107 protein-coding genes, 2 tRNA genes, 2 pseudogenes and 3 other annotated features (1 of these 114 running past the window's edge) are annotated in these 115,343 nt (G+C 39.8%); of the genes and pseudogenes, 90 read left to right on the top strand and 21 right to left on the bottom strand.

Going from position 1 to position 115,343, the window contains the following annotated elements; genetic code table 11:
- Both thiI and ABRT01_RS04950 read left to right on the top strand, forming a co-directional pair.
- Positions 1 to 645, top strand: the 3' portion of a protein-coding gene (gene thiI / locus ABRT01_RS04955; RefSeq protein ID WP_367746429.1) for a tRNA uracil 4-sulfurtransferase ThiI. Its footprint begins 558 nt before the window's first position; the window shows 645 of its 1,203 coding nt (coding positions 559–1,203); its start codon lies off the left edge, out of view; its stop codon occupies positions 643 to 645.
- A gap of 129 nt (positions 646 to 774) precedes the next feature.
- Positions 775 to 972, top strand: coding sequence for an alpha/beta-type small acid-soluble spore protein (locus tag ABRT01_RS04950; RefSeq protein WP_269411981.1), 198 nt, complete (start codon positions 775 to 777; stop codon positions 970 to 972).
- 196 nt (positions 973 to 1,168) lie between these two features.
- On the opposite strand, the gene ABRT01_RS04945 is transcribed toward ABRT01_RS04950, so the two are convergent.
- Positions 1,169 to 1,969, bottom strand: coding sequence for an NAD kinase (locus tag ABRT01_RS04945; RefSeq protein ID WP_269411982.1), 801 nt, complete (start codon positions 1,967 to 1,969; stop codon positions 1,169 to 1,171).
- 247 nt (positions 1,970 to 2,216) lie between these two features.
- Between ABRT01_RS04945 and ABRT01_RS04940 the strand changes: the two genes are divergently transcribed.
- From ABRT01_RS04940 to ABRT01_RS04915, 6 genes are all read left to right on the top strand, one after another.
- Positions 2,217 to 2,825: a DUF2953 domain-containing protein gene (locus ABRT01_RS04940; protein WP_367746428.1), complete on the top strand. Its 609-nt coding sequence runs from the start codon at positions 2,217 to 2,219 to the stop codon at positions 2,823 to 2,825.
- Positions 2,826 to 2,841: 16 nt separating this feature from the next.
- Positions 2,842 to 3,366, top strand: coding sequence for a GerW family sporulation protein (gene ytfJ / locus ABRT01_RS04935; protein ID WP_269411984.1), 525 nt, complete (start codon positions 2,842 to 2,844; stop codon positions 3,364 to 3,366).
- A 129-nt stretch (positions 3,367 to 3,495) separates the two neighbouring features.
- On the top strand, positions 3,496 to 3,996 hold the full coding sequence (gene tpx, locus ABRT01_RS04930; RefSeq protein ID WP_367746427.1) for a thiol peroxidase: 501 nt from the start codon (positions 3,496 to 3,498) through the stop codon (positions 3,994 to 3,996).
- A gap of 145 nt (positions 3,997 to 4,141) precedes the next feature.
- Complete coding sequence (locus ABRT01_RS04925; protein ID WP_367746426.1) at positions 4,142 to 5,131, top strand: class I SAM-dependent methyltransferase; 990 nt, start codon at positions 4,142 to 4,144, stop codon at positions 5,129 to 5,131.
- A gap of 5 nt (positions 5,132 to 5,136) precedes the next feature.
- Positions 5,137 to 6,318, top strand: coding sequence for an acetate kinase (locus ABRT01_RS04920; RefSeq protein ID WP_269411987.1), 1,182 nt, complete (start codon positions 5,137 to 5,139; stop codon positions 6,316 to 6,318).
- Between the two features lie 40 nt (positions 6,319 to 6,358).
- Positions 6,359 to 6,856 carry a MogA/MoaB family molybdenum cofactor biosynthesis protein gene (locus ABRT01_RS04915; RefSeq protein WP_367746425.1) on the top strand — a complete coding sequence of 166 codons (498 nt, stop codon included), beginning with the start codon at positions 6,359 to 6,361 and terminating at the stop codon, positions 6,854 to 6,856.
- Between the two features lie 94 nt (positions 6,857 to 6,950).
- Here the strand turns inward: ABRT01_RS04915 and ABRT01_RS04910 are convergent, their stop codons facing one another.
- The gene (locus ABRT01_RS04910; protein WP_367746424.1) at positions 6,951 to 7,385 is read right to left on the bottom strand and encodes a universal stress protein; all 435 of its coding nucleotides are present in this window, start codon (positions 7,383 to 7,385) and stop codon (positions 6,951 to 6,953) included.
- Positions 7,386 to 7,517: 132 nt separating this feature from the next.
- On the opposite strand from ABRT01_RS04910, the gene ABRT01_RS04905 reads away from it, so the two are divergent.
- From ABRT01_RS04905 to ABRT01_RS04870, 8 genes are all read left to right on the top strand, one after another.
- On the top strand, positions 7,518 to 7,670 hold the full coding sequence (locus ABRT01_RS04905; RefSeq protein ID WP_269411990.1) for a hypothetical protein: 153 nt from the start codon (positions 7,518 to 7,520) through the stop codon (positions 7,668 to 7,670).
- A gap of 144 nt (positions 7,671 to 7,814) precedes the next feature.
- Positions 7,815 to 8,573 carry an SDR family oxidoreductase gene (locus tag ABRT01_RS04900; RefSeq protein ID WP_367746423.1) on the top strand — a complete coding sequence of 253 codons (759 nt, stop codon included), beginning with the start codon at positions 7,815 to 7,817 and terminating at the stop codon, positions 8,571 to 8,573.
- A 51-nt stretch (positions 8,574 to 8,624) separates the two neighbouring features.
- Complete coding sequence (gene ald / locus ABRT01_RS04895; protein ID WP_367746422.1) at positions 8,625 to 9,743, top strand: alanine dehydrogenase; 1,119 nt, start codon at positions 8,625 to 8,627, stop codon at positions 9,741 to 9,743.
- A gap of 454 nt (positions 9,744 to 10,197) precedes the next feature.
- Positions 10,198 to 10,866 carry a PspA/IM30 family protein gene (locus ABRT01_RS04890; RefSeq protein ID WP_367746421.1) on the top strand — a complete coding sequence of 223 codons (669 nt, stop codon included), beginning with the start codon at positions 10,198 to 10,200 and terminating at the stop codon, positions 10,864 to 10,866.
- Positions 10,867 to 10,984: 118 nt separating this feature from the next.
- Positions 10,985 to 11,665, top strand: coding sequence for a metal-dependent hydrolase (locus tag ABRT01_RS04885; protein WP_367746420.1), 681 nt, complete (start codon positions 10,985 to 10,987; stop codon positions 11,663 to 11,665).
- Positions 11,666 to 11,839: 174 nt separating this feature from the next.
- Complete coding sequence (locus ABRT01_RS04880) at positions 11,840 to 12,595, top strand: prepilin peptidase (RefSeq protein WP_367746419.1); 756 nt, start codon at positions 11,840 to 11,842, stop codon at positions 12,593 to 12,595.
- A gap of 76 nt (positions 12,596 to 12,671) precedes the next feature.
- Positions 12,672 to 12,902, top strand: coding sequence for a hypothetical protein (locus tag ABRT01_RS04875; protein ID WP_269411995.1), 231 nt, complete (start codon positions 12,672 to 12,674; stop codon positions 12,900 to 12,902).
- 70 nt (positions 12,903 to 12,972) lie between these two features.
- Complete coding sequence (locus tag ABRT01_RS04870; protein WP_367746418.1) at positions 12,973 to 14,280, top strand: DRTGG domain-containing protein; 1,308 nt, start codon at positions 12,973 to 12,975, stop codon at positions 14,278 to 14,280.
- Between the two features lie 74 nt (positions 14,281 to 14,354).
- On the opposite strand, the gene ABRT01_RS04865 is transcribed toward ABRT01_RS04870, so the two are convergent.
- Positions 14,355 to 14,660 (bottom strand): YtpI family protein, encoded by a 306-nt coding sequence (locus ABRT01_RS04865; RefSeq protein WP_367746417.1) that lies wholly within the window; start codon positions 14,658 to 14,660, stop codon positions 14,355 to 14,357.
- Between the two features lie 123 nt (positions 14,661 to 14,783).
- Between ABRT01_RS04865 and ABRT01_RS04860 the strand changes: the two genes are divergently transcribed.
- On the top strand, positions 14,784 to 15,731 hold the full coding sequence (locus ABRT01_RS04860) for a DHH family phosphoesterase (protein ID WP_367746416.1): 948 nt from the start codon (positions 14,784 to 14,786) through the stop codon (positions 15,729 to 15,731).
- A gap of 80 nt (positions 15,732 to 15,811) precedes the next feature.
- On the opposite strand, the gene ABRT01_RS04855 is transcribed toward ABRT01_RS04860, so the two are convergent.
- The 3 genes from ABRT01_RS04855 to ytrH all read right to left on the bottom strand — a co-directional run bounded on the left by ABRT01_RS04855 (position 15,812) and on the right by ytrH (position 17,000).
- On the bottom strand, positions 15,812 to 16,009 hold the full coding sequence (locus tag ABRT01_RS04855; RefSeq protein WP_269411999.1) for a YtzJ family protein: 198 nt from the start codon (positions 16,007 to 16,009) through the stop codon (positions 15,812 to 15,814).
- A 149-nt stretch (positions 16,010 to 16,158) separates the two neighbouring features.
- A complete protein-coding gene (gene ytrI, locus ABRT01_RS04850) occupies positions 16,159 to 16,668 on the bottom strand; it encodes a sporulation membrane protein YtrI (protein ID WP_367746415.1) in 510 nt (169 codons plus the stop codon).
- Positions 16,668 to 17,000: a sporulation membrane protein YtrH gene (ytrH, locus tag ABRT01_RS04845; protein ID WP_269412001.1), complete on the bottom strand. Its 333-nt coding sequence runs from the start codon at positions 16,998 to 17,000 to the stop codon at positions 16,668 to 16,670. The genes ytrI and ytrH overlap by 1 nt, the downstream gene beginning before the upstream one ends.
- A gap of 141 nt (positions 17,001 to 17,141) precedes the next feature.
- On the opposite strand from ytrH, the gene dnaE reads away from it, so the two are divergent.
- The 7 genes from dnaE to ABRT01_RS04810 all read left to right on the top strand — a co-directional run bounded on the left by dnaE (position 17,142) and on the right by ABRT01_RS04810 (position 27,176).
- Positions 17,142 to 20,501 (top strand): DNA polymerase III subunit alpha, encoded by a 3,360-nt coding sequence (gene dnaE / locus ABRT01_RS04840; protein ID WP_367746414.1) that lies wholly within the window; start codon positions 17,142 to 17,144, stop codon positions 20,499 to 20,501.
- A 108-nt stretch (positions 20,502 to 20,609) separates the two neighbouring features.
- A complete protein-coding gene (gene ystJ, locus ABRT01_RS04835; protein ID WP_367746413.1) occupies positions 20,610 to 21,845 on the top strand; it encodes an NADP-dependent malic enzyme in 1,236 nt (411 codons plus the stop codon).
- A 174-nt stretch (positions 21,846 to 22,019) separates the two neighbouring features.
- Positions 22,020 to 22,880 (top strand): acetyl-CoA carboxylase, carboxyltransferase subunit beta, encoded by an 861-nt coding sequence (accD, locus tag ABRT01_RS04830; protein ID WP_367746412.1) that lies wholly within the window; start codon positions 22,020 to 22,022, stop codon positions 22,878 to 22,880.
- Positions 22,877 to 23,839, top strand: coding sequence for an acetyl-CoA carboxylase carboxyl transferase subunit alpha (accA, locus tag ABRT01_RS04825; protein WP_269412005.1), 963 nt, complete (start codon positions 22,877 to 22,879; stop codon positions 23,837 to 23,839). The genes accD and accA overlap by 4 nt, the downstream gene beginning before the upstream one ends.
- Before the next feature lie 101 nt (positions 23,840 to 23,940).
- Positions 23,941 to 24,900: a 6-phosphofructokinase gene (gene pfkA, locus ABRT01_RS04820; RefSeq protein WP_367746411.1), complete on the top strand. Its 960-nt coding sequence runs from the start codon at positions 23,941 to 23,943 to the stop codon at positions 24,898 to 24,900.
- A gap of 44 nt (positions 24,901 to 24,944) precedes the next feature.
- Positions 24,945 to 26,705 carry a pyruvate kinase gene (gene pyk, locus ABRT01_RS04815; protein ID WP_367746410.1) on the top strand — a complete coding sequence of 587 codons (1,761 nt, stop codon included), beginning with the start codon at positions 24,945 to 24,947 and terminating at the stop codon, positions 26,703 to 26,705.
- Positions 26,706 to 26,786: 81 nt separating this feature from the next.
- The gene (locus ABRT01_RS04810; RefSeq protein ID WP_367746409.1) at positions 26,787 to 27,176 is read left to right on the top strand and encodes an FxsA family protein; all 390 of its coding nucleotides are present in this window, start codon (positions 26,787 to 26,789) and stop codon (positions 27,174 to 27,176) included.
- Here the strand turns inward: ABRT01_RS04810 and ytvI are convergent, their stop codons facing one another.
- Complete coding sequence (gene ytvI / locus ABRT01_RS04805; protein ID WP_269412009.1) at positions 27,177 to 28,283, bottom strand: sporulation integral membrane protein YtvI; 1,107 nt, start codon at positions 28,281 to 28,283, stop codon at positions 27,177 to 27,179. It lies immediately after the preceding gene.
- Positions 28,284 to 28,595: 312 nt separating this feature from the next.
- Between ytvI and citZ the strand changes: the two genes are divergently transcribed.
- The 17 genes from citZ to ABRT01_RS04720 all read left to right on the top strand — a co-directional run bounded on the left by citZ (position 28,596) and on the right by ABRT01_RS04720 (position 46,741).
- The gene (gene citZ / locus ABRT01_RS04800; RefSeq protein ID WP_269412010.1) at positions 28,596 to 29,711 is read left to right on the top strand and encodes a citrate synthase; all 1,116 of its coding nucleotides are present in this window, start codon (positions 28,596 to 28,598) and stop codon (positions 29,709 to 29,711) included.
- 120 nt (positions 29,712 to 29,831) lie between these two features.
- A complete protein-coding gene (icd, locus tag ABRT01_RS04795; protein WP_367746408.1) occupies positions 29,832 to 31,103 on the top strand; it encodes an NADP-dependent isocitrate dehydrogenase in 1,272 nt (423 codons plus the stop codon).
- A gap of 354 nt (positions 31,104 to 31,457) precedes the next feature.
- Positions 31,458 to 32,396, top strand: a complete 939-nt coding sequence (gene mdh / locus ABRT01_RS04790) for a malate dehydrogenase (protein WP_367746407.1) — start codon at positions 31,458 to 31,460, stop codon at positions 32,394 to 32,396.
- Positions 32,397 to 32,556: 160 nt separating this feature from the next.
- Positions 32,557 to 35,196, top strand: a complete 2,640-nt coding sequence (gene polA, locus ABRT01_RS04785) for a DNA polymerase I (protein ID WP_367746406.1) — start codon at positions 32,557 to 32,559, stop codon at positions 35,194 to 35,196.
- Between the two features lie 26 nt (positions 35,197 to 35,222).
- On the top strand, positions 35,223 to 36,050 hold the full coding sequence (mutM, locus tag ABRT01_RS04780; protein WP_269412014.1) for a DNA-formamidopyrimidine glycosylase: 828 nt from the start codon (positions 35,223 to 35,225) through the stop codon (positions 36,048 to 36,050).
- Positions 36,051 to 36,075: 25 nt separating this feature from the next.
- Positions 36,076 to 36,675, top strand: coding sequence for a dephospho-CoA kinase (gene coaE / locus ABRT01_RS04775; RefSeq protein ID WP_269412015.1), 600 nt, complete (start codon positions 36,076 to 36,078; stop codon positions 36,673 to 36,675).
- Positions 36,676 to 36,799: 124 nt separating this feature from the next.
- Positions 36,800 to 37,831 carry a glyceraldehyde-3-phosphate dehydrogenase gene (locus ABRT01_RS04770; protein WP_269412016.1) on the top strand — a complete coding sequence of 344 codons (1,032 nt, stop codon included), beginning with the start codon at positions 36,800 to 36,802 and terminating at the stop codon, positions 37,829 to 37,831.
- A gap of 164 nt (positions 37,832 to 37,995) precedes the next feature.
- Positions 37,996 to 38,376, top strand: coding sequence for a cytosolic protein (locus ABRT01_RS04765; RefSeq protein ID WP_269412017.1), 381 nt, complete (start codon positions 37,996 to 37,998; stop codon positions 38,374 to 38,376).
- A 39-nt stretch (positions 38,377 to 38,415) separates the two neighbouring features.
- Entirely contained in the window at positions 38,416 to 38,877 is a 462-nt protein-coding gene (gene nrdR / locus ABRT01_RS04760) for a transcriptional regulator NrdR (protein ID WP_269412018.1), read from the top strand.
- 56 nt (positions 38,878 to 38,933) lie between these two features.
- Positions 38,934 to 40,283, top strand: coding sequence for a replication initiation and membrane attachment family protein (locus ABRT01_RS04755; protein WP_269412019.1), 1,350 nt, complete (start codon positions 38,934 to 38,936; stop codon positions 40,281 to 40,283).
- A 5-nt stretch (positions 40,284 to 40,288) separates the two neighbouring features.
- Positions 40,289 to 41,221 carry a primosomal protein DnaI gene (gene dnaI, locus ABRT01_RS04750; RefSeq protein ID WP_269412020.1) on the top strand — a complete coding sequence of 311 codons (933 nt, stop codon included), beginning with the start codon at positions 40,289 to 40,291 and terminating at the stop codon, positions 41,219 to 41,221.
- Between the two features lie 139 nt (positions 41,222 to 41,360).
- Entirely contained in the window at positions 41,361 to 42,209 is an 849-nt protein-coding gene (gene ytxC, locus ABRT01_RS04745) for a putative sporulation protein YtxC (RefSeq protein WP_269412021.1), read from the top strand.
- Positions 42,210 to 42,269: 60 nt separating this feature from the next.
- Positions 42,270 to 42,488, top strand: a binding site (T-box leader).
- Between the two features lie 74 nt (positions 42,489 to 42,562).
- Positions 42,563 to 44,497: a threonine--tRNA ligase gene (gene thrS / locus ABRT01_RS04740; protein WP_269412022.1), complete on the top strand. Its 1,935-nt coding sequence runs from the start codon at positions 42,563 to 42,565 to the stop codon at positions 44,495 to 44,497.
- 100 nt (positions 44,498 to 44,597) lie between these two features.
- Positions 44,598 to 44,727 (top strand) — a sequence feature (ribosomal protein L20 leader region).
- Between the two features lie 96 nt (positions 44,728 to 44,823).
- Entirely contained in the window at positions 44,824 to 45,330 is a 507-nt protein-coding gene (infC, locus tag ABRT01_RS04735) for a translation initiation factor IF-3 (RefSeq protein WP_269412509.1), read from the top strand.
- 18 nt (positions 45,331 to 45,348) lie between these two features.
- Complete coding sequence (rpmI, locus tag ABRT01_RS04730) at positions 45,349 to 45,546, top strand: 50S ribosomal protein L35 (protein ID WP_269412023.1); 198 nt, start codon at positions 45,349 to 45,351, stop codon at positions 45,544 to 45,546.
- Between the two features lie 56 nt (positions 45,547 to 45,602).
- On the top strand, positions 45,603 to 45,959 hold the full coding sequence (rplT, locus tag ABRT01_RS04725) for a 50S ribosomal protein L20 (protein ID WP_269412024.1): 357 nt from the start codon (positions 45,603 to 45,605) through the stop codon (positions 45,957 to 45,959).
- 209 nt (positions 45,960 to 46,168) lie between these two features.
- The gene (locus ABRT01_RS04720) at positions 46,169 to 46,741 is read left to right on the top strand and encodes a TVP38/TMEM64 family protein (protein WP_269412025.1); all 573 of its coding nucleotides are present in this window, start codon (positions 46,169 to 46,171) and stop codon (positions 46,739 to 46,741) included.
- 31 nt (positions 46,742 to 46,772) lie between these two features.
- Here ABRT01_RS04720 and ABRT01_RS04715 read toward each other — a convergent pair whose 3' ends face one another.
- Positions 46,773 to 47,165 (bottom strand): sigma-w pathway protein ysdB, encoded by a 393-nt coding sequence (locus ABRT01_RS04715; RefSeq protein WP_269412510.1) that lies wholly within the window; start codon positions 47,163 to 47,165, stop codon positions 46,773 to 46,775.
- 170 nt (positions 47,166 to 47,335) lie between these two features.
- Between ABRT01_RS04715 and ABRT01_RS04710 the strand changes: the two genes are divergently transcribed.
- A complete protein-coding gene (locus tag ABRT01_RS04710) occupies positions 47,336 to 47,821 on the top strand; it encodes a dUTP diphosphatase (RefSeq protein ID WP_269412026.1) in 486 nt (161 codons plus the stop codon).
- Between the two features lie 68 nt (positions 47,822 to 47,889).
- Complete coding sequence (locus ABRT01_RS04705) at positions 47,890 to 48,975, top strand: M42 family metallopeptidase (RefSeq protein WP_269412027.1); 1,086 nt, start codon at positions 47,890 to 47,892, stop codon at positions 48,973 to 48,975.
- A gap of 240 nt (positions 48,976 to 49,215) precedes the next feature.
- Here the strand turns inward: ABRT01_RS04705 and ABRT01_RS04700 are convergent, their stop codons facing one another.
- From ABRT01_RS04700 to sspI, 5 genes are all read right to left on the bottom strand, one after another.
- Positions 49,216 to 49,887 carry an ABC transporter ATP-binding protein gene (locus tag ABRT01_RS04700; protein ID WP_269412028.1) on the bottom strand — a complete coding sequence of 224 codons (672 nt, stop codon included), beginning with the start codon at positions 49,885 to 49,887 and terminating at the stop codon, positions 49,216 to 49,218.
- Entirely contained in the window at positions 49,874 to 51,001 is a 1,128-nt protein-coding gene (locus tag ABRT01_RS04695; RefSeq protein ID WP_269412029.1) for an ABC transporter permease, read from the bottom strand. The genes ABRT01_RS04700 and ABRT01_RS04695 overlap by 14 nt, the downstream gene beginning before the upstream one ends.
- Complete coding sequence (locus ABRT01_RS04690) at positions 50,998 to 52,221, bottom strand: ABC transporter permease (protein ID WP_269412030.1); 1,224 nt, start codon at positions 52,219 to 52,221, stop codon at positions 50,998 to 51,000. The genes ABRT01_RS04695 and ABRT01_RS04690 overlap by 4 nt, the downstream gene beginning before the upstream one ends.
- Before the next feature lie 250 nt (positions 52,222 to 52,471).
- Complete coding sequence (locus ABRT01_RS04685) at positions 52,472 to 54,082, bottom strand: flagellar basal body-associated FliL family protein (RefSeq protein WP_269412031.1); 1,611 nt, start codon at positions 54,080 to 54,082, stop codon at positions 52,472 to 52,474.
- A 452-nt stretch (positions 54,083 to 54,534) separates the two neighbouring features.
- Entirely contained in the window at positions 54,535 to 54,762 is a 228-nt protein-coding gene (sspI, locus tag ABRT01_RS04680) for a small acid-soluble spore protein SspI (protein WP_269412032.1), read from the bottom strand.
- A gap of 94 nt (positions 54,763 to 54,856) precedes the next feature.
- Here sspI and ABRT01_RS04675 point away from each other — a divergent pair, with 94 nt between their 5' ends.
- The 14 genes from ABRT01_RS04675 to uvrC all read left to right on the top strand — a co-directional run bounded on the left by ABRT01_RS04675 (position 54,857) and on the right by uvrC (position 72,656).
- The gene (locus tag ABRT01_RS04675; RefSeq protein WP_269412033.1) at positions 54,857 to 55,594 is read left to right on the top strand and encodes a TrmH family RNA methyltransferase; all 738 of its coding nucleotides are present in this window, start codon (positions 54,857 to 54,859) and stop codon (positions 55,592 to 55,594) included.
- 393 nt (positions 55,595 to 55,987) lie between these two features.
- Positions 55,988 to 57,022, top strand: a complete 1,035-nt coding sequence (gene pheS, locus ABRT01_RS04670; RefSeq protein WP_269412034.1) for a phenylalanine--tRNA ligase subunit alpha — start codon at positions 55,988 to 55,990, stop codon at positions 57,020 to 57,022.
- Between the two features lie 13 nt (positions 57,023 to 57,035).
- Positions 57,036 to 59,474, top strand: a complete 2,439-nt coding sequence (pheT, locus tag ABRT01_RS04665) for a phenylalanine--tRNA ligase subunit beta (RefSeq protein WP_367746405.1) — start codon at positions 57,036 to 57,038, stop codon at positions 59,472 to 59,474.
- 172 nt (positions 59,475 to 59,646) lie between these two features.
- Positions 59,647 to 59,910 (top strand): cell division protein ZapA, encoded by a 264-nt coding sequence (gene zapA / locus ABRT01_RS04660; RefSeq protein ID WP_269412036.1) that lies wholly within the window; start codon positions 59,647 to 59,649, stop codon positions 59,908 to 59,910.
- Between the two features lie 2 nt (positions 59,911 to 59,912).
- Complete coding sequence (locus tag ABRT01_RS04655) at positions 59,913 to 60,482, top strand: CvpA family protein (protein WP_269412037.1); 570 nt, start codon at positions 59,913 to 59,915, stop codon at positions 60,480 to 60,482.
- 173 nt (positions 60,483 to 60,655) lie between these two features.
- Positions 60,656 to 62,374, top strand: coding sequence for a DNA polymerase/3'-5' exonuclease PolX (gene polX, locus ABRT01_RS04650; protein ID WP_269412038.1), 1,719 nt, complete (start codon positions 60,656 to 60,658; stop codon positions 62,372 to 62,374).
- A 76-nt stretch (positions 62,375 to 62,450) separates the two neighbouring features.
- Entirely contained in the window at positions 62,451 to 64,799 is a 2,349-nt protein-coding gene (locus ABRT01_RS04645; protein WP_269412039.1) for an endonuclease MutS2, read from the top strand.
- A 312-nt stretch (positions 64,800 to 65,111) separates the two neighbouring features.
- Positions 65,112 to 66,806 (top strand): long-chain-fatty-acid--CoA ligase, encoded by a 1,695-nt coding sequence (locus ABRT01_RS04640; protein ID WP_269412040.1) that lies wholly within the window; start codon positions 65,112 to 65,114, stop codon positions 66,804 to 66,806.
- Between the two features lie 122 nt (positions 66,807 to 66,928).
- Positions 66,929 to 67,513 (top strand): fatty acid metabolism transcriptional regulator FadR, encoded by a 585-nt coding sequence (locus ABRT01_RS04635; RefSeq protein ID WP_269412041.1) that lies wholly within the window; start codon positions 66,929 to 66,931, stop codon positions 67,511 to 67,513.
- Positions 67,514 to 67,589: 76 nt separating this feature from the next.
- Entirely contained in the window at positions 67,590 to 68,363 is a 774-nt protein-coding gene (locus tag ABRT01_RS04630) for an enoyl-CoA hydratase (protein ID WP_269412042.1), read from the top strand.
- Positions 68,364 to 68,380: 17 nt separating this feature from the next.
- Positions 68,381 to 69,154: an electron transfer flavoprotein subunit beta/FixA family protein gene (locus ABRT01_RS04625; protein ID WP_269412043.1), complete on the top strand. Its 774-nt coding sequence runs from the start codon at positions 68,381 to 68,383 to the stop codon at positions 69,152 to 69,154.
- 30 nt (positions 69,155 to 69,184) lie between these two features.
- Positions 69,185 to 70,165, top strand: coding sequence for an electron transfer flavoprotein subunit alpha/FixB family protein (locus ABRT01_RS04620; RefSeq protein ID WP_269412044.1), 981 nt, complete (start codon positions 69,185 to 69,187; stop codon positions 70,163 to 70,165).
- A 255-nt stretch (positions 70,166 to 70,420) separates the two neighbouring features.
- Entirely contained in the window at positions 70,421 to 70,735 is a 315-nt protein-coding gene (trxA, locus tag ABRT01_RS04615) for a thioredoxin (protein WP_269412045.1), read from the top strand.
- Positions 70,736 to 70,871: 136 nt separating this feature from the next.
- Positions 70,872 to 72,656, top strand: a complete 1,785-nt coding sequence (gene uvrC, locus ABRT01_RS04610; protein ID WP_269412511.1) for an excinuclease ABC subunit UvrC — start codon at positions 70,872 to 70,874, stop codon at positions 72,654 to 72,656.
- Positions 72,657 to 72,736: 80 nt separating this feature from the next.
- Here the strand turns inward: uvrC and ABRT01_RS04605 are convergent, their stop codons facing one another.
- Complete coding sequence (locus ABRT01_RS04605; RefSeq protein ID WP_269412046.1) at positions 72,737 to 73,177, bottom strand: DUF2507 domain-containing protein; 441 nt, start codon at positions 73,175 to 73,177, stop codon at positions 72,737 to 72,739.
- Between the two features lie 514 nt (positions 73,178 to 73,691).
- On the opposite strand from ABRT01_RS04605, the gene ABRT01_RS04600 reads away from it, so the two are divergent.
- The 3 genes from ABRT01_RS04600 to sdhB are packed head-to-tail and all read left to right on the top strand — an operon-like array spanning position 73,692 to position 76,875.
- Entirely contained in the window at positions 73,692 to 74,312 is a 621-nt protein-coding gene (locus tag ABRT01_RS04600) for a succinate dehydrogenase cytochrome b558 subunit (protein ID WP_269412512.1), read from the top strand.
- Positions 74,313 to 74,345: 33 nt separating this feature from the next.
- A complete protein-coding gene (gene sdhA, locus ABRT01_RS04595; RefSeq protein WP_269412047.1) occupies positions 74,346 to 76,097 on the top strand; it encodes a succinate dehydrogenase flavoprotein subunit in 1,752 nt (583 codons plus the stop codon).
- A gap of 16 nt (positions 76,098 to 76,113) precedes the next feature.
- Positions 76,114 to 76,875, top strand: coding sequence for a succinate dehydrogenase iron-sulfur subunit (gene sdhB, locus ABRT01_RS04590; RefSeq protein ID WP_269412048.1), 762 nt, complete (start codon positions 76,114 to 76,116; stop codon positions 76,873 to 76,875).
- Between the two features lie 247 nt (positions 76,876 to 77,122).
- Here sdhB and ABRT01_RS04585 read toward each other — a convergent pair whose 3' ends face one another.
- A complete protein-coding gene (locus ABRT01_RS04585; RefSeq protein ID WP_269412049.1) occupies positions 77,123 to 77,347 on the bottom strand; it encodes a helix-turn-helix domain-containing protein in 225 nt (74 codons plus the stop codon).
- Positions 77,348 to 77,973: 626 nt separating this feature from the next.
- Between ABRT01_RS04585 and racE the strand changes: the two genes are divergently transcribed.
- The 12 genes from racE to yihA all read left to right on the top strand — a co-directional run bounded on the left by racE (position 77,974) and on the right by yihA (position 90,085).
- Entirely contained in the window at positions 77,974 to 78,786 is an 813-nt protein-coding gene (racE, locus tag ABRT01_RS04580; protein WP_269412513.1) for a glutamate racemase, read from the top strand.
- A gap of 98 nt (positions 78,787 to 78,884) precedes the next feature.
- Positions 78,885 to 79,982: a GerMN domain-containing protein gene (locus ABRT01_RS04575; protein ID WP_269412050.1), complete on the top strand. Its 1,098-nt coding sequence runs from the start codon at positions 78,885 to 78,887 to the stop codon at positions 79,980 to 79,982.
- A gap of 204 nt (positions 79,983 to 80,186) precedes the next feature.
- A complete protein-coding gene (rph, locus tag ABRT01_RS04570; RefSeq protein WP_269412051.1) occupies positions 80,187 to 80,933 on the top strand; it encodes a ribonuclease PH in 747 nt (248 codons plus the stop codon).
- A 23-nt stretch (positions 80,934 to 80,956) separates the two neighbouring features.
- Positions 80,957 to 81,565, top strand: a complete 609-nt coding sequence (locus tag ABRT01_RS04565) for an XTP/dITP diphosphatase (RefSeq protein WP_269412052.1) — start codon at positions 80,957 to 80,959, stop codon at positions 81,563 to 81,565.
- Between the two features lie 70 nt (positions 81,566 to 81,635).
- Entirely contained in the window at positions 81,636 to 82,151 is a 516-nt protein-coding gene (locus tag ABRT01_RS04560; protein ID WP_269412053.1) for a metallophosphoesterase, read from the top strand.
- Between the two features lie 238 nt (positions 82,152 to 82,389).
- A tRNA-Gly gene (locus ABRT01_RS04555) sits at positions 82,390 to 82,463 on the top strand.
- Between the two features lie 18 nt (positions 82,464 to 82,481).
- Positions 82,482 to 82,555: transfer RNA gene (locus ABRT01_RS04550), tRNA-Arg, on the top strand.
- Positions 82,556 to 82,705: 150 nt separating this feature from the next.
- Positions 82,706 to 83,683, top strand: coding sequence for a tetratricopeptide repeat protein (locus ABRT01_RS04545; protein WP_269412054.1), 978 nt, complete (start codon positions 82,706 to 82,708; stop codon positions 83,681 to 83,683).
- Positions 83,684 to 83,823: 140 nt separating this feature from the next.
- Complete coding sequence (gene tig, locus ABRT01_RS04540) at positions 83,824 to 85,116, top strand: trigger factor (protein WP_269412055.1); 1,293 nt, start codon at positions 83,824 to 83,826, stop codon at positions 85,114 to 85,116.
- Positions 85,117 to 85,495: 379 nt separating this feature from the next.
- Positions 85,496 to 86,773 carry an ATP-dependent protease ATP-binding subunit ClpX gene (gene clpX, locus ABRT01_RS04535; RefSeq protein WP_269412056.1) on the top strand — a complete coding sequence of 426 codons (1,278 nt, stop codon included), beginning with the start codon at positions 85,496 to 85,498 and terminating at the stop codon, positions 86,771 to 86,773.
- Positions 86,774 to 87,186: 413 nt separating this feature from the next.
- Complete coding sequence (lon, locus tag ABRT01_RS04530; RefSeq protein ID WP_269412514.1) at positions 87,187 to 89,523, top strand: endopeptidase La; 2,337 nt, start codon at positions 87,187 to 87,189, stop codon at positions 89,521 to 89,523.
- A complete protein-coding gene (gene yihA / locus ABRT01_RS04525; protein ID WP_367746404.1) occupies positions 89,504 to 90,085 on the top strand; it encodes a ribosome biogenesis GTP-binding protein YihA/YsxC in 582 nt (193 codons plus the stop codon). The genes lon and yihA overlap by 20 nt, the downstream gene beginning before the upstream one ends.
- A 27-nt stretch (positions 90,086 to 90,112) precedes the next feature.
- Here yihA and ABRT01_RS04520 read toward each other — a convergent pair whose 3' ends face one another.
- A complete protein-coding gene (locus ABRT01_RS04520) occupies positions 90,113 to 90,601 on the bottom strand; it encodes a LiaI-LiaF-like domain-containing protein (protein WP_367746403.1) in 489 nt (162 codons plus the stop codon).
- Positions 90,602 to 90,842: 241 nt separating this feature from the next.
- Between ABRT01_RS04520 and hemA the strand changes: the two genes are divergently transcribed.
- The 8 genes from hemA (at position 90,843) to ABRT01_RS04480 (ending at position 100,043) form a co-directional block, all read left to right on the top strand.
- A complete protein-coding gene (gene hemA, locus ABRT01_RS04515) occupies positions 90,843 to 92,207 on the top strand; it encodes a glutamyl-tRNA reductase (RefSeq protein WP_269412059.1) in 1,365 nt (454 codons plus the stop codon).
- A gap of 18 nt (positions 92,208 to 92,225) precedes the next feature.
- On the top strand, positions 92,226 to 93,047 hold the full coding sequence (locus ABRT01_RS04510) for a cytochrome C assembly family protein (RefSeq protein ID WP_367746402.1): 822 nt from the start codon (positions 92,226 to 92,228) through the stop codon (positions 93,045 to 93,047).
- A gap of 15 nt (positions 93,048 to 93,062) precedes the next feature.
- Positions 93,063 to 93,992, top strand: coding sequence for a hydroxymethylbilane synthase (gene hemC, locus ABRT01_RS04505; RefSeq protein WP_269412061.1), 930 nt, complete (start codon positions 93,063 to 93,065; stop codon positions 93,990 to 93,992).
- Complete coding sequence (locus tag ABRT01_RS04500) at positions 93,992 to 94,780, top strand: uroporphyrinogen-III synthase (RefSeq protein ID WP_269412062.1); 789 nt, start codon at positions 93,992 to 93,994, stop codon at positions 94,778 to 94,780. Before hemC ends, ABRT01_RS04500 begins: the two co-directional genes overlap by 1 nt.
- Before the next feature lie 206 nt (positions 94,781 to 94,986).
- Entirely contained in the window at positions 94,987 to 95,967 is a 981-nt protein-coding gene (gene hemB, locus ABRT01_RS04495; protein WP_269412063.1) for a porphobilinogen synthase, read from the top strand.
- A gap of 79 nt (positions 95,968 to 96,046) precedes the next feature.
- A complete protein-coding gene (gene hemL, locus ABRT01_RS04490; protein ID WP_269412064.1) occupies positions 96,047 to 97,336 on the top strand; it encodes a glutamate-1-semialdehyde 2,1-aminomutase in 1,290 nt (429 codons plus the stop codon).
- A gap of 161 nt (positions 97,337 to 97,497) precedes the next feature.
- Positions 97,498 to 98,952 carry a LysM peptidoglycan-binding domain-containing protein gene (locus ABRT01_RS04485; protein ID WP_269412065.1) on the top strand — a complete coding sequence of 485 codons (1,455 nt, stop codon included), beginning with the start codon at positions 97,498 to 97,500 and terminating at the stop codon, positions 98,950 to 98,952.
- A gap of 86 nt (positions 98,953 to 99,038) precedes the next feature.
- The gene (locus ABRT01_RS04480; RefSeq protein ID WP_269412066.1) at positions 99,039 to 100,043 is read left to right on the top strand and encodes a phosphotransferase; all 1,005 of its coding nucleotides are present in this window, start codon (positions 99,039 to 99,041) and stop codon (positions 100,041 to 100,043) included.
- Here the strand turns inward: ABRT01_RS04480 and ABRT01_RS04475 are convergent.
- Positions 100,040 to 100,228: a hypothetical protein gene (locus tag ABRT01_RS04475; protein WP_269412067.1), complete on the bottom strand. Its 189-nt coding sequence runs from the start codon at positions 100,226 to 100,228 to the stop codon at positions 100,040 to 100,042. The two genes, ABRT01_RS04480 and ABRT01_RS04475, sit on opposite strands and share 4 nt — an antisense overlap.
- Before the next feature lie 175 nt (positions 100,229 to 100,403).
- Positions 100,404 to 100,639 (top strand) — a binding site (T-box leader).
- 44 nt (positions 100,640 to 100,683) lie between these two features.
- On the opposite strand from ABRT01_RS04475, the gene ABRT01_RS04470 reads away from it, so the two are divergent.
- Positions 100,684 to 103,335: a valine--tRNA ligase gene (locus ABRT01_RS04470; protein WP_367746401.1), complete on the top strand. Its 2,652-nt coding sequence runs from the start codon at positions 100,684 to 100,686 to the stop codon at positions 103,333 to 103,335.
- Positions 103,336 to 103,375: 40 nt separating this feature from the next.
- Here ABRT01_RS04470 and ABRT01_RS04465 read toward each other — a convergent pair whose 3' ends face one another.
- Positions 103,376 to 104,209, bottom strand: a complete 834-nt coding sequence (locus tag ABRT01_RS04465; RefSeq protein ID WP_367746400.1) for an ATP-grasp domain-containing protein — start codon at positions 104,207 to 104,209, stop codon at positions 103,376 to 103,378.
- Between the two features lie 18 nt (positions 104,210 to 104,227).
- The gene (locus ABRT01_RS04460; protein WP_367746399.1) at positions 104,228 to 105,118 is read right to left on the bottom strand and encodes an ATP-grasp domain-containing protein; all 891 of its coding nucleotides are present in this window, start codon (positions 105,116 to 105,118) and stop codon (positions 104,228 to 104,230) included.
- A 100-nt stretch (positions 105,119 to 105,218) separates the two neighbouring features.
- On the opposite strand from ABRT01_RS04460, the gene ABRT01_RS04455 reads away from it, so the two are divergent.
- The 7 genes and pseudogenes from ABRT01_RS04455 to ABRT01_RS04425 all read left to right on the top strand — a co-directional run bounded on the left by ABRT01_RS04455 (position 105,219) and on the right by ABRT01_RS04425 (position 112,698).
- Positions 105,219 to 106,499 (top strand): bifunctional folylpolyglutamate synthase/dihydrofolate synthase, encoded by a 1,281-nt coding sequence (locus tag ABRT01_RS04455; protein WP_367746398.1) that lies wholly within the window; start codon positions 105,219 to 105,221, stop codon positions 106,497 to 106,499.
- Between the two features lie 166 nt (positions 106,500 to 106,665).
- Positions 106,666 to 107,586: an SPOR domain-containing protein gene (locus ABRT01_RS04450; protein WP_367746397.1), complete on the top strand. Its 921-nt coding sequence runs from the start codon at positions 106,666 to 106,668 to the stop codon at positions 107,584 to 107,586.
- A gap of 202 nt (positions 107,587 to 107,788) precedes the next feature.
- The gene (radC, locus tag ABRT01_RS04445) at positions 107,789 to 108,364 is read left to right on the top strand and encodes a RadC family protein (protein ID WP_483101572.1); all 576 of its coding nucleotides are present in this window, start codon (positions 107,789 to 107,791) and stop codon (positions 108,362 to 108,364) included.
- A 40-nt stretch (positions 108,365 to 108,404) separates the two neighbouring features.
- Positions 108,405 to 109,489: pseudogene (locus ABRT01_RS04440) on the top strand (tyrosine-type recombinase/integrase).
- A complete protein-coding gene (locus tag ABRT01_RS04435; RefSeq protein WP_367746395.1) occupies positions 109,486 to 111,378 on the top strand; it encodes a site-specific integrase in 1,893 nt (630 codons plus the stop codon). Before ABRT01_RS04440 ends, ABRT01_RS04435 begins: the two are co-directional and overlap by 4 nt.
- Before the next feature lie 6 nt (positions 111,379 to 111,384).
- Entirely contained in the window at positions 111,385 to 111,762 is a 378-nt protein-coding gene (locus ABRT01_RS04430) for a DUF6262 family protein (RefSeq protein WP_000361059.1), read from the top strand.
- 153 nt (positions 111,763 to 111,915) lie between these two features.
- The gene (locus tag ABRT01_RS04425) at positions 111,916 to 112,698 is read left to right on the top strand and encodes an aminoglycoside nucleotidyltransferase ANT(9)-Ia (protein ID WP_000067268.1); all 783 of its coding nucleotides are present in this window, start codon (positions 111,916 to 111,918) and stop codon (positions 112,696 to 112,698) included.
- 126 nt (positions 112,699 to 112,824) lie between these two features.
- Here the strand turns inward: ABRT01_RS04425 and erm(A) are convergent, their stop codons facing one another.
- The gene (gene erm(A) / locus ABRT01_RS04420; RefSeq protein ID WP_001072201.1) at positions 112,825 to 113,556 is read right to left on the bottom strand and encodes a 23S rRNA (adenine(2058)-N(6))-methyltransferase Erm(A); all 732 of its coding nucleotides are present in this window, start codon (positions 113,554 to 113,556) and stop codon (positions 112,825 to 112,827) included.
- Positions 113,557 to 113,613: 57 nt separating this feature from the next.
- Complete coding sequence (locus ABRT01_RS04415) at positions 113,614 to 113,673, bottom strand: erythromycin resistance leader peptide (RefSeq protein WP_010959190.1); 60 nt, start codon at positions 113,671 to 113,673, stop codon at positions 113,614 to 113,616.
- Between the two features lie 391 nt (positions 113,674 to 114,064).
- Between ABRT01_RS04415 and ABRT01_RS04410 the strand changes: the two genes are divergently transcribed.
- Together ABRT01_RS04410 and ABRT01_RS04405 are read left to right on the top strand one after the other, a co-directional pair.
- Positions 114,065 to 114,727: a class I SAM-dependent methyltransferase gene (locus tag ABRT01_RS04410; RefSeq protein ID WP_001092058.1), complete on the top strand. Its 663-nt coding sequence runs from the start codon at positions 114,065 to 114,067 to the stop codon at positions 114,725 to 114,727.
- 228 nt (positions 114,728 to 114,955) lie between these two features.
- Positions 114,956 to 115,096, top strand: a pseudogene (locus ABRT01_RS04405) (JAB domain-containing protein); the annotation flags it as partial.
- Positions 115,097 to 115,343: the final 247 nt, after the last annotated feature.

Raw genomic sequence — 115,343 nt, 5'->3', positions numbered from 1 at the left:
ATTGATAGTCCTGTTGCCGGGTATTTGGCAATGAAACGCGGTGTTGAAATCGAAGCCATTCATTTTCATTCCCCGCCATTCACGAGTGAGCGGGCAAAGCAAAAGGTTTTGGATTTGGCAAGCAAATTAACGGAATACGGCAATTCCGTCAAGGTTCATATTATACCATTTACAAAACTCCAGCAGCATATCTTCCGGGAAATGCCTGATGGATATGCGATGACAATTATGCGGCGTATGATGTTCCGTATTAGCCAAATGCTTTGCGAGCGAGAAAATATTCTTTCGATCACTACAGGGGAAAGTCTTGGACAAGTCGCAAGCCAAACAATGGAAAGTATGCATGCTATTAATGAAGTAACCAGTTTGCCAGTACTGCGGCCGTTAATTGCGATGGATAAGAATGATATCATCCAGATTTCCCGCCGGATTAATACGTATGATATCTCGATTCGACCGTATGAAGATTGCTGCACCATTTTTGTACCGAAATCACCCAAAACAAGACCATCAAGGGAAAAGGTTAATTATTTTGAAGGGCAAATGGATGTTACAGAAATGCTTCAAGAAGCTGTTCAGAACTCGGAAACAGTCAGGCTGACCGGTAAGTTGGATACAATGCAGGAATTTGATGGATTGCTTTAAGTGTGTATTCCAATCCAAAAGATTAACTCACTGGTAAATTGGTTTGTAACTAACAGGAACTACCAATAGAAAACCTGTATGTTTGCCTTCCTTGTTACACATTCTATAGGTACCAAGGAGGTGAGGACAATGGCTTCTAACAACTCAAACCAATTGGTTGTACCTGGTGTACAACAAGCATTAGATCAAATGAAGACTGAGATTGCTCAAGAATTTGGTGTAAATCTTGGTGCTGACACTACTTCCCGCGCTAACGGTTCTGTAGGTGGAGAAATTACAAAACGTCTTGTAACAATGGCCGAGCAACAATTTGGGGGTCATCAATAACAACAATTCAATATGATTTGGCTTGAGGGCTGTCCTATTAGGATAGTCCTCTTATTGTTTCTAATGTTTTATTTCGCATGAGACCCTTGCTTCAAGATTTCAAGATCAAATGAGGGCAAATAAGCGAGGAACAACTGCCGGTAAATGTCCGGCTTTCAGTGGGGGCAAGGAAACCCCCACTTAATGAAGTTTCACTTTATAAAAATGTTCGTTTTACACGATCCCAATAGGAATTGTTTTTTAGTTTTACCGTTTTGATTACCTTGTCGCTCAAGGTTACAGTGATATTTTGGATGTTCTTTACAGGAAAAGCCTCATTGTCCAGACCAATAATCGGATAGTCGTTGCCATCTTGTACAATATCCAAGGTTAATTTACGATCACTGTTAAGCACAAATGATGAACCAAGTGTACGATAGCGGTTGTTGTTAAGAGAGGCGAGCTCTGATACTTGAAAACATGGTATTTTGGGATCAATTACCGCACCGTTGGTTGACCTGTTATAACCGGTTGATCCAGTAGGTGTAGCAATAATTAATCCATCTCCGCGAAATGTTTCGAAATAATGGTCATCGATTTGCACGTCGATAACGATTGTTTTAATAATAGTAGAACGTACACTGACCTCGTTTAAACAATGAAATGTCGTCCCTTGGTTAATTTGCACGTCAATGACCGGGAATTTGCGTACTTCCACTTCGGCATTCTCTATGGTATCAAGTATATCGTCAAAGCTATCCAAATTAAAATCACAATAAAGGCCAGATTCATCTGAGCGGGTAATTCCCACATACAAACAATCTTGGCGAAAATCTGTTTTACGTACCCCCTGTAAAAAGCTTCCATCTCCGCCAATACTAATAATAATGCTTGCATCTTTCGGTTCCGTGACAATAGTAAAGCCGTTTTTTTGGGCTAAGTCAAATAATGGTGTTAATGTATCCTCTATATTTGGTGCTTGATTATAATAGAAATAGATGTTTTTACGGTTTGGCATGTTAGTCATTGCCTCCATTTAGAGTAGTTATATGGTTTATATAGTAAATTGCCGACTTAGTTCGTAACAAGCGGTATTCACAATGTAAGTGTATCATGTTGTTGCTGTTATTTCTATTAATAGCTAAAGGCACTCCAGTTTCAAGCGTGTGGGCTGGTTGATTATCGTTTTACTGGTTAAAAACTGTAATGATGTATCAAAATAGAAATAGAATGAATAAAATTTCCATTATGGGGAGTCGATAGCTTTGGTATGGATTATTGTAGGGGTATTGTTAGTCATTATTTTTATAATCCTGTTATTTTCACGGGTACATATTACCTGTTCATTAACCTGCAGTAACCAAAAACAGCGATTGACTTTGCAATTTCGGTTTTACGGGATTCGCTTCTTTACCAAAGAAATCGATTTGGCACAATTGGAAACAACTAATCGATGGGAGCAGAAATTAGTTAATAAGGATATCCGTGAAAAACTTGAAATGATCCAATCCGCCATTAGACACTTTTTTGAATCCATTCGAGACATGGTTACGATAGCACAGACATTCCTAGATAAAGTATATTTCCATCAACTCAAGTGGCATACGCGTATTGGGACAGGTGATGCTAGTACGACAGGGATGGCAACTGGAGGTGTATGGGCAACAAAAGGAATGGTGGTCGGTATGTTAGATCAATGGAGCCAACTGAAATGTTCACCGGACTTTGGTGTTGTACCTGAGTTTAATCGGAAATATGTATATTCCGAATTTGATTGTATGGTATCGATTAGAATTGGACAAGCTATACACGCGTTTTTTAAAGCGATCCAAAAGTCATCGTTTCGAAAAAGAGAAAGGGAATCATTCATTTAAGAAGGAGGATTATAAAATGGCGGAACATCCAATTCAAGGCCTAATGACAACAGCAATGGAAAACCTGAAAGATATGGTTGAGGTCAATACAATTATCGGTGATCCGGTCGAGTCACCCGACGGAAGTGTGATTATACCTGTTTCAAAAGTCGGATTTGGTTTTGCTGCAGGTGGTAGTGAATTTAACGGAAAAAGTCAAGGATCCGATCAAGACGACAGTGATAGTGGTGGTGACAGTAGTAGTGGACAAGATAGCCTGCCGTTTGGTGGAGGAAGTGGCGGAGGAGTGTCCATCACACCCGTTGCTTTTTTAATCGTTAGTGCAAAAGGTATCAAGATGGTTCATTTGGATGGGAATACGCATTTGGTTGAAAAAATGCTTGAGTTTGCCCCACAAGTGGTGGAAAAAATTCAGCAAATGATTCGCGAATCCGGTAGTTCAAAAAAATCATCCAAACAAAAAGAACAAAAGGGGCAGAAAGAAGAGAAACAGCAAAAGGAAGAGAAGTCCGAAAAGGAACAATCCATTTATGATATATAAATGCGTATTGTCCTTCTTAATGGTGGGTTCACAAAAATGTTGTTATTTCGACGGGCAAGATAATGGACACCTATCTAAGGATTATCCATAATAAGAAGTGAAGACAATGAATAAGGAGGAATGATTCATATGGCAAATGTCACATTCGCTCAAGATCCTGTCACACTTCTTGGAACGGAAATTAAGGTAGGGGATAGTGCACCAAACTTTACGGTATTATCCAATGATATGCAGGAGGTATCACTGGATAACTATCAGGGAAAAGTTAAATTGATTGCATCCGTACCATCAGTTGATACAGGGGTATGTGCCGCAGAAACCAAACGCTTTAATGAAGAGGCTGATAAAATTCCAGGTGTTCAAGTATTAACGATTAGTATGGATCTGCCTTTTGCACAAACCCGTTGGTGCGCAGCAAACGGTATTAAAAATCTTGACACATTATCAGATCATCGCGATGCTGATTTTGGAGAGAAATATGGCGTATTAATCAAGGAACTTCGGTTATTGGCGCGGGCCATTTTTGTGGTTGATTCAAACAATACGGTTACATATGTTGAATATGTCGACGAAGTAACGAATCATCCCGATTATGACAAGGCATTGGAAGCCGTTAAAGCTGCGAAATAATGAAAAAAGTCTCTCTTGCTGCTAGCTGGAGAGATTTTTTTGAGAAGAGCCCTCAGATCGAAAAAATACCTCCAATTTTTGTACATCCCCCCTCGGATTTTGGTACAATAGGAACGTTTAAGGGCTAGGATCGGAGGAAAAACATATGAAAAAAACAAATATGGAAACACTTTTTGCATTAATCGATGATGCAGTTGAAAATATCCAGCAACAAGAAAATGAACCTTATTTAGACAGCCTGGTAATCGTGCTTGAATGTCTTTTCAATAATGATGTAAACACAAGCGATGATATTCAAAAACAAAAAATACAACAGTTCATTCAAGATATCGAGCTTGATTATTATAAACCAGAGGAAATAAAAACAGCGATCGAGTTTGCTATTTTAAAAGGTATGAGAAATTCCACCCAACAACAACATTTCATGACCCCGGAGACTGTGTCATTATTGATCGCCTATCTGGCTGAAAAGTTGTTTGCGGGTAAGGAGACATTACGTGTTTTTGATCCAGCCTGTGGGACAGGGAGCTTACTGTCCACAGTAATAAAACAGGTAAAGAAAAAAACAACGGCATTCGGCAGTGAAATAGATCCAACTTTAATCAGACTTGCCCTGGTAACTGCAAATCTGTACGAGGAACCGATTGAATTGTTTCATCAGGATAGTTTGCGTCCGTTTTTGCTGGATCCTGTTGACCTGGTTGTTGCCGATTTGCCGGTGGGATATTATCCGGATGATTTGCGGGCGAATGAGTATGAATTACATGCCGAACAGGGTCATTCCTATGCACATCATTTGTTTATTGAACAAAGCATGAACTATACGAAAGAAGCGGGTTATTTAATTTTTGTCATTCCTGATTTTTTGTTTGATAGTGATCAATCAGATAAACTGCATGCGTATCTACAGCAACACGCCCATATAGTTGGGGTGCTGCGTTTACCAGATAGTGCAGTTAAATCAGATAAAAACGGAAAAAGTTTATTGGTTTTACAGAAAAAAGGCCAACAAACAAGCACACCAAAACAGCCGTTGCTTGTTCATTTACCATCATTCAAAAATACCAAAGCAATGAATGATATATTGGATCAAATGAACAGCTGGTTTGCGAATTATTTAAATGTGAGGAGTTAAACAATATGCTTATTTTAGCAATTAATGCAGGAAGTTCATCGTTGAAGTTTCAGTTAATTCAAATGCCGGAGGAACATGTATTGGCCAAAGGGTTATTTGAACGTATTGGGCTTTCTGATTCGATATTCACCTACGAAATTAATGGGGAAAAGGAAAAAATGGCCGGGGATCTTCCGGATCATGAGGCCGCAGTTAAATGGTTATTGGAACAATTAAAAACTTCTGGAGTCATTCAGTCACTGGACGAGATTGGTGCAGTTGGTCATAGGGTAGTACACGGCGGGGAACGGTTTACAGACTCGGTGAAAATAACCGATGAAGTAATTCAGCAGATTGAAGCAGTATCTGAATTGGCTCCATTGCATAACCCGGCCAATTTACTGGGAATTCAAGCATTCCGGGAAGTACTGCCAAATGTCCCAATGGTTGCGGTATTTGATACTGCTTTTCATCAAACCATGCCGGAACGGTCGTATTTATATAGTTTGCCATATGAATATTATGAGCAATACGGAATCCGTAAATACGGGTTTCACGGTACATCACACAAATATGTTTCGCAGCGGGCATCAGAGTTATTGGAAATACCGTTGGATCAGTTGCGTCTTATTTCCTGCCATCTGGGAAATGGTGCAAGTATCACAGCAATTGATAAAGGAAAATCAATTGATACATCGATGGGCTTTACCCCACTTGCTGGTGTTACCATGGGAACTCGTTCCGGTAATATTGACCCGGCGCTTATTCCCTATATCATGGAAAAAACCGGACAAACTGCTGAGGAGGTTATTAACGTTCTCAATAAACAAAGTGGAATGCTTGCATTATCCGGGTTTTCAAGTGATTTACGTGACATTGAGGAAAAAAAGGATGAGAATGATCGGGCGGAACTGGCTTTGGAGGTTTTTGCAGCAAGAATTCATAAATATTTAGGCTCATATGCTGCCAGGATGTCTGGTGTTGATGCAATTATTTTTACTGCAGGAGTTGGTGAAAACAGTACAACAATTCGCGAAAAGGTATTAACCGGATTGGAATTTATGGGAGTATACTGGGATCCGGCACGAAACAATGTACATGGAAAAGAAACCTTTATCAATTATCCGCACTCACCAGTGAAGGTCCTTATCATTCCAACAAACGAAGAGGTAATGATCGCGCGTGATACGGTACGCTTGACAACATGATTCGAAAATATGCAGGGATAATGAATATGGGGGGCAGACAATGGTACATCAGGTTGCACATAAAAAAGTAAACTGCATGATTATTACAGTTAGTGATACGCGTACGAAAGAGACGGATAAAAGTGGAAAGCTAATGGCAGAACTGCTTGAACAGGCAGGTCATCATGTGAAGTTTGCGGAAATTGTAACGGATGATGAAACAGCCATTCAAACGATGGTGGAAAGAGGTGTGCAAGATGCCAATATTGAAGTTATCTTGTTGAACGGCGGGACAGGCATTTCAGCGCGTGATGTGACGATTGAAACGGTTAAAGGAATGTTGCATAAAGAAATAAGCGGCTTTGGAGAAATTTTTCGGATGCTAAGTTATCAAGAAGATATCGGATCGTCAGCAATTCTTTCACGGGCAATTGCCGGCACGATTGAAGCTACAGCACTATTTTCCACACCAGGATCGACAGGGGCTGTTAGACTGGCAATGAATAAATTAATCATTCCCGAGCTTCCCCATGTTGTTCATGAACTAAATAAGAATTGAAGAAAAAACGCTGCCTTTAATAAAAGGAGCGTTTTATTTTTGTTTATTATAATAAGAGCGTCCGGGACAGGAAGTATTGTAACAGTACATCCAATTATCGTACCACCAATACATCACAATTGGCATAACGGGTGATGCTTTCAGAAACACTGCCAATAAGAAACCGTTCCACCGCGTTTAAGCCGGTTGCGCCACAAATGATTAAATCTGCTTCATATGCGGCAGCGACATCTTTTGCGATTTTTACCTTGGGTGAACCATATTCAATGCAATGTGTCAGATTTTCGACACCAGCTGCCCTTGCTTTTTTTGAATAGCCATTCAGTAAATCGTTTGCATAGCGTTCTGCACGCTCAGAAAGGGTTTTATCATATGCCTCCGCTGTGGCGAATGTACGAGAGTCAACAATATGGGTAAGAATGAGCTGGGAATCATTTCGTTTGGCAATATCCAGTGATTTTTTAAACGCTGCATCAGACGCATCGGAACCATCTAGGGCAACAACAATATGCTTATATGCAAAATCCATGAGTAACTCCCCCTTTTTTCATTTATACGTCTATACCCCATTTTTGTGTATGGTAATCTTGTTTAATAATGGATTTAAAAATAACCTATGGATCGTCGCCTTTAACACATACTAATTTTGGAGGTGATTTTATTGGGAAAGAGCAATAAGTTTATTGAGGATAAAAAGGGTATTGAAGCGGTACAAAATCAATTGATTGAAAGTTATCAGAGCGGTGTAATTGAGGATAAGGATAATTTATCCAATAACAGAAGTATCCACACGTTTAACAATCAGAAAAAATAAGTTGATCAAATCCATCCCGCTTTTCGGGGTGGATTTTTACAATGGGACGATAGATGCTGTTTTCAATTTTATTTGATTGGCCGCAATCTTATGGTATAATTCGATTCATAATATAGGTGTTCTTATTGAAAGGGAGGGGAAAATTTGGGGCATGCACTGATAACAGCAGGAACTTCCGGTTTGGGAAGAATGGTAACCGAATTATTCTTGCAACATGGTCATCATGTAACAACAACTTATCATAGCAATAAGGAAAAGGCGATGCAGGTAAAACAAAACCTTTCCTCCTATCAAGATGCATTAAATATTGTGCAAGCCGATGTTACGGATAAACAAAGCATTGAACAGTTGGTGACTAAAGCAGTAAACAAATATGGGGGTGTTGATTATCTGATTAATAATGCCGGCCCATTTATTTTTGAACGTAAAAAATTGCTTGATTATACGGAAGATGAATGGCATGAAATGATGTACGGAAATTTGGATGCCATTTTTTATTTATTAAAAATGACGGTTCCATATATGCGTAAGCAGCGATTTGGGCGTATTGTCAACTACGGATTTCAAGGTGCAAATACAGCTTCAGGCTGGATATACCGCTCGGCGTTTGCGGCCGCTAAAAGTGGCTTGGCTTCATTGACCAAATCGGTAGCTTTTGAGGAAGCGGAGTACCAAATCACGGCAAATATGGTTTGTCCGGGTAATATTGAAGGGGAAATGAAGGAATCAACAATCGCAAAAAGCCGGATGAAATATGATGACCAGACACCAATAGGGAGATCTGGAACCGGTGAAGATATCGCCCGGATGATTTTGTTTTTATGTGATCAGGACTCTGATATGATCACGGGAACTGTTTTTGAAATCACCGGTGGTTTGGATGTAATCAATCGTTTTCGTTAACCGTTGTTACAGGTTGTAGCGATCGCCTAAAAAGTACAGGGAGGTTTTGAGGTGAAAATAGGGGTACCTAAGGAAATAAAAAACAATGAAAACAGGGTAGCAATGACGCCAGCTGGAGTAGTAACATTGAAAAACGCCGGACATGACGTATACGTGGAAACAGGCGCCGGCCTTGGTTCAAGCTTCACGGACGATGAATATGAAGCGGCCGGAGCTATTGTTACACCTACAGCAAAAGAAGCTTGGGCACAAGAAATGGTTATGAAAGTAAAAGAACCACTTCCAGAGGAATACAATTATTTTTATGAAGGGCTAATTTTATTTACATATTTACACTTGGCAAATGAACCTGAGTTAACGAGGACGATGATTGAGAAAAAAGTAATAGGTATTGCTTATGAGACGGTACAGTTGCCAAATCGCTCATTGCCATTGTTAAATCCAATGAGTGAGGTTGCCGGCCGGATGGCTGCACAAATCGGGGCGCAATTTCTTGAAAAAACAAAAGGTGGCAAGGGAATCATCCTTTCTGCAATACCTGGTGTAAAACGTGGTAAGGTAACGATTATCGGCGGTGGTGGAGTAGGGACCAACGCAGCGAAGATAGCAGTTGGGCTTGGGGCAGATGTGACCATTATTGATCTGGATCCACAACGGCTAAAAGAATTGGATGACTTATTTGGTTCATCTGTTAATACGATCATGTCAAACCCGATGAATATTCGTGACGCTGTTGCAGAATCAGACCTTGTGATTGGTGCTGTATTAATTCCAGGGGCCAAGGCGCCAACTTTAGTGACTGAAGATATGGTACAGGCAATGTCTGATGGTTCGGTTATTGTTGATGTTGCCATTGATCAGGGAGGAATTGTAGAAACAAGTAACCGTGTGACGACACATGATCATCCAACTTACACAAAGCATGGTGTTGTTCATTATGCAGTGGCCAATATGCCTGGAGCGGTTCCGCGAACGGCTACAATCGGCTTGACAAATGTTACGGTTCCATATGCTGTACAATTGGCTAATAAGGGATATAAGCAAGCTTGCCAAGATAATGACGCATTACGTAAAGGAATCAACACATTGGATGGCTATGTCACCTATCAGGCTGTAGCTGAGGCACATGGTTTAGATTATAGCTCTACCGATACGCTATTGGAGAAATAAATGATGCTGAAGGAGGCTAATTCCACATTGGATAGTCTCCTTTTTTGACAAGTAAAGAAAATATAAAAATCTAGGCTTTATTCAGCTCGTGACAAAGCAGGCCACGTCTGGCTCCAGCGCCCAGCAACTAGCAAACTTCACACTTCTTCACTACGATAAGTCAACATCGGTTCGCTTCCAGCTCACCGTGTTTCCTTTATCTCATTGCGAAGTGCTCCAGTTTGTACGTTGCTAACCGGGCGCTTACGCCTTTGTTCTAAAAATTGAAACCTTTGCTACATCCGATTCGTATAGATTGATACAATCGCGCTATTTTTCGGTATATTGGTATGTATGTTTCCGGTACACCAGGCCCAACCTAACAAAGATTGGTATTTTGGCAGGGGGTGGCTGTTATATAGCCGTTGAATTTGTGCCGAATAAATGGTGTCAAAATAAAATAGGAGGTCGGCATATGTTTAAATTTTTTAAACGAGTATCTACTTTAGTGCGATCGGAACTGAATGCATCCCTTGACAAGGCAGAAGATCCGGTGAAAATGCTTGACCAGTTTATGCGGGATATGGCAGAGGACATCCGTGAAGTGGAAACTGGTGTTGCCAAGCAGATGGCAAATGAAAAGATGTTAAAGCGGAAAAAAGATGATGTATTGATACTGATTGAAAAACGTCAAAAACAAGCAGAACAAGCAATTGAGGCCGGTAATGATGACATGGCGCGCCGTGCGCTGGAGGATAAGCACGAACATGAACAACAGGCAGAGGCGTTGACTGCATCATGGGAGCAAGCTAATGCTGATACAGAAATATCCCGTAATAAGCTTGCCGAGATGAAGAGGGAATATCAGGAAATGAAATTAAAGAAAGATACATTGCAAGCTCGGGCTGAATCAGCAAAGACAAGGACGAAAATGAATCGAACCATGTCTGCAATTGGCAGTGACGAATCGAAACAGGGTTTTGAGCGTATGGAGGAAAAGGTAATGCAGTATGAGGCCGAAGCAGAAACGAGTGAAGATCTGCGTACTTCCCGTACATTGGAAGATGAATTTGAGGAATTGAACAGCGATAAAAAGATTGATGATGAATTGGCTGCCTTAAAACGGAAGATGGGAAGAGAATAAAATGATACGTTAAAATGTTTTTAATTAATGCATGAAAAAAACGTAAAACGGGTAGAGGATATGTGTAACTTTTATCGAAATATATAATTGGAGCAAAATGAGAGAAGGAGAGATAGGAATGAAGTTATCATACCATGGTCAATCCGTTGTACTTGTTGAAACGTCGAAACACAGGATATTATTTGATCCATTTATTTCCGGTAATGACAAGTGTGATCTGGATGCCAGTACAGTTAAAGCAGATGTTATTTTGCTTACACATGGGCATAATGATCATGTTGGCGATACAGTAGATATTGCCAAGCGAAATGATGCCCTGGTTGTAGCACCAAATGAACTGGCCAATTATATGGCTACAAAAGGACTCCGCACCCACGCAATGCATATTGGCGGGGCACATCAATTTGAATTTGGAAAAGTGAAACTAACTCAAGCATTTCACGGTTCTTCCTATACTGAGGATGATGGCAGTATTATATACACGGGAATGCCTGCTGGAATCTTATTAACTGTTGAGGGTAAAACAATCTACCACGTCGGTGACACCGGACTGTTCTCCGATTTGAAGTTGATTGGTGATCGAAATGATATCGATGTTGCCTTTGTACCAATTGGCGATAACTTTACCATGGGTCCGGAAGATGCACTAGTTGCTGCAGATTGGATTCAGGCAAAAACGGTTGTTCCGATACACTATAATACTTTCCCGTTAATTGAACAAGATGCTGGTGCATTCGCAGATAGGGTTAAAACCGGCGAGGGAAAAGTGTTGGAGATCGGTGAATCAATGGAACTTTAAAGAAAAACATACAAACGCAGGCCTTATTTGATGGCTTGCGTTTTTTAAATTCCAATTTTGGGTTAAGAGCCCCAATTTTTTATTACTATGCAGTATTTAGTAAAGTTAGTAGATTTTTTGGTCACTATATAGTACTATAGTTATAGTTCTATAGTATTGGATGTGACGCGAAAAATGACTGTACAAATAACGGTCTTATTTTTTACACTGGGTCTTATCTTTGGTTCGTTTTTTAATGTTGTCGGATTACGATTACCGGCAAAACTGTCATTTGCGAACGATCGATCCATGTGTCCGCAATGTAAGCATATACTTTCCTGGTATGAGCTTGTGCCGGTTCTGTCCTACCTGAAGCAATTAGGTAGATGCAGACATTGCCATACAGCTATCTCGCTAATGTATCCGGTCATAGAAGTTCTGACTGGATTGCTCTTTGCATATAGTTATCTCCGGCATGGGTTGGGGTTGGAACTCGTCATTGCCATCTGCTTCATGTCCATGCTTGTCATTATTTTGGTTGCTGATATCAGCTATATGCTCATTCCGGATCGTGTCTTGCTATTTTTTTTACCACTATTTATTATCCTGCGTGTCATTCAACCTCTTCATCCATGGTGGTCCTCTATCGTTGGTGGAATCCTTGCCTTTGTTCTAATTGCTGTTATCATTCTTGTTAGCCGCGGTGGTATGGGCGCTGGCGACATGAAATTATTCGGTGTACTTGGCATTGTACTAGGAGTCAAACAAGTGATGCTGGCTTTCATTTTATCGTGTATGATTGGTGCCATTGTTAGTTTGTTTTTGCTATTATTGAAACGAATGAATCGACGACAGCCTTTCCCATTTGGTCCATACATTGTTGTAGCAGCGATCATCAGCTATTTTGATGGATATTCCCTTATAAACTGGTATATGCAATTATTTTCATAGTTGGTAACAGCGTATATGGTGTACAAGCATGAAATAATTATCTCCTTCATAAACTATAAGCATATGGAGGTGATTAATGATGCGTCACTATGCAGTTTTGCGTTTATTATTGGCAGGGTTTTTTCTATATTTTGCCTGGCCATATATCCCTGAAGCCTCGTCTCAATTGGAATTCATTTTTTGGGGGCTTTGGCTGCTGTTTTTCTTGCTGGTAGTTGGTGCGAACCTTGCTGTGCTTTTACAAATGAACAATCCGCCGGTTATGGAACAGGAACGTGTTAGAGAGCGGCAAACGCTAAAATATTGAGGTGAAACCAAATCAACTGTATAATAAAGAAAAATCATAATGGTTAGTACAGTTGAAAGTCGGTGAACAAATGGCAACAAAGCATGAGCAGATATTACAACATATTATGGCGTTAGGAGTAGGCAATAAAATATCCGTACGACAAATTGCCAAAGACTTAAATGTAAGTGAAGGCACCGCATACCGGGCGATAAAAGAAGCGGAAAATCAAGGGCTGGTAAGTACCATCGAACGCGTTGGAACCATAAGAATCGAGCGTAAGAGAAAAGAAAACTTTGAGCGATTAACATTTGCCGAAGTGATCAATATTGTAGATGGACAGGTTTTGGGTGGAAAGGAAGGCCTGCACAAAACCTTGAATAAATTTTTGATCGGGGCAATGCAGCTGGAAGCAATGATGCGCTACACGGAAGCAGATTCCCTTTTGATTGTTGGTAATCGGGTTAAAGCCCATGAATTGGCCATCAAAGCGGGTGCCTCCGTGTTAATAACAGGCGGGTTTGACACGGCTGATCATATCAAGGCATTGGCAGATGAAAAGCAAATTCCAATCATGTCAACAAGTTATGACACGTTTACGGTGGCCTCCATGATTAATCGGGCCATCTATGACCAGTTAATTAAAAAAGAAATCGTTTTTGTAGAAGACATCTCAACACCGCTTGAACAATCTTTCTATTTAAATACGAAGGATCCTTTGCAACGATGGTACGAATTGAATGAACAGTCGGAGCACTCCAGATTTCCGGTTGTGGGGGAAAAGAACCGTGTGGCTGGAATGGTAACCTCAAGAGACATTATCGGCAAAAGTCCGGACACATTGATCGAAAAAGTAATGACCAAAAACCCTACCGTAGTACAGGCAAAAACCTCGCTTGCCTATGTCGCACATATGATGGTTTGGGAAGGCATTGAACTGGTCCCTGTCGTTAACCAATCCCATGAACTGCGGGGAATTATCTCCCGGCAGGACGTTTTAAAGGCGCTGCAGCAAATCCAGCGGCAGCCACAAATTGGCGACACCATCGATGATATTGTATCGTCAACCATTAGCACTGTTGAGGGGGAAGAGTCGGTTTTTCAAGCTGAAGTAACCCCGCAAATGACAAACCAGCTTGGTACGTTATCGAACGGGGTATTTACATCATTGATCACTGAAGCAAGCAGTCGTTTGCTGTTGCAGGCGAAACGGGGTGAACTGGTTGTGGAGAATATAACGGTATACTTTCTGAAACCAGTACAAATTGACAGCAAGGTTATGATTAAACCGCGATTGGTTGATGTAGGAAGAATTTATGCAAAAATCGATGTCGAAGTGTATAATGATCAGCAGTTAATCGGGAAAGGGTTATTAATGGCACAGCTTATTGACCGTTAATCGGGCTTGGAAACGGATTTTGCCTTGCAGTTATTTAGTGTATTACATGAAAAAAGCTGACTATCGGATGATAATCAGCTTTCATTCCCGTTAGGGTACAGACGTTTCCATTCGTTGCGGTAGTGTTTGGATTCCTTTATTCCCAAATTAAGCTGCATGCCCCCTAGAATCAGAAAAATTATCCCAATGAACAGGGAGAGCTTGGTTTGATAATATAAGTATTGGTTAATGCCAAATACAAGCACAAATATACCAAGACATATCCGGGATTTTGCGTTAAAATAGGCTTGTGTCAGCTTATCCTTGTTTCGTATAACGGCAACCTTGTAATAAATATATAAAACAAGTGCAATCACAACAATAATTGGTAGAATGACCATCAGAATTTTCGCTCCTGTATTAGTTTTGCAGACATGAGTAACTGCGATAACTAACATCCATTGTAGCTTGTTTTTATGAATTAAGCCAGAATAAACCATTTTAAAACAGAAGGAGAACTTACGATGAATTTTGACGCAATCATCCAGGCGATTGAGGATTATGGGACCATTATCATTCACCGTCATGTCCGGCCGGATCCCGATGCATACGGATCACAAGCTGGATTAGGACAGTTGATCAAACAAACGTATCCAAATAAGCAAGTTTATTTAGCTGGGGAAGAAGACCCGTCACTTACATTTCTTGCACGAATGGATACGATCGATGACAATGTCTACCAAGGGGCGTTGGTAATTGTATGTGATACTGCCAATACTGAACGAATTGATGATACCCGCTATGATAAAGGTGATAAATTGATCAAAATCGACCATCACCCAAATGTTGATCCATATGGTGATATTGTCTTGGTGGATACCGAGGCAAGCTCAACTAGTGAAATTATTTACGATTTATATGTCCACGCAAAAGCAGCGGGTTATCAAATGAACAATGAAGCTGCCAGATTGATTTATGGCGGGATTGTCGGAGATACAGGGAGATTTCTGTTTCCAAGTACAACGAAGAAAACCTTTCAGTATGCAGCTGAACTTGTAACCTATTCATTTGATCGGACAAAACTCTACGATGGCATGTATCAGATGGATGAAAACATTGCCCGCCTACAGGGATACATATTACAAAACTATACCCTGACACCTTCAGGAATGTGCAGTATTAAAATAACCAGTCAATTATTGAGTGAATACCGCATAAAACCGGAGGAAACAAGTCAAATTGTTGGTACATTGGGCGATATTTCGGGGATTAAGGCTTGGGTTATATTTATTGAAGAAGCGAACGATATTCGTGTTCGACTAAGATCAAAAGGTCCGGTCGTGAATACCGTTGCTGCAAAGTTTGGCGGCGGTGGTCATCCAATGGCTGCAGGGGCTACCGTTGCCAATTGGGAAGAGACAGAGCGGGTTGTCCGTGATTTGGAAAGGGTATGTAAAAACTACCAGGGATAGGTAATATAAATCTAAAGAAGTGCTGGTTTCCATAGTGGGAAATCAGCACAGTTTATTGATTCGCTCTTTGGACTTTACGATTAGCTGCTCACTTTTTCCTGAAGTGGTAAAAACCAGCATCCTGCGTCCGTTTGGTCGTAAACAACTTGTAACTGTTGTTTAATGATTTGACGCTTGATCAGGCGAATTAACTCACTGGATTCAGCATAGACCGTTTGCCCGGATTTAAGTTGCTTAATCTTTTCATCGCGAATTTGATTTTCTGGCATGATAAGCATGCTTACCACTCCTTTCCATAAAGGTAGTATATGAAGCTGGTAAAATAAATGAAACCCTTTTCGCGATTTTTTGTGGATGATTTCTATATGTTCATTATACAAAAAGCGGGAAACTTACGCTATAAATTTTTATAAATTTCACAAAACATTCACGCAGGACTATTGTTTTTTGCTGTCACGGTTATTTTTAACGTTCTGGCAAATGTTATTTTTGTTACGGTAAAATAATAGTTGAAATCCTCAATGGCGAATTCTTTGTTTTCGATCGTACTGGTTAGAAGTTGGTCACTCTCTGAAACAATACTTACTTTTTGGCCGATTACATGTTTTAGTTCTTCTTTGATCATTTCCTCCATTTGATAGACGACCAAGTGGCTAAGCTTTAAGGTTTTAGCATTTGCAATGGTGACCTCCATGGATTCGATGGTTAATTGCTCTTCGTTTTTCTCATCCAAATCCTTTTTATCCTCCAATAATGCTTCATTCTGGTTTTTAAGTTCGGTCACCTGTGATTGTAATTCCAGGTTGGTTTCAAACAGACGCTGGTACATAGAATTATACATGTAGGCAAAAACACAATAGGCAATAACCCCACCAACCAGCGCCCCTACGAAAAATCGCTGCCAAACTGCCTTTTTGTGATAAGGTGGGATATGCATCAGTCTACATCCTCCTGAATGAACCAGCTAATAAGGATAATTGCTGTTTTGACGCCTCCCATTGCAGACAGGATTAATAGTACTTGCTTGAATACGTCTATTGTATGACCGTCAAGCAGCCCTTTTTCAAAATTGGCGATTGCATCAAACGTTCCGCCAATTGCTGCTACAATTGCCCAAATTCTTAATCGTTTGGCTATATGACTCATCGCAGTAAACGGGGCATCCCCAGTAGCAAATGATCCGATGCTACCGATAATTGTACCGCCAATTAGCACACCGAACGCGATAAAATAACAATGAATGAATGAAGCGATGAAACGTTCCTCCATTGATATGCTCTCCCTTATCCCATGCTTTTCCCATTATATGTTTGGGCAGGACAAGATATGTTAAGCGGAAAATACTTGGGACATGCATACCGGCGATATGTTCGCTATAATAATTCTTAGAGATAGAAAAGGCGGGATTGTATGTCATCTTTTACACATTTACAAGTGAGAAGCGGATATAGTTTGATGAATAGCACCATAACGATCGACAAATTGGTCAATAGGGCAAAGGAGCTTTCATTTTCTGCGCTTGCATTGACCGATGAACAGGTATTGTATGGAGCAATCCCATTTTATCAGGCGTGTAAAAAAGCAGGGATTAAGCCGATAATTGGCATGACTGTTTACGTGACGACTGATGAACAAACAACGGAAACCTGCATTCTGCTGGCGAAAAACAATCAAGGTTATCAGCAGCTTGTTGCATTATCTACTTACCTCCAAACAAACCAATACACGAAGATCGAACAACATGAATTACACCATTACACATATGACATGATTGGCATTTTGCCTGCCAAAGATTCGCAGCTTGCCAGACTGCTGCAAACGAAATCACTAACTGATGTGCACCAATATATCGCATCATGGAAAACGTGTTTTTCACAAGGTGATTTTTATTTGGGTGTTGCTGGTTATGGTTATGTGTCCGAAAAAGAAATTCACCTTGCCTTAAAAACATATATGGGGCAATATTCAACACCTGTTGTTGCTATCAATGATGTCCGATATTTACATGAAAAAGACGATATTGCCTTTGATTGTTTACAAGCAATCAAACGTGGTGAATCATGGCCATTTTATTTAACGGACCCAAACTTGAAGGGTCACCATTTACGTTCATCATCCGAAATGGAAAAGGCTTTTTCCGATTGGCCGGAGGTATTAACTGCGACGAAACGAATTAGTGACCAGTGTACAGTAACACTTGATTTTACCACTAGAATGCTTCCGTCGTATCCAGTCCCGGAACAAATGGATGCACATACCTATTTGGAAAAGGTGTGCTGGCGGAATGTTGAAAATAAATATTCCACGGTTACAAACAAGGTTGCCGACCGTTTGCATTACGAATTGCATGTGATTCAATCGATGCAGTTTAGTGATTATTTCCTGATTGTTGCTGATTTTATTGCATTTGCAAAGGAAAATCATATTATGGTGGGCCCGGGACGAGGATCTGCTGCGGGGTCACTTGTTGCTTATGTGCTAGGAATTACCGAGATAGATCCGCTTGAATACAATTTATTATTTGAGCGATTCCTTAATCCGGAACGTGTAACAATGCCAGACATTGACGTTGATTTTTCCGACCATAGACGTGAAGAGGTGATTGAGTATGTGCGGAACAAATATGGCAGTGAACATGTGGCTCAGATCATTACGTTTGGCACATTTGCTGCCCGTTCGCTGCTGAGGGAATTAATCAAAACCATGAAGATTGATAAAGAGGATGCCCAATTTATTTTAAGGGAGGTACCTGTCCACCCTCATAAATCGCTAGTAGCATATGTACGGGAATCGGTAGAATTAAAACAATATATTAAGCAATCGGAGACACTAAAAGTATTATTCGCTATCGCAACTGTATTAGAGGGCTTGCCGCGACATATTTCAACCCATGCTGCCGGGATCGTGATCAGCGAGCAACCACTTGTGAGACATGTCCCGTTAACAATCGGAGCGAATGATACCCGATTGACCCAATATCCGATGAACGATCTGGAAGCAATCGGATTGTTAAAAATGGATTTTCTGGGCTTGCGTAATTTAACTTTATTGGAGCGAATCGTACAAACGATTCATTATACGGCGAAACAAACCATTCGCTTAAATGAGTTACCGGAAAATGATCCAAAGACATTTACATTATTACAAAAAGGAATGACAAATGGCGTTTTTCAATTAGAATCACAAGGTATGAAAGAAGTTCTAATGAAATTAAAACCGACATCGTTTGAGGATATTGTCGCTGTTAATGCGCTTTATCGTCCGGGTCCGATGGAATACATTCCAACCTACATTGCCCGTAAGCATCATAAGGAAAAAATAACCTATCCACATCCGGATTTGGCGACAATATTAGCGGATACATACGGGGTTTTGGTATATCAGGAACAGATTATGCAAATCGCCCATAAAATTGCTGGATTCACACTTGGTCAAGCAGATATTTTGCGACGTGCTGTCAGTAAAAAACAAGAAACGGTAATGGAGAAACAAAAAGAGGCCTTTATCCAAGGCTGTCTGACAAATGGATACAACCAGAATGTTGCTGAGGAAATTTTTGCATGGATCGTCAAATTTTCCAACTATGGTTTTAATCGAAGTCATGCGGTCGCATATAGTATGATTGCCTATCAACTTGCGTATTTAAAAGCGCATTACCCTGTTAGTTTTTTTTCCGAACTCTTAAGTTCAGTTACCAATCAGCAGGATAAAGTGATGGCGTATGTCAAGGAAGCAAAAATGTATGGTTTGGAAATATTGCCACCCTCTGTAAATGCCAGTTTCGGGAAATATACCGTGGAATCGAACAACATCCGTATGGGGCTTTTATCGATTAAAGGAATCGGCAATCAAGTAGTCAAAGAAATTATTCGGGTAAGGAAACACGGCCGATTTAAAAATATATTTGATTTCTGTATGCGGGTTTCTTCTCATAGCGTAAATCGTCAAATATTGGAATTGCTAATATTGGCGGGTGCGTTCGATGACACTTATGACAATCGTGCCAGTTTGTTGGCATCGATTGATCAGGCGTTGGAACAAGGAGAGTTATTTCATGAATTTCAGGATCAGCCGTCATTATTCCAAAGCGAAATTGAGCTGGAGGCAGGCTACGTGAAGATGGAGGATCTTTCTACAATAACTAAGTTGGCAAACGAGAAGGAATTGCTGGGAATCTATGTAACCAGCCACCCGCTTGCAGCCTATCGTCGCGCCTTAAAAAGTCATGGGTATGCTACATTGGCAGATGTTTACCAAATGATTGGGAAACGCGGGGTGGAAAGCGCAGTTATTATCCAATCAATAAAGATCATCCGGACAAAGCGGGGAGACCCGATGGCTTTTTTAACGGTTGGTGATGAAACAAGTGATATGGATGCTGTTGTGTTTCCAGATGTATTCCGCTTGAACCGGTCATTGTTAGAGGAAGAAAAATTAATTGCAATCAAAGGAAAAATTGAATCGAGAAATAACCGGATTCAATGGCTTGTATCTGAAGTGTATCCGTTTGACGAAACAATAGCAGTTATCAATCAGCCTGAACGTCTTTTTATCAAGGTAAGTGCGCGAAACAGCGAGGAGGCTTTAAACAAAATGGCTGAGATAGCTCAGTCTTTTCCAGGTAACACACCAATCATTCTTTATACAGTTGAAACAAAGCAAACCTACCAATTGCAAAACACGTACAATATTAACCCGATAAGTGCTTGTATGACAAAGATACGTGCTTTTTTTGGCGAGGAAAACGTTGTATTGGAAAAACGGAACTGATTGTACTTTCCATTATGCTTTACACGATATCACCATCTGTTATAATTAAATAATCGAATGGTCAGACCACTATATCATAAAAATCAAGGCAAAAGGAGCGGATAATCTGTGGCTAATTTAAGAGAGGAAGCACTGCATTTGCATAAGAATAACAAAGGGAAATTGGCTACCACGCCCAAGGTACCAGTACAAAACGCCAGAGATTTAAGCCTGGCGTATTCTCCGTGGGTTGCCGAACCATGTAAAGAAATTCACGATCGAGAAGAATCTGTCTATGATTATACAATGAAAGGTAATATGGTTGCAGTTGTCAGTAATGGTTCCGCTGTTTTGGGACTTGGTAATATCGGTCCGGAAGCAGCTCTCCCCGTTATGGAAGGTAAATCTGTGCTTTTTAAAACGTTTGCAGGGGTTGATTCATTCCCTGTCTGCTTGAATTCGGACAACATCGATGATATTGTTCAAGCTGTAAAAATGATGGAACCAACATTTGGTGGAGTAAATCTTGAGGATATTGCCGCTCCAAATTGCTTTATTATTGAAGAAAAACTAAAAAAAGAAACCAGTATTCCAATTTTTCACGATGATCAGCATGGTACAGCAATTGTAACGGTTGCCGGACTGATCAATGCGCTGAAATTGGTCGGAAAGTCATTTTCGGAAATACGGGTAGTCGCAAATGGTGCGGGAGCTGCGGGCATTGCAATTATAAAACTGCTGCATCATTTTGGTGTTCGTGAAATGATTATGTGTGATTCCAGCGGTGCCATTTATGAAGGCAGACCAAACGGAATGAACGAGGTTAAGGAACAAGTGGCCAAAATGACAAATAAGGATAAGAAGGAAGGAAACCTGGAAGACGTCCTTGAAGGTGCTGATGTGTTTATTGGTGTATCTGTTGCTGGACTATTAACCAAAGAAATGGTTCAAAAGATGAATGACGATCCAATTATTTTCGCAATGGCCAATCCTAACCCGGAAATTATGCCAGAGGATGCAAAAGAAGCCGGCGCTAAAGTAATTGGAACCGGACGATCTGATTACCCAAACCAGGTAAACAATGTCTTGGCGTTCCCGGGGATTTTCCGTGGTGCACTGGATGTACGGGCTACGCGGATCAATGAAAAAATGAAAGTTGCCGCCGCAGAAGCAATTGCGTCTTTGATTACAGAAGAGGAATTAAACACAGATTATGTAATTCCAGCACCATTTGATAGCCGTGTTGCACCAGCAGTTGCATCAAGTGTTGCGAAGGCAGCAATGGAATCTGGTGTTGCCAGAATTCAAGTGGACCCGGACGATGTGGAAGAAAAAACGAAAAAATTGACCGAAATAGATCATTGATGGTAAACGAGAAATTTCCCCATGCCATAAGCAGGCATTGTAATCATCAAGGTTTTATACCAAATTATTCCTGTTCATACAAAGGAAGTAACGCATTGATCAACCAACACATGATTCGTAAAATGCCTGCCTGGTATGTGGGAAAATTGCTGCCCCGGTAAAGGAGGAATAACCTTGCTTAAAGATTTTTTTGGCAAGCGAAAGAAGTATGCATCCATCCCAGGTGAAGAAGGGAAAATCGATGTACCTGAAGGTTTGATGAAAAAATGTGATGGATGTCATAAAATCTATTATCGTAAAGAAATGAAAAAAAATAATTATGTTTGCCCAAATTGTGGGTATCACCATCCCTTAAGCGCCTGGGAACGGATTGATAGTTTGTTTGATCAGGATACATTTGAGGAATGGGATAAACAGTTGGTCTCAAGTAATCCGCTGGCATTTCCCGGCTATGAACAAAAACTGGAAAAAGACCGTAATAAGACGGGGCTTAATGAAGGTGTTGTAACCGGAAAAGGGTTGATAAATGGGCAGGCCACCGCTTTTGCAGTGATGGATTCGCGCTTTCGCATGGGAAGTTTAGGGTCTGTTATGGGAGAGAAGATTTCCAGGGCAATCGAAAATGCCAAAATGGAATCCATACCGTTTATCATTTTTACCGCTTCAGGTGGTGCCAGGATGCAGGAAGGTGTATTGAGCCTGATGCAAATGGCAAAAACATCTACGGCTATCAAACGGTTTAGCGACGCTGGAGGATTGATGATCTCCGTGATGACACATCCCACAACAGGCGGTGTTTCAGCGAGTTTTGCCTCTTTGGGTGATTATAACTTCGCCGAGCCTGGTGCGTTAATTGGTTTTGCTGGTCGGCGGATTATCGAACAGACGATACGTGAGAAACTTCCCGCGGATTTTCAAACAGCAGAATTTTTGCTAAAGCATGGTCAATTGGATGAGGTAATTCATCGTCATGATTTGAAAAACATAATTTCGACATTATTGGCAATGCATCAGAAGGGAGGCGTGAACAAGTGAAACAAGTGTTGGAGTTTGAAAAGCCGATTGTAAACTTAAAGGAGAAAATTGCTGAACTAAAAAATTTCACGAAAGATAGTGAGATTGATTTATCTGAGGAAATCCAAACATTAGAACAGCGGTTGGCAACGTTGGAAGAAGATATTTACGCTAACTTGAAACCTTGGGATCGCGTACAAATGGCTCGTCATCAGGAACGTCCGACAACACTTGATTACGTTTTTGAGTTATTCACCGATTTTATTGAATTTCACGGTGACCGTTATTACGCTGATGATGCAGCAATAGTAGCCGGTATCGCCTACTATCGGGACAAACCAGTAACTATTATTGGTCACCAGCGTGGAAAAGATACAAAAGAAAACATCCGTCGAAACTTTGGCATGCCACATCCTGAAGGCTATCGAAAAGCATTAAGACATATGAAACAAGCTGAGAAATTTGACCGGCCGATTGTTTGTTTTATTGATACAAAAGGTGCTTACCCAGGTAAAGCTGCAGAAGAGCGCGGACAAAGTGAAGCAATTGCCAGAAACTTGATGGAAATGGCCGGTTTAACGGTTCCGATTGTTTGTATCGTTATTGGTGAGGGTGGAAGTGGTGGTGCCCTGGGAATAGGTGTTGGTGATCACATTCATATGCTGGAAAACTCGACGTATTCCGTTATATCCCCTGAAGGAGCCGCAGCATTGTTATGGAAAGATTCCAATCTTGCACAACGAGCGGCGGAAACAATGAAAATTACGTCTTATGATTTAAAGGAACTTGGGGTGATTGATGAGATTATTCCAGAACCCAGAGGCGGCGCACACCGTGACATTCAACAGCAGGCTGCAAACATTGATCACGTTTTACAACAATCGTTGACCGATTTGGCAAATTTGCCTGTTGATGAATTATTGGAAGAAAGATGGAAAAAATACGAACAAATTGGTGACTATACGGAGATTGAAAGTTGATATCCATCTTGGTTGATTGAAGTCAATCTCAAGGTCGCTTACGAAAACGATGTCGTACATATTTGTTTTGATATATTATTTGTACATCATGAGGTGGAAACATGAAAAAAATAGGAGTTTTGACAAGCGGTGGGGATGCCCCCGGTATGAATGCTGCTATACGAGCGGTAGTAAGAAAAGCTATTTACCACGAAATCGATGTCTATGGCATAATGAACGGTTATCAGGGACTTATTAACGGAAATATAGAAAAAATGGAAATTGGCTCCGTTGGTGATATTATTCATCGCGGTGGTACTGTATTGCGTTCTGCCAGATGTGACGAATTTAAAACAGATGAAGGTCAGGAAAAGGGGATTGCCCAACTGAAAAAATTCGGTATCGAAGGGTTAATTGTCATTGGTGGTGATGGCAGTTTTCATGGTGCGCAAAGCTTGACAGATAAAGGTTATCCTTGTATCGGTATCCCGGGCACAATTGATAATGATATTGCTGGAACTGATTTTACAATTGGCTTTGATACTGCACTTAATACAATTATTGAGGCTATCGATAAAATACGTGATACCGCAACTTCACATGAACGTACGTATGTGATTGAAGTGATGGGCAGGAATGCCGGTGATTTGGCACTGTGGGCAGGACTTGCAGACGGTGCGGAAAGCATTCTTATCCCGGAGAAGTCTGATAGCTTCGAGGAAGTAGTAAATCGCCTGAAACGCGGACATGAGCGAGGGAAAAAACATAGTATTATCGTTTTGGCCGAGGGTGTGGGCAGCGGCTTTTCTTTTGGTGAACGAATTGAGAAAGCAACCAATCTCGAAACAAGGGTTACTGTATTGGGACATATTCAACGTGGTGGTTCACCAACCGCACAAGATCGGGTGCTGGCCAGCCGTCTTGGGGCACAGGCAGTGGACATACTGTTAGCCGGTAAGGTTGGTCGCATGGTTGGTATCGAGAATAACAAGCTAGTCGATCACGATTTGTATGATGTGATGTCACATGGGCATCATATTAATTCCGATATGTATAAGCTATCAAAGGAACTATCGATTTGAGTTTGCCTAATAAGCGCAACAATAGTGAAAGGAATGTGTATTAAATGAGAAAGACAAAAATAGTATGTACAATCGGACCTGCATCCGAATCGGTTGAAACATTGGAACAGCTGATTCAATCCGGGATGAATGTTGCCCGTTTGAATTTCTCGCATGGGGATTTTGCCGAACATGGCAACCGGATTAACAATATCAGACAAGCTGCTGAAAAGACCGGGAAAACAGTAGGAATTTTACTCGATACCAAAGGGCCGGAAATCAGAACAGGTGATTTTGAGAATGGTGAGGCTGAATTAACCACTGGTAGTACCGTGTATGTCTCGATGAATGAAATGGTTGGTACGGCTGAACGTTTTTCGATTACGTATCCCGGACTGATCAATGATGTTCATGAGGGATCCAAAATCCTGCTTGATGACGGCTTAATTGAACTGGAAGTAATGGAAATTGATAAAGCGCGTAACGAGCTAAAAACCAAAGCACTTAACACGGGCATCGTTAAAAATAAAAAGGGAGTTAATGTTCCCAATGTGAAAGTGAATTTGCCCGGCATTACAGAAAAAGACGCTAATGATATTGAATTCGGCATCCAACAGGGTATCGATTTTATTGCTGCATCTTTTGTTCGCCGGCCTTCCGATGTCTTTGAAATCAAAGAACTACTGGAAAAAAATAATGCAACACATATCCAGGTTATTCCAAAGATAGAAAATCAGGAAGGCGTCGATAATATTGATGAAATTCTTGAAGTTTGCGACGGAATTATGGTTGCCCGCGGAGATTTAGGCGTAGAGATCCCCGCCGAAGATGTTCCGCTTGTGCAAAAAAGATTAATCCACAAATGTAATACTGCAGGTAAACCAGTTATTACCGCAACACAAATGCTTGATTCAATGCAGCGTAACCCACGGCCAACAAGAGCTGAATCCTCTGATGTCGCTAATGCCATATTTGATGGAACTGATGCGATTATGTTATCGGGAGAAACAGCCGCCGGACAATATCCAGTGGAATCTGTGGCAACCATGAATAACATTGCTATAAAAACCGAAACGGCGTTGGATCATAAACAGATTTTAACCAATCGATCAAGAGCTGTTGATATGACGATTACTGATGCAATTAGTCAATCGGTTACCCATACGGCCATGAATTTATCGGTTAGTGCGATCATTACGTCAACAGAAAGTGGTCATACAGCACGAATGATTTCGAAATATCGTCCAAAAGCACCGATCATTGCGGTCACTGTCTCGGAATTAGTAAAGCGACAACTCTCACTTGTTTGGGGCGTTCATGCTATGATGGGTGAACACGCAACCTCAACAGATGAAATGCTTGATATTGCTATTGATCGTGCGCTAAACAGCAATTTATTGCAACGTGGAAGTAGGGTGATCATCACGGCGGGCGTACCAGTTGGTGAATCGGGTACAACGAATTTACTAAAAGTCCATGTCATTGGGGATGTAATTGCCAAAGGGCAGGGGATTGGCCGACGGAGTGCTTATGGCAAAGTAGTTGTGGCGAAAAATGCTGAAGAAGCAATTGCCAGAACACAGCAACAGGATATTGTTGTCACATATGGAACGGATCGTGATATGATGCCAGCGATCGAAAAAGCTGGCGGTATTGTAACGGAAGAAGGCGGATTAACATCACATGCGGCAGTGGTTGGTCTTAGTCTGGGCATTCCTGTAATTGTTGGGGTTAAAAATGTGATGGATATATTAACCGATGGAGAAGATATAACAATTGATTCATCCAAAGGAGATATATACAAAGGCCATGCCAATGTGTTGTGATCCGATATATTTGGAAGGAAAAAGAAGGGATAGTCCCTTCTTTTTTCACTAAATATAGAACTGAAGAGAGGGTGAATATTTTTGCGCTGGATATTACTTGCATTTTTAATCATCCCTGCCCTGGAAATAGGTGTGTTTGTCTGGGCTGGTGGAATTATTGGCCCTTGGTGGGTCGTTTTTCTTATTTTGTTAACAGGAGCTCTCGGTATCACGCTTGCCAAGTACCAGGGCATGGAAGCCTGGCGCAAGGCCCTATTACAGATAAGCAATGGCTTTAAGCCGACGAACGAAATTATGGACGGGATCTGCATCTTTATTGGAGCAGTACTGTTATTTACCCCTGGTTTTATTACTGATACTGTCGGATTTTTGTTAGTTATACCTTGGACGAGAATTCCGTTTAGAAGCTGGATTTATCGAATTATAAAAAATAGAATGGGCAAAGGAACGATCATTTTCCGTAAATGGTAATTAGCCTTTAATAAAAATCCATAACTGTTTGACAACTCCCGCCTGTTGTAATGCACTAAATAAGACCACCAGAATAGGAGCAATGATAATACCGATAAGCCCCCACAGCTGAACACAAAGAAAAACCGCAATTAATAGTGGTAACGGATGTACCCCTATGGATGATGATAACAACTTCGGCTCGAGTATTTGACGACCGACAATGATAACCATATAAAGAATGGACAAACCAATTGTCATCGAATAGTCGGCTGTAAAGAACAGGTAAATGATCCATGGAATAAAAATGATGCCCGTCCCCACATAAGGCAGTAGATCCACAGCCGAGGCAATTAGGGCAATTGTCAGGGCATGATTTATATGAAGGATCATGAGACCAATGAACATAATTATACCTGTTATTGTAATGAGGATTATTTGTGCTTTCAGAAAGCCCGATAATGCTTTTTTTAAATGATTTCCAACATTTCGTGTAGAATCACTGGCTGAAGCAGGGACCCTTTTATGAAACATGTCGCTTAAAACTGGCCAGTCCTTCGTTATAAAAAAACTTGCCAGGATAATGAAAATGACAACCGCAAACGAACCAGGCAACCATTGTAAGGCAAGAGGTATCTTTAGCAGAACCTGTTTAAGGGCAAGTGTTCCTGTGGATGCTAAATGGTTTATCATCTCCTCAATATGCTGCTGAATTAGCTTTTGCTGTTCTGGGTCAAGTGTATGCAATAAAGATGCCAGCTTATGATAAATAGGAAGAATGTGGTTCTCCAGAAAGATTTCCATGTAGGACATAAACATACTGAAATGTGCTGGAACCACATCAGCCAAATAAACAGTTCCTTGAATTAATTCAGAAACAATCAAAATGATACCGCAGACAATCATTGTAAACAATAGTATTAATGCAACAAGTGTTGCCAGGGCTCGGGGAAACTTTAACCTCTTTTCCAGTAATCGAACGAAAGGATTTATGAGCAATGAAAGAATCACTGCCAGGATCAATGGGTATATGTAAACTAGGGTGTATTGCAAAATCAGGTATATCATAAGTCCAATAACAAATACTAGAATAAACCTTAATATGGGATATAACTGTAGCTTGTACACAAATTCACCTCATTAAACGGATAAATATGTCTGTACTTATTTATTTATGAAATCCAAGGGAAAAATAGACCCCGCTGACAAGGAAATTCGTAAATTAGTAAATGGCTATTTCCTCGTAGATTGATGTAATATGGACAATTTGTGAAAAATATTGTTGATTTTAATCGCTTTCGATTCACTTTACTTTAAGAATCCATTATAATTGTTCATGGGAATGACAAACTTATATGATTTTAACGGAATGTTGAGTAAACAGATATTCCATAGATTTAGTTGTCATAAGCAACAAATTAGAAAAGGAGAGGGTTTGTTATGACTAAAACAAAAGGGCTTGAAGGGGTTGTAGCAACTCAATCGTCAATTAGTTCAATTATTGATGATCAACTTACATATGTTGGTTACCGAATTGATGATCTTGCAGAAAATTCAAGTTTTGAAGAAGTCGTATATTTATTATGGAATTTAAAACTTCCAACAAAGCAAGAATTGGATGACTTTAAAGCGGATCTGGCGGACAACATGGAATTGCCGGATGGTGTTATTGACCATTTGCATTCCTATGATTTATCTACTGTGCATCCGATGGCAGCATTACGGACGGCCGTATCACTTTTAGGATTGTATGATGATGAAGCAGATGTAATGGATGAGGCAGCCAACAAACGCAAAGCAATGCGGCTACAGGCAAAAATAGCAACAGTTGTTACCGCATTTGCCAGAATCCGTAAAGGTAAAGAGCCGGTTAAACCAAAGAAAAATTTAAGCTTTGCAGCAAATTTCCTATACATGCTCAATGGTGAGGAAGCAAATGATATCGAAGTAGAAGCAATCAATAAAGCACTCGTTTTACATGCTGACCATGAATTGAATGCATCAACCTTTACTGCACGGGTTTGTGTGGCTACACTGTCTGATATTTATTCCGGTGTAACGGCGGCAATCAGTGCACTAAAAGGACCGCTTCACGGCGGGGCAAATGAGCGCGTAATGGCAATGCTTGAAGAAATTGGCGAAGAAGACAATGCTATTCCGTATATTAAACAAAAAATAGCCAATAAGGAAAAAATCATGGGTATGGGTCACCGTGTTTATCGTAATGGGGATCCTCGTGCGAAACATTTAAAGCACATGTCAAAAGAATTAACAAAGATTACTGGTCAATCAAAATGGTATAACATGTCTGTGAAAATCGAGGATTATATCAAAGAAGAAAAAGGATTGCCAGCAAACGTGGATTTCTATTCCGCATCGGTTTATCATAGCCTTGGAATCGACAATGATCTATTTACACCTATTTTTGCGACAAGCCGTGTTTCCGGATGGTTGGCCCACATTTTGGAACAATACGATAACAACCGTCTCATCCGTCCGCGTGCGGAATATGTGGGACCACAGACACAGGAATATGTGGCCATTGAAAATCGCTAAACATTTAATCAGTCAGAAGAGATCCTGACCTGATTAGGCGGCGATTTCTCCTGACTATTACAACACACCATAAATATGCTAAAATAGAAATTGTATGACAAGATAGAGGAGGACTATACGATGGCACAAGGAGAAAAAATCAGAGTAGAAAATGGGAAAATGAATGTTCCCGATTGTCCAATCATTCCATTTATCGAAGGAGATGGAACCGGGCCAGATATCTGGGCTGCTGCCAAAAGGGTTATTGAAGCAGCCGTTGACAAGGCATATGATGGCAGCAAATCTATCGAATGGAAAGAAGTATATGCCGGACAAAAATCATATGACAAGTTCGGTGAATGGTTGCCAGATGAAACCCTTAAAACGATTGATGAATATAAAATTGCCATTAAGGGCCCGCTCACAACGCCTATCGGTGGCGGTATTCGTTCGTTAAACGTGGCATTACGCCAACAGCTTGACCTGTTTACCTGTTTACGTCCCGTTCGCTATTTTGATGGTGTACCATCACCTGTTAAGCGTCCGGAAGATGTAAATATGGTGATATTCCGGGAAAACACAGAGGATATTTATGCCGGTATTGAATGGCAAAAAGGTACACCTGAAGTGAAAAAAGTAATTGATTTCTTGCAAAAAGAAATGGATGTACATAATATCCGCTTCCCGGAAACTTCAGGTATCGGTGTAAAACCTGTATCTGAAGAAGGCACCAAGCGTCTTGTGCGGGCAAGTATTCAATATGCACTAAACGAAGGACGCAAGAGCGTAACGCTTGTTCATAAAGGAAATATTATGAAGTTTACTGAAGGCGCGTTTAAAGCATGGGGATATGAAGTTGCCGAACAGGAATTTGGCGACAAGGTATTTACATGGGCAGAGTATGATCGAATTGTTGAAAAAGATGGTAAAGATGCAGCGAATAAAGCTCAGGATGAAGCAGTGGCTGCGGGTAAAATCATTGTCAAAGATGCCATTGCCGACATCTTCTTGCAACAAATTCTGACCCGTCCGAACGAATTTGATGTAGTTGCAACTATGAACCTAAACGGTGACTATGTTTCCGACGCCCTTGCAGCACAAGTTGGCGGAATTGGTATTGCACCAGGTGCAAACATTAACTATGATACAGGACATGCGATTTTTGAAGCAACTCATGGTACGGCACCAAAATATGCCGGACTTGATAAGGTTAATCCATCTTCAGTTATTCTTTCCGGCAGCTTAATGCTTGAACATCTGGAATGGAGAGAAGCGGCGGATTTAATCGCCAAAGCAATGGATAAAACCATCGCTTCCAAGGTCGTAACTTATGACTTTGCCCGCCTGATGGATGGTGCAACCGAAGTCAAATGCTCTGAATTTGCGGATGAACTAATTAAAAATATGGATTAAATCCAAGACGGAGATGCCCGGTTGCAGTTTAACGCTAATCGGGTAATCCGTTGTTTGCTTCTAAATGGGCTACTTTTTAAAAAGATTGTTGCTTTTGAAAGAAGAACTTCTTTGGAAAACTCTGAGCGGCCCAAATACACGTAGACTCCTGCGGGACAAGTGGCCAGAATGAGACCCCGCAGCGAGGTACTTAAGGAAGGCCGACTAAAAACGGCCTTTGCGGCCAACGTCGGCATACCCCTTGCCGGGGCAAGGAGGCTCACGGGTCACCCGCGGAAAACGAAGTGTATTTGGGCCGCGGTCTAAATTACAATATTTTATACGGAAAGAGCTACGTATAGGGAGGGGATACCTATGGCTATTAAACGTAACAAAATATCTATAATTGGTTCCGGTTTCACTGGTGCAACAACTGCATTAATGCTTGCCCAAAAAGAACTTGGTGATGTTGTGCTAGTTGATATTCCCAATATGGAAGATCCTACGAAGGGAAAAGCGCTTGACATGTTTGAGGCCAGTCCCGTTCAAGGATTTGATGCAAAAATCACTGGTACATCAAACTATGAAGATACCAAAGACTCTGATCTCGTTATTATTACTGCAGGTGTAGCACGGAAACCTGGCATGAGCCGCGATGACCTGGTAAACACAAACGCAAAAATCATGAAAACTGTTTCAAAAGATGTAGCAAAATATTCACCAGATTGTTTGATTGTTGTCTTATCCAATCCGGTAGATGCAATGACTTATACCGCATTTAAAGAAACAGGCTTCCCAAAAGAACGTGTTATTGGGCAATCCGGAGTGCTGGATACGGCACGTTTTCGTTCCTTTGTCGCTGAAGAATTGAATTTGTCGGTTAAAGATATTACTGGTTTCGTCCTCGGTGGGCATGGTGATAACATGGTACCGTTAATCCGTTATTCCTACGCAGGTGGAATCCCATTAGAAAAATTAATTTCCAAAGATCGATTGGATGAAATTGTCGCACGCACCCGTACAGGCGGCGGCGAAATTGTTAACTTGTTGGGAAACGGCAGTGCCTATTATGCACCAGCTGCATCATTAACCGTGATGGCAGAAGCAATTCTCAAGAATCAACGCCGCGTCATTCCGGCAATTGCCTATCTTGAAGGGGAATATGGTTACACCGATATTTATTTTGGTGTACCAACGATCCTTGGGGCAAATGGAATTGAAAAAGTCATTGAACTGGATTTAACCAACGAAGAAAAAGCTGCGCTCGATAAATCGGCTGATTCAGTTAAAAATGTACTGGAAATTGTAAGGTAATACGAAAACAGAAGATAAAAACTTGTGGGCTGCCTTAAAATTTAGGTAGCCTTTTTGCATTAAAAAGCTATGTTAAACTGGTATAATAAAGTATAACTATAAGATGATACAGGATTAACCTATTTAATAGAGGCAGTAATCTGAACAAGGAGGTCTTTTGGTGTCAAACAAACTGGTTTTAATCGATGGAAACAGTATTATTTATCGGGCTTTTTTTGCCTTGCCACTGCTCAATAATGACAAGGGTGTATACACGAATGCAGTTTACGGTTTTACAACCATGCTATTAAAAATCTTGGATGAAGAAAAACCTACCCATATTCTTGTCGCATTTGATGCGGGCAAAACAACTTTCCGGCATGAAACGTATAAGGAGTATAAAGGTGGAAGACAAAAGACGCCACCGGAGTTGTCTGAACAGTTCCCGGTTTTAAAGGAATTGCTTGATGCGTTTCAAATTCCCCATTATCAGCTTGATCAATATGAGGCTGACGATATTATTGGGACATTATCAAAAAAAGGAAATGAAAAAGACTGGGAAGTAACGGTTATCTCCGGCGATAAAGACCTGTTACAGCTTGTTTCTGACCATATAACAGTGAATTTAACCAGAAAAGGAATTAGTGAGGTTGAATCCTATACCCCAAAATTTATGATGGAAAAAATGGAAATCAAGCCAGAACAAATAATTGATTTAAAAGCGTTGATGGGGGATAGCTCGGATAATATTCCAGGAGTTCCTGGTGTTGGGCAAAAAACTGCGACAAAATTAATCAAGCAATATCAGACGCTTGATGGTGTTTATGCTCATATGGATGAGATCAGCGGAAAAAAGCTGAAGGAAAATTTATCGAACCATAAAGATGAGGCCTTTATGAGTAAAGACCTGGTAACGATTAATCGTGATTCACCAATTGAAGTAACGGTTGATGATATTACGTACCATGGTTACGAACAGGGTAAGGTAACTGCGGTGTTTAAAGATCTTGGTTTTCAATCATTATTAAATAGAGTTTCCGGTGAATCAGGGGATGAAGAAGAAAAAGAAACATTAACGCCAATTGATTATACCATTGTTGATAAAATAAAAACCGAAATGTTTACAGGAGCGGAAGCAATGGTTGTCGAAATGCTTGGCGATAACTATCATCAGGAACCAATCGAGGGGATTGGAATTGTTAACGAACAACAAGCATATTTTGTCCCAGCCAAAGTGGCAATCGAATCAAAAGCCTTTAAAGAATGGGCGGAGGACCAATCAAAGAAAAAGTATGTATTCGATGCCAAGAAAACATTGGTTGCCTTGTTAAACCAAGGGATACACATGAAAGGTATTACATTCGATATGCTGCTGGCTTCTTATTTGTTAAACCCGGGGGAGAATCATCACGACATTCCCACGATTGGTCATCGAATGGGGCATACAACGAAGGTATTGTTTGATGAAGAAGTTTATGGCAAGGGAGCCAAGTTGAAACTTCCGGAAAGAGATGTACTTGCCGACCATGTTGTCCGAAAAACCAATCTATTGTTTCAAATGAAGGAAGATATGGAGGCGGAACTCAAAAATAACGAACAATTTTCCTTGCTACAAGAACTTGAGATGCCACTTGCACTTATTCTTGGACAAATGGAGCATACAGGGGTACGGGTGGACATTAAACGGCTGAAAGATATGGGAACTGAATTAAAACAGCGGTTGGATCAGATTGAACAGGAAGTTTATGAATTGGCGGGAGAAAAATTTAATTTAAACTCACCAAAACAACTGGGACCAATTTTGTTTGAAAAACTGGGACTGCCGGTCATCAAAAAAACAAAAACCGGTTATTCCACTGCTGCAGATGTCCTTGAGCAACTGCAGAACGAGCACGAAATCATCCCCAAACTTCTATTGTACCGACAGTTAGGGAAATTACAATCAACATACGTAGAAGGTTTGCTAAAGGTTATCGATAGGCATACCCATAAAATTCATACCAGATATAATCAGGCCTTAACCCAAACAGGACGATTAAGTTCCGTCGATCCCAACTTGCAGAATATCCCAATCCGGTTGGAAGAAGGCAGAAAAATTCGCCAGGCATTTGTTCCCGCAAATAAAGGTTGGATTATGTTTGCTGCTGATTATTCACAAATTGAATTGCGGGTACTTGCCCATATTGCCAAAGATGACAAACTGATTGATGCTTTTAAGAACAATACGGATATCCATACACAGACAGCGATGGAAGTGTTCCATGTTGGCAGAGATGCGGTTACCGCAAACATGCGGCGTCATGCCAAGGCGGTCAATTTTGGTATTGTTTATGGAATTAGTGATTATGGTCTTTCCCAAAGTTTAGGAATCACCAGGAAAGAAGCAAAACAGTTTATTGATCGTTATTTCACAAGCTATCCAAACGTTAAAAACTATATGGAAGAAATTGTTCAGGAAGCTAAGCATAAAGGGTACGTCACCACGTTAATGAAACGCAGGCGATATTTACCTGACATTACAAGCAGAAATTTTAATAAACGAAGCTTTGCCGAACGAACGGCAATGAACACACCAATTCAGGGAAGCGCGGCAGATATCATTAAAAAGGCAATGATCGATCTGCACGAAAAGTTGCTTGATGAGGGTCTGAAAGCGCGTATGCTTCTGCAGGTTCATGACGAACTTATTCTTGAAGCACCAAAAGATGAAGTAGATAAACTAAAAGAAATTGTTCCGGATGTGATGGAACACACGGTTGAATTAGATGTACCGCTAAAAGTTGATTATGAATACGGAGAAAGCTGGTTTGATGCAAAGTAAGTTATAATTAAGGGAGAAAAAGAAATATGCCAGAATTACCAGAGGTCGAAACAGTAAAAAACACTTTAAAACGTTTGGTATTGGAAAAGACGATTGATCATGTTCGTGTTTTTTGGCCAAACATCATTAAATATCCTGATGATGTGGAAGCATTTAAACATATGGTTGAGGGACAAACGATTCATGATATTAAACGAAAAGGAAAATTTCTTTTATTTCAGCTTGATGACGTTGTTCTTGTATCCCATTTACGAATGGAAGGTAAGTATAGCGTTCACCCGGAAACGGATCCGGTAAAAAAACATACACATATCATCTTCACTTTTATGGACGGGGAAGAATTACGATACAATGATGTTCGTAAATTTGGCACTATGCATGTTTTTAAAAAAGGAACGGAATTTGCCCAAAAACCACTGAATCATTTAGGTCCTGATCCATTTGATGAGAAGTTTACAACAGCGTACTTATATGAGAAATTGAAAAAAACGGAGCGTGCGATTAAAGCTGTCCTGCTTGATCAAACCGTTGTAGCTGGTTTAGGCAATATCTATGTTGATGAAACACTGTTCAGAGCAGGAATTCATCCACTAAAAAAGGCCAGTAAATTAACCAAAAAAGAAACGAAATCCGTCCAACAAGCAGCTATAACAACATTAGAACAGGCAGTGGCTCAAGGTGGAACAACTATCCGTTCCTATCTTAATGGCCAGGGAGAAATGGGAATGTTTCAGCAGGAGCTGTTTGTCTATGGTCAGGAAGATCAGGCTTGCAAAAAATGTGGGAAACCGATTATAAAAATGAAAATTGGCGGAAGGGGCACTCACCTGTGTGTCTCTTGCCAAAAAAAATAGCGGCTTAAGAGAGGAGGGATGTCCTATGGCCTTGACAATTGGTCTCACTGGAAGTATAGCCAGTGGTAAAAGTACTGTGTCACTTATGTTTGATGATTACAATATCCCCGTTATCGATGCAGATAAATTGTCCCGCGAAGTCGTTGAACCGGGGGAAAAGGCGTATGCGCAAATCATTGAAACATTTGGCACGGATGTGTTACGAGATGATAAAACAATCGATCGAAAACATTTGGGTGCCATCGTTTTTGCAGATGAAACCAAACGTAAACAGTTAAATGATATAGTCCATCCAGCGGTCCGGAAAAAAATGCTGGACATGAGGGATTCTTTAATTGACGCGGGTGCATCGTGTGTTGTGTTGGATATTCCGTTATTATTTGAAGGAAATCTTGCCCATTTTGTAGACAAAACATTAGTAGTATTTGTTGACGAATCAGTTCAGTTGGAGCGCTTGATGAATCGGGATCATTATACTGAAGAAGAGGCATGTCAACGGATTCAGTCGCAAATTCCTGTGAAAGAAAAAGCTGCTATGGCAGACGCCGTAATTAATAATAATGGAACAAAATATCAATCTTATGAACAGCTGGAAAGAATTTTGCGAGCGTGGAATGTCTTTTAAAAAGTCCGTATCCTTAGATTCGGGCTTTTTTATTTTAAAATTAATATCACATTTGGCTTGTAATGTGTTATACTAATTATAACATTAACTTGATGAGTATAACACATTAGGAGGACTATGAAGAATGAGTAAAACCCGAATTGCGATTAATGGATTTGGTCGCATTGGACGAATGGTATTTCGCCAGGCGATGAAGGATGAACAATTACATGTGGTAGCGGTCAATGCAAATTATCCTCCAGAAACACTTGCCCATTTGATTAAGTATGATAGCGTTCATGGTATTTTTGACAAAGAGGTGAAGCCGCTGGCGGATGGACTTGAGGTAGACGGAAAGAAAGTATTGCTGGTCAATGCGCGGGACCCGGAGAAACTTCCCTGGGATGAATTAATGATTGATATTGTTATCGAGGCCACGGGGAAATTTAATTCAAGGGTTGGGGCAGGGTTGCATCTAAGAGCTGGTGCAAAAAAAGTAGTCTTAACGGCGCCGGGTAAGCAAGTTGATCGGACAATTGTGATGGGGGTTAATCATGAAATGTATGATCCTGATCATGATCATATTGTGTCTAATGCTTCCTGTACAACAAATTGTCTTGCACCTGTTGTAAAAGTGCTGGATGAACAATTTGGAATTAAAAATGGGCTAATGACAACCGTCCACGCGTTTACGAATGATCAGCATAATACTGACAATCCCCATAAAGATTTGCGAAGGGCCAGGGGGTGTACCCAGTCAATTATTCCAACATCAACGGGTGCGGCAAAGGCATTGGGGGAAGTATTACCGCATTTAAGTGGCAAACTTCATGGAATGGCGTTACGGGTACCAACACCTGATGTCTCACTTGTTGATCTGGTAGTTGATGTCTACCAGCCGGTTACAGCTGAGGAAGTAAACCGTAAATTCATGGAAGCCGCAGACCATGAATTGACAGGTATTATTCACTATAGTTGTGAACCGCTTGTTTCTGTTGATTATACAACAACGGATTATTCTGCAATTATTGATGGATTATCAACAATGGTAATGGAAGATAATAAAATCAAGGTATTGGCCTGGTATGATAATGAATGGGGCTATTCACACCGGGTAATCGATTTGACTAAATATGTCGGACAGTATATGCATCAGAAACAAATGAAAATTTCATAACTATTTGGGAGATAACCAACAGTGGGCAGATCATGGTAAAGAGTCTTGATCTGCCCACTTTAATTTTAAATGGACCGAGATAGTGAAAATCTAAAAAACATGTTAAAATAAAGGAAATAAAGCATAGAGAAACGCATGATTAATTTTTCCAGGTGGGGAGTAGAGTGTCTGTTAAACATGTAATAGCGAAATATTTTAGCAAGCATGCGGAAACTAGTGAGGATCACTGGGATAGCGGATTACAAACACATTATTATAAAACAACCAAAGATAAAGGATTACAAGCTTTAGAAACGTTTTTTAATCAGTCAGATATCTATCAGGTAAATTCAATTTCCGAGCAACATGGAGAAATAAGTGTCAATGTGATAAAAGGACGGAAAGCATTTATCATAGCAACAATTATTATGGTAAGGCCCTATCGAACGGCGATTGATTTTACAGTAACTACAGAATCAATCCTGCCATCTGATTTTGCCTATAGTTCAAAGTTAATCCGGCGATTGTATCATGAGTTTGATAAAATATTTACATTGATTGATTAATGCCGGAATTACTTAACCTAAATGAACGGAGCGAAAAGAATGCGGTGTTCAAATTGTCAGAGTAAGAGTACAAAGGTGCTTGATTCCAGGCCAATAGAGGAAGGCCATGCCATAAGAAGACGCAGGGAATGTGAACGATGCGGGTACAGATTTACCACATTTGAGCGGATTGAAGAGGTTCCTCTGATTGTAGTGAAAAAGGATGGGGCAAGACAGGAATTTAATCGTGATAAACTTGTACGTGGTCTCATAAAGGCATGTGAAAAACGACCTGTTCCACTAGGGAAAATTGAGGAAATTGCACTGGATGTTGAAAAAGATCTTCGTGACAGTGGGAGTTCAGAAATCCCTAGTGATCAAATTGGTGAAAAGGTAATGGATCGCTTATCAACAGTCGATGAAGTTGCTTATGTACGATTTGCTTCCGTTTATCGCCAGTTTAAAGATATTAGTGTGTTTTTAGACGAACTCAAAGACCTGATCAATACAGATAAACAGTGAAGTGAATCATGCATGATAGGTTAGGTTTAACGTTTTTGGGTAGGAGTGTGAGATGGATGGATGCTTTTGGCAAAATGCTGCCGATCGAAGGATATATCGTTGTACAAAAAGGGAGTTTGCCGGAGGGTTACGTAAAATCACTAACCCATTTGTATCAGCCGCTCATCGGATTAACGGCGGTGATGTTGTATCAAACGCTCCTGGATGAGATAGAGCTGCAACAAGATCAGCAGCCGCAGACCCATCATACATTAATGAATTATATGGATTTGCCGATGGACGAGATTTATCGGGCCAGGCTGAAGCTCGAGGGGATCGGCTTATTGAAAACCTTTAAACAACAGGCGCTTCAAAACGATTATTATACATATGTCCTCCTGGAACCTTTTGCGCCAAGTGACTTTTTTAAAGATGATATGTTAACACAGCTGCTATACCATCACTTGGGAGAAGATAAGTTTGCCGCATTGAAAGATCATTATTGTGTTCCTTCCCGGCAACCGGATGGTAAGGACATTACTGCCGGATTTCAGGAGGTTTTCCAAACATTTCAGCCACATCCAGACACATCGGATCCTGTTGAAACGCTATTGGAAAGGCAAGATCATTTGCCTGATTTTACTTGGATGAAACAAATGCTTGGTAAGCGAATGATTCCTGCAGATGAAGTATTAACAGCTGATAACCGAAAATTAATTTCACAAATGATGAAACTGTATGATTTGACAGAACATGAGATCGAAAAAGCTGTGATGTGGGCATTGACAGAGGAAAACAGGTTGGATACTGATGAGTTCAAACAGGCTTGCCACGATTTGTTTCAAGCTGTGCATCAGGAATCAGTTGTCAAATTAACGGATCGGCTGGCGTATCAGAAGCAGAAACAAAAAACAGCGGTGAATGCGAACCCGGTTACAAAAGAAGAGCAGCTGATTCATGAATTGGAATCCATCTCGCCAAAGCAATTGTTGGAGGATTTATCAAGTGGTAATCATGCATCAGGCCAGGATTTGAAAATCATTCGGGATATTATGACAACCCAGGGTCTGCCGTCACCGGTAATGAATGTACTGATCCACTATGTATTGCTACAATCAAATATGAAATTATCAAAGGCTTATATGGAGAAAATTGCCAGTCATTGGTCCCGTGCCAATTTACAAACGGCAAGAGAAGCAATGGAATTTGCCAAAAAGGAAAAAGCTAAATATCAAAAAGGATATGCAAACAACAAAAATCGACGGCCTGCTTCCAAAGAGGTTGTACCTGATTGGTTTAAACAGCGCAAGAATAAACAAACGAAAAACAATACGCAAACGGAACATACGGAAACCGAGGAAGAGAAAGAAGAGTTTGAAGCATTATTACGCGAATTCACAAGTAAAAATAGTCACTTGCAAGGATGATTTCTATGGAACCAATCAAATCTACATTAAAAAAATGGATGCAGGATAATAAAAATTTTCAAGAAAATTATACGGCGATGAAACAGGAAGTTCTTCATGATCCGGAAATCAGTCAGTTTCTCGCTTTAAATCCACAATTGACCCAGGCTGAAATTGATAAAAACCTGATGAAATTATATGAGTATAAAACACAATCAAAGCAGTGTGACAAATGTCATTCATTTGGTCAATGCATCAATATGATTCAAGGATATTCGCCAATCCTTAAAACGGACCAAAATGAAATTCATCTGACCTATGAAAAATGCCACAACCGGATTGCATATGAGAAGCAAAAAAAACAGGAAAAACTGATCAGAAGTTTGTATATGCCAAAAGATATCTTACATGCGAGCTTTGACAACGTGGATATCGATGATAAAAGAAGGAAGGTTTTTCGTGATTTAATGTTGTTTGTGAAGCAGGCTCAAACGGCCATTCCGGCTAAGGGACTTTACTTATCGGGACCATTTGGCATCGGTAAAACTTATTTGCTTGGCGCGATGGCTAATGAATTAAAAAAACTAAACATTTCCTCTATGCTTATTTATATGCCGGAGTTTGTCAGAGAAATGAAAGGTTCCATTAAAGATGATTCTATCAATGATAAGATAGATTATTTTAAACATGCGGATGTCCTCATGCTTGATGATATTGGGGCGGAAACACAATCAGCCTGGTTCCGGGATGAAATTTTGGGATCGATCCTGCAATACCGTATGATGGAACGCTTGCCGGTCTTCTTTACGTCGAATTACAGTCTGGAACAGTTGGAAGGTCAATTGGCATTTTCAAATCGCGGTGGGGTCGAACAGGTAAAAGCGGGCAGAATCATCGAACGAATCAAGCAAGTAAGTACAGAAGTCACGATGAGCGGAGAAAATCGGCGTGACCAATGAACATATTTATATAAAAGTGGAGTAGAAAGCTTTTCGTGCTAAGGGATTACTATTGTTACTAGTTTATTCGGATTACACATTTTTTCATGCCTTTGTCCATATAATGTAACAGTTTGGTCTTGGATGAGGGTGATGTTGTTTGCTGGAAGTTTATTTTAGTTCGGATAAGGAAGTAATCAGTTTTTGCGAGTATTTGTTTCATTATAACAAGCAAATTGAATTGCGTTGGAAAACTAATAAGAATTGGGGGAATCAATTACAACTGCAATATCAGGTTCCTGGCAATGAACCATTGGAAACGATTGCCAAAGCTATGGCGGATGTCTTTATTATTCATCGGTTGACGAATATGATCAAGCATATTATTGAAGATTATTATTATTATTCAAATACGGATGAAATGGCCCGGATTCTGGATTTGACGCATTGGATTTTTTCTGGTGAAGATGATGATAGCCAGCAGGTACGTAAGAATAAGGATCCAGAGCAGCTCTTGCAATCATTATTTATTGCCAATATAAAAAATACGACATCGATCCATTATGATTCTATTGTTCAGTTTCGTTTAAAAGCCTTTAAAGATCAATTGGTCCAATATGTGGGACTGGCAATCGACGAGTTTAAACGGGAAGAGGACCATCAGTCATTTGTCAACATGCTTCGTGAATATATAGCCAAAAAAGATACAACTTATGATGTAATTCATGTATTGCAGGGGACCCCTTTTTCCTTTTTTAAAGACAATGGAAAGCCGTTTTCCGCGATGGAGTTACGGACACTGATGCAAAAAGAGCCTCTCTATATTCTCGGGCTTGATGAGGATGAGTCGAATCTGGCGCCTCTGATTGCCATGGCGCCAAAAAAAATCAAAATTTATGGGGATCACCCATCGGAACCAAAAACGCTAACTGTAATTAATGTTTTCGAGGAAAAAGTGGAGTTTAAACCATATAAACAATTCCCGTTTACATTTTATCTAAAAAAGTGACATATAAAGACTTGATTTTTCTATCATGAACCGCTATAATACGACTTATATCATTCATATGAACAAGTTTTGATAAGGACAAGATCATTTGTTTATTGTATACCAAGAGATGGAAGTCATCGGCTGAAAGCTTCCATATACAACCAGATGATTACCGCCTTTGAGCTCTGTTATTGAACGTATCAAGTAGATAGCAGCGTTTAATCTGCGTTAACGATTTAAAGCCGTATTTTTTACGGGAAATAGGGTGGAACCACGTGACCAACGCTCGTCCCTTTGCTTACAGATGCAGAGGGGTGGGCGTTTTTTAGTTCTAAATAACAATAGATAAATTATGAAAAGGAGCGATCACCATGGCAGCGGACATTGCAATCATTTTTCCGGATGGAGCTGAAAAAGCGTTTCCGGCCGGGACAACCGGTGAAGATATCGCGGCTTCTATTTCTCCGGGATTAAAAAAACAAGCATTAGCAATTAAATTAGATGGTAAACTGTATGATTTAAAACGGGAATTACCTAAAGGTGGAGCCATTGAAATTATTACGTATAAAAGTAAAGAAGGCATCGAGGTTGAACGGCATTCGACTGCACATTTGATGGCTCAGGCGATTAAACGGTTATATAAACATGTTAACTTTGGTGTTGGACCGGTGATTGAAGAAGGTTTCTATTATGATATGGATATGGAGCATACCATTACCCCGGAAGATCTGCCAAGGATTGAAAAGGAAATGCGCAAGATTGTTGATGAGAACCTGGAAATAGAACGGATTGAAGTAACTCGTGACAAAGCAAAGGAAATGTTTCAGGATGACGAACTGAAACTTGAATTAATCGACGCTATTCCTGAGGATGAACAGGTGACAATCTACCGGCAAGGTGAATTCTATGATCTCTGCCGTGGTGTCCATGTGCCATCAACAAGCAAGATCAAGGCATTTAAATTGTTGAGTATCTCTGGTGCGTATTGGCGTGGTGACAGTAATAACAAACAGTTGCAGCGAATTTATGGTACAGCGTTTGAAAAGCAAAGCCAGGTCGACGAATACTTGCGGATTTTGGAGGAACGTAAGGAACGTGATCACCGGAAACTTGGTAAGGAACTGGGTATTTTCACCATCTCACAAAAAGTTGGCCAGGGGTTGCCGATGTGGCTGCCAAAAGGGGCAACGATTCGCCGGACAATCGAACGCTATATTGTTGACATTGAGGAACGGCTGGGCTATGACCACGTCTATACACCGGTACTAGGCAGCCTTGATTTATACAAAACCAGTGGACACTTGGATCATTACCAAGATGACATGTTTCCGGTAATGGAAATGGATAATGAGGATTTGGTGTTGCGACCAATGAACTGTCCGCACCATATGATGGTTTATAAAAATCAATTATACAGCTATCGTAATCTGCCGGTCCGGATTGCAGAACTCGGGATGATGCACCGTTATGAAATGTCCGGTGCGCTGGCGGGACTACAGCGGGTTCGGGCCATGACATTGAATGATGCACATATCTTTGCCCGACCGGATCAGTTGAAGAACGAATTTATCCGTGTCGTCGAACTTGTTCAGAAAGTATATGAAGATTTCGGAATAAAGGATTATTATTTCCGCTTATCATACCGCGATCCTGAAGATAAAGAGAAGTACATCGACAATGATGAAATGTGGGAAAAAGCTCAGTCGATGCTGAGAGAAACGATGGAAGAAATGGGTGTTAAGTATGTTGAGGCAATTGGTGAGGCTGCGTTTTATGGTCCCAAACTTGATGTACAAGTAAAAACAGCCATTGGAAAAGACGAAACATTGTCCACCGTTCAGATTGATTACCAATTGCCTGAACGTTTTGATCTGACATATATTGGTGAAGATGGCAAGGAACATCGTCCTGTTGTTATCCACCGTGGTGTTGTATCAACAATGGAACGCTTTGTTGCCTTCTTATTGGAAGAATATAAAGGCGCATTTCCAACATGGCTGGCACCAGTACAAGCCATGGTAATTCCGGTAGCACCGCAAGCCCATTTGGATTATGCCAAACGGGTAGAAGATAAACTTAGACTGGAAGGTGTACGCGTCGAAGTGGATGAGCGTGACGAAAAGATCGGCTATAAAATCCGTGGAGCGCAAACACAAAAAATACCTTTTGCATTAGTTGTCGGTGATAATGAAATGAATGACAATGCTGTTAATGTCCGTCGATATGGAGAAAAACAATCAGAAACCATGTCATTCGAAGCATTTAAACAATTAATTACAACGGAAATCGTCGAGAAAACATTGTGATACGAACAATCCCATGTTAATTTCAGGCTGTGGGGACAAATCCTGTATTTGACATATATACAGTTTGATGTTATTCTATATAAGCTGAATTTAATGATCGAAAGACAAGTAGGAGCACCCGCTTCTCACCTGTTCGACGCAAGTGATTGCTGTTGACTGGTTCCATATATTCCTGATAGACTATTTGGAGACGTGTGGGTGCATCTGTGTACCGACACGTTTTTTATGCGAAAATAACTTGTCAACGATTAAAGCGTTCAAAGGGGAACAATGGACTTTTGAACATCTTAAAAATATTTTGGAGGTGGCTGGCTATTAGCAAAGATATGAATGTCAATGAAAAAATTCGTGCCCGGGAAGTACGTTTAATTGATTCAAATGGTGATCAGCTTGGAGTGAAATCGCGCAATGAAGCACTGGATATTGCGGCAAAACGAAACCTTGATTTGGTATTGGTTGCTCCGAATGCAAAACCACCTGTTTGCCGAATTATGGACTTCGGTAAATATCGTTTTGAACAGCAAAAGAAAGAAAAAGAGGCACGCAAAAAGCAAAAAGTTATTAATGTAAAAGAAGTTCGCTTTACACCGGGAATTGGTGATCATGATTTTAATACTAAATTAAAAAATGCTCGTAAATTCCTTGAAAAAGGGGACAAAGTTAAAGCATCGGTTCGCTTTCGTGGTCGTGCGATTACCCACAAGGAGCTGGGTCAGGAAGTATTGAACCGTTTAGCTGAAGAAGTGAAAGATATTTCTACAGTGGAGTCCAAAGCAAAAATGGAAGGACGCAATATGTTTATTATGCTTGCTCCAACGAACGAGAAAAAATAATTGCAGGAGGAAATTACTATGCCTAAAATGAAAACTCATAAAGGGACACAAAAACGTTTCAAACGAACTGGTTCCGGGAAACTGAAACGTTCACATGCATATACGAGTCATATGTTTGCACACAAATCACAAAAACAAAAACGTAAATTACGTAAATCCGCACTTGTAGCATCTGGTGACTATAAGCGTATTAATCCAATGCTTCCATATAAATAAGTTGCAGATTGTATGAAACCAGGATATTAAGTCAATTGTATTAGGAGGGAATTATTATGCCACGTGTAAAAGGTGGAACAGTTACGCGCAGACGTCGTAAACGCGTATTGAAATTAGCTAAAGGTTATTATGGTTCGAAACGGACTTTATTTAAAACAGCAAAACAGCAAGTAATGAAATCGGGTCAGTATGCTTATCGTGACCGCAGACAAAAGAAACGGGAATTCCGTAAACTTTGGATTGCACGGATTAATGCCGCTGCACGGATGAACGATCTTTCTTACAACAAATTAATGCACGGTTTAAAAGTAGCCGGAATTGAAGTGAATCGGAAAATGTTATCAGATCTCGCAATTAATGACGAACAAGCATTTACCCAACTGGCTGACAAAGCAAAAGCAGCTTTAAAATAGGTTTTATAAAATGACTGTCCTTTGGATATTAAAGGGTGGTCATTTTTTATTTAATGAAATTCATTCTTCGCCCTTCCAAGTTAGGTGTTTACCAATCAATTATTTGTCTATTTACTTGTTATTGTCATAAAGGCTCGTCTATTGTCATATACATGTACTACTCGTTATGGAAAAAGATTGCCGAAATGACAACGCAGAGGAGGACATCTATGGAATTGTTTGGTAATTACCTCATGACGATCATCGAAATGGGAGGACTATTTGCACCATTATTATTTATCACGGTTCATTTATTACGGCCGTTATTCTTTCTTCCCGTTGTTTTTATCTGTGTTTCCGGTGGGATTATATTCGGAACTGTGGAGGGGACCTTTTATTCCCTTATCGGTATTACATTATCAAGTTTGGCTTTTTATGGTATTATACGTTTTATGCCCAAAAACCTTGATCGGCTGACAAATTTGCAACAAAAACTGATTGGCAAGCATGCTGATTTTACAACTTCACAAATCGCTATATTACGACTTGTACCATTTATTCATTTTCACCTCTTATCTCTTTGTTTGATTCAAATTACAGCAGGTTTTAAGGATTACGCTAGATCATCATTGCTATCAAATATACCACTTGCATTCGTCTATACGTCTGTTGGTCAATGGATATCAAACCTCTCTCCTTTCTATGTATCCATATGTTTAATTGCCTTATTACCCCTCATTTATTTATTAAGACGAAAGGAAATTGTGATTAAATGGCGGGATTTTTTCCAAGTGAGCACATAAATGATGCCCATCTATAAAAGGTGGGCATCATTTAGTCTGTGGGGCTGATAAGCAGTTGATTGATTGGGTGTTTCCACTCAATCTGGGCATAAGGATAGCGTATTAATAGTTCCTTTTCCAAAAAGTACAAGTCATCTCTTGTTAATCCACGTAGATCAAGGGGCTCTGGAACGGTGACTTGTATCGTAACCACTTCAAATGCCTGATCCGTGGTTCCCAAATATTTCTCCCCTTCGAACAGACAGCCTTTATACACGAATTGCAAGTTTTTTTTACTGTTTTGTTCATCATCCAGCAGGAAAAACTCTTTTTGTTGTTTGGCGATTTGTATTTTCCTTCGTGGATTCCGCAAATATTGCAATAGTGTATATATCAAAAAAACCAGCGCAATCAAGATCAGTACACGAAATAAAAACACTATCATCATTAACCGTCTCCCCAAAAGAGTGTGTTCAAAAGGAGGATAAAGGGGCATGTCATTTTTACCGGACTTTTTGAACATCCTCTAACGTATTATCCCCTAATACGGATGAGAATTCATTTGGGTTTCATTTTATTCGTGATACAATCAAGGTAATAAGGAGTGAAGCAAAAATGGACTGGAATAGATTATTTGTTATGCAGGAAAAATTGGACCAATATATTGAAAACAATCAGGGCATAACAGGCAAGGATTTATTTTCGGAAAAGGTACTCGCCCTTCTCGTAGAAATCGGCGAATTGGCCAATGAAACACGCTGTTTCAAGTTTTGGAGTAAAAAGCCTAAAAGTGATAAAGAGATTATTTTAGCTGAGTATGTTGACGGTTTGCATTTTATGATGTCGTTGGGGCTTGATAGTGGATATCAATATGAAACACAACCAATTGAACCGGTCATGAATACGGAAACCGAGCAATTTAACCTTGTGTTTGAAGCATGCGTATTGTTTAACCAAGATCCGTCTTTGGCCAATTATCACCATATGTTTGTCACTTATTTACAGCTTGGAAAGAAATTAGGTTTTGACGAAGAGGACATATATGATGCCTACATAGAGAAAAATGGGATTAACTATGAACGGCAGGATCATGGCTATTAATTATTTGGTAATCTTAAATTGATACCGTTATAATAAAGTTGGATTGATAAAGGAGGATATGGATACATATGGCAAATTTGGACGAAACATTAACCATGTTGAAGGATTTAACGGATGCCAGAGGAATTCCGGGCAACGAAAAAGAAGTAAGGGAAGTAATGAAAGACTATATTAAAGCATATGCCGATGAAATGTCTACGGATAATTTGGGAAGTCTCATCGCCAAAAAAACAGGTGATGAAAATGGACCAAAGATTATGGTTGCCGGTCATTTAGATGAGGTTGGCTTTATGGTTACCAGGATTGATGATGATGGGTTTGTTTATTTCCAAACTACTGGCGGCTGGTGGAGCCAGGTTATGCTTGCCCAGCGTGTGACAATTATGACCGCAAAAGGGGACGTAACCGGAATTATTGGGTCGAAACCACCGCATATTTTATCCGCTGAAGCGAAGAAAAAATCAATCGAAATAAAGGATATGTTCATCGACATTGGGGCTTGCAGTAAAGAAGAGGCAAGTGATTTTGGGGTTCGTCCCGGGGATGCAATTGTTCCTTATTTTGAATTCACCCCATTAAAAAATGAAAAAATGTTATTGGCCAAGGCTTGGGACAATCGCATTGGCTGTGCAATCGCTATTGAAGTGCTTAAACAGTTAAAAGATGTGAATCACCCGAATATCGTGTATGGCGTTGGTACGGTACAGGAAGAAGTGGGTTTGCGTGGAGCGAAAACAGCAACTCATACGATTAAACCAGATATCGGTTTTGCCGTGGATGTTGGTATCGCTGGTGATACGCCAGGAGTATCTGACAAAGATGCGGACAGCAAACTTGGTAAAGGACCGCAACTTGTCTTGTACGATGCATCCATGGTTTCACATAAAGGTGTTCGCGATCTGGTTGTTGATACCGCTGATGAGCAGCATATTCCTTATCAGTATACATCGATTGCACGTGGCGGAACGGACTCAGGTTCCATTCATTTGACGACAAATGGTGTCCCTGCTTTATCCATTACCATTGCCACTCGGTATATTCATTCCCATGCCGCAATTTTACATCGTGATGATTTTGAAAATGCCGTGAAGTTGATTGTAGAAGTTATTAAAAAGTTGGATCGCGATAAAGTAAAAGAGATTGTGTTTGGATAAATCAAAGGCGCTGGAGCAGAACGGGACTTTCTAGTTAAAGACTTCATACAGACGCAAATTTTATACTTTCTATTCCATAAAAAAACAACCGAAAAAGCGGCAACAGTGATAAACTGCTGCCGCTTTTTACGCTAAATACGTGTCCAGGAAGGCGGGGGATAAACAGCCCGTAAATTCCTGATTCTGTTCCTCTGGATCAGTAGGGGAGGAAAGGAAACTCCCACTGAATGAAGTTTCACTTTATAATTTTACAATGTCTTTACCGGCCTTTTGCAGGATTTGCTGGTAAAAGGGATCATGGCCAATACAGAAAACGCGGTCACACAAATCGATAATCTCATCCATATCATGCGACGTATACATGATGGTCATATTCTGACTTGTCGCCTGATTTTGTAAGTACATGCCAATTTCTTTACGTGACTTTAAATCAATCCCGGCAGTTGGTTCATCCAATAATAATAGCGATGGATCGTGGATTAGCGTAATTGCCAAATTCAGTTTGCGTTTCATACCACCTGATAATGATTTCACCGGTTCCTTCCATTTTTCTAAATTCATGTCCAGACAAAGCTTATGTAAAACTTCTTTATTTTTCTTTTTCCATGATAAATGTTCAAAGAAGACCATGTTTTCTTCTACACTGAATTCTTCCCATACAGCAATGTCCTGGGGAACAAATCCGATTTGTCGACGCACCTTTTTGCGATTTTGCCGATAATCCAGATCATGGAAGTTGATTGTGCCAGATGTAGGCTGGATAAGGGTAGCTAATATTTTCATTAAAGTCGACTTTCCTGCACCATTTTCCCCGACAAGTCCGATGATTTCGCCAGGTTTTATGGAAAAGCTGATATGATCCAGTATTCGCTTTTTCCCATAGTCCTTTACCAGTTGTTCAACGTGAAGCATAAAATTCCTCCTTTCTGCAATACCAGATAAATGCCAGAACTAAAATCACTAAAGATGACAGGTTCCAGTACTCGCCATCCAGAAACGGCTGAATCGGGTTGAGTTCTGTAATCCACGGCCAACGATTTATTATCCCATTAACAGGGATGATCGCTCCACTGCCAATCGCGAAAATTAGCGTTAGAGCAAATGCTGTCATATAATAATGGAATGATCGTTTAAACAGGTTTGAGAATAAAAAGATAGCCATATTCAAGAACAGTCTGAAACAAATCCAGCTCCAAATCGGTATTCGTTCACCAAGCATGAGCCAAAACGTAATGATGGTGATCCCATCAAAAATAAGGCATAGAGTGGTATAGATCATAAAATTCAAGATGAGATAATGTTTCAATGACCAGCGCATAAATGCAAACCGCAGCCTGATACTTGCATGTTTTTCATGAATAATCCAGTCAAACAACAAAAGCGTTGCCAGCAAGGTAAAACTCGCCCATATCCCCCATATGTTGATCAACTTGGTATCGTTATTTGGTGATGATGCTGTTTTACCAAAAGAAAAAGATGATGTTAACAGGTTTTCTTCCAACTGGATTTCATCTGCTTTTGTAACAATTTCGTCTCGTGTCCATTGCTTGGGTGAAGCATACTGGCCAGTGAGTTCCTGTACCGTATGAACCGCTTTTGATCTGCCGGTTTGCTGCTGGATATACGACAGAATCATTTCTTTTACCGGGGTATACGCAAAGGATAGATCTGATCGATAGCCCGTTAGCAATTGATTTCGATTGTCATGAAAAATGTCTTCTCCGTAACCATCATGAATAATAAAGATACTGTCAAGTTGATGCTTTTTCAATTGATGGCGGGCATTCTCTTTTTCAAGCTGGTAAACATGAACAAACGAGGTGGATGCGACCTGCTTTAACAATTCCTTCGCAGCTGGGGAATCGTCTTCAACTACAATACCAACAGGAATACTGCTTTTTGCTTTCATCGAATCAATTATTGTAACAATTCCAATGGTCGCCATTAGTGGTAGCAACAGCCATAATAAAAGTGTCAGCCAATGTTTTTTCCAATGCATACCCCGGGTTAATAAAATGGATTTCATGGATTCTTGCCCTCCTTCCATAACGACATTGCCACAAAAACAAACAATCCGGAAGCTGACATTAGAGCAAGTGGCAGGTAATCTGCATAAATCCGTTGGTTTAAAATGATTTCCTCCAGCCATTTGTATGCCTGATTAGCAAAACTATAAGGAAGGTATGCTTGAACCCCGTGTGGAAAGTATAATACTGGTATAATGGCACCGCTTATAAATAAGATGACAAATGTAAATAAAGACTGGACAAGCAATCGTAATTTTGCCGATCGGACTACTGTTTCTATTGTGGCCAACCCCTCTAAAAATGTAAAACTGTATAAGATAGTGATGATAGCTATTCGCCAGTAATCTTTTATATCCAGATTGATATGAATCATTCGTTGCAAGACCATCAGGGCAAGCAAGCTTAAAATCATCACAATGAATAGGGATGTCAGCATTTTGGCCATCAGCTGCTGCAATTGTGTTACCCCATATAAACGCATTCGCTGATTCATTCGCAGTGGTTCGTGGTCGGTTAAAAAAGAATAGAAAGCAATTAACCAAATGGTCATAATAATAAACCAGCTTGCAAGACCATAGTAATGAACCGGTGAACTTGTAGCATGATTGGTTATTGTTTTTTCCTCGATGATTTTATCTTTACCGATGGTGTAAAAGATAAAGCTTTTAAACTGGTCAAATAACATGTCGCTCCTTTGTTCGGTTGCGATCGGCAGTTGTTTGGCAAAGTAGTTAATGGTCAGTATATTTGCTTGTGCAGCACGAATGTGCCGGGAAACACTGTCTATTAACTCCTTAATGATATAGCTGTCCATTCGTTTTGCCGGATTCCCTGTGATTGGTAATGTAACTGCATTTCCATTATATAAATCACTGGTAAACCCTTTTGGGAAGGTTATGTATCCACTTAATTGATTTTGTTGTAGCCGGTTGTTAGCCTCGTGCTCTGATAGTTGATTGATAGATAGGTAACTGCCCAGCTGTGTGGACTGTTCAATTAGTCCGACCACCAATTGGGTTTCGTCTGATTGATCCAGATCGACTAATCCGATCTCTATTGGTTCCTGTTTATCATGAGTCATCAATGAGATTACAATTGTCTCGCTCAAACTGACAATAATAATAGGAAAAAGCAAAAGAAGAGGAAGTGATAGCCACTTCCTCCCAAACCTTTTGCAATTATGGTACATAAACAGGGTGATGTGTTTCAAGAATATCATGTTGTCACTTCCTTTAGGGGATGTTCAAAAGTTCCGGTAAAAATGACGTTCCCCTGCAAAAGGGGTATGCCGACGCCTGAGCGCAAGCCCGTTTTTAGTCGGCCTTCCTTTGAAGCTCGTTGGCTTGCTTTTCCGCTCCTCATGTACCTTTTATGTACACTCCGGTGCTCAAAGCTACGCCGCCTAGAACTTCTCGGTCCTTTTTATCCTTTTTGAACACTCTCTTAAACACCGGCCGCGTTAATAAAGTCTACAAACCATTTAACCCGCCGCCAGCTCCTAAAATTCCCATTATCCATTTCTGATATTGTGGCGCTACATCGGTCTCGAAGTAATCCTCGATTTCATCGATCGACATACTGCCAATATCTTTTACATTTGAAGTATCTGGTGTCTTAACTTTTTTAATCGTTTTGGCATCTTTTGCTACAGTTAGGCTAAATGCATCCTGATTAATATCGGGCGCATCGACCGAGAAGTTGTTTTCCGAACTCATTTTATCATGATCATAAGATGCATTTCCTGACCAGTTCAGACTATAATTGTCATTGTAAGGATCAGTAACCGAGAATACACGTTCAAAGTCGCGTTTTTCATCTTTTAATGTTTCTTTTCCCTGGTAGGACAATTTAGTTTCGTCAGGAGCCACTAGTTTAATAGAATCATTAGCTTTATTGTCCTTCCATGATAAATCCCCGGTCAAGGTGATTGCTTCCTTGTCAGTGTCGTCACTGCCAGTGATCTTATAATCAAATTTTTGTTGGGTGTCACTTAATAAGTTTGTACCTTTAACAGATAATGTATTGGTATCATCTTTATTTTCACCAACACCAATACTAAAATCGCGTTTTACAATCAGGTCATTTTTTGCCCAAATGTCAGAAGTGAACCCATTTGGGATATGCGCTTCTTTTATTTCTTTGATACCTTTATCAATCTCTTTTCCAAACATGTTGTCAATTGCCTCGTCAAAATCGATGTTCTCGTCGAAATCCATGTCAAATGCCGATGGATCAATACCAAATGTTTGGATCTCCATCTGTTCTTTAAAGATTTTTTGCAACTTTTTATCACCTTGGACCTTTTCCAAAATGGATACAAGTAAATCTTTCGTTTCTTGCTCGGATAAGTGGAACGTCAATTTTTTGGTGTTGAAATTTTTTCCGTCCACTTTAATTGTTTCTTTCGTTGACTCAAATGCGTCTCCCGGAAGATCTTTATATATTTCGGTTAGATATTCTTTTTTCAGGTAATCGGCATCTTTTTCCGGCAGACCTTTTGCCATTTCAAAGAAAGCATCAAAGTCAATTGTTTCTCCTTCAGGAAATGTTGGATCTGCTTCATGTATGAGCTTACCAACGTCTTTGTCTTTTATTTGCAAGTTTTCATCCAGAAATGGCAGACCCACCATCAGTTGATCAGCATCAAGGTAAAAGTTTAAGTCTTTGATTTCCAGTCCGCCAACACTTGCCTTCATATCGGTGTAAAGCTGCTTTTTCTCCAAATCAGTTTGCGCTGTTAAGTTAAGTGTGGAGTTATTAATAATATCTGATGGATCCATCATTCCATAGCCACCACTTGGGTTATTATATTCACCCGACAATTCGAACGCTGTTTCTGTTGGATTTTCCTTTGTTTGTTTACTCCAATCCAATTCTGGCTCATACCGTTGTGATAGCTGGTCTTTCATAAAGTCGAAGGTGCCTTTTTCGGCTTTAAAGTATTGCGCCTTATCGGATCCGGTCAATAATGCATACGCCGTAATTCCGCCACCTATTAATAAGACGATGACGACAATAATGGCAATGAGCTTCTTGGAAATTCCTTTTTTTCCTGGATCCCCGTTTTGTGTTTCCTCCATTATACCATTTCTCCTCCCTGTCTCCATGCTTCTAAATTAATTGTATTGTTTAGAACGGAGCCTAATTAAAATAATACTACGGATAATTATATATCATTCATGGAAACAATGGTCAAATGGTTATAGTTATATAATCCAGCTGATTAATCGTAAATTCCTGTTTTTGTTCTGATCCAAAGGCAGACTATTAGTTCTTTATATCTAATTTAGTAGGAAAAAATGTAAAATATAAAACTATTATTTGGAATATGTACAACTGCAGAAAAATTTATTAGGACTTTTTTATTATTTTTGTGAAATAAAAGAGGTGGAACCGACAAAAATCGCCATCAATGAACGTGGATGCCTGGGGGAAGATATAATAACACATTTTCTTAATCAAGATATAACATTCCGCGAAAGTTAAATGCTCTTTACGCGGAATGTTTCTCATATTCTTTTGACAAATCAACCTATGACATCGAATCGGTTGCTTCTTTCACACCTTGTTCCAGGCTGCTGACCATTTCCAATCTTTCTTCCTGATCTGATTGTTTCCAGATTAATTCGAACAGTACACCTAAGCCAGGTAGCATTTTTTCTTCACCGTTTTGAATAGCATCAACGATTGTATCTTTGAGTTGTTCCCGATCATTTGATGCAATATTAGTAAGAATGGCTTTTCGTAAATTTAAATCCAATCCAATCACCTCATTGTATAGTTTTGCGGTATAGTTTGACCAAAATAAACCGGAATATGTATGATAGACAGGAAACCGGATAAGGAGTAGGTACATGATCACGTCGATGCAAAACAATAAAGTAAAGCAATGGAATAAACTAAAGAAAAGGAAAGATCGAACAGGAACACATACTTTTTTGATTGAAGGATTTCATCTTATTGAAGAGGCTCATGCAAGTGACTGGGAAATTGTTGAACTTATTTTACAGGACGGTATTCCTGTACCTGATTTTCTTCAGGAGTATGCTTATTACACTGTTTCCCAAGCAGTTATCCAACAAATTTCCAGCACAAAAACACCCCAGGGAATTGTTGCAGTCGTTCGGATGAAGGAATACAAATGGGGGACATTCGAAAAACTTCTTTTGGTTGATTCCCTGCAAGACCCGGGTAACCTTGGAACAATGATTCGTACCGCAGATGCAGCTGGATTTGATGCCGTTATTTTAGGGGATAATACGGTTGATGTCTATAATGAAAAGGTAATCCGCTCCACCCAGGGATCCATCTTCCATATTCCGATTTTTCAGGAGAACCTGGTCACTAAAATCCCATCCTTGAAAAGAGAAGGATTTGCCATTTGGGCATCTGCACTAACAAACGCATCCATTTATTCGGAGTTGTCACCGCAACCAAAAACAGCGTTAATCGTTGGTAATGAAGGTGCAGGTATTTCTGAAAATGTTCTTAACTTGGCTGATGATGTTGTGAAGATCCCAATTTACGGGAAGGCTGAATCACTAAATGCCAGTATTGCCGCGGGAATTTTAATGTATTATTTGCAAAGCTAACTATTGCAATTTGGACCTTTTTTGACTATAATAAAGGAAATTTGAATGAACAGCAGTGCGATGAAAGAGCTTGTTGACAATTAAAGAATCGGTCATAGGGAGGAAATGTCCTGGACTGTAAGCATTTCCGGCCGTTTATTTGTTAATATTTCACTCTGGAGCTGATACTTGGACCTTGGAAACCAGGAGTCGTTGGATTTCTGTGTTCATAAGTAAAGGTATGCCGGATTTTTCCGTTATCAAGTTTAAGCAGGTCACATATATATTTGTGTCAATAAGGGTGGTACCGCGAACCAAAGCCTCGTCCCTTTTCATGGGGGATGAGGCTTTTTGTATGGAAAAACAGAGTCTTTTTAAATGCTGATTTTACATATTCGAAAGGGAGGATTATGCATGAAGGAACAGTTGGAGGCGTTGCAGACCGAGGCACTGGAGCGTATTCGGGAAACGGATAGTCAAAAAGAGCTTCAGTCGATTCGGGTGGCTTATTTGGGAAAGAAAGGGTCTATTACCGGGATTTTAAAAGGAATGGGCAGCTTATCAAAGGAAGAACGTCCAGTGGTGGGAGAGATGGCCAATCGGGTACGGGAGGCAATTACCGAAGCCATTGAGCAAAAGAATGAAATCCTTGAGCAACAGGCACTGGAACAACAACTGGCGAGTCAAACAATTGATGTCACTTTGCCAGGTCGCCCAGTAAATATTGGCGGTCCACATTTGCTGACCAGCATCATTGAAGAAATTGAAGATTTGTTCATTGGAATGGGCTATGAAGTACGTGAAGGTCCAGAAGTTGAAACGGATTATTTTAATTTTGAGGCATTAAACTTGCCGAAAAATCACCCGGCACGCGATATGCAAGATACATTTTATATTACGAATGAACTATTAATGCGTACGCATACATCTCCGGTTCAGGCACGGACAATGCGCGCCTATCAAGGGAATACTGGTGTGAAAATGATTTGTCCAGGGAAGGTTTATCGCCGGGACAACGATGATGCCACCCATTCCCATCAATTTACGCAGATCGAAGGACTTTATGTGGACAAGGATGTTCGTATGAGTGACTTAAAGGGTACACTTGACAGGTTTGCCAAAAAAATGTTTGGAGCAGATCGAAAAATCCGTTTGCGCCCAAGTTTCTTTCCGTTCACTGAACCGTCAGTTGAAATGGATATTTCCTGTAAAGTTTGTCACGGAAAGGGATGTTCGGTATGTAAAGGGTCCGGCTGGATTGAAATCCTGGGTGCTGGTATGGTGCATCCGAACGTATTATCCATGGCTGGCTATGATCCAGATGTATATACCGGATTTGCTTTTGGAATGGGACCGGAGCGGATCGCCATGTTGAAATATGGTATTGGGGATATCCGTCAATTCTACACAAACGATAAGCGATTCTTAAAACAGTTTCATCAAGCATAGGAGGTAAGACAAGGTGTTAGTATCGTTAAATTGGTTGGAAAATTATATTGATATCAAACATATTTCACCAGAGGAACTCGCTGAAAAGATTACCAAAAGCGGTATCGAGGTAGATGGTATAGAATATGTTGCCGAGCCGTGTAAAAATGTTGTAGTTGGGTTTGTTAAGGAATGTGCGGTACATCCCAATGCTGACAAATTAAATCTTTGTCAAGTGGATACAGGTGATAGTGAATTGCTGCAAATTATTTGCGGGGCACCCAATATTGCACAGGGGCAAAAAGTAGCTGTCGCAAAACCGGGTGCAGTCTTACCAGGTAACGTTAAAATTAAGAAGGTTAAATTGCGCGGCATTGAATCAAACGGAATGATTTGCTCACTTCAAGAATTGGGCATTCAGGAAAAATACGTGCCTAAAGACGTAGCAGATGGCATATTTGTTTTTCCTGATGATACCGAAATTGGCCAGGATGTCACTCCGCTTTTGAATCTTGATGATGCCATACTTGATTTGGATTTGACACCAAATCGGGCGGATTGTCTAAGTATGTTAGGTGTTGCTTACGAGGTGGCAGCGATCCTTCAACAGCCGCTCCAGCTGCCGGACGAAACGGTCAAACCAGCTGATGATAATGAGCATGCTTCAGCATATATTGATGTAAAGGTAGATGCCAAGGAATTAAATCCATATTATGGTGCATTCGTGGTAAAAGATGTTCAGATCAAACCGTCCCCTCTTTGGATGCGTAATTATTTAATCGCATCGGGAATTCGCCCGATTAACAACGTGGTTGACATCACAAACTATGTGCTGCTCGAATATGGACAACCATTGCACGCCTTTGACTATGATCGGCTGGGTACGAAGGAAATTGTCGTTCGTTGTGCCCATGAAAACGAAACGATCGTTACATTGGATGGTCAAAAGCGAACACTATCACCACACCATCTTGTCATCACGAATGGGACAGAACCAGTTGCACTTGCCGGTGTGATGGGTGGTGCCAATACAGATGTACAGGAAAATACAAGTACAATCGTTCTTGAAGCTGCATATTTTGATGCATCATCAGTAAGGACAACGGTTAAAGATACCGGCTTGCGTAGTGAAGCAAGCACACGATATGAAAAAAAGGGTGTGGATCCAAAACGGGTCTACCGTGCGGGTGTACGTGCTTGTCAGCTGTTGAAACAATATGCAAATGCAAAGGTTCTGCAACATCCGGTTATTGTGGATGAATTGGACTATACTGAAAAAGAAGTAGATATGCATACAGCTGAAATCAATAAACGTCTTGGTACAGAGATTACGGCTGATGAGATCGCTGGTATCCTGGAAAGGTTGCGTTTTTCATATGAACAAACAGAGGAGCATTTTCATGTGTGGGTTCCGTCCCGTCGAGCTGATGTTGCCATTTTTGAGGATATGCTGGAGGAAGTGGCACGTATTTATGGATATGATAATCTGCCATATACACTGCCAGAGGGAGCATCTCAAGCAGGTGGATTAACTGGTCAACAGCGATTGAAACGACAAATAAAAAGTTTTATGGAAAGTACCGGACTAACGGAAACAATCACCTATTCATTGACACGTGACGCGTATATTTCAAAATTAATCAGCCCGGAAATTGCCGATGTCAGCCCGGTGCCAGTCAAACTATCCATGCCGATGAGTGAAGAACATAAATATTTAAGGCTTAGTATTCTTCCTGAATTGTTACATGTTGCGTCGTATAATATAGCCCGAAATCAGCCCGATATTGCCTATTATGAATTGGGTTCCATTTTTATTTCCCATGAGGAAGGGTTAACGAAACAACCTGATGAACAGTTGCGTTTAGCAGGTGTATTGTCAGGCATTTGGGAACAACTAGAGTGGCAACAGGAGAAAAAGACTGTTGATTTTTATGTTGTCAAAGGAATCATCGAAGGATTGTTTGCTTATTTGGGTCTTCCTGTATCGTTCAAACAGGCAACTTTGCCGGATATGCACCCGGGTCGATGTGCCGAGCTTATTTACAAAGAACAGGTCATCGGATTTCTTGGTCAGGTTCATCCGGTACTAGAGCAGCAAATGGATTTAAATGAGACTTACGTTTTTGATGTGAACCTGGAAACTGTACTGGCAACCCATGCTCGTGTGCCAAACTACCAGCAAATTCCAAAATATCCATCCATCATCCGCGATATTGCCTTTGTCCTGGATGAACAGGTGCGTGCAGACAGTGTGAAAGATGTGATTGAACAAACCGGTGAGGAATTGGTTAAAGATATTCAGATTTTTGATGTATACACTGGTGAGCGTTTACCAGAAGGCAAGAAGTCCATCGCATACCGGTTGCTTTATCAGCATCCGGAGCGGACATTAACGGATGACGAAGTAGAAGCTTCCTACCAACAGATTATTGCTGCTGTTAACGAAAAATATGATGCATACGTAAGATCGTAAATAGTGCCCTGGTCCAGTGTGTATAGCTGGATTGGGGTATTTCTTTTTAAGCGGATGTTCAAAAAGCTTTACAGGTGTATAACCATTCCAGAAAAGAGAAATTATTTCAGTTCCCTAAACGCCATCTTCATGTTAAGATAAAGTGAATAATTTTTTCTGAGGGGGAAGCCGTGTGACCCAGAATGACAAAACACGAATAACGGTTGAAATACATAATAAATCATATACGATTGTTGGAACAGAACCTGAACATCATGTTCGGCTCGTCGCCAGTTTGGTGGATCAAAAAATGCGTGAAATTCAAGCTGCCAATAGAGACCTGGATACAGCAAAGTTAGCTGTTTTAACCGCAGTGAATTCAATGAATGAGTATTTGAAACTAAAAGAAGAATATGCGAAATTGCTAGGTTCAATGAATAAGAAAGAGGAAAAGTAGCAATGGTTAGCTTCATTTTAATTATTTTATTACTTTTTGGTTTCTTAATGGGACTAAGAAGAGGATTTATCTTACAGGTCTTCCATTTGGTTGGTTTTATTATTGCATTTATTGTTGCCGCACTGTATTACGATAATCTGGCAGCAAAGCTACCTTTTTGGATTCCTTATCCGGATTTGCCAAGTGATAGCTCATGGGCAGTTTTCTTACAGTCTGAGCCGATGGAAACGGCTTTCTATAATGCTATTTCCTTCGCGGTTATTTTCTTTGCTGTAAAAATTCTTTTGCAAATTATTGCATCCATGCTTGATTTTGTTGCAGAACTCCCTGTTTTTCATTCGATTAACCGGCTTTTTGGTGCAGTCCTTGGGTTTGTTGAAGTCTATTTGATATTATTTGTCATTTTATATATCCTGGCTCTGACACCATTGGGCAATGTTCAGTCATGGATCAATGATTCTTTCATTGCCAAGCTGATTATTGAGCATACCCCGGTATTATCGGGTCAGTTGAAAGACTTATGGTTTTCCCAACTCGAAGGCCTAATCGATCGGGTTCCAAGCAAAGGATAATACAGGATTTGAATGTAGTGTAAATCGGAAAACATGATTGCAATATAATCGTCCACTAACGACTGATTCCACATTATAGGAATATGCCTTGTATTTTGTGTACAATTGGTATGGGCCTTTCATGAATCAGTCTTTTTATTTACAGAAGATATGATGATAAGCAGGTGAGCAGCATGACGATAAACAAAAAAGATGTTTTACATGTACTAGAAAAAATAGCTATTTATCTGGAGCTAAAAGGTGAAAATCCCTTTAAAGTTTCCGCTTATCGTAAAGCAGCACAAGCGCTTGAACGTGATGATCGTTCATTGGCAGAAATAGATGATTTTACAAAAATAAAAGGAATTGGCAAAGGTACAGGCACAGTAATACATGAATATCTCAACCACGGGGAATCAGAAACATTAAAACAGTTAGAAAAAGAGGTGCCTGCCGGTTTGATTCCGTTGTTAAACCTGCCTGGACTAGGAGGCAAGAAACTGGCAAAATTGTATCAGGAGCTTGGGGTAACGGATGCCGTTTCGTTAAAGGCAGCCTGCGAAAGTGGTAAAGTTGAAATGCTTGAAGGTTTCGGAAAAAAATCGGTCGAAAAAATTATTAAAGCCTTAGCAGACGCTAATAAACGGCCGGAGCGTTTACCAATTGCCATCATGCTCCCGCTTGCAGAGAAAATCGAAGCGGACTTAAAGGAAATTCCAGAAATTGATACCTTTTCACGGGCAGGCAGTCTTAGACGAATGCGGGAAACTATCAAAGATCTTGATTTTATCATCGCTACAAGCAAGCCACTTAAGGTTCGGGATGCGTTGCTTGAATTAGATAATATCAAAGAGGTCATTGCCAGCGGCCAAACAAAGGTATCGGTAACCCTTGATGATGTTTATGATATTAACGTCGATTTTCGAATTGTAGAACCAAAGGAATTCGCTTCTACATTGCATCATTTTACCGGATCGAAGGAACATAATGTTGCAATGCGGCAACTGGCAAAGGCAAAAGGTGAAAAAATCAATGAATACGGCATTGAACATGATAAAACGGGTGAAATCCTTACTTTTAAAAATGAGGAAAATTTCTTCCGCCATTTTGGATTGCCTTTTATCCCGCCTGAGTTAAGGGAAAATACAGGAGAAATAGAGAATTATAATGAAAATATCGAATTGGTAAACTTAGCGGATATACGCGGTGATTTGCATATGCATACGACATGGAGTGATGGTGCACAATCAATTGAAGAAATGGTAAACCAGGCCCGCCAGAAAGGGTATGAATATATTGCCATTACCGATCACTCCAAATTTTTGCGGGTTGCCAATGGTTTAAATGAAAAAAGATTGCGCCAACAGCGGGAAGAAATTGCCCGATTAAATAATAAGTATCCCGATATCCATATTTTTGCTGGTGTAGAAATGGATATTTTACCCGATGGTTCACTTGATTTTACAAATGATTTTTTACAGGAAATGGATTTTGTTATTGCGGCGATTCATTCCAGTTTCCGTCAGTCAAAGGAAATGATTATGAAACGGTTATATGCAGCCCTCGATTGTCCGTATGTTTCGCTCATCGCCCATCCGACAGGCAGACTAATTGGCAAAAGAGAGGGCTATCAAGTAGATTTGGATCAGTTAATCGAACGAGCCAAAGAAACAGAGACTGCCTTGGAAATCAATGCGAACCCAAATCGGCTTGATTTAGCGGCGGAATGGGTGCGAAAGGCACAGGATGCCGGCGTGCCCATTGCCATTGATACGGATGCTCATAGTTTTCATATGCTTGAACATATGTGTTATGGAGTTGGAACGGCGAGAAAGGGTTGGCTGCAAAAAGACACGATTATCAATACGTGGACAAAAACACGATTACAGGATTATATGAACCGGAATAAATAATGTGGACAGATCTATATGTAACTGGGCAGGTTCTTACGGTGAAGCAAAACGCTCACTTGGAAAAGGAGAAGAATGTATGAACGAACGAATTTTGCATGTATTAGAATACAATAAGATTCTGGATCAATTGCAGAATCAGGCTGCAACATCCTTGGGTAAGGAGCTGGCGAGTTCTTTGCGACCTGTTACCGAAATGGACGAGGTACAAACATTGCAGCAGGAAACAGATGAAGCATTGCAAGTCGAACGGTTAAATTTAAAGATCCCACTAGGTGGTATATCAGACATCAGGGGCAGTGTAAAGCGCAGTGTCATCGGTGGAATGTTGAATACAGGGGAATGCCTTGATGTAGCCGATACAATCTACGGCGGCCGGCAAGTCAAAGATTTTATTGGAAAATTGGAAGAGGAACCACCAATCTTAACCGCACTTACCGAACAAATCACCCCATTACGGGAATTGGAGCGGCACATTAAGAGCTGCATTGATGATCACGGCTATGTGATGGACAGCGCATCAGAAAAATTGCGTGGACTCCGTTCATCGATCCGTACGTATGAATCACGCGTCCGCGACAAATTAGATCATTATACAAAAACAAAAAGCAATATGTTGTCAGATACCTTGATTACCATTCGAAATGATCGGTACGTATTGCCCGTCAAACAAGAATATCGTGGCTCGATCGGCGGGATCGTTCATGACCAATCCGCATCTGGTCAAACGTTATTTATCGAGCCAAGGGCAGTGGTTGATTTAAACAATGAATTACAGGGGACGAGGGCAAAAGAAAAGCAGGAAATTGAACGGATTTTACGGGAAATAAGTGGGCAAATTGCTAGTGCCGAATCATTTTTGTTAGAAAACATCGCTGTATTGGCCAAGATCGATTTTATGTTTGCGCGTGCAAAATTAGGAAAACAAATGAAAGCAGCGATGCCGAAAATCAATGATCAAGGTATCATTAAAATGAAACAAGCGCGTCATCCGTTAATTCCCGCGGATGATGTGGTCACCAATGATGTAGAAATTGGTGAGACTTATACTTCTATCGTTATTACCGGGCCAAATACTGGCGGGAAAACAGTTACATTGAAAATGGTGGGACTATGTACATTAATGGCCCAATCCGGGTTGCAGATCCCTGCACTTGACGGTTGTGAATTGGCTGTTTTTAAACACGTTTTTGCTGATATTGGTGATGAACAATCGATCGAACAAAACTTGAGTACATTTTCCTCGCACATGACCAATATCGTATCAATTATGGAACAAGTTGATGATAAGACGCTGGTTCTTTTTGATGAACTCGGGGCAGGCACTGATCCACAGGAAGGTGCTGCACTGGCGATGGCTATTCTGGATGAAGTCATTTCCCGTAATGCCAGGGTAATTGCTACAACTCATTACCCGGAATTAAAGGCATACGGCTATAACAGGAATAGTGTTATTAATGCGTCTGTTGAATTTAATGTGGAAACATTGCAGCCGACATATCGATTGTTAATTGGTGTTCCCGGACGAAGTAATGCATTTGAAATTTCAAAACGACTGGGTCTGAATGACGCCATTATAGACCATGCCAAAGAGCTTGTCGGGGTCGATTCGAAAAGCGTGGAGAATATGATTGCATCATTGGAACAATCACAACTCCAGGCGGAAAAAGACTATGAACAAGCCCATCAGATATTGCTGCAAACAGAGAAACTCCATAATGATTTAAAAAAACAGTGGCGACAATTTGAACAAAAGCGCGAATCACTATATAAAAAAGCAGAAACGAAGGCAGAAAAGGCTGTACAAAAGGCAAAAGAGGAAGCAGAATTAATCATCGGCGAAATCCGCTCGATGAAAAACGATGCTGACATAAAAGAGCATGAATGGATAGAAGCGAAAAAAATGCTCGAGGATGCAAAACCTAATCTTTCGTCTAAAAAAATGGAAAATCAAACACATCAAGAATCCAAAGATACAAAAAATGAATTGCATCCCGGTGACGATATTAAGTTACTGACTGTGAATCAACCTGGAACTGTACTGGAAAAAGCGGGTAATGATGAATATCTTGTGCAGGTTGGCATCATGAAGGTAAAGGTGAAACGTGATGACTTACAACGCCTTTCCAACCAAAAGCAAGCGCCAGAAAGGCCATTGGCGACGGTAAAGGGCTCAGGCTATCATGTAAAACCGGAGCTTGATTTACGCGGTGAACGATATGAAGATGCACTGTCCCAGCTGGAGAAATATATAGACGATGTGTTGCTGGCCGGCTATAACAAGGTATCCATTATTCATGGAAAGGGTACTGGTGCGTTACGATCAGGGGTAAAAGAATTTGTTAAAAAACATCCAAGAATCAAAAACAGTCGTCCTGGTGGATCTGGGGAAGGGGGAAGCGGCGTCACGATTATTGAATTCAACTGAAATTAAATATTTGTGCGAGGGAGAATGAAAGGTGGAAACATTAGCCAAAGTATTAATTGTCGTTGCAATTGTTTTTGTGATTATAGGGATTGTTTATCTGATTTAGAAAAATAACTTCTCCGATTTTAATCAAATATATTTCAAAAAATATAAATAAGTCGTATAATAGAAATAAGTGCGGGTTTCTACATGATATGGCTCTTCTGCGTTGCCCACAGGACGTGGGTGACTATAGCAGAAGATTCCCTTATCCTGAAACATTATTTTTACCGGACTTTTTGAACATCTACTATTACGCAAGGAGGAGATTAAATGGGGAAAGAAAGACGTTGGTATAAGCATTATCCTGACGATATTCCGACAACCATTACCTATGATGACAAGCCTTTACATGCTTTTTTGCTGGAAGGAGCCAAGCGTTACAAGAAAAAGAAAGCGCTTCACTTCATGGGTAAAGAATTGTCCTTTCAAGAACTGTATGACCAAGCAAAGAAAATGGCCTGCTACATGCAGGGATTGGGAATTGAGAAAGGAGACCGTGTAGCAATTATGCTGCCAAACTCTCCCCAATCGGTTATCAGTTATTATGGTGCATTAATGGCAGGCGCAACGGTTGTACAGACAAACCCATTATATAAGGAGCGTGAATTGGAATATCAGTTATATGACTCCGGAGCCAAGCTGATTGTTTGTCTGGATATATTACTGCCAACCGTTATGAATGTACAGCATGCAACACAGCTTCAACATACGATCGTAACGGGAATAAAGGATTATTTACCATTTCCAAAAAATACGGCATACCCTTTTATCCAGAAAAAACAATATAACATGGTTGTAAAACCAGAGCAATCGGAAAATACACATGTTTGGGAATTGATTATGGAACATACTTCTGAAAATTACCAGGAAGTGACTGTTGATCCAAAAGAAGATTTGGCGTTAATCCAATATACAGGTGGGACAACCGGTTTTCCAAAAGGTGTCATGCTGACTCATTATAATCTGGTTGCAAATGTGCAAATGTGTCAAACCTGGTTGTACAAGGCAGAACAAGGGAAAGAAGTTATTCTGGGTATTTTACCGTTTTTTCATGTTTATGGGATGACAGCCGTGATGAATATGTCCATTATGTTCGGTTCGAAAATGGTATTGCTGCCAAAATTTGATCCGGAAGAGGTTCTAAAAACGATCCAGAAACAAAAAACAACGTTATTCCCTGGGGCACCTACCATTTATATCGGTCTATTAAATCATCCAAAATTAAATAAATATGATCTATCCTCAATCAAAGCGTGTATCAGCGGTTCAGCACCGCTTCCAACGGATGTTCAGAAACAATTTGAAGACGTTACAGCTGGTAAGTTAGTGGAGGGATACGGTTTAACCGAATCATCTCCTGTTACCCACGCGAATTTAGTCTGGGGTCAACGTGTGAATGGGAGTATCGGTATTCCATGGCCTGACACCGATGCCAAAATCGTGGATGACGAAATGAATGAAGTGAAAGTTGGTGAAACAGGAGAATTGGTTGTCAAAGGTCCACAAGTGATGAAAGGCTATTGGAATAAACCGGATGAAACAAACCAAGTTCTAAAAGATGGCTGGCTGTTAACGGGTGATGTCGGTTATATGGATGAACAAGGTTACTTTTATATCGTTGATCGGAAGAAAGACATGATTATTGCCGGCGGATATAACATTTATCCGCGTGAAGTGGAAGAAGTGCTTTATGAACACGAGGGGGTTCAAGAAGCTGTTGTTGCCGGGATTCCCGATGCCTATCGTGGCGAAACGGTTAAGGCATATATTGTCTTGAAGGATGGTTATCAACTGACTGAAAAGGAATTAAATCATCATTGCCGCAAACACTTGGCTGCTTATAAGGTACCACGAATTTATGAGTTCCGTGATGAATTGCCAAAGACAGCCGTCGGTAAAATCCTCAGACGAAAATTGGTTGATGAAGAAAAGGAGAAGGTACAGAAGGACAGCAAAACAGTTTAAATGCACGAACAGATTGGCAGGCTGGGAGATGGACAAGGTGATGATTGACAGAATCCGGGGAACAAGCTAAAATTATAAATGAATGACCATTCATTCATTTGTGATCTGCTAAGGAGATAGACATGGAAAAAAATAAACCGAAATACAAACAAATCATTGACGCAGCTGTTGCCGTCATTGCAGAAAATGGCTATTATGCATCGCAAGTATCTAAAATTGCCAAAAAGGCCGGTGTTGCTGACGGTACAATCTACCTATATTTTAAAAATAAAGAAGATATTCTTGTTTCCCTCTTTGAGGAAAAAATGGGGCAGTTTATCGAACAAATCGCTATAGCTATTAATAAGAAACAAACTGCCAGTGAAAAATTGTTAACATTAATCGAAATGCACTTTCATCAATTGGCAAAAGATCATCATCTGGCAATTGTCACCCAATTAGAATTGCGTCAGTCGAACAAGGATCTGCGCTTAAAGATTAATAACGTATTAAAGCCGTATTTGGAGGTTATTGATCAACTTATTTCCGAGGGTATCGATGAAAGAATTTTTCGTTCTGACATGAATCTTCCACTTGTCAGGCAAATGATATTTGGCACAATGGATGAAATTGTTACCAACTGGGTGATGAATGAGCAGAAATATGATTTGGTGGCTCAAGCACCCCAAGTTCACGGATTATTGATCCATGGATTAATGGATGAATAACAAAGCGCTTTCACTTTTGGCTAGTTACTCCAATCATTTTCTGTTATGATACTTGTAAAAGGGGGAGTATAAAAAATTGGGAGCTTTAACGTATGAAGTAACAAATCATGTTGCTATATTAACCATTCAAAGCCCACCTGCAAATGCTTTATCTGTTTCAGTGTTGGATGAACTATCAGAAAAATTGGATGAAATTGAAAAAGATAAAACGATTAAGGTGGTTGTTTTAACAGGAAAGGGGAAATTTTTCTCTGCCGGTGCTAATGTAAAAGAGTTTTCTTCCTTTCAACAGATATCTGAGTATCAATCGTTTTCCGAAAAAGGACAGCATTTATTTGAACGGATCGAGCATTTTGGGATTCCATTCATTGCAGCAATCCATGGAGCCGCTGTAGGCGGGGGTTTAGAACTCGCTATGGCCTGTCACATGCGAATTGCGGCTGAAAATGCAAAGCTGGGATTGCCGGAGTTAACACTAGGTATCATCCCCGGATTTGCAGGAACCCAGCGCTTGCCGCGTTATGTTGGCACAGCCAAGGCCTATGAAATGATTCTGAGTTCTGAGCCGATCAGTGGCAAAGAAGCTCTGTCATTTGGTCTTGTTAACCGTGTTGTGGACGAAAATGCTGTTGTTACAGAATCTATCAAACTAGCGGAAAAAATAGCTTCTAAAGGCAAGCTGACGATCGACCGGATAATGAAATTAATTCCTTATTCCGTTACAGAAAGTTTTACAGATGGTATGAATGCTGAAGCTAAGGCTTTTAGTGAAGTTTTTGATTCAGAGGATGCAAAGGAAGGCGTTTCAGCTTTTTTAAAGAAACGTAAACCTAACTTTCAAGATAAATAGACGAAGGAGGATTTCTGATGAATATCTATGTATTACTAAAAAAGACTTTTGATACTGAAGAAAAAATAGCCATTTCCAATGGCCGCATTGAAGATGATGGGGTTGAATTCATTATAAACCCGTACGATGAATATGCAGTTGAAGAGGCTATTAATCAGCGGGATGCGCATGGTGGTGAAGTAACCGTTATCACGATCGGTGATGAAGAATCAGAGAAACAACTCCGTACGGCATTGGCAATGGGTGCTGATAAAGCTGTTCTGATTAATACAGAGGATGATTTGGAAGACGGGGATCAATTTACCACAGTTAAAATTTTGGAAGCGTTTTTCGAGGATAAGGAAGCCGATTTAATTTTGGCCGGTAATGTGGCCATCGATGAAGCAAGCGGTCAAGTTGGACCAAGGCTTGCAGAACGGTTGGGAATTTCTTTTGTCACCACAATTACCAGCCTGAAAATCGAGGACGATACTGCGTACATTGATAAAGATGTTGAAGGTGACGTGGAAAAAATTGAAACAAGTTTGCCTGTTCTTGTCACTTGCCAGCAAGGCCTAAATGACCCGAGGTATCCTTCCTTACCGGGAATTATGAAAGCAAAGAAAAAGCCACTGGAAGAACTGGAAATTGATGACCTTGATTTGGACGAAGATGAATTAGAACCAAAGACAAAAACAATTGAAATATTTTTACCCCCGGAAAAAGAGGCTGGCAGAGTATTAGAAGGCGAACTTGATGATCAGGTTCAGGAACTAGTATCGTTACTTAAAAATGAAGCAAAGGTACTGTAGGAACTTAACATAGAAGGGAGAATGCAAATCATGAGTGATAAATATTTGGTAATTGGTGAAACAAGAGATGGTTCATTGCGTAACGTTACTTTTGAAGCAATTGCAGCTGCAAAAAAAATCAACCCGGATGGAGAAATCGTTGGTGTTGTTTGTGGCGACAGTGATCTGGAAGCACAAGCAAATGAAATGATCTATTACGGTGCGGATCGGGCTGTGACAGTTAAACATGAAAAGTTAAAAACGTATACCCCTGAAGGTTTTGGTCAAGCATTGATGGCTATTATCGATGATGAATCTCCGAATGGAATTGTAATGGGGCATACGGCCATTGGCAAGGATTTAACTCCTAAGATTGCCAGTAAGCTGGAACTTGGCTTGATTTCCGATGCGACCGATATTGAAATAAATGGTGATCAGGTTGCGTTTATTCGGCCAATCTATTCCGGAAAGGCCTTTGAAAAGAAAGTGATAACCGATGATGTTACCTTTGTGACGATTCGCCCAAATAATATTGCTGCACTTGACCGGGATCAATCCCGCAGTGGCGAAGTGACAGCAAAAGATGTTGAGATTACTGACCTGCGTACAGTGGTTAAAGATGTGATCCAAAAAGCATCAGAAGGTGTTGATTTGTCCGAAGCAAAAGTAATTGTTTCCGGCGGACGCGGTGTGAAAAGTGCGGAAGGATTCAAACCATTACAAGAGCTTGCAGATTTGTTAGGTGGAGCGGTAGGTGCCTCGCGTGGCGCGTGTGATGCGGATTATTGTGATTACTCCTTGCAAATTGGGCAAACCGGTAAAGTGGTTACCCCTGATTTATATATTGCCTGTGGTATTTCCGGAGCCATTCAGCATTTAGCGGGAATGTCCAATTCAAAGGTAATTGTGGCCATTAATAAAGATCCGGAAGCAAACATTTTTAATGTAGCTGATTATGGTATTGTCGGCGATATATTTGAAGTTATTCCAAAACTGATTGAAGAAATCAAAAAGGTCAAAGTGCCTTCATAAAACAAAGGCGTAAGCGTCCGCTGGAAGCTGGAGCCGGACGGGGACTTTCCTGGTATAAGCTGAATAAAAACCATGAATTTTATCCCTTTTTACTGATTTTAAGACAATGTGCGTTGATTGGGGAATCTGGGCGATGATGTTCAGACTCCTCGAGCATTAAAACCTGTATAATGCAGGAACCGATAAGCAAACTATTAGCTACCGGATCATAACGATGGTATACTCTAACCAGAAGTAAGATAAGGAGGGAAATGAATGGCAATTGTACATGTAACCGATCAGAATTTCACAAAAGAAACCTCAGAAGGCTTGGTTTTGGCTGATTTTTGGGCACCGTGGTGTGGACCTTGTAAAATGATTGCACCGGTTCTGGAAGAGATTGATGGTGAAATGAGTGATAAAGTTCAAATCGTAAAGCTGGATGTAGACGAAAATCAGGAAACAGCCGGTAAATATGGTGTTATGAGTATTCCAACGTTACTCCTGTTCAAGGATGGGAATGTAGTTGACCAGGTAATTGGTTTTCAACCGAAAGAAGCATTGGTTGAATTAATTGATAAACATGCTTAATCGATGGAAAAGTATGATATAAGGTGCAAAATATCCCTTGTTACTGCTGTGACAGGGGATGTCTTGCGTTTAAAGAGCCCTTACGCTATAGACGGGACGAAACAGGCGATGTTTTACGATGCAAGGGGAGGATATGATGAACCAAACCATTAAAGATAAATTAGCTGTTCTCCCTGCCTTGCCAGGTTGTTATTTAATGAAAGATAAACATCAAACAGTAATTTATGTTGGTAAATCCAAGAAATTAAAAAACCGAGTAAAGTCTTATTTTACCGGTGCGAATGATAAGAAAACGCAACGATTGGTGCAGGAAATCGATAACTTTGAGTATATTGTCACCTCATCAGAAATCGAAGCACTTATTTTGGAAATGAATCTAATAAAAAAATACGATCCAAAATACAATGTTATGTTGAAAGACGACAAGACATACCCATATTTAAAAATAACCAATGAGCGACATCCGCGCCTGCTGATTACCAGAAAAATAAAAAAGGATAAAGGTAAATATTTTGGACCATATCCAAACGTGTTGGCAGCAAGAGAAACCAAAAAGCTGCTGGATCGTTTGTATCCGTTACGAAAATGCAATAATCCACCTGGACGTTTTTGCCTTTATTATCATATGGGTCAATGTTTGGCGTGTGCGGAAACACCTCCATCGGAAGAAGAATATAAAGAAATTGTCCAGCATATCACCACATTTTTAAATGGTGGGCACAAAGAAATCAAGGCAGATCTAAAAAACAAGATGATAGCTGCCAGTGAAGCATTGAATTTTGAACGGGCAAAAGAATTGCGTGATCAAATTCACCATATAGAAGCGGTCATGGAGCAACAGAAAATGACAATGAATGATCGGACAAATCGTGATGTTTTTGGATATAGCTATGATAAAGGTTGGATGTGTATCCAGGTCTTCTTTGTTAGACAGGGGAAACTAATTGAACGGGATGTAGCCATGTTCCCGTTTTTCGATGAACCCGAGGAAACATTTTTAAGCTATATTGGCAGATTTTATTTGCATCAACATCACCTGAAACCAAAGCAAGTGCTTGTTCCAATCGGTACGGATACTGAGATTCTAAGGGAATTACTGGAAGTAGATGTTCATGTACCACTGAGGGGAAAAAAGAAGGAATTAGTAGAATTGGCGAAAAAGAATGCCTCCATTTCCCTGAAAGAAAAATTTACAATCATAGAACAAGATGAAGCACGTACTATTAAAGCGGTAGAGCAGTTGGGTGACGTGTTACAAATTGAAGTGCCCCACCGGATTGAGGCGTTTGATAATTCTAATATTCAGGGTACGGATCCTGTTTCGGCTATGGTTGTTTTTATTGATGGGCGGGCAAATAAGAAAGAATATCGTAAATATAAAATCAAGCATGTTGAAGGGCCTGATGATTATGAAACAATGCGTGAAGTAATTCGTCGTCGCTATACACGGGTGTTGAAGGATCAATTGCCGCTACCCGATTTAATTATCGTGGATGGCGGTAAGGGACAAATGAATGTGGCGCTTGATGTGCTCGAAAATGAACTAGGCCTGGATATCCCATTATGCGGACTGGTGAAGGATGATAAGCATAAAACAAGTGAGTTGCTTTATGGGACACCACCGTCTGTTGTACCGTTGTCACGTAAATCACAGGAATTTTACCTGGTACAGCGGATTCAGGATGAGGTACATCGGTTTGCGATTTCTTTTCACCGGCAATTACGTGGTAAAAACCTGGTACAATCAGAGCTTGATAAAATACCAGGGGTTGGTGAGAAGCGACGTCGCCTGTTGCTGACCCATTTTAAATCAGTCGGTGAATTGAGGAAGGCTTCAATAGAGGATATTACCAAACTGGGCATTCCCGAGAATATTGCTGAACAAGTACTTGATCATTTAAATAACAATAATGACGGATAAGGAAAACAAATTTTATTGTCATTTAAGTTCATTCAAACAAAAGAGGGAACTGTACTTGAAACAGTTCCCTTAAAAATTGGTTACTTGGTAGTATAAACAACTGAAAACTCAACCTGATAAATTTTATGATGAATTTCTTCCACACATTCACAGGGAACCCCTTTTACCAGTTGAAGAGCCTCAGCAAGAAAGCCTGCTTCAATGCGGAATTCTACCGGGAAGGGCCCTTGTATTCGATTCACAACTGAGTCTGCCATTAAATGAAAAATGAGTTCTCTCCTTTTTTCTTTTACCAGTTCCAATCGTCCCCAGCCAAGTTTATCAAATGCTTGATAAATATCATCAATCGAGCTTAATTCCAGTTTTCTTGCCAAATTTTTCCCCAAAAAATAAAATAGTGTATCTGATTCTGATCCTAACAATTCCGGTAACGCCATGTATCGCAAAACATCGTACCCAGCGCCGGATGTTTGGAGTTCATCCAGCTTGGATAACGAGAATAATTCTGGTTCCTTTCCCATTTGTGTCATCCTCTCTACCTAACAAGACAATCTGCTATCAATATGTATACGATGTTTAAACAACCACAGGCTACAACCTCATCCATAACCTGTAGCATGACAAGCTATATTTATTATCCATTTTATGCATGAGTTGTGCAAGTATCCCGTTGAATTTTTTACAAAGGATGTTCAAAAAGGTCGGATGGAAGGGGTCGGATTGAAAAAATTTCTTGTCTGTTTTCTTGACGCTAATTGTAGTTAGAAGTACAATGAATGTGTCATAAATTGTACAATTTTGGCGGTGATGGGATAACCAGGGGTAAAAAAACAGTTTCACCGTCCATCTAAGAGTGTGTTCAAAAAGGAAGATAAAAGGGTCAGGGTCTGCTAACTCTCTCAGGCGTCCTTTTGCAACGCCGATATAGCATGTCCTGAATGCATCGTTGTTCGAGGCGCCATTTTCACCGGACTTTATGAACATCCTCTATGCGTACAACCAATATTACATAACATTTATTAAGGGGGGTAATACATAGTGGAACATCGCGAATTTGGGTATCGCAGGCTACACTCGCTGTTAGGGGTCATACCAGTTGGTCTCTTTCTGATCGTACACTTGGTGGTAAATTACTTTGCTGTGTATGGGGAGGAAAGCTTTAATAAAGCATCTGAATTCATGGAAAGTTTGCCATTTTTAATTGTGTTGGAATTTGTGCTTATTTATCTGCCAATCTTGTTTCACGCGATATTAGGGGTTTATATTGTTTTTGTATCCAAGAACAATTATACGAAATATGGCTATTTCCGTAATTGGATGTACTTTTTGCAGCGAGTGACCGGGATTATCACATTTATTTATATCGTTTGGCATGTGTGGGAAACTCGGATTCAAATCTGGCTTGGCAATGCATCATTGGATTTCAGTTTGATGGAAAATATTCTGTCAAATCCGGTTATGTTCTGGGTGTACATTATCGGTCTGATTTCAACTACGTTTCATTTTGCTAATGGTTTATGGAGTTTCTTGGTATCCTGGGGCTTTACGCAATCACCAAGGTCACAAAAAATTGCTACATATGTAACATTAATTATATTTTTAGTGATCAGCTACATTGGTGTTCGTTCTTTATTAACATTTGCCTATGGAATCTAAGAGGATTAATGACTAGGAGAGTGAGTGTTTATTATGAGTAATCGTAAAGTTATTGTTGTCGGCGGTGGTCTTGCCGGCTTAATGGCAACAATTAAAGCAGCTGAGGCGGGTGTGAATGTAGACCTGTTTTCGATTGTGCCTGTAAAACGTTCTCACTCTGTATGTGCCCAAGGCGGTATTAACGGTGCGGTGAATACAAAAGGTGAGGGTGACTCACCTTGGAAACACTTTGATGATACGGTATACGGTGGTGACTTTTTGGCTAATCAGCCGCCTGTAAAAGCGATGTGTGAAGCAGCGCCTGGCATCATTGATTTGATGGATCGTATGGGCGTCATGTTTAACCGTACACCAGAGGGTTTGCTTGATTTCCGGCGATTTGGTGGTACGGATGTCCACCGTACAGCATATGCCGGGGCAACTACAGGACAGCAACTGCTATATGCACTTGATGAACAAGTCAGACGCTTTGAAGTCGAAGGTTTGGTTACAAAATTTGAAGGCTGGGAATTTGTGGGTGCTATTATTGATGAAGCCGGTGTTGGTAAAGGGATTGTTGCCCAAGACATCAAAACACATGAAATTAAGTCATTCCCTTCTGATGCAACAATTTTCTCGACTGGCGGGCCAGGAATTATCTTCGGGAAATCAACAAATTCCATGATCAATACTGGGTCGGCAGCCAGTGCGCTTTACCAACAAGGTGTGAAGTATGCTAACGGTGAATTTATTCAAATTCACCCAACCGCAATCCCGGGTGATGACAAGCTTCGTCTGATGAGTGAATCAGCACGTGGTGAAGGTGGTCGTGTTTGGACGTATAAAGATGGAGAACCATGGTACTTCCTGGAGGAAAAATATCCAGCCTACGGAAATCTGGTTACTCGTGATATTGCGACCCGTGAAATTTTTGATGTGTGTGTCAATCAAAAACTTGGTATCAATGGTGAAAATATGGTTTACCTTGATCTATCTCATAAAGATGCAAAAGAATTGGATGTCAAATTAGGTGGAATCATTGAAATTTATGAGAAATTTGTTGGCGATGATCCGCGAAAAGTACCAATGAAGGTTTTCCCGGCGGTTCATTACTCCATGGGCGGTATGTGGGTTGATTATGATCAAATGACCAATATCCCGGGAATATTTGCCTGCGGTGAGTGCGATTATACACAGCATGGCGGCAACCGTTTAGGTGCAAACTCTTTATTATCAGCGATCTATGGCGGTTCTGTGGCAGGTCCAAATGCAATTAAATATATTGATGGTCTGGATAAGCATGTTTCTGATCTTTCTTCCAAGCTGTTTGAGGATCGGGAAAAAGAGGAACAGGAAAAATTTGAAGCCATGATGAAGATGGATGGTAATGAAAATGCCTACAGTCTCCATAAGGAATTAGGCGAAATCATGACGGATAATGTAACTGTTGTGCGCCATAATGACAAATTGATGAAGACATATGAAAAACTTCAGGAATTCCAGGAACGCTGGGAAAACATTAATGTTAATGACACATCACGCTGGAGTAATCAAGGTATTATGTTTACCCGTCAATTGAAAAACATGCTGCATTTGGCTCGTGTTATTACATTGGGTGCATATTACCGTAATGAAAGCCGGGGAGCGCATTACAAGCCAGATTATCCGGATCGTAATGATGAAGAATGGTTAAAAACAACAATTGCCAGGTTTAACAAAGAAGAAAATGCCCCGGAAATATCATATGAAGAAGTTGATACTTCCTTAATAAAGCCAAGGTTGCGTGACTACACGAAAAAACACTAAGGAGAGAGGGATAGACATGGCTGAGCAAAAGACTGTTACGTTTATTATCAAGCGTCAAGACAGCCCGGATTCTGCTCCTTATGAGGAAACGTTCCAAATTCCTTATAAATCAAATATGAATGTGATCTCCGGGTTGATGGAAATAAGACAAAACCCAGTGAATGCAAAAGGAGAAAAAACAGCCCCCGTACAATGGGACATGAACTGTTTGGAGGAAGTGTGCGGTGCGTGCTCTATGGTGATTAATGGTACTGCCCGTCAAGCTTGTGCGGCGTTAGTTGATAAATTGGAACAGCCAATTCGTCTGGAACCAATGAGCACGTTCCCAGTTGTACGTGACTTGATTGTTGATAGGGAGCAGATGTTTGATGCCTTGAAGCGAATCAAAGCCTGGATTCCAATTGATGGCACCTATGATTTGGGACCTGGACCACGTATGCCGGAGAAAAAACGGCAATGGGCATATGAACTATCAAAATGTATGACTTGCGGGGTATGTGTAGAGGCATGTCCAAATGTAAATGATAAATCAAATTTCATCGGACCGTTTGCGCTATCATTGCCACGGTTGTATAACGCACATCCAACAGGGGAAATGAATAAAAGTGAACGGCTGGAAGCTCTCATGGAAGATGGTGGAATTTCTGGATGCAGTAATGCGCAAAACTGTGTTCAGGTGTGTCCAAAAGGAATTCCGTTAACTACCTCCATTGCTGCAATGAACCGGGATACAAACATTCAGGCATTTAAGAATTTCTTTGGCAGTGATCGTATTTAATGCGGATTTTTATTATATGATGATGGTCTCTATCGGCGCACGATAGAGACCATTTCTTTTTGATTTTTGGGTCCACCAAAATCTATGGTTGAAATTAATGAATAAAAATGGTAATGATAAACTAGTTAGCGGAGGAAAAACACGGAGACTCCTGTGGGAATGCGCAGTGTGAAGACCCCGCAGAAAAAGTGAGATGTTAAGGAAGGCCGACTAAAAACCGGCCTTCATAGATGAAAGCCGGTTTTTGTTAGAGCTTTAATTCCCCCATGCGAAGGAGCTCTACTACTGCCTGCGATCGCCCCTTGACCCCTAATTTTTGCATAGCATTGGAAATATGGTTACGGACAGTCTTCTCAGATATAAACAATTCCTGGGCAATTTCTTTTGTTGTTTTGTCTTGTACTAAGAGTTCGAATACTTCTTTTTCTCGTTTTGTTAATAATTGCTTCGGTTTATAGTCGTTGTCCTTCAAATCTTAACCCCTCCTTACTGTCATAGAGCTGCAGATTGAAGGGAATTATTTAGTCACTATAGCTTATGAATGCAAAGGCAATCGGTGAGCACAATTTATAGAAGCGTCATCATATTTATTTTCTATGTGTACTGAAAATAAACGCAAATTAATGAACGCTGCTTTTAGCGAAGAGGAAAAAAACAAATTTGCCGCGTCGTTGACAGGTAAAATACATTTAAGTGAGTGTTCAAAAACGAGGATGAAAAGGACTGAGCAGTTCAAGGCGGCGTAGCTTTGAGCACCGGACTTTTTGAACAACCTCTTTAAATGAGGTGGTTTTTGTTAAGTTCATAAAACTGGTTTATGATAAAATAGAAAAGCAGCTTGGCTTTTAGTGTCACAACTGTTTTGGTCGACTTAATGAAAAAAATAAAATGTCAAACGGATATGTGACATCAACGACTGGTGTGTTGTTCGCATACATGTATTATTGAAGGGGAGAAATATTATTAGTGAAGTAATTGAAAAACGGCAGGAATAGAAAATGTTATCCGGAATGGCAGGAAAGCATGAACTATTCGTTTTGCTTTAGACACAAATGAAGAACAATCATGATAAATAACAGCAAAGAAGAGGCGATTTTTTTGGAGGATGCAATTGGCGTTATCGATTCAGGGGTTGGTGGTTTAACCGTCGCTCATGAGTTAATCAGACAACTGCCGAAAGAACGATTGATTTATCTTGGTGATACATTGCGTTGCCCCTATGGTCCAAGATCTAAAGAAGAGGTAAGGAAATTCACTTGGGAAATGGTAGAATACCTGTTGGAAAAGAAGATTAAAATGCTTGTTATTGCTTGTAATACTGCCACAGCATTTACGTTAACTGAATTGCAGGAACAATTGTCAATACCGGTGATAGGGGTTATTCAGCCTGGTGCTCGAGCGGCAATCAATTTTACGTCAAACGGCTATGTCGGGGTAATTGGCACAGAGGGAACTGTTCGCAGTCAAGCTTATCCACAAGCCTTAAGGGACATCCGTTCAGATATCCACGTTCATGTACAAAGCTGTCCCACGTTTGTCCCAATGGTAGAGCAAGGAATATTAAGTGGAGAAACAGCGAAACAGGTTGTTGAGGATGCCCTGAAACCGATGAAGGAAAATAACCATATTGATACATTAATTCTTGGATGTACTCACTATCCGCTAATTAAAGACACCATCCAGGAAGTGATGGGTGATCGTGTTACAGTTATTTCGTCCAGTGAAGAGACTGCCCGTGAGACAAGTGCGATTTTATCGTTTCATAAGAAATTATATACAGGAGACCGTATTCCGGTGCATCAATTTTATGCGACTGGCGAATTAGGAACGTTTCGTAAAATCGCGGAGGATGTTTTTAAGACTGATGCCGATTTTCAAAAAGTATCGATTGAAAAGGCGGTCATTTGTTAACGTCAGGATAAGCAAAGCCTGATTTTTTTCTGCATGTTGGTCTAATTTTACGATAGGCTCGTATATATAATAGTACAACCATCGTGGGAGGGAATCATATGCAGAAGCGTGGTATATTACTTATGACTGGGATTATGAGTATGTCCATCATATTGTCAGGCTGTTTTAAGGGGGAGCAATCAATAAATGAGGAAATGGATCCACCAAAGGGACAAGGTGCCGAACAAGTAGATAATCTTGATAACCATTCAGCCAAAGATGAAGCAACTGACAAAAAGGCTGAAAAGGGAAAAAAAGAAGAAGCGACGGATCAAACGGTGAAGCGGCAATTATATTTACTTGATGCCAATGGAATGGTAGCTCCACAAACGGTCGAACTGCCTAAGGCCGATTCGATGGAAGTAGCAACGCAAGCATTAGAATACTTGGTAAAAGATGGGCCGGTTGCAAATGTGCTTCCAAATGGTTTTCAAGCCGTACTTCCATCAGGTACAGAAATTAAGGGACTGGATCTAAAGGATGACGGTACTTTGGTTGTTGATGTTTCCAAGGAATTTGAAAACTATCAAGCAGATGATGAATTGAAAATACTGGAGGCTATGACATATACGGTAACGCAGTTTGATGGTGTCGATAAAATGAAACTGGAGATAAATGGCTATCCGCAAACTGAAATGCCCGTAAACGGTACACCAATTGGGGATGGCTACTCCAGGACAAATGGCATTAATCTGACACAGACAGATACTGTTGACTTAATTGATAGTAAGGCGGTAACGATGTATTATCCAACAGAATATAACAATACCAAATATTTTGTTCCTGTTACACAACATGTAGCAGCTGATAAAAGTGAAGATGTATTTGGGGCCATTGTACAGGCATTGGTTAATGGACCGGGGTATAAAGTTAACGCCAAGCAGGTGTTTAATTCTGATACGACTTTAGCCGCAAAACCGTCATTGCATGATGGTGTGCTGGACATAAAGTTTAATCAGGATATTTTAGAGAATAAAGATAAGACAACAATCTCGGATGATGTAATTGAAACTTTAGTGCGGACATTAACCGAACAAAAAGGTGTTAAAGCAGTTAATGTAAAGGTAGAGGATGTTGATAAGCTTTTCAATGAAAATGGTGAACCATACACGGAGCCGGTAACTGAAGACATGGTAACTAAAACAAAAGAGCTTTAAAATGAAGCGGCTGGTAATACAGCCCTTCTTTTTATTGCTTAGGAAATTATAAATATTAAATACCCGTGTTGCACGGGCACAGCACATACGCCGCTAACCGGGCGCTTACGCCTTTGTGCTTTGGTTAAGAAAATCCAATGTATGAACGTGTTGCCATTGCGAAAAATATGTTACGATTGTAGTTGTTATAAGGAGGAGTTAATAGTGAGAAATGATCAACGTACATCAACCAGTTTACGACCAATTACTTTCATACCCAATTTTGTTAAACATCCTGAAGGCTCTGTATTGATTCAGATCGGAGATACAAAAGTGATTTGTAATGCAAGCATTGAAGATAGAGTTCCTCCTTTTATGCGCGGTCAGGGCAAAGGATGGATTACAGCTGAATATGCGATGCTGCCACGGGCAACAGAGCAGCGAAACATTCGTGAATCCTCCAAGGGAAAAGTAAGTGGCCGAACTATGGAAATTCAGCGACTGATTGGCAGGGCGTTACGGGCGGTTGTTGATTTGAACAAAATCGGCGAACGAACAGTTTGGGTAGATTGTGATGTTATTCAGGCTGACGGTGGAACCCGGACAGCATCGATTACCGGCGCTTTTGTCGCGGTTGTTCAAGCATTCGGGAAACTTCTGGATAAAAAAGTATTAACCAAAATGCCGGTCACTGACTTTTTGGCAGCCATTTCTGTAGGGGTAATGCCAGACGGAACTGAAATTTTGGATTTGAATTATGAAGAAGATTCCAAGGCACATGTAGATATGAATATTATCATGACAGGTTCCGGTGAATTTGTAGAAATCCAAGGTACAGGGGAAGAGGCAACCTTTACCGCAAACCAGCTACAAACTATGCTCGGGCTTGCAAACGAAGGCATCACTTCCATTATTGAAAAACAACGCGCAACACTTGGTACACTAGCCGAACGAATCGGAGAATCCAGATAAAACGACCATAATGGAGGCGGAAAATGAAACAGCTTATCATTGCAACCAAAAACCCGGGTAAAGCGACAGAATTCAGGGATTTTTTTCATAGGTATCAAATTCAGGCTGTGTCTTTATTGGATTTACCGGAAAGTATTCCAGATATTGAAGAAACAGGAACTACCTTTGAAGAAAATGCTGCCATAAAGGCCGAAGCGATTGCCAAACGAATGCAAATACCTGTGCTAGCTGATGATTCCGGCTTAATGATCGATGCTTTGGATGGCAGGCCAGGGGTTTTTTCCGCGCGTTATGCCGGTGAACCAAAAAATGATGAGAATAATCTGGTTAAAGTAATGAACGAACTGAAGGGTGTACCTCCTGAACATCGTCAAGCCCACTTTGTATGCGTGCTTGCGATTGCCATGCCGGATCATGAGACTACCTTTTATAAAGGAGTCTGCACAGGCAGTATCGCAATGGCACCTAAGGGGAAAAATGGTTTTGGGTATGACCCTGTTTTTATCCCAACTGGTTATTCACAAACAATGGCTGAGCTTGATCCATCAGAAAAAAACGCCATCAGTCACCGAAAAAAAGCGATAATCAAATTGGAAAACGATATTCCAGCTTTGACCAGGAAACTCGAATGATATTTTTGGATTCATATCCGGACTTCTGGTAAGATTAAATCGTGTCAAACGTTTAAGGAGAGGGTCTGAATTGCCAAATATTTTAGTTGTTAGTGATAGCCATGGTTTAACAAATGAATTAACGCAAATTAGGGAACGGCATCATGCAGACTTCATGATTCATTGCGGAGATTCGGAATTGGAAATGGATGCACCTGAACTTGAGGGATATGTTAAAGTTGCCGGAAATTGCGATAGTGACTCCAGATTTCCGAATGAACAGTTGATTGATGCAGACGGTGTCAATGTATTTGTTACACATGGACATCTTTATCAAGTAAAAATGAGCTTAATGAATATAGCGTATCGGGCGCAGGAGAGTAATGCCCAGATCGTCTGTTTCGGTCATACACATATTGCTGGTGCGGAGAAATCCGGAGATCAGTTATTTATAAACCCTGGCAGTATTCGAATGCCAAGAAAGATATCCGAATGTACGTATGCAATTATTAGTTGGACAGCAAAAGATAATGTCTATGTTAATTTTTATAACATTGATGGAGAAATGGTAAAGGAACTTACATATCATACATCTTTAATTAACTAGCACGGCTTAATTAACCATACCATCAAAATTATACATTTTTAACAGGTTAAAAACCGAAAATCGGACAATAAGAATGGTGATTTAGTCGGGTTTTACTACTAGCAAAGGAACTTTAGGGTTTATCTATAGAAGAACAATGGATAAGCCTTAAAATTCCTGGCAAAACCATTGACAAATGTACAATAGATGCCTATAATAGATCTTGTCTGTTAAAAAAGTTCTGCTAATCGATTGTGATGCGGGTGTAGTTTAGTGGTAAAACCTCAGCCTTCCAAGCTGATGATGAGGGTTCGATTCCCTTCACCCGCTCCATACATAAGTTTGATGAATGTCCCAGTAGCTCAGCTGGATAGAGCAACAGCCTTCTAAGCTGTGGGTCGCAGGTTCGAATCCTGCCTGGGACGCTTTTTTAGCAAGAAACCTATATATGCAATAGGTTTCTTTTTTTTACATAGTAATCGTGTTATGATGAAATGAAAGGGTTTTATTGCATACACAATGGGGTATATATTTTGCAATGGTTTATCGCAGTAAAGGATGGAAGGAGTTAAGATATGTGCGATAACAACAATGTCGTGCTTTTTCCTAAGTGGAAAACAGAACTTGAGGAGGAAAGCCTGGCAGCTCTTAGAGCAAAACGTTATGAAGAAGCATTGGAAAAATTGAATAAACTGATAAACTATCAAGTAGCGAATCATGAGATTTTGATTGGCAAGCTTATTTGTTTAATGGAATTGGGATATCTTGATGATGCACAGGATTTGTGTGAAGACTTAATCGCGCATAAAGGAGAACATTATTATCAATATTTACATATTTATTTAACCTTATTATTTCAAACCAGCCAATATGAGGAATTAATGGAACAAATTGAAGCGGAATGCCAAACGGATAATATTCCTCCTCTATATGAAGACCAATTCAAGCAGTTATATGATATGAGCGAAAAAATGAACCACCAGCAAAAAGAACTGAAATTGGATAAATACATAAAAGTATTGCTAAAAGCAGTTGAAGAAAGTGATTACGAAAAACAATGGCTGTTCCTAAAAAAAATCAGAAGTGAAAAAATAAAACCTAAATTAGCTTTGCTGACTCCATTGTTAATCAGCGAGCAGATCCACCCGGTTATCAAAACAAGCCTTTTTCAACTGTTACAGGAAATGGATGTTTCTGAACCAGTTACCATACATAAATTGAACCACAACTTGACAGTGGTACCGAATTCAGTTGTTAAATATGATGAACATAGTATTGTAAAACAAACAAAACTTCAGATCGGAGGTTTGGAGCAGGAAAACCCAACATTATATATGCTGGTGGAAAAATTACTACTCCAGTATAGCTATGTACGCTATCCTGTGATGCCGCCTGATGAGGATGTAACAATAATTGCCAGAGCGTTAATGGCAATTGGTAAAGAACGGTTAAATTTGCCGATAAAAGACCATTCGGATCAGTTTATGGTACAAGAATATAAAGAACAAATAGAACGATGTGAGAAACTATATTTGTTCGTTATTGATGAATAACCTTAGGAATTGCTTGAAAGGGTCACTAATTATGTTATAATAAAATGGTTGTAAATTTAGGTTCATCTTATATCTTTGTACAAACAGAAATGTCTTGAACAAATAATTAATGGAATGAATAGATTTTGGAGGGAAGTAGCATGACAGCAAATTGGGAAAAACAAGAAGGTAATGAAGGGGTTTTGACATTTAGCGTTAGTGCGGACGAGTTTGATAAAGCACTGGATCAAGCTTTTAAAAAAGTTGTTAAAAAGGTGCAAATTCCTGGATTTCGTAAGGGGAAGGTTCCACGCAAGATATTTGATAAACGTTTTGGTGTCGAATCTCTGTACCAGGATGCGGTTGATATCGTGCTTCCAAACGCATATATGAATGCTGTTGAAGAAACCGGAATTGAGCCAGTTGAACAACCAGCAGTTGATATTGAAGAAATTGAACAAGGTAAGGATCTTGTGTTCACTGCAAAAGTAACGGTAAAACCTGAGGTAACGTTAGGAGAATACAAGGGTCTTGAAGTGGAAGAACAGGATACAACTGTAACTGATGAGGATGTTGATCATGAAATCGAACATCAACGACAACATCATGCAGAACTGATCGTTAAAGAAGAAGGAACAATTGAAGAGGGCGATACAGTAGTGATTGACTTTGAAGGGTTCATTGACGGTGAACCATTCGAAGGTGGTAAAGGCGATAATTTTTCATTGGAAATTGGATCTGGCCAATTTATTCCTGGATTTGAGGAAGAGTTGATTGGAAAGGGTTCTGATGAGGAAACGGAAATCAATGTAACCTTCCCGGAAGATTATCATGCAGAGGAATTAGCAGGTAAAGAAGCAACGTTTAAAGTCAAAATTCATGAAATAAAGACAAAAGAGTTGCCTGAACTTGATGATGAATTTGCTAAAGATGTTGATGAAGAAGTAGAAACACTTGACGAATTAAAACAAAAAACACGTGAAAATTTAGAAGCGCAAGCAAAGCAAAATGCTGAGAATCAAAAGCAGGAATCACTAATCAGTCAAGCTACAGACAATGCACAGGTTGATATACCATCTGCTATGATTGATACCGAGCTTGATCGGATGGTTAAGGAATTTGAACAGCGTCTGCAAATGCAAGGCATGACATTGGAAATGTACCAGCAGTTCTCTGGTCAGGATGAACAAGCATTACGTGAACAACTTAAAGACGATGCAGAACAACGTGTCAAAAGTAATCTTGTTTTAGAAGCCATTTTCAATCAGGAAGGTTTGGAAGTTACTGATGAAGATGCGGAGAATGAACTGGAGAATATGGCGTCCATGTACGGTGCTAGTACCGAACAGTTGGTACAAGCGCTTGGTGGAAGCACGGAAGTATTAAAAGAGGATCTGAAGATGAAAAAAGCGGTTGACTTTTTAGTTGATAATAGTACCACGATAACTAAATAATTCATGAAAATGGTTTAAGTACAACCGAAGATGGTTAATAATAGGAAACAAGGCGCGAATAATTCGCGCCTTGTTCCTTTACGCATTAATGGGCAGTAATAACCCGCCTCCAAGCGTGAATAAACCAGAAAATCAGATTTATTTGCGACTTTTTATCCGCATGTTAACATACACTAACAATAGTTATGATTTGACTTTTATATTTATTTCTCCATAATAAAAAAATATAGATATGAAATCTTAAACGATAATGGTACAGGTACTGAAGATGTATCGTTTTGTTTTCCATGCTTCATCTGATATGATGGCTATGAAAGTGAGTACGTAAGCGGATGAATGATGGAAATAAAGTTAAGTGAATTCTAGGGGTGAAATGTAAATGTTTAAATTTAATGAAGAAAAAGGACAATTAAAATGTTCGTTTTGTGGAAAGAGTCAGGATCAAGTACGAAAACTGGTTGCTGGACCTGGTGTTTATATATGTGATGAATGTATTGATCTTTGTACGGAAATAGTGGAAGAGGAACTTGGTACAGAAGAAGAAACAGAATTCAAAGAAGTGCCGAAACCGAAAGAAATATGTGAAATTCTTGATGACTATGTGATTGGTCAAGATAAAGCAAAAAAGAATTTGTCTGTGGCTGTTTACAATCATTACAAGCGGATTAATGCACCCAAAAATTCGGATGATGTGGAACTGTCCAAAAGTAATATTGCGATGATTGGCCCGACAGGAAGTGGTAAAACACTGCTTGCCCAAACGCTGGCCAGAATTTTGAATGTCCCATTTGCGATTGCCGATGCCACATCATTGACGGAAGCTGGTTATGTTGGGGAAGACGTTGAAAATATTTTGCTAAAGTTAATCCAGGCTGCGGACTATGATGTAGAAAAAGCAGAAAAGGGAATTATTTACATTGACGAGATCGATAAGGTGGCCCGTAAATCAGAGAATCCTTCTATTACCCGTGACGTTTCCGGTGAAGGTGTTCAGCAAGCATTATTGAAAATACTTGAAGGTACTGTGGCAAGTGTTCCTCCACAAGGTGGCCGGAAACATCCGCATCAGGAGTTTATCCAAATCGATACAACGAACGTATTATTTATTTGCGGTGGGGCATTTGATGGGATCGATCAAATCATCAAACGTCGCCTCGGCAAGAAAGTAATCGGGTTTGGTTCCAATGACAAACAAGAGGATCTGGAAGTTGGACAATTACTGTCTAAAGTACTGCCGGAGGATTTGTTACGCTATGGTTTGATTCCGGAATTTATTGGTCGTTTGCCAGTGATCGGTGCACTGGAACCATTGGATGAGGATGCACTTGTGGAGATTTTAACAAAACCGAAGAACGCATTGGTGAAGCAATATGAAAAACTTTTCCGAATGGATGACGTGCAACTGGAATTTGAAGATGAAGCACTTGTAGAAATTGCCAAGAGTGCAATTGAACGCAAAACAGGTGCCCGTGGATTGCGTTCAATTATTGAAGGAATTATGCTTGATGTGATGTTTGAACTGCCATCACGCGAAGATATTGAAAAGTGTGTGATTACAAAAGAAACAGTCTCACAAGAAAATGGCAACCCGAAACTGGTCTTCTATGATGGAACGGTGACGCAAGGTAATGAAAAGCTTCCTAGAGAAAGTGCCTGATTGGAGGCCGATGTTGGCTCCAGACGAGGTCTACGCTGGCACAGGAATGGAGCCTGAATTTCTACTCTGTCTTATTTCGTGAGTAAGGTGAAAGCAGTGCTACTGGCGTAGAAGCTGAACGGTCGCGTTAATCAAGAATCAGAATGAAAAGAATAAGTGTAAGACTAGCCTGAAGCTTATTGCTCCTTTATGATGACCATAATTGCTGGGAGTTTCAATGCTTTTTGGCTAGTCTTTTTTCACTTTTATTACAGGGAAGTAAGACAATACCTACCGTTGCATGATAACCAGGCTGAAGGTCATACTAGGGACAGTTATTTCACCTGGACATTTACAAATGGACGGGTTTTCTATAAAATTTAGGAATATAAAGGAAGACATAGAAGAGATATTGAATTATGGAGGTACATATGATGACAAATGATTCTAAACAACTTCCCCTCCTCCCATTACGTGGATTACTTGTTTTTCCAACGATGGTGCTGCACCTTGATGTTGGCCGGGATAAATCTGTAGCAGCATTAGAAAAGGCGATGATGGATGACCAGACCATTTTTCTTGCTGCTCAAAAAAAAGTAAGTATCGATGAGCCAAAGCCTGCCGATATTTATCGAGTAGGAACAGTGGCAAAGGTAAACCAGATGTTAAAGCTGCCTAATGGGACGATTCGTGTGCTTGTCGAAGGGTTATACCGTGGTGAAATCGTTCGTTTTATTGAGGAAAAAGATGATTTCTTTGTGGAAATAAACCGACTTGAAGAGGAAAGCAACGATACGAATGAAGAAGAGGCGTTAATGAGAACGCTGCTAGATCAGTTTGAACAGTACACAAAAGTTTCCCGAAAAATAACCAAGGAGACGTTTGCAACGGTGGCGGATATCGATGAACCAGGACGTCTTGCTGATATTATCACATCACATCTTTCATTAAAATTAAAAGATAAACAAGCTTTGCTGGAAACAGAAAATGTAAAAAGCCGACTGCAACATTTACTGAAATTAATTTCCAACGAGAAAAAAGTACTTGATTTGGAAAAGAAAATAGGCCAACGTGTAAAAACTTCGATGGAAAAAACGCAAAAGGAATATTACTTAAGAGAACAGTTAAAGGCAATTCAGAATGAACTTGGAGATAGTGACGGGAAAACCGGCGAAGTAAGTCAGCTACAGGACAAAATTGAAAAATCCGATATGCCTGACCGCATGAAAGAGGTCGCCTGGAAAGAATTAGGCAGATACGAACAAGTCCCACAAAGTTCTGCGGAAAGTTCTGTCATCCGTAATTATCTGGAATGGCTGCTTGCCTTGCCATGGACAACTAAAACAGAGGATACCATTGATATTAATAAAGCACAGTATGTTTTGGAGCGGGATCATTATGGTCTTGAAAAAGTGAAAGAACGAATATTGGAGTATCTGGCAGTACAGAAATTGACCGAATCAATCAAAGGTCCAATTTTATGTCTCGTAGGACCGCCGGGGGTTGGAAAAACATCGTTGGCAAAATCAATTGCCGCTTCCGTTAACCGAAATTTTGTCCGCATCTCGCTGGGAGGTATTCGTGACGAAGCGGAGATAAGGGGACATCGCCGGACATATATTGGCGCAATGCCAGGGAGAATTATTCAAGGTATGAAAAAAGCAGGAACAATTAACCCTGTATTTCTTCTGGATGAAATCGATAAAATGTCCAATGATTTTCGGGGAGATCCATCTTCGGCAATGCTGGAGGTCCTTGATCCGGAACAAAACAGTAATTTCAGTGATCATTTTATTGAGGAGACGTATGATTTATCGAATGTATTATTTATCGCTACTGCCAATTACATCAATAATATTCCTGCACCTTTATTGGATCGAATGGAACTTATTACGATAGCTGGTTATACAGAAATAGAGAAACTGCATATTGCCAAAAGACATTTACTGCCTAAACAATTAAAAGAAAATGGATTAAAAAAGGGCAATTTACAGGTGCGGGATGATGCCTTGCTGGAACTCATTCGCAGATATACCCGTGAGGCCGGTGTAAGGGGATTGGAACGGCAAATTGCTACACTTTGCAGGAGGGCTGCCAAGCAAATTATTACTGAGGATAAAAAGCGGGTAGTTGTAACTAAGAAGAGATTAGAGGATATGCTGGGTAAACCAATTTTCCGTTACGGACAAATGGAAGCAGAAGATCAGGTTGGTGCTGCAACGGGTCTTGCATACACAACAGCAGGCGGCGATACATTATCGATTGAGGTATCCTATTATCCAGGAAAGGGTAAATTGACGCTTACTGGAAAACTGGGTGATGTGATGCAGGAGTCAGCACAAGCAGCCTTCAGTTATATTCGTTCTCGAGCGGAAGAACTGGGGATTGAACCTGACTTTTATGAAAAGTATGACATTCATGTTCATGTCCCGGAAGGAGCTACACCAAAAGATGGTCCATCGGCCGGTATTACCATGGCAACAGCATTGGTTTCCGCGCTGTCGGGCAGGGCCGTTAAAAAAGAAGTAGCAATGACTGGAGAAATCACATTACGTGGTCGTGTATTGCCAATTGGCGGCCTTAAGGAGAAATCATTGAGTGCGCATCGGGCTGGAATCACCACCATTATTATCCCGGAAGATAATAAAAAAGATATAGAAGATATTCCGGAAAGTGTTCGTGATGGTTTAACATTTATCCCTGTTGGACACTTGGATCAGGTGTTAGAGTATGCGCTTGTGGAGGAGAATCATGAAAGTAACAAACGCTGAGATCGTTATAAGTGCTGTTAGCAAAAAACAATATCCGGGTGACCAGCTTCCGGAAATAGCTCTGGCTGGTCGCTCAAATGTGGGAAAGTCATCATTTATTAATAAATTGATTAACCGCAAGAATTTAGCCAGAACCTCATCAAAACCGGGAAAAACTCAGACGTTGAATTTTTATAAAATTAATGATTTGTTTTATTTTGTAGATGTACCTGGGTATGGTTATGCCAAGGTTTCCAAGAAGGAGCGGGTAAAGTGGGGCCGGATGATGGAAGAATATTTCCAAAATCGCAAGACGTTAAAGGCGGTAATACTGGTTACTGATATTCGCCACGAACCAACAAGAGATGACGTGCAAATGTACGACTTTGTCAAATACTTTGAACTGCCAGTTATCGTGATTGCAACCAAGCTGGATAAGATCCCTAAAGGAAAAAGGCAAGCATATTTAAAACGAGCCCGGGAAACATTGCAGCTGGAAGCAGAGGATGCTCTCCTGCCATTTTCCGCGGAAACCGGGGAAGGGAAGGACGAGGCTTGGGCATTGTTGAAAACCTACTTATGATTATTGAAAACCTGCTAAAATAGCAGGTTATTTTTTTCGCATCAGTAGATAGATACCGATAATAATGATAACAATAGGCCAAAATCGTTCCAGGTAATCCATGACAGTGTAAACCCAGTCAAACCAAATTGGCAGCTGTATGGAAAAGATGAATATAATCGAAATGCCGACAAATAATATGCCAAGCCAAAATCCTTTTTTCGTCCGCAGTGAACGGACAATAAATGCAATACCGATGATAAGTGGATAAACAGCCCAATGATCAATCCAAAAATCATAATGATTCAGTCCGTGCCAATGGATTCCTAATCCCAAAAGTAAAGTTCCTGTGAATAAATGCTGATATTCTTTGGCGCTATAGCTGTAAATAAGTAGTGCAAGCCCGATAATAATGATGAGTGTTGTCCATGAATAAAAGTTGGTAATAATCGGCACCTGTAGTTCACGCAGGAGGAAGTATGCGCCAATCCCGATTAACAAATAACCGGCAAAGGACTTTTGTTTGGTTTTGCTCATGCTTTTCACTTCCTTGATAGATTGATTTCTTGCTTCTCGTGTATCATTATGATAAATTACAAACGAATTGAATTCCTATAGAGGATGTTAAAAATTCGGTTTGAACATCACTTATACGTTTCATCCTAACATATTGTTTCATTTCCTGTTCACATTTTAAGAAAATAAGGGATGTTTTTTGTGTTATAATAAAGGTTAGGTTAAAAATTATGTGTTTACAGCTTTATGGGGGTAGAATGACGTGCATATTTTAAAAGTTGGCTTACATTATAAATCAGCCCCAGTTGAAATTAGGGAAAAACTAACATTTCAGGAGCAAAATATAGCCCAGGCAATGCAAACGCTCAAGGAACAAAAAAGTATTCTTGAGAATGTAATTGTCTCCACATGTAATCGTACGGAGATTTATGCAGTGGTAGATCAGGTGCACACCGGACGATATTATATCAAACAGTTTATGGCTGATTGGTTTCAGGTTGATAAGGAGGAATTTGCCACATATTTACGGATTGCAGAAGGAGACGACGCAATTGAACACCTTTTTAAGGTAGCATCTGGTCTTGATTCGATGATTCTGGGAGAAACACAAATCCTCGGACAAGTGAAACAGGCGTTTCAAACTGCTCAAGAAGTAAAAACAACCGGAACCATTTTTAACGAATTATTTAAACAGGCGATCACCTTTGCCAAACGTTCACATAAAGAAACTGCTATTGGCGAACAAGCTGTTTCGGTCAGCTATACTGCAGTCGAATTGGCAAAAAAAATCTTTGGTGATTTGCAGCATAAACATGTTGTTATCTTAGGCGCAGGTAAAATGGGCGAGTTAACAGCCAAAAACCTTCATGGTTCAGGTGCAACGCAAATAACCGTTGTTAACCGGACCCTTGAAAAGGCGGAGCAATTGGCAAAGCAATTTCAGGCTGAAGCGGAACAATCCGCCAATTTACTTGACGTGATGCAACATGCTGATATTTTAATCAGTTCAACCGGCTCTGATTCTTTTGTGCTGACAAAGGAAGATCTGGAGCCGATTCAAAAGAAACGAAAAGGTAGTCCGCTCTTTTTGGTCGATATTGCAGTTCCAAGGGATATGGACCCGGCAATTAGTGAATTGGATAGCGTGTTTTTATATGATATTGACGATTTGCAGCATATTGTGGATGAAAATTTGGCATCACGTAAACAGGCTGCTCAAGCAATTGAAATGTCATTGGAAAGTGAAATTGTTTCGTTTAATGAATGGCTGCAAACATTGGGGGTTGTCCCGGTTATCACAGCATTAAGGAAGAAGGCATTATCCATTCAGGCGGAAACAATGAAAAGTATTGAACGCAAGATGCCTGATTTAACTGCCCGAGAGAAAAAGGTATTAAATAAACATACAAAAAGCATTATCAATCAATTATTGAAAGAACCTGTGACGCAGGCAAAAGAATTGGCAGCTAGTGACGATGCGGCTGATTCATTAGCATTGTTTATGAATATCTTTGGTATTGAAGGTGAAGTGCAAGCTGAACTTGAGCAGCAGGCAAGAGAGAATAAACAAACCAACCAAATAAATCATGTATCCTTTCCAAAACTAACAAATGTAAATATTCGCTAGAGTGAAAGGACCTTTTGCATGACAGAATCAAAATGGCTTTACGAAATCATTCTTCTCATTTACGGTCTTAGTTTATTTGGGTATTTTATTGATTTTATCCAACATAACCGGAGGGTAAATAAGATTGCCTTCTGGTTACTTAGTATGGTTTGGGTTACACAAACCGTCTTTTTGCTAATTGAAGTTTTATTTAAGGCTACATTTCCGGTGTTCACGATCCAGGACAGTCTTTTCTTTTATTCTTGGGTGCTGATTACTTTTTCATTGGTGATTGACCGGTTTTTTCCCATACATTTTATCGTATTTTTTACCAATGTATTCGGCTTTTTTATTCTCTTATTGTATATATCAACGAAAGCCCAGGTAGCCATGCCGCAGCGTGGGGTTGAATTGGTGAATGAACTATTGGTTACACATATTGCATTGGCAATTATCTCATACGGTTTTTTTACAATTTCCTTTTTATTATCGATGATGTATCTTATACAATATCAGTTGTTAAAGCGGAAGAAAGGCATTAAATGGATGTGGCGCTTTGGCGATCTCAAACTACTGGATTTTTATTCCTTTATGGCGATTACGATCGGTGTGCCATTATTGGTCATAGCCATTATTTTGGGATTGGTATGGGCGAAGGTTGCCAATGCAGAATTTTATTGGTTTGACTTAAAAACCATTGGTTCATTGCTTGTTCTGACAGCATATATTCTTTCATTGTTTTTGCGATTGATTAAAGGCTATCAGGGAAAAGTCATCTCCATTTATAATGCTGCGGCTTTTTTAATCCTATTGATTAATTTCTTTCTATCAAGCGTATTATCAAATTTTCATTTTGGATAGCTGGAGGGAACCATATTGCGTAAAATTGTAGTGGGAACTAGAAGGAGTAATTTGGCATTGACCCAAACTGAATGGGTAATCAACCAATTAAAACAGTTGGGTGTGCAAAACGAATTTGAAATTAAAAAAATTGTCACCAAGGGCGATCGTATTCTTGATGTTACGTTGTCCAAAGTAGGTGGAAAAGGCCTGTTTGTCAAAGAAATCGAACAAGCCATGTATGATAAGGAAATTGACTTCGCGGTTCACAGCATGAAGGATATGCCAGCGAAACTGCCAGAAAAATTGATGATCGGCTCGATACCTGTCCGTGAAGACCATCGTGATGCATATATTGCCAAGAATCATTTGGCGCTGGCTGATTTACCAACCGGGGCAATTGTCGGAACAAGCAGTTTGCGTCGAGCTGCACAAGTGTTGGCCAATCGACCGGACATTACTATTAAATCGATCCGGGGAAATGTTGAAACACGGCTCCGTAAGCTGGAAGAAGAAGACTATGATGCTATTATATTGGCTACGGCGGGAATGAAGCGGATGGGCTGGAGCGAAGACCTGATCACTGAATATTTGGAGCCGGATATGTGTGTACCAGCTGTAGGACAGGGTGCACTTGCTATTGAGTGCCGGGAAGATGATCAAGAGGTTAGGGAAATTTTGGAACAATTAAATGATGCATACACATGCAAAACAGTTACAGCAGAACGAACTTTTTTACATCTGCTCGAAGGTGGCTGTCAAATTCCGATTGCGGGTTATGCCTATTTGCAAGGATCGGAAATTGTCTTAACAGCATTGGTAGCTACATCTGATGGTAAAACGGTTTTAAAAGAAGTAATTCGTGGTACTGATCCTGTTGCAGTAGGAAAGCAAGCGGCAGATAACTTAATCCAGCGTGGTGCCAAGGAAATTGTCGACGATGTGAAAGAGGAGCTCGACAACTAATGGGGTTTTCATTAAATGGAACCCGAATCCTGATAACCAGGGAAAAGAAGCAGGCACAGAAATTGGTCGATATTGTTAATCAACATAATGGAGAACCTGTTGTGGCACCACTTTTATCCATTTCTTGTAAACATGAGGCGGGACACAGAGCAATTTTACAGCAGTTAAATAAGTATCAATGGATTTTATTTACGAGCGCAAATGGTGTTCACGCTTTCTTTCAAATTTTACAAGAAAATAATATGCAAAAAAAGGCTCTATTTGCGAATAAGTTGGCTGTTGTTGGGCATAAAACCGCGGCTGTATTGAAGGAATATGGCTATATTGCTGATTTCATTCCCACTACCTACAATGCCGAGGTGATGGCGGAAGAGTTTTTGGCGGGGTATAATTCCGTTGCACGAATATTACTAGTAAGAGGAAATCGTTCACGTCCAACACTGCCTGAGCAATTGACTAAACATCACGTACCGTATGATACGATTGAAGTTTATGAAACATTAATTAACTATAGTATCGGGGATTGGTTAAATCAGCTCATTCGCGAACGAGGTTTTGATGTTATAACTTTTACCAGTCCCTCAACTGTGCAGGCATTTATAGAAATGACAAAGGACACGGAAGAGTTATTGAACCATATCCCGGTTGCCTGCATTGGAACAACCACCGAAAAGAAAGCCAAGGAGGCTGGCTTTACCAATACGATCATACCAGATGTTTTTACAATTGACCGTATGATCGAAAAAATAAGCGATTATATTTTAAATGAGTGTTCAAAAGGAGGATAAAAGAACCGAGAAGTTTAAGGCGGCGTAGTTTCGAGCACGGGCTTGCACGAATGTGCTGACTTCTGCGTTGCCCGAATGGGCGGTTTTAGCAGAAGATCCCCTGAGCAGTTAGATACATGAGCAGCGGAGAAACAAGCCAACGAAGAAATTCGCAGGTATTTTTACCGGACTTTTTGAACACCCTCTTTGAGAAAGGATAATGCACTGTGGCAGAAACATTAAACTTTAAACGCCATCGCCGCTTACGTTCATCGCAAGTGATGCGTGACCTGGTAAGAGAAAATCAAGTAACAACAAACGATTTAATTTATCCGTTATTCGTTGTTGAAGGGAAACAAGTAAAAAATGAAGTACCCTCCATGCCTGGCGTTTTTCAAATTTCACTGGATTATTTGGATGAGGAAATACAGGAATTGCAATCATTAGGTATTAAAGCTGTCATCCTTTTTGGTGTCCCGGACGAGAAAGACGAGCAGGGGACAGGGGCATTTGTTGATCATGGTATCGTTCAACAGGCAATACGTCAGATCAAGCACAATACCTCGGACATACTGGTTATTGCCGACACCTGTTTATGTGAATTCACTTCACATGGTCATTGCGGAGTTGTCCATGGGGGAGATGTTGCCAATGATGAATCACTGGAGCTGCTGGCGAAAACAGCTGTATCTCAGGCAAAAGCTGGTGCCGATATTATCGCCCCGTCCAATATGATGGATGGTTTTGTGGCAGCAATCCGAAAAGCACTGGATGGGGAAGGTTTTGAAAATATACCAATTATGTCATATGCCGTTAAATATGCTTCAGCGTTTTATGGCCCATTTCGTGATGCAGCAGACAGTACTCCGCAATTTGGGGATCGAAAAACATATCAAATGGATCCAGCAAACCGCTTGGAAGCATTACGGGAAGCAGAATCTGATATGGAAGAGGGTGCGGATTTTCTGATTGTAAAACCAACCATGTCCTACCTTGATATTGTTCGTGATGTTAAAAACAAATATAATGCACCGATAGTAGGGTATAATGTCAGTGGAGAATATGCTATGGTCAAAGCCGCAGCACAAAATGGCTGGATTAACGAACGGGAATTGGTCATGGAAATATTGACGTCCATGAAGCGTGCAGGTGCCGAATTAATCATTACGTATTTTTCTAAGGATGTAGCAAAGTGGCTAAACGAATAAAACGAAAGGCTACAGGCACCAGCGGGTTTTCTGTACGCTTTAGTTAAAAATAAGATAATTATTAAACGGGGTGATGGACATGAAAAGCTTTGAAAAATCCATAGATGCATACAAAGATGCAGTTGATTTGATGCCGGGCGGGGTTAATTCGCCAGTTCGTGCTTTTAAATCAGTCGAAATGTCGCCTATTTTTATGGATCATGGAAAAGGTTCAAAAATGACCGATATCGATGGCAATGAATATATTGATTATGTTTTAAGCTGGGGACCACTCATTTTGGGCCATGCTGATGACCGGGTTGTGAGAAAATTACAGGAAGTGACCGCAAAAGGAACCAGCTTCGGGACAAATACGTTGATAGAAAACAAACTGGCCCAGCTGGTGAAAGAACGCGTTCCTTCTATCGAAACAGTAAGAATGGTGAATTCCGGTACAGAAGCGACCATGAGCGCCTTAAGACTTGCCAGGGGTTATACTGGCAGGAATAAAATCCTAAAGTTTGAAGGGTGTTATCATGGCCATAGTGATTCGTTGTTAATCAAGGCCGGTTCCGGTGTTGCGACATTGGGTTTGCCTGATTCCCCCGGGGTACCTGAATCAATTGCAAAAAACACCATTACCGTCCCATATAATGATATGGAAAGTGTCCGGCTGGCTTTTTCCAACTATGGTGATGAACTAGCTGCTGTCATTGTGGAACCTGTTGCCGGAAATATGGGGGTTGTCCCACCACAAGAAAACTTTTTACAGGAACTGCGCAAGATAACTGAAGATAATGGAACCCTGCTCATCTTTGACGAAGTGATGACAGGATTTAGGGTAGGCTATCATTGTGCGCAAGGCTATTTCGGTGTTACACCGGATTTAACCTGTTTAGGCAAAGTAATTGGTGGCGGCCTGCCTGTAGGGGCATTCGGCGGGAGAAAGGAAATTATGGAAAAGATTGCACCGACTGGTTCTATCTATCATGCTGGTACATTGTCTGGAAATCCATTGGCTATGACCGCTGGCTATGAAACATTAAGGGCCATGAATGAAGATGCATATGAACAACTTAATCAAAAAATTGATCGTTTAGTTGAAGGCTATCAACAGGCAGCAATCGATTTTTCTATTCCATTGCATATTAACCGGGCAGGATCCATGGTTGGTTTCTTCTTCACGAATGAGCCAGTTATCAATTTTGATACTGCTAAACTATCCAATTTGGATTACTTTGCGCAATACTATCGGAACATGATTGAAGAGGGAGTCTTCCTGCCACCATCCCAATTTGAAGGTGTATTTCTGTCAACAGCCCATACCGATGAAGATATTGAAAAAACTATTCAAGCAGTACGGGCGTCTTTTTCAAAAATTAATAAATAACAAACAGAGCTACTCGTTAACGGGTAGCTCTATTTTATTGACTATAAAAATGCTTTCGTCTTTTTCTATGTCTGTTTTGGCATATCCCTATTTCTATTTTCATATAGTGAAGTAAGGCAGGGCTGAGAGTAGGATGTATTTGCTTGAAGGGAGGAAGTGGTTTGTCTAATGATCAACCTGTTTTTAATTTTGAACTGAATGAGTCGCTATATTTTGAAAAGGGACAGGAAGTTGGGGAAATACGGGGCATAGCGTTGGATCCGGAAATTTCGATTCAACCCTTTAATGAGTATATATCCATTAGAGGCGTTATTGAGCTTCGCGGTGAATATGTAAGGGCAGATGAAGATGAGCAGGATGATACAGTCCAATTTGCTGATGATTATCACGCAAGGCGGTATGTGGAGCAGGTAGTGGATACGGAAGAGGGCGGTACTGAATTTTCTCATCGATTTCCTGTAGAGATTTCTGTACCAACGTATCGTGTTGGGGATTTGGAAGATGTTATGGTAAGTATTGACTCGTTTGACTACGAACTGCCTAATAAGAATCAGATTTCATTTACATCAACCATTGCAATTCATGGTATTAGTGAGCAAGTCGATAGTCCAAGGAATAATGCGGCAGATGAATATCCATTTGCCGATGGTCATACATTCAACTTTGAAATGAATGATCCCCAGGAATTCGACATGCCCGCTAAACCGGAATCTTTTGCATCCCAAGATACGCCAGCTTCCAGTGATACAGGTATATCTGATACTACAAGGCCGGCAGATAACGGGGAATCAGGTTCCTCCGATGAAGTGAGTTCACCAGACCGTTGGAAACATAAAAAATCACAAAGCTTTGCAGAGTTTTTCAAGCAGGAGCCTGAACCAGAACCGGATCCTGACCCTGACCCTTCTCCATCGGCATCAGCTAGCAGTTTTAGTCAGGAATCGGGTAATGATGCTATGGCCGAATCGCCGTATGCTTCTGAGTCACTGTATGTATCAGAGTCACCTTATTCAGTGGAATCATCTTTTTCTTCTGCTTCTTCTAATAGCAGTGAAAGTAGTCGGGAAAGTCCATCTGGCGCTCCGAATGTTGTTGATCAAACATGGGAGGCAGATACTTTCGAATTTGTTGAGAGTTCATCGAGCTTTGCAAGTGTTGACGAAAGTGATCGGGAAACCCGGCCAAACTCCAAAAAAATTGATAGTTCTAATGCGGTGACTGAAACTGATGAAAATATTGTCGGTTCATTGGAATCATCCATTAAAGCCGGTGAAAGCAGTCGGGAAAGCCAATCTGATTTAACGAGTGGTACCGGCCCAAATGTGAGAGAAGAAAATGTCATTGATAAGCAACATTCCGAGCGACCGCAGATTAACGAAAACGCAGAGGAGAAAGAAGACCAAACAGCAGACCTCAAATACTTATCTGACATGTTTCGTGATGAAGAAGAACGTTTCTCCAAGATGCGTGTTTGTATTGTTCAGGAGAAGGACACGTTGGAAACAATCGCAGACCGTTACAAAATTTCCACATTGCAATTAATGAAAAAGAATAATCTGGAGGATGATACGCTTACTCAAGGCCAGCTTCTGTATATTCCGATCAAAAAACAGTAGAATGTTACAGTCATTTGTAACTTAATTACCCCTTGCAAATTCTTTCATTGCCAAGGGGTACTGATTTTTAAAGGTGGGGCGATCATATGGAGAATTTCCTGAGGGTATTGGATTCGTATCCTGTTCATTCCATTTCAACAGAACAAATTACTGATCATGTCATGCGTATTACCGATGGCAAGCAGGTGTATGCTTTAAAAAAAAGCAGGTTGAATCGTAAAACTATAACGAGTTGGCAAAATGTATTTCATCTTGCACAACAGCATAATCTTGCAGCCATCCTGCCAGTATATATGACAAAACAAAGAGATTTATTGTGTCAGGTCGATGGGCATTTTTATTATCTGACCCCATGGATAGAAACTAGAGAACTTGAAAAAAAACAGCAAATCGAGCGGATGTATCAGACAATTGGTGTAATTCATGCCAAGACAAACCAGTCAATGTCATTGGATGTCAAACAAATCACTGATAGTTTTCGGAACTATAAAAAAACGCTTGTTACAAATAGATCGTTTTTATTAGAATGTGTGGAAGTTTTCGAGAAAAACCATTATATGTCACCTGTTGAATTATTGGTCTGCAGCCAGTATCGTGATCTGGATTTCATTTTACGTGAATTGGAGGAACGGGTTGAGCTTTTTATTGATGAATTAAGCAATCAATCGGAGTGGTACTATTGCTTGTGTCATGGAAAACTCGATTTTACGCATTATCTTTTTGCAGATCGAACATATTTAATAAATTGGGAACATGCAAACTATGATAATGCTACCCGTGATCTGGCTACCTTGTATCATAATATTGTTAACGATTATGATGACCCGACAGATGATTACATCGATTTTTTTACCGCCTACATGAAGAAAAATAGTTTGTCTAAGGCTGAATTGTATTTGCTTTCGATTTATTTATTGGACCCTTCTCAGTACATAAACCTGTTGACGCAACACCGAAAGAATCCTTCAGAAGTTTCTCAGGTTGATATGATACAACGGTTGCAAAGAAATTATCGTAAGTTATCTTTCGCTGTGCAATGGATGGAATTCACGGATTCATTGGCAAAATCAACTGATGAAACTGATGACTAAAACCATTCTAAATAAAACGCAATAAATATCCCGATAAGTGCACCCAATAATAAAACGTCAAATGTAGTTGGAAAAAATAAGGTACGTATTAATTGGAATATCAGAAGGGGGAGGGTACACCTTTCGCAGACGACCAAACATCTCCTTGCCCATGGTGGCAGCCGGTAACGGTAGTATCGACCCATAAACATTCACCTCTTTTACAGTTTCAAATCAATCTGTGACCAAAAAGCACTTTTTGAATATATTCTGATATAATATATGTATAATACAGGTTAAATCGTGCAATAAGTATATTAATATTGCTTTTTTGGCTTTTTATCGTTAAAATTATGGTATTCATACTGTGTATCCTAATATCAAAATGCGATGACAGGGAGGAGTACAGGTTAATCACCTCAAGAGAGGGAAATGAACTGCTGAGAATTTCCCAGGAACGATTATCTGGAAGGTCGCCCTTGATGCAACTTTTTGAACAAAAGTGATTTCGCTTAGTAAGAAAGTCGGTTGCTGACCGTTAACAAGCTTGAGTGTGCAAGTTTATTTACTTGTGAACAAAGGTGGTACCACGGAGGTAAATCCTTTTCGTCCTTTATGGGAGAAAGGGTTTTTTTTATTTTTTTAAAGGAGGAGTGGGCTTGTGAGTGAAAAAAAGAGGAAATCATTACCATCAAAATACAACCCGCAAGAAAGCGAAAAAGGCCGTTATCAGTTTTGGCTGAACGGTAAATTTTTTGAAGCAACTGAAGATGAAACCAAGGAGCCATTTACAATTGTCATTCCGCCACCGAACGTAACCGGGAAATTGCATTTGGGTCACGCCTGGGATACAACTATGCAGGATACAATCGCCCGGATGAAACGAATGCAGGGATATGACGTGTTGTGGTTACCAGGTATGGACCATGCCGGAATTGCTACACAGGCAAAAGTGGAGGCCAAGCTCCGCGCACAAGGAAAGAATCGATATGACCTGGGAAGAGAAAAATTCCTGGAAACGGTATGGGAATGGAAAGAAGAGTACGCAGACTTTATTCGCCAACAATGGGAAAAGCTTGGTCTTGGACTGGATTATTCCCGTGAACGATTTACAATGGATGACGGCTTGTCTGATGCCGTTCGTGAGGTATTCGTTACCCTTTACGAAAAAGGGTTAATCTACCGCGGGGAATATATTATTAACTGGGATCCGCAAACCAAAACTGCGCTATCCGATATTGAAGTGGTCTATCAAGAAGTACAAGGGCATTTCTACCATATGCGCTATCCACTAAAAGATAGTGATGAATATATTGAGATTGCCACGACAAGGCCGGAAACGATGCTGGGTGATACCGCTATTGCCGTTCATCCGGATGACGACCGTTACAAACATTTAGTTGGAAGAAAGGCCATTTTACCGATTGTTGGCCGGGAAATCGAAATCGTTGCCGATGATTATGTAGATATGGATTTCGGTTCAGGTGCGGTGAAGATCACACCTGCACACGACCCAAATGACTTTGAGGTCGGGAATCGTCACCATCTAAAACGTATCCTAGTGATGAATGAAGATGGAACAATGAACGAAAATGCTGGAAAATATGTGGGTCTGGATCGATTTGACTGTCGAAAACAAATTGTCAAGGATCTACAGGAGTCGGGTGTTTTATTTAAATTAGAAGACCATACCCATCAAGTTGGTCATTCCGAGCGCAGTGGTGCAGTTGTTGAACCATACTTATCAACGCAATGGTTTGTTAACATGCAGCCATTGGCAGATGCTGCAGTTTCCTTACAGCAAAGCGAGGATACGAAAGTTCATTTTGTTCCGGAACGTTTTGAACGGACCTATTTGCATTGGATGGAGAATATTCGTGATTGGTGTATTTCCCGTCAGTTATGGTGGGGGCATCGAATTCCGGCATGGTATCATAAAGAAACCGGTGAAATCTATGTTGGCAAAGAAGCACCCGAAGATGAAGAAAATTGGGAGCAGGATGAAGATGTATTGGATACCTGGTTTTCATCTGCGTTATGGCCGTTTTCGACAATGGGCTGGCCCGATGAAGATGCGCCCGACTTTAAGCGGTATTTCCCAACCGATGTACTTGTTACCGGGTATGATATTATCTTTTTCTGGGTAGCCCGAATGATTTTTCAGGCAAAACAGTTCACCGGGAAACGTCCGTTTAAAGATGTATTAATTCACGGACTGATTCGTGACGCGGAAGGTCGCAAAATGAGTAAATCCCTTGGTAATGGTGTCGATCCAATGGATGTAATCGATAAGTATGGTGCAGACTCCTTACGCTATTTTCTGCTTACGGGTTCATCCCCAGGACAGGATTTACGCTTTTATTGGAGTAAGGTTGAATCGACATGGAATTTCGCAAATAAAGTGTGGAATGCATCGCGTTTTTCATTAATGAACATGGAGAACTTTACCTATGATGATATTGATTTATCTGGTGAACTGTCACTTGCGGATAAATGGATCTTGACCAGATTAAATGAAACGATCGACCAGGTAACGAAAAATACAAATAAATACGAATTTGGTGAAGCAGGTCGCTATCTGTATAATTTTATTTGGGATGAACTTTGTGATTGGTATATTGAAATGGCAAAAATACCGTTATATGGTGATGATGAGACTAAAAAACAAACGACAAGATCGGTGCTTGCCTATGTCCTTGATCAGACGATGCGGATGTTGCACCCTTACATGCCGTTTATTACCGAAGAAATTTGGCAAGCACTACCACACCAAGGTGACTCAATTACTGTAGCTAAATGGCCAGAAGCAAAATCCGAGTTACATGATGAGCAAGCATCCAGCGAGATGAAACGTCTGGTGGCAATTATCAAGGCAGTAAGGAATATTCGGGCTGAGGTAAATACGCCTATGTCCAAGCAAATTCGCCTGCTGATTGAAACGGAAAATGAGTCCGTACAGACTGAACTGGAAGAAGAACGCGAATATCTCGAACGCTTTTGTAATCCAAGTGAATTAAAAATTGCTACTGCGATTGCTGCCCCTGACAAAGCAATGTCTGCTGTCGTTACCGGTGCGGAGTTGTTTTTACCTTTGGAAGGGTTAATTGATTTCGATAAGGAAATGAAACGGTTGGAAAATGAACTTGAAAAATGGAATAAAGAAGTCGAACGTGTGCAGAAGAAATTAGCCAACGAAAACTTTGTCAATAAAGCACCACAAAAAATTGTAGATGAAGAAAAACAAAAAGAACAGGATTATTTGGATAAACAGGCTAAGGTAAAAGCACGGTTATTGGAGTTAAAAGAACAATAAAATTGTAAAATAAAAGCAGGAATTTGCTGAAATTCCTGCTTTATTTTATAGAAAGCTTCTGTTTGATATGGTTGCAATAGATGTTAAGAATGTTAATATCACTCACTGCACTCAGGGTTCGCGATCCAACAACATCTTCAATTTCGTTAAATAATAAATTTCCATCCTTACTAAGCAGGAAGTCAATACCGACCATATCAAAGTCAAAATGTTGAATGATGCGGTGAATCATTGCCGATTCCTGTTTGTTCAGCGAATACCAGACCGCTGATCCGCCAAGTTTATAATTTGCGCGGAAATCATTGTTGCTTTCCCTTAGAACCGCACCAACAATATCCTTGCCAAGCCTAACATTACAGGCTTGGATAATAATTGAACTGGAAACGGTTCCTTTGTGGTATTCCCATGCCGGTTGATTGTCGATATAATAGACTTGTTGACCGCTCCGTCCGCCTACTTCTTTCATGATAACAGGAAACGAAATCGGCGGTTTAACGGGTATACTTTGAGGTTCGAGAAAAACTGTATCAACCATGGGAATCCCAAGCATACTCAGACATTGATGGGTTAGTGCTTTATTATTACACATGGCTGAAATTTGTGATGCATTAAAAACTGTTACCCCCAGGGATTCCAATTGCCGGCTTAACACATAATCAATCGTTCGACTAACCGCGTAGTCAGGCAGTTGCACCGGTTCATTTTTTAAAAGGATGGTACGTTTTTGCTGCATAATACCAATTGTTAAATCTTCCCGATAAACGAGCTGGAGTGACATGTCCGCAAACTGCGCTTCTTTGATAAACCAATCAATATATGCTTGATTTTTGATCGCATCAGCTTTTTTATATAACAGCCATCCATTGAATTTCATGGGGCATAAACTCCTTACCTAGCGAAATTGCTCGCGAATGTGCTGGATAATAAAATCGGCAACATTAATGTTTGTACAATCGTACATATTGCGAATGTGGGCATTTGAGTTGATTTCACAAATAATTGGTGTCTTATCCGGTCCGAATAATAAATCCACGCCGGCAAAATCTGCACCGATTGCTTTGGCGGCAGCTACGGCAAGTTTCTTCTCCAGATTGGCTGGCTGATAGGCCTCCATCGTACCACCTGATGTTATATTGGCACGGAAATCGTTAGTGGCATGACGGGTCATCGCAGCGACTACCTTATCACCGACAACATGTAAACGCATATCGGTTCCACAGCTAGCAGCGATAAATTCTTGAAAAATAAACGGCCGGCCGGCTATATCCTTTATTTTGTTCTGTATTTCCTGTTCGTTATGTACAAGGTATACCTGTTCGCCAAAGGATCCATATGCTTCCTTGATAATCATTGGCAACCCCAACTGATTAATAATATCTGACAGGTTTTCAAATGGTTTTACTGGTGAACCGGGAAAAATTTTGGGCGCGACAATTGTTTTGGGAATCGGCAGTTGTTGATGTGCCAATACTTGATAGGTAGCGATTTTATCATCACTTATTTCAATTGCTTTTGCACGATTAAAGACACGGACACCCAGTAATTCCAGCTGCTTGGCTAAATAGATATCTTTATCTGTAAATATAACGAAATCAGGTAATGCTGTCTCACCAAGCAGACGCTGTTGTTGTCCACCCAAATAAGTAAGCAGCTCATTATTTTGATAAATGTACGTTTCAATCCCTTGTTTATTGGCTGCACGTTTCAACCATTGGGCAAAATCAAGGAATTTATTTCCGGTTAAATGTCCGTTATAAATAATCCATCCAGTTAAGCGCATCATTATGTTCCTTTCTAATGATTTATTTGGTATTTTTTAGATTAAATTATTGCTATAATAGGTATGTTATTTTTACAGTATTGATCGGAAAAGCGGTGTGCATATGTTTGACAACTTCGAGCAGGTAACAAAGTTTTTTTCACAGCGAAAGCAATTTGGAATTAAGCCAGGACTTCATCGCATGCAACAATTATTACAATTACTTGGTAACCCGCAAAACAAACTGCGGGCAGTTCATGTTGCCGGAACTAACGGAAAAGGTTCCACCATTCATTTCCTAAAAGATGGACTAAAGGCTAGCGGTTATCGTGTAGGTGTGTTTACCTCGCCAAGTTTTTGCGGATTAACAGGTTACATCTGGATTGACGATTCTTCCATAACCGAAGCTGCCTTGATTCGATTATTAAACGACATGTATCCAGCCATTCGAATGCTGGATGAGCAGAATAATCATCCAACCGAATTTGAAATTATTACAGCACTGGCTTTTGTTTATTTTGTCAATCGGGTAGACATTGCGATCATTGAAACAGGTATGGGAGGCAGGGAAGATACAACGAACTGCTTTACCCCTATATTATCTATTATAACAAATGTAGCGCGGGATCACATGGCTTTTCTGGGTGACACCATACAAGAAATTGCTGCCCATAAAGCGGGAATTATTAAACAAAACAGGTCAGTAATTGTTGGTGTGCTGGAACCGGCAGCATTGGCGGTAGTTAAACATGAAGCACAGCGAAAACATGCCAGTATATATCAATTAACCAAGGACTTTTGGTTAACTGGAACCGAACAGACAGATCATTCATCTATGTCTTTTGTTTGGACAGATGGAACCGTAAATCGGCATGTTTCCTTGACAATGAAGGGTCAACATCAGCAACAAAATGCAGCACTTGCTATGATGGCTTTAACCTTATTAGAGCGCAATCAATACCAAATCGATTGGAAAAAAGCAATTCATGCAATTGGTCATACCCATGTTGCTGGACGATTTGAATTGGTCAGGCAGCACCCATCTGTCATTATCGATGGGGCCCATAATATTGCAGGTACGGCGTCGTTTATTCAAACAATGCTAAAACACTATCCGGACCAGGAACGACACTTGATATTCGCTGGTTTTAAAGATAAAGAATTAGTGAAAATGTTATATCGGTTAAAGCCTTATTTCGCATCGATCACCTTAACATCTTTTGACCATCCAAGGGCAATTGCGGCAGCTGCTTTATATGAACTAACAGATGACCGGACATTTGCTGTAAATGCAGACTGGCGTGATGTTGCAAGAAAATTAAATGAACAAACGGATGCTTGTTTCTTTTTCACCGGATCACTGCATTTTATTTTGGAGGTTCGCAAGTACTTTTTACAGGAATAGCAGTATTCGACTTGTTTAACGATCTTCTTGGGAATGATGACAAATTATGTTGAACGTTTTTTTACAAGACTGACAAAACTCGCCTTACTTTTTCATATAGCTGTGCTAGAGTTAGATAAAGTAAAACCTCAATTAGTAGAGGAACGCAGCAAAGTGAGGGGAGACCGTGAAAATACGAAAACCAGTCATTATTTGGATGAAACGCAAACAATCGAAAGTGGGACAAGCAAAGCAAGATCGTCACCCGGCAATCCGTGATGAACAGGCATCTACAATAGATAACGCCAAAAGTAATTCTGCTTCTGCATTTGATCGACATCGACCCCATTCATTTCAAAATAAGCATGGAGCATCCAAGCTATTTGGAAAAGGTATGAAAAGTAAAATAAACCTTAAAACAATTGTGACTGCCATTATTTCAGCTGTTGTCATCGGATTATGTCTCGGTTTTATTATGCTAAATATGTTTGATGGAATTGGTCATCAGGCAAGTGGTGAAATGGGTGACGATAATTTGGCTAATACGGGAAATGCAAATTCCTCAGAAGCAGCTGGATCTGGTGATACTTCTTCTTTTTCTTTGGAACCATTACATGCATTTGTATTACAGGCAGGTGTTTTTTCAGGTGAAGAAAATGCTAATAAATGGGCCGCAAAGTTTGAGGATGCAAACCATCCGGTGATGATATGGCCACGGGACGATCAATTTACGTTATTAGCCGGGATTGCAGATTCAGAGACAGAGGCAAAAACACTGGCTGACAGCTTTTCGAATGCTACGATTTATGTGAAGGAGTGGAGTACAGATGAGGTCAGTATAAATGTAACATCTGCTGAACAGAAGTGGTTGGAGTCATTTGTCAGTTTATGGGGTGATTCAGTAAACAGTCAAACAGAATTAGCTACTGATAAATGGAAAAAGTTAATTGATGACTTTCCCAAGCAGGCACCGGTCATTGGCTCGATGAAACAACCACTAACAGAATCATTTCAAATGGTTACAGATGAGAATAGTACTACCACGGGACAAAAATTTCTGTTGGAACAATGGTTGCAATATGAAAAAATCGGAAAATCCGGGAAATAAATTAATAAGAATCAAGCAAAAACAGGTATGTAAAAAATACCTGTTTTTGTATTTTCGGGGTATTGTAAGGCTTGATTTTGAAATTTTGGTCTAAGCAAAAATGACGTTTTAACTATTGATATATCCGACAAAATGGGATTTTACCAATTTGTTGGAACAGTCGGATTAGCGGTATGATAAAAATATAAATCTGCAAGGAGTGATGTTTGTGGCATCAACATCAATCATGATTAAAGATGTACCCAGGGAAGACCGGCCGCGAGAACGTTTATTGAAACTTGGGCCAGGACAATTATCAAATCAAGAACTATGTGCGATTTTACTCGGGAGTGGTACAAGGGAAGAATCAGTCATGGTATTGGCTCAGCGTTTAATCAGTCATTTTGAAGGATTGCATTTGTTAAAAGAGGCAACGATTGAGGAGTTGACAACGATTAAGGGAATCGGCCCCGCTAAAGGAGTACTGCTTCTGGCGGCGTTTGAATTGGGAAAACGGATGAATCAATATACACCGAATGACCGTTATGTCATTCGGACGCCAAAGGATGGGGCGGACTACATTATGGAAGAAATGCGCGGATTGAATCAGGAACATTTTGTGGTATTGTTCCTTAATACAAAGAATCAAATTATCCACCGGCAAACCATATTTATTGGTAGTCTTAATGCTTCCATTGTTCATCCCCGTGAGATATTTCGCGAGGCCGTAAAACGCTCTGCAGCGTCAATTATATGTGCCCATAATCATCCCTCCGGTGACCCGTTAACCATAGTATAATAAATAATAGTAGTTAAAGTATTTAAAGAGGTGGGAACATGTGAAGGTTCAAAGGATAGAAGTGGAGAATAAGCCGTATCCATTGTATTTATTACTAGATAAAGAATACCAGCTAGTAGAACCAGTAATGAAATTTATTAAATACTTAGATAATACTGGTAAGTCTCCTAATACCATTAAAGCATACTGCTATCATTTAAAGTTGCTGTACGAGTTCATGGAACAGAGAGGTGTTATTCTTAATGATATTAACTTTGAGTTGTTAGCAGACTTCGTAGGTTGGTTGAGATATCCTTCAGCATCAAATGTAATTGATCTTCAGTCAAAAAAGCCATAAGAGAAGAAACGACAGTGAATACAATTTTAAATGTAGTTATGAGTTTTCTTGATTATTTAAGTAGATTAGGAGAATTTAAATCAATTGATGTATTTAAACAAGCAAAGGGAAGAAATTTCAAAGGATTTTTACATCATGTTAATAAGGGTAGATACCAAAAGAATGTCTTAAAGTTAAGGGTTAAAAAGAAACAGATAAGAACATTGAGATCAGAGGAAGTTAAGCAAATTATTGATGCTTGTCATACGAAAAGAGATAAATTAATTTTAATGCTTATGTATGAGGGTGGTTTAAGAATCGGTGAAGTGTTATCGCTTAGGCTTGAAGATATTGTCACTTGGGACAATCAAATCCATTTAACACCTAGAGATGTTAATGTTAATGAAGCTTATATTAAATTAAGGAAGGAAAGAACAATACATGTGAGTAAAGAACTTATGTCACTTTATACAGATTACTTGATATATGAGTATAGTGAGGAATTGGAGCATGATTATGTTTTTATTTCCTTAAAAGAAGGCTATTTTGGGAAACCACTAAAGTACCAAAGTGTTCTTGATCTAGTTAGAAGAATAGTTAAAAGGACTGGAATAGAATTTACATCACATATGCTTCGCCACACTCACGCAACGCAGCTAATTAGGGAAGGATGGGATGTTGCGTTCGTTCAAAAGAGATTAGGTCACGCACATGTTCAGACAACGTTAAATACCTATGTTCATCTTTCAGATCAGGATATGAAAAATGAGTTTAATAAATACCTCGAGAGAAAGGAGCATAAGAAATGAATGCTTCTAGTAAAAGGAAAATTATTAGTCAGAGTGAGATTAGCAAAAAAATAGCTGTAATGAATAAAGAAATGCAGGGGTTTTGGGCTAATAATAGTTGGGATATAAGAAAATGTCCACATCCTTCTGCCATAGAATTAAGTAAGAATCCTGCTTTAAGGAATCGTTGGGTTCGTTTTGAACGTGTTAAAAATCTGTGGTTAAGAACAGAATTGAAATATTTTTATTTTTACCATTTAAACAATGGAATATGGAATGCAAAAACTGTCTGGATTAGAAAAGGAACAGTAATTAATAAAATGTTAGATTTCTTAGATTTAAAGTATCCTAGCATTACTTCAATTACTGAAGTTCCTATTGAAAAAGCAATGACGGAGTATAGAACTTATTTGACAAAACGGGGTGTTAGAATTACCACTACTAATTATAAGATTACTGCTAATCAAGAAAAAACACCTGTAAAAGCTAATTCCTACTATGTTACTAATCTAAAACAATTTATGGAGTTTTATGAGAACTTTTATTTTGATGGAGAGGAGTGGGATAAAGACGTTTGGGATAGACGTAACTTACCTTTGCCAGATGATAAGGTTAACCCAACACAATATGAATATACAATTAACTTTAAAGGGTTTCGGAATACATATTTTAAACAACTTGTAAAAAGATATTGTAAGTTGAGATTGAACATGGATAGCTTTTCCTATGTAAGTGATATTGCCCAAAGACTTAAAGAGTTCTTTAATTTTCTGGACATGAAATTTAAACAAGTTCAGAGAGTACACCAATTAACGAGAGTGGAAATTGAAGCATATTTAAGTGAACTAAACATGATGGGAATAAAACCTAGTACAATAACTGGGAGGATCTCTATATTGGAAGGACTATTTAGTACCCTTCTTAGGCTAGAATGGGATGATGTTCCTTCCAAAATATTAATTTATTCTGAGGACTATCCGAAAATACCAAGAGCAAAACCACGCTTTATAGATGAATTCGTCCTAGAGCAATTGAACAGTCATCTTGATAAATTACCCGAATATATAGCTACGATGACTATGATTGTTCAAGAATGTGGAATGAGGATAAGTGAATTGTGCACCTTGAAAAAAGGCTGTCTATTAGAGGACAAAGATGGAGATTTCTTTTTAAAGTATTATCAATGGAAAATGAAAAAGGAGCATATAGTTCCAATATCTAAAGAGGTAGCTTTACTTATTAAAGTTCGGGAAGATAAAGTTTCAAAGGAATTTCCAGATAGTGAATACCTCTTTCCAAGAAAAGATGGATCGCCATTAAAACAAGAAACATTTAGAGGTGAGTTAAATAAATTAGCTTATGAGCAAAATATAGTGGATAAATCAGGTGAGATTTATAGATTCCATGCCCATGCCTTTCGCCATACAGTAGGAACAAGAATGATTAACAACGGGATGCCCCAGCATATTGTGCAGAAATTTTTGGGGCATGAAAGCCCAGAAATGACAAGCAGATACGCTCATATCTTTGATGAAACTCTAAAAAATGAATTTACTAAATTTCAGGAAAAACTGGTTACCAATAATGGAGATGTGCTTGATCTAGATGAAGATAATGAAGTCGATGATGTAGAGCTTCAATGGTTCAAGAAAAATATAAATGCACAAGTGCTTCCAAATGGTTATTGTAGATTGCCAGTAGTAGCAGGTGGTTGTCCACATGCGAATGCATGCTTAGATTGCACTCACTTCTGTACCAGTAAGCAATTCTTACCACAGCACGAAGAACAGTTAGAGCGTACAGAAGAGTTATTAGCCATAGCTAAGGATAAACAATGGCAAAGACAAGTAGAGACTAATAGCCGTGTTAAAGAGCGTTTAGAACAAATCATTGGAAGTTTGACGGGGTAATTATCAATGGATAAACAAGTTAGAAATACAACAGAAATTGTACGTTTGGCGAAGCAGAAATCAAAAAAGACAAGGGAAAAAGTAGACAAAGCGATTTCTAAATTTTCGATTGAAGGTAAAGTTATTAATTTTAATTCAATAGCAAAGGAAGCTAATGTTTCTAAATCATGGCTTTATAAGGAACACGATATTAGGCAAAGAATCGAATCCCTTCGTGAGCGTCAAATAACAGCAAATGTAGTCTCAAAACCCAAGAAAAGTTCTCGTTCGGAGGAAATCCTTATTAAAACCTTAAAAAGAAGAGTAATGGAATTAGAAAAAGAAAATAAAAAATTACAGAACCAAATTCAAAAATTATATGGAGATCTGTATAATAAAGAATAATTATTAATCTGTAGACAAATTGTGAAAGGATGTACTTAAACGCTAACGGTCAGCTTTATTGAACAGTCATTTAGGTATATGTCCAATCTAGGGTAAGTAAATTGAGTATCAATATAAACTTTATATGAACATAATCAGTTACGAGGTGAAATCATGAGCAATTTGATTAACGGAAAAATACCAAATCAAGCGATTCAAACATTAAAAATCGTAAAAGATTTATTTGGAAGTTCAATAGTTGGAGTATATCTATTTGGTTCAGCAGTAAATGGTGGTTTACGCATTAACAGCGATGTAGATGTTCTAGTCGTCGTGAATCATAGTTTACCTCAATTAACTCGAAAAAAACTAACAGAAAGACTAATGACTATATCAGGAAAGATTGGAAATACGGATTCTGTTAGACCACTTGAAGTTACGGTTATAAATAGGAGTGAAGTTGTCCCTTGGCAATATCCTCCAAAAAGAGAATTTATATACGGTGAGTGGCTCAGGGGTGAATTTGAGAATGGACAAATTCAGGAACCAAGCTATGATCCTGATTTGGCTATTGTTTTAGCACAAGCAAGAAAGAATAGTATTTCTCTATTTGGTCCTGATTCTTCAAGTATACTTGTCTCCGTACCTTTGACAGATATTCGAAGAGCAATTAAGGATTCTTTGCCAGAACTAATTGAGGGGATAAAAGGTGATGAGCGTAATGTAATTTTAACCCTAGCTCGAATGTGGCAAACAGTGACTACTGGTGAAATTACCTCGAAAGATGTCGCTGCAGAATGGGCTATACCTCTTTTACCTAAAGAGCATGTAACTTTACTGGATATAGCTAGAAAAGGCTATCGGGGAGAGTGTGATGATAAGTGGGAAGGACTATATTCAAAGGTGAAAGCACTCGTTAAGTATATGAAAAATTCTATAGAAACTTCTCTCAATTAGGCTAATTTTATTGCAATAACAGGTGCTTACTTTTAAAACTACTGATTTATTGATAAATATTGAACAATTTTTTGGGAAGAATAAAGCGTCCTCTTGTGAAATTAGAGAACGCTTTATTACTTTAATTTAGTGAAACAATTTGTAACTATTGAAAATAGAAAGAAATTGTTCCTTCGATAGTTTATTAATATTAGTGACATTTGCATGCTTCAAAGCCTGTCGGAATTGGTTTTTAGTGAAAAGAACACGATATTCACGGTTTACCCACTTATAAACAAAAGATCGATACTTTTTGTAGTCCTTCTTTGAAATCAATGGTTGATGTCGTTCAAGAACAATCAATACAGAGTCTACACTTGGCTTAGGATGAAAATATAGTGGTGGTACTTTTTTGAGCATTTTTATATCCATCTCCACCATTAATAGTAAACCCAAAGCTCGTTGCAGATTTTGCAATCTTTTCGCAAATCCCTTCTCAACGATAAGATAGCTATATTTAGCCTGACTTTCAAAGGTAATTCTTTTGACAATATCCGTACTGATGTTATAAGGAATATTACCATATATCTTATAGTTTATATGTTTTGGGAAGGAAAATTTTAGAATATCCGTTTGAATCACTTTTATATTCTCAGAGGGGTTTACCGCTTCTTTAGTCACTTGACATAAGCCTCCATCAATTTCTATAGCAGTAACTGATCGACTCATTTTGACTAGCTCTTTGGTAAAATGTCCTTTTCCTGATCCGATTTCTATTACGTTGTCTTGTTTACTGATATTCGTGTGATTCAATATTTCTTTTACATGCTTTTTAGAAGTAATAAAATTTTGCGTGTCTTTAGGGTTTTTCTGGTTCATTATAACCTTCTCCTTACTGGTTATAATGAACTGACATTAAGCGTTCATTATAACCAATTAATTTTGATTTGGTTGATAACGAACTTTATTAATAACAAATATAGAAAAAGTACCCATACTTTTATCTCCTTTCCATTTTTTTCATTATGAATCAGATAAAGTAATTTCTACTACTGCGATACTGGTGCACATAATTGAAACCTCCTTATGTAACTGAATATGATTGTATCATCTTTTCATTTTAGAATAAACCTTTATATGTAATTTTGCACTTGACACTTCAGATGGACGTTTTCTTCAAAATAATATGTTTTGAAACTTGATAAGAGAAGCCACTGTCTTTACTAAAAAGTAAAGGCTGCGATAAAGGACAGTGACTTTAATAAAGTTGCACTGTTGTATTGTCTTTGGATAAAATTGTCTAAAGGGAAGTTTTATCCCCAACGAAAAAACATCTAAAGTGGTAAGTAATGAAAGAATGTCGATAAAGTAGGAATGGGGGATCTTTTTGAATACAATAGAATCACAGTTTGATAAGGTTGCAGAAGATTACGATTTCGTGAATGAGCTTTTGAATGATTATTCATTCTTTGTGTCTAATATGTCTCCAAAGAAAGGCAGAGCATTAGATATCGGATGTGGCTCGGGTTTGTTAGTGGAGAAATTAGCAAGTTATTATGATGAAGTGGTAGGGATTGATATTTCTAATCAAATGCTCGATCTTGCCAAATCTAAACGTCAACTAACAAATACGGTCTATCTGAATATGAATGCAGAACAACTTAATTTTAATGAGAAGTTTGATTTTATTGTAAGCCGAACAACCTTTCATCATTTGGATGATATAGCCAGCGTAATACAGCAAATGAAGGAACTGTTGAATGAGGAAGGAAGAATAGTTATTCTTGATAATGTATCTGAAGTCGAGACACCGCCTACCTATGTTTATAAATTAGGGGCAATCCAAGAGTTTTTACCGCATTGTTTCAAATTTGGAATAAAAAATGCGATTAGAATTTATAATCACAACACATCTAAATCATGGCTTGAGCATTTAGCTTCAGATAAGTACCTATCTGAACAAAATTATTACGATTTATATGAAAAGTTGTTGCCTGGATGCCAATTCCATAAAATGGGTTGGGCAATGGGGGTTGTCTGGACAAAATAACTTAAAGCTGTGGCTTTGAAAAGTTGAATTTGTGATTGTTTTCAGAGCTATCGGGTGCTTTAGTATAAATAACAATGAATAAAAAATCAGCCTGTATCTTATGTTACTATTAAGTAATTTAAGATACAGGTTTTACTATTTTTGAAATAAGTACCTTCCACTTCAAATACATGTATTCAAAGTGAAAGTATTGATTTAAATGATTCTTTTGTAATTTACTCTTGATAAGATCCCTCCCCATCACAGGAAGATATCCATGTCACCAGAAGATTGGTTGAGTCGGGCAAGATGATCGGGATTGAACTATTGGATCATCTGGTGATCGGGGATCGAAAGTTTGCATCATTAAAGGAAAAAGGTTACCTGTGAAAAATTTGGTTGTCTCCCAACATTATACTATCTATTTCAATATTTTTTTCGTATAATATTAAAAGGACGTTCAAAAAGTCCGGTAAAAATGACATGCCCCTGCAAAAGGGGTATGCCGACGCCTGAGCGCAAGCCCGTTTTTAGTCGGCCTTCATTTGAAGAACTCGTTGGCGTGCTTTTCCGCTCCTCATGTACCTTTTATGTACACTCCGGTGCTCAAAGCTACGCCGCCTAGAACTTCTCGGTC

This window comes from Lentibacillus sp. L22 (assembly GCF_040812445.1).
Taxonomy (GTDB): domain Bacteria; phylum Bacillota; class Bacilli; order Bacillales; family Amphibacillaceae; genus Lentibacillus_C; species Lentibacillus_C daqui.
The sequence above is the reverse complement of the archived record's forward strand: the minus strand, read 5'-3'. Positions and strand labels throughout refer to the sequence as shown.

What these genes read in the sequence shown, in the direction of transcription:
- ABRT01_RS04950 (WP_269411981.1), top strand. Translation starts at nt 775, where the DNA reads ATGGCTTCTAACAACTCAAACCAATTGGTTGTACCTGGTGTACAACAA.
- ABRT01_RS04945 (WP_269411982.1), bottom strand. Translation starts at nt 1,969, where the DNA reads ATGCCAAACCGTAAAAACATCTATTTCTATTATAATCAAGCACCAAAT.
- ytfJ (WP_269411984.1), top strand. Translation starts at nt 2,842, where the DNA reads ATGGCGGAACATCCAATTCAAGGCCTAATGACAACAGCAATGGAAAAC.
- tpx (WP_367746427.1), top strand. Translation starts at nt 3,496, where the DNA reads ATGGCAAATGTCACATTCGCTCAAGATCCTGTCACACTTCTTGGAACG.
- ABRT01_RS04925 (WP_367746426.1), top strand. Translation starts at nt 4,142, where the DNA reads ATGAAAAAAACAAATATGGAAACACTTTTTGCATTAATCGATGATGCA.
- ABRT01_RS04920 (WP_269411987.1), top strand. Translation starts at nt 5,137, where the DNA reads ATGCTTATTTTAGCAATTAATGCAGGAAGTTCATCGTTGAAGTTTCAG.
- ABRT01_RS04915 (WP_367746425.1), top strand. Translation starts at nt 6,359, where the DNA reads ATGGTACATCAGGTTGCACATAAAAAAGTAAACTGCATGATTATTACA.
- ABRT01_RS04910 (WP_367746424.1), bottom strand. Translation starts at nt 7,385, where the DNA reads ATGGATTTTGCATATAAGCATATTGTTGTTGCCCTAGATGGTTCCGAT.
- ABRT01_RS04890 (WP_367746421.1), top strand. Translation starts at nt 10,198, where the DNA reads ATGTTTAAATTTTTTAAACGAGTATCTACTTTAGTGCGATCGGAACTG.
- ABRT01_RS04885 (WP_367746420.1), top strand. Translation starts at nt 10,985, where the DNA reads ATGAAGTTATCATACCATGGTCAATCCGTTGTACTTGTTGAAACGTCG.
- ABRT01_RS04880 (WP_367746419.1), top strand. Translation starts at nt 11,840, where the DNA reads ATGACTGTACAAATAACGGTCTTATTTTTTACACTGGGTCTTATCTTT.
- ABRT01_RS04875 (WP_269411995.1), top strand. Translation starts at nt 12,672, where the DNA reads ATGATGCGTCACTATGCAGTTTTGCGTTTATTATTGGCAGGGTTTTTT.
- ABRT01_RS04870 (WP_367746418.1), top strand. Translation starts at nt 12,973, where the DNA reads ATGGCAACAAAGCATGAGCAGATATTACAACATATTATGGCGTTAGGA.
- ABRT01_RS04865 (WP_367746417.1), bottom strand. Translation starts at nt 14,660, where the DNA reads ATGGTCATTCTACCAATTATTGTTGTGATTGCACTTGTTTTATATATT.
- ABRT01_RS04860 (WP_367746416.1), top strand. Translation starts at nt 14,784, where the DNA reads ATGAATTTTGACGCAATCATCCAGGCGATTGAGGATTATGGGACCATT.
- ABRT01_RS04855 (WP_269411999.1), bottom strand. Translation starts at nt 16,009, where the DNA reads ATGCTTATCATGCCAGAAAATCAAATTCGCGATGAAAAGATTAAGCAA.
- ytrI (WP_367746415.1), bottom strand. Translation starts at nt 16,668, where the DNA reads ATGCATATCCCACCTTATCACAAAAAGGCAGTTTGGCAGCGATTTTTC.
- ytrH (WP_269412001.1), bottom strand. Translation starts at nt 17,000, where the DNA reads ATGGAGGAACGTTTCATCGCTTCATTCATTCATTGTTATTTTATCGCG.
- dnaE (WP_367746414.1), top strand. Translation starts at nt 17,142, where the DNA reads ATGTCATCTTTTACACATTTACAAGTGAGAAGCGGATATAGTTTGATG.
- pfkA (WP_367746411.1), top strand. Translation starts at nt 23,941, where the DNA reads ATGAAAAAAATAGGAGTTTTGACAAGCGGTGGGGATGCCCCCGGTATG.
- pyk (WP_367746410.1), top strand. Translation starts at nt 24,945, where the DNA reads ATGAGAAAGACAAAAATAGTATGTACAATCGGACCTGCATCCGAATCG.
- citZ (WP_269412010.1), top strand. Translation starts at nt 28,596, where the DNA reads ATGACTAAAACAAAAGGGCTTGAAGGGGTTGTAGCAACTCAATCGTCA.
- icd (WP_367746408.1), top strand. Translation starts at nt 29,832, where the DNA reads ATGGCACAAGGAGAAAAAATCAGAGTAGAAAATGGGAAAATGAATGTT.
- mdh (WP_367746407.1), top strand. Translation starts at nt 31,458, where the DNA reads ATGGCTATTAAACGTAACAAAATATCTATAATTGGTTCCGGTTTCACT.
- mutM (WP_269412014.1), top strand. Translation starts at nt 35,223, where the DNA reads ATGCCAGAATTACCAGAGGTCGAAACAGTAAAAAACACTTTAAAACGT.
- coaE (WP_269412015.1), top strand. Translation starts at nt 36,076, where the DNA reads ATGGCCTTGACAATTGGTCTCACTGGAAGTATAGCCAGTGGTAAAAGT.
- ABRT01_RS04770 (WP_269412016.1), top strand. Translation starts at nt 36,800, where the DNA reads ATGAGTAAAACCCGAATTGCGATTAATGGATTTGGTCGCATTGGACGA.
- nrdR (WP_269412018.1), top strand. Translation starts at nt 38,416, where the DNA reads ATGCGGTGTTCAAATTGTCAGAGTAAGAGTACAAAGGTGCTTGATTCC.
- ABRT01_RS04755 (WP_269412019.1), top strand. Translation starts at nt 38,934, where the DNA reads ATGGATGCTTTTGGCAAAATGCTGCCGATCGAAGGATATATCGTTGTA.
- dnaI (WP_269412020.1), top strand. Translation starts at nt 40,289, where the DNA reads ATGGAACCAATCAAATCTACATTAAAAAAATGGATGCAGGATAATAAA.
- thrS (WP_269412022.1), top strand. Translation starts at nt 42,563, where the DNA reads ATGGCAGCGGACATTGCAATCATTTTTCCGGATGGAGCTGAAAAAGCG.
- infC (WP_269412509.1), top strand. Translation starts at nt 44,824, where the DNA reads ATGAATGTCAATGAAAAAATTCGTGCCCGGGAAGTACGTTTAATTGAT.
- rpmI (WP_269412023.1), top strand. Translation starts at nt 45,349, where the DNA reads ATGCCTAAAATGAAAACTCATAAAGGGACACAAAAACGTTTCAAACGA.
- rplT (WP_269412024.1), top strand. Translation starts at nt 45,603, where the DNA reads ATGCCACGTGTAAAAGGTGGAACAGTTACGCGCAGACGTCGTAAACGC.
- ABRT01_RS04720 (WP_269412025.1), top strand. Translation starts at nt 46,169, where the DNA reads ATGGAATTGTTTGGTAATTACCTCATGACGATCATCGAAATGGGAGGA.
- ABRT01_RS04715 (WP_269412510.1), bottom strand. Translation starts at nt 47,165, where the DNA reads ATGATAGTGTTTTTATTTCGTGTACTGATCTTGATTGCGCTGGTTTTT.
- ABRT01_RS04710 (WP_269412026.1), top strand. Translation starts at nt 47,336, where the DNA reads ATGGACTGGAATAGATTATTTGTTATGCAGGAAAAATTGGACCAATAT.
- ABRT01_RS04705 (WP_269412027.1), top strand. Translation starts at nt 47,890, where the DNA reads ATGGCAAATTTGGACGAAACATTAACCATGTTGAAGGATTTAACGGAT.
- ABRT01_RS04700 (WP_269412028.1), bottom strand. Translation starts at nt 49,887, where the DNA reads ATGCTTCACGTTGAACAACTGGTAAAGGACTATGGGAAAAAGCGAATA.
- ABRT01_RS04695 (WP_269412029.1), bottom strand. Translation starts at nt 51,001, where the DNA reads ATGAAATCCATTTTATTAACCCGGGGTATGCATTGGAAAAAACATTGG.
- ABRT01_RS04690 (WP_269412030.1), bottom strand. Translation starts at nt 52,221, where the DNA reads ATGATATTCTTGAAACACATCACCCTGTTTATGTACCATAATTGCAAA.
- ABRT01_RS04685 (WP_269412031.1), bottom strand. Translation starts at nt 54,082, where the DNA reads ATGGAGGAAACACAAAACGGGGATCCAGGAAAAAAAGGAATTTCCAAG.
- ABRT01_RS04675 (WP_269412033.1), top strand. Translation starts at nt 54,857, where the DNA reads ATGATCACGTCGATGCAAAACAATAAAGTAAAGCAATGGAATAAACTA.
- pheS (WP_269412034.1), top strand. Translation starts at nt 55,988, where the DNA reads ATGAAGGAACAGTTGGAGGCGTTGCAGACCGAGGCACTGGAGCGTATT.
- ABRT01_RS04655 (WP_269412037.1), top strand. Translation starts at nt 59,913, where the DNA reads ATGGTTAGCTTCATTTTAATTATTTTATTACTTTTTGGTTTCTTAATG.
- polX (WP_269412038.1), top strand. Translation starts at nt 60,656, where the DNA reads ATGACGATAAACAAAAAAGATGTTTTACATGTACTAGAAAAAATAGCT.
- ABRT01_RS04645 (WP_269412039.1), top strand. Translation starts at nt 62,451, where the DNA reads ATGAACGAACGAATTTTGCATGTATTAGAATACAATAAGATTCTGGAT.
- ABRT01_RS04640 (WP_269412040.1), top strand. Translation starts at nt 65,112, where the DNA reads ATGGGGAAAGAAAGACGTTGGTATAAGCATTATCCTGACGATATTCCG.
- ABRT01_RS04635 (WP_269412041.1), top strand. Translation starts at nt 66,929, where the DNA reads ATGGAAAAAAATAAACCGAAATACAAACAAATCATTGACGCAGCTGTT.
- ABRT01_RS04625 (WP_269412043.1), top strand. Translation starts at nt 68,381, where the DNA reads ATGAATATCTATGTATTACTAAAAAAGACTTTTGATACTGAAGAAAAA.
- ABRT01_RS04620 (WP_269412044.1), top strand. Translation starts at nt 69,185, where the DNA reads ATGAGTGATAAATATTTGGTAATTGGTGAAACAAGAGATGGTTCATTG.
- trxA (WP_269412045.1), top strand. Translation starts at nt 70,421, where the DNA reads ATGGCAATTGTACATGTAACCGATCAGAATTTCACAAAAGAAACCTCA.
- uvrC (WP_269412511.1), top strand. Translation starts at nt 70,872, where the DNA reads ATGAACCAAACCATTAAAGATAAATTAGCTGTTCTCCCTGCCTTGCCA.
- ABRT01_RS04605 (WP_269412046.1), bottom strand. Translation starts at nt 73,177, where the DNA reads ATGGGAAAGGAACCAGAATTATTCTCGTTATCCAAGCTGGATGAACTC.
- sdhA (WP_269412047.1), top strand. Translation starts at nt 74,346, where the DNA reads ATGAGTAATCGTAAAGTTATTGTTGTCGGCGGTGGTCTTGCCGGCTTA.
- sdhB (WP_269412048.1), top strand. Translation starts at nt 76,114, where the DNA reads ATGGCTGAGCAAAAGACTGTTACGTTTATTATCAAGCGTCAAGACAGC.
- ABRT01_RS04575 (WP_269412050.1), top strand. Translation starts at nt 78,885, where the DNA reads ATGCAGAAGCGTGGTATATTACTTATGACTGGGATTATGAGTATGTCC.
- ABRT01_RS04565 (WP_269412052.1), top strand. Translation starts at nt 80,957, where the DNA reads ATGAAACAGCTTATCATTGCAACCAAAAACCCGGGTAAAGCGACAGAA.
- ABRT01_RS04545 (WP_269412054.1), top strand. Translation starts at nt 82,706, where the DNA reads ATGTGCGATAACAACAATGTCGTGCTTTTTCCTAAGTGGAAAACAGAA.
- tig (WP_269412055.1), top strand. Translation starts at nt 83,824, where the DNA reads ATGACAGCAAATTGGGAAAAACAAGAAGGTAATGAAGGGGTTTTGACA.
- clpX (WP_269412056.1), top strand. Translation starts at nt 85,496, where the DNA reads ATGTTTAAATTTAATGAAGAAAAAGGACAATTAAAATGTTCGTTTTGT.
- lon (WP_269412514.1), top strand. Translation starts at nt 87,187, where the DNA reads ATGACAAATGATTCTAAACAACTTCCCCTCCTCCCATTACGTGGATTA.
- yihA (WP_367746404.1), top strand. Translation starts at nt 89,504, where the DNA reads ATGAAAGTAACAAACGCTGAGATCGTTATAAGTGCTGTTAGCAAAAAA.
- ABRT01_RS04520 (WP_367746403.1), bottom strand. Translation starts at nt 90,601, where the DNA reads ATGAGCAAAACCAAACAAAAGTCCTTTGCCGGTTATTTGTTAATCGGG.
- ABRT01_RS04510 (WP_367746402.1), top strand. Translation starts at nt 92,226, where the DNA reads ATGACAGAATCAAAATGGCTTTACGAAATCATTCTTCTCATTTACGGT.
- ABRT01_RS04500 (WP_269412062.1), top strand. Translation starts at nt 93,992, where the DNA reads ATGGGGTTTTCATTAAATGGAACCCGAATCCTGATAACCAGGGAAAAG.
- hemL (WP_269412064.1), top strand. Translation starts at nt 96,047, where the DNA reads ATGAAAAGCTTTGAAAAATCCATAGATGCATACAAAGATGCAGTTGAT.
- ABRT01_RS04480 (WP_269412066.1), top strand. Translation starts at nt 99,039, where the DNA reads ATGGAGAATTTCCTGAGGGTATTGGATTCGTATCCTGTTCATTCCATT.
- ABRT01_RS04475 (WP_269412067.1), bottom strand. Translation starts at nt 100,228, where the DNA reads ATGGGTCGATACTACCGTTACCGGCTGCCACCATGGGCAAGGAGATGT.
- ABRT01_RS04465 (WP_367746400.1), bottom strand. Translation starts at nt 104,209, where the DNA reads ATGAAATTCAATGGATGGCTGTTATATAAAAAAGCTGATGCGATCAAA.
- ABRT01_RS04460 (WP_367746399.1), bottom strand. Translation starts at nt 105,118, where the DNA reads ATGATGCGCTTAACTGGATGGATTATTTATAACGGACATTTAACCGGA.
- ABRT01_RS04455 (WP_367746398.1), top strand. Translation starts at nt 105,219, where the DNA reads ATGTTTGACAACTTCGAGCAGGTAACAAAGTTTTTTTCACAGCGAAAG.
- radC (WP_483101572.1), top strand. Translation starts at nt 107,789, where the DNA reads ATGTTTGTGGCATCAACATCAATCATGATTAAAGATGTACCCAGGGAA.
- ABRT01_RS04435 (WP_367746395.1), top strand. Translation starts at nt 109,486, where the DNA reads ATGAATGCTTCTAGTAAAAGGAAAATTATTAGTCAGAGTGAGATTAGC.
- ABRT01_RS04430 (WP_000361059.1), top strand. Translation starts at nt 111,385, where the DNA reads ATGGATAAACAAGTTAGAAATACAACAGAAATTGTACGTTTGGCGAAG.
- ABRT01_RS04425 (WP_000067268.1), top strand. Translation starts at nt 111,916, where the DNA reads ATGAGCAATTTGATTAACGGAAAAATACCAAATCAAGCGATTCAAACA.